The 114,362-nt window shown below is 75.2% G+C and carries 106 protein-coding genes, 1 tRNA gene and 2 pseudogenes (1 of these 109 running past the window's edge); 36 read left to right on the top strand and 73 right to left on the bottom strand.

The genetic code is table 11. From position 1 onward, the window contains the following. The 5 genes from trpS to sigE all read right to left on the bottom strand — a co-directional run. Positions 1-359, bottom strand: the 5' end (the start) of a protein-coding gene (trpS, locus tag QNH85_RS12350) for a tryptophan--tRNA ligase (RefSeq protein WP_282946855.1). Its footprint begins 664 nt before the window's first position; only the first 359 of its 1,023 coding nucleotides appear in the window; its start codon is at positions 357-359; its stop codon lies beyond the left edge, outside the window. Between the two features lie 68 nt (positions 360-427). Beyond that, positions 428-808 carry a twin-arginine translocase TatA/TatE family subunit gene (locus tag QNH85_RS12345; RefSeq protein ID WP_282946854.1) on the bottom strand — a complete coding sequence of 127 codons (381 nt, stop codon included), beginning with the start codon at positions 806-808 and terminating at the stop codon, positions 428-430. 53 nt (positions 809-861) lie between these two features. Further along, positions 862-2,313: a S1C family serine protease gene (locus tag QNH85_RS12340; RefSeq protein ID WP_282946853.1), complete on the bottom strand. Its 1,452-nt coding sequence runs from the start codon at positions 2,311-2,313 to the stop codon at positions 862-864. After that, the gene (locus QNH85_RS12335) at positions 2,310-3,374 is read right to left on the bottom strand and encodes a zf-HC2 domain-containing protein (RefSeq protein WP_282946852.1); all 1,065 of its coding nucleotides are present in this window, start codon (positions 3,372-3,374) and stop codon (positions 2,310-2,312) included. The genes QNH85_RS12340 and QNH85_RS12335 overlap by 4 nt, the downstream gene beginning before the upstream one ends. Then, positions 3,371-4,009 (bottom strand): RNA polymerase sigma factor SigE, encoded by a 639-nt coding sequence (gene sigE, locus QNH85_RS12330; RefSeq protein ID WP_282946851.1) that lies wholly within the window; start codon positions 4,007-4,009, stop codon positions 3,371-3,373. Before sigE ends, QNH85_RS12335 begins: the two co-directional genes overlap by 4 nt. Positions 4,010-4,261: 252 nt before the next feature. Here sigE and QNH85_RS12325 point away from each other — a divergent pair, with 252 nt between their 5' ends. Beyond that, positions 4,262-4,894 (top strand): O-methyltransferase, encoded by a 633-nt coding sequence (locus QNH85_RS12325; protein WP_282946900.1) that lies wholly within the window; start codon positions 4,262-4,264, stop codon positions 4,892-4,894. Positions 4,895-5,068: 174 nt separating this feature from the next. Here QNH85_RS12325 and QNH85_RS12320 read toward each other — a convergent pair whose 3' ends face one another. From QNH85_RS12320 to dapE, 6 genes are all read right to left on the bottom strand, one after another. Beyond that, a complete protein-coding gene (locus tag QNH85_RS12320; protein WP_282946850.1) occupies positions 5,069-6,670 on the bottom strand; it encodes a leucyl aminopeptidase family protein in 1,602 nt (533 codons plus the stop codon). Between the two features lie 20 nt (positions 6,671-6,690). Then, positions 6,691-6,858: a DUF3117 domain-containing protein gene (locus tag QNH85_RS12315; protein ID WP_082812748.1), complete on the bottom strand. Its 168-nt coding sequence runs from the start codon at positions 6,856-6,858 to the stop codon at positions 6,691-6,693. Between the two features lie 158 nt (positions 6,859-7,016). Further along, positions 7,017-8,264, bottom strand: coding sequence for a hypothetical protein (locus QNH85_RS12310; RefSeq protein ID WP_282946846.1), 1,248 nt, complete (start codon positions 8,262-8,264; stop codon positions 7,017-7,019). After that, the gene (gene folP, locus QNH85_RS12305; protein WP_428830400.1) at positions 8,261-9,244 is read right to left on the bottom strand and encodes a dihydropteroate synthase; all 984 of its coding nucleotides are present in this window, start codon (positions 9,242-9,244) and stop codon (positions 8,261-8,263) included. Before folP ends, QNH85_RS12310 begins: the two co-directional genes overlap by 4 nt. Further along, positions 9,241-10,089, bottom strand: coding sequence for an LOG family protein (locus QNH85_RS12300; RefSeq protein WP_213283093.1), 849 nt, complete (start codon positions 10,087-10,089; stop codon positions 9,241-9,243). The genes folP and QNH85_RS12300 overlap by 4 nt, the downstream gene beginning before the upstream one ends. 91 nt (positions 10,090-10,180) lie before the next feature. Further along, entirely contained in the window at positions 10,181-11,275 is a 1,095-nt protein-coding gene (gene dapE, locus QNH85_RS12295) for a succinyl-diaminopimelate desuccinylase (RefSeq protein WP_282946844.1), read from the bottom strand. A 59-nt stretch (positions 11,276-11,334) separates the two neighbouring features. Between dapE and dapD the strand changes: the two genes are divergently transcribed. Together dapD and QNH85_RS12285 are read left to right on the top strand one after the other, a co-directional pair. Then, on the top strand, positions 11,335-12,306 hold the full coding sequence (gene dapD, locus QNH85_RS12290; protein ID WP_282946842.1) for a 2,3,4,5-tetrahydropyridine-2,6-dicarboxylate N-succinyltransferase: 972 nt from the start codon (positions 11,335-11,337) through the stop codon (positions 12,304-12,306). A gap of 4 nt (positions 12,307-12,310) precedes the next feature. Further along, a complete protein-coding gene (locus tag QNH85_RS12285; RefSeq protein WP_282946841.1) occupies positions 12,311-13,234 on the top strand; it encodes a hypothetical protein in 924 nt (307 codons plus the stop codon). A gap of 24 nt (positions 13,235-13,258) precedes the next feature. Here the strand turns inward: QNH85_RS12285 and QNH85_RS12280 are convergent, their stop codons facing one another. The 5 genes from QNH85_RS12280 to fdxA form a co-directional block, all read right to left on the bottom strand. Next, positions 13,259-14,125: a methyl-accepting chemotaxis protein gene (locus QNH85_RS12280; RefSeq protein ID WP_282946839.1), complete on the bottom strand. Its 867-nt coding sequence runs from the start codon at positions 14,123-14,125 to the stop codon at positions 13,259-13,261. A gap of 29 nt (positions 14,126-14,154) precedes the next feature. Next, a complete protein-coding gene (locus tag QNH85_RS12275; protein WP_346016319.1) occupies positions 14,155-14,925 on the bottom strand; it encodes a PAS domain-containing protein in 771 nt (256 codons plus the stop codon). A 214-nt stretch (positions 14,926-15,139) separates the two neighbouring features. Then, on the bottom strand, positions 15,140-16,438 hold the full coding sequence (locus tag QNH85_RS12270; RefSeq protein WP_282946837.1) for a citrate synthase: 1,299 nt from the start codon (positions 16,436-16,438) through the stop codon (positions 15,140-15,142). A 200-nt stretch (positions 16,439-16,638) separates the two neighbouring features. Continuing rightward, a complete protein-coding gene (gene dapC / locus QNH85_RS12265; RefSeq protein WP_282946835.1) occupies positions 16,639-17,796 on the bottom strand; it encodes a succinyldiaminopimelate transaminase in 1,158 nt (385 codons plus the stop codon). A gap of 5 nt (positions 17,797-17,801) precedes the next feature. Further along, the gene (gene fdxA, locus QNH85_RS12260; protein WP_213283086.1) at positions 17,802-18,128 is read right to left on the bottom strand and encodes a ferredoxin; all 327 of its coding nucleotides are present in this window, start codon (positions 18,126-18,128) and stop codon (positions 17,802-17,804) included. Between the two features lie 135 nt (positions 18,129-18,263). On the opposite strand from fdxA, the gene QNH85_RS12255 reads away from it, so the two are divergent. Further along, entirely contained in the window at positions 18,264-18,518 is a 255-nt protein-coding gene (locus QNH85_RS12255; RefSeq protein WP_282946833.1) for a putative acetyltransferase, read from the top strand. A 25-nt stretch (positions 18,519-18,543) separates the two neighbouring features. Here QNH85_RS12255 and QNH85_RS12250 read toward each other — a convergent pair whose 3' ends face one another. The 6 genes from QNH85_RS12250 to QNH85_RS12225 all read right to left on the bottom strand — a co-directional run bounded on the left by QNH85_RS12250 (position 18,544) and on the right by QNH85_RS12225 (position 26,545). Then, positions 18,544-20,334: a VanW family protein gene (locus tag QNH85_RS12250; RefSeq protein ID WP_282946832.1), complete on the bottom strand. Its 1,791-nt coding sequence runs from the start codon at positions 20,332-20,334 to the stop codon at positions 18,544-18,546. A 154-nt stretch (positions 20,335-20,488) separates the two neighbouring features. Then, positions 20,489-21,019 (bottom strand): flavin reductase family protein, encoded by a 531-nt coding sequence (locus QNH85_RS12245; RefSeq protein WP_282946831.1) that lies wholly within the window; start codon positions 21,017-21,019, stop codon positions 20,489-20,491. Beyond that, positions 21,016-21,429, bottom strand: coding sequence for a hypothetical protein (locus tag QNH85_RS12240; RefSeq protein ID WP_282946830.1), 414 nt, complete (start codon positions 21,427-21,429; stop codon positions 21,016-21,018). Before QNH85_RS12240 ends, QNH85_RS12245 begins: the two co-directional genes overlap by 4 nt. A gap of 113 nt (positions 21,430-21,542) precedes the next feature. Continuing rightward, complete coding sequence (locus tag QNH85_RS12235) at positions 21,543-22,652, bottom strand: PIG-L family deacetylase (RefSeq protein WP_282946829.1); 1,110 nt, start codon at positions 22,650-22,652, stop codon at positions 21,543-21,545. A gap of 10 nt (positions 22,653-22,662) precedes the next feature. After that, positions 22,663-24,591 carry a translational GTPase TypA gene (gene typA, locus QNH85_RS12230; RefSeq protein ID WP_282946828.1) on the bottom strand — a complete coding sequence of 643 codons (1,929 nt, stop codon included), beginning with the start codon at positions 24,589-24,591 and terminating at the stop codon, positions 22,663-22,665. 130 nt (positions 24,592-24,721) lie between these two features. Then, the gene (locus QNH85_RS12225) at positions 24,722-26,545 is read right to left on the bottom strand and encodes an ABC transporter ATP-binding protein (protein ID WP_282946827.1); all 1,824 of its coding nucleotides are present in this window, start codon (positions 26,543-26,545) and stop codon (positions 24,722-24,724) included. Positions 26,546-26,629: 84 nt separating this feature from the next. Here QNH85_RS12225 and QNH85_RS12220 point away from each other — a divergent pair, with 84 nt between their 5' ends. Next, on the top strand, positions 26,630-27,235 hold the full coding sequence (locus QNH85_RS12220) for a PH domain-containing protein (RefSeq protein ID WP_282946826.1): 606 nt from the start codon (positions 26,630-26,632) through the stop codon (positions 27,233-27,235). A gap of 26 nt (positions 27,236-27,261) precedes the next feature. Here QNH85_RS12220 and QNH85_RS12215 read toward each other — a convergent pair whose 3' ends face one another. From QNH85_RS12215 to QNH85_RS12195, 5 genes are all read right to left on the bottom strand, one after another. After that, entirely contained in the window at positions 27,262-28,359 is a 1,098-nt protein-coding gene (locus QNH85_RS12215; RefSeq protein WP_282946825.1) for an ABC transporter permease, read from the bottom strand. Continuing rightward, positions 28,356-29,825 (bottom strand): ABC transporter permease, encoded by a 1,470-nt coding sequence (locus QNH85_RS12210; protein WP_346016318.1) that lies wholly within the window; start codon positions 29,823-29,825, stop codon positions 28,356-28,358. Before QNH85_RS12210 ends, QNH85_RS12215 begins: the two co-directional genes overlap by 4 nt. Positions 29,826-30,083: 258 nt before the next feature. Then, positions 30,084-31,931 (bottom strand): ABC transporter family substrate-binding protein, encoded by a 1,848-nt coding sequence (locus QNH85_RS12205; RefSeq protein WP_213283077.1) that lies wholly within the window; start codon positions 31,929-31,931, stop codon positions 30,084-30,086. Between the two features lie 304 nt (positions 31,932-32,235). Further along, positions 32,236-32,646 carry a VOC family protein gene (locus tag QNH85_RS12200; protein ID WP_213283076.1) on the bottom strand — a complete coding sequence of 137 codons (411 nt, stop codon included), beginning with the start codon at positions 32,644-32,646 and terminating at the stop codon, positions 32,236-32,238. Positions 32,647-32,723: 77 nt separating this feature from the next. Continuing rightward, positions 32,724-33,311 (bottom strand): CGNR zinc finger domain-containing protein, encoded by a 588-nt coding sequence (locus QNH85_RS12195; protein ID WP_282946823.1) that lies wholly within the window; start codon positions 33,309-33,311, stop codon positions 32,724-32,726. A gap of 71 nt (positions 33,312-33,382) precedes the next feature. Between QNH85_RS12195 and QNH85_RS12190 the strand changes: the two genes are divergently transcribed. After that, a complete protein-coding gene (locus tag QNH85_RS12190; protein ID WP_282946822.1) occupies positions 33,383-34,063 on the top strand; it encodes a hemerythrin domain-containing protein in 681 nt (226 codons plus the stop codon). Between the two features lie 42 nt (positions 34,064-34,105). Here QNH85_RS12190 and ychF read toward each other — a convergent pair whose 3' ends face one another. From ychF to QNH85_RS12175, 3 genes are read right to left on the bottom strand one after another with little or no spacing between them, the layout of a single operon-like run. Further along, positions 34,106-35,191, bottom strand: coding sequence for a redox-regulated ATPase YchF (gene ychF, locus QNH85_RS12185; RefSeq protein WP_213283072.1), 1,086 nt, complete (start codon positions 35,189-35,191; stop codon positions 34,106-34,108). A 26-nt stretch (positions 35,192-35,217) separates the two neighbouring features. Then, positions 35,218-36,780 carry a hypothetical protein gene (locus QNH85_RS12180; protein WP_282946821.1) on the bottom strand — a complete coding sequence of 521 codons (1,563 nt, stop codon included), beginning with the start codon at positions 36,778-36,780 and terminating at the stop codon, positions 35,218-35,220. Beyond that, on the bottom strand, positions 36,756-37,580 hold the full coding sequence (locus QNH85_RS12175; RefSeq protein ID WP_282946820.1) for an ABC transporter ATP-binding protein: 825 nt from the start codon (positions 37,578-37,580) through the stop codon (positions 36,756-36,758). The genes QNH85_RS12180 and QNH85_RS12175 overlap by 25 nt, the downstream gene beginning before the upstream one ends. A 39-nt stretch (positions 37,581-37,619) precedes the next feature. Here QNH85_RS12175 and QNH85_RS12170 point away from each other — a divergent pair, with 39 nt between their 5' ends. Beyond that, complete coding sequence (locus QNH85_RS12170; RefSeq protein WP_282946818.1) at positions 37,620-38,984, top strand: DNA recombination protein RmuC; 1,365 nt, start codon at positions 37,620-37,622, stop codon at positions 38,982-38,984. A gap of 31 nt (positions 38,985-39,015) precedes the next feature. On the opposite strand, the gene QNH85_RS12165 is transcribed toward QNH85_RS12170, so the two are convergent. After that, positions 39,016-40,062, bottom strand: a complete 1,047-nt coding sequence (locus tag QNH85_RS12165; protein ID WP_282946816.1) for a 4-hydroxy-3-methylbut-2-enyl diphosphate reductase — start codon at positions 40,060-40,062, stop codon at positions 39,016-39,018. A 53-nt stretch (positions 40,063-40,115) separates the two neighbouring features. Here QNH85_RS12165 and xseA point away from each other — a divergent pair, with 53 nt between their 5' ends. The 3 genes from xseA (at position 40,116) to QNH85_RS12150 (ending at position 43,231) form a co-directional block, all read left to right on the top strand. Next, a complete protein-coding gene (gene xseA / locus QNH85_RS12160; RefSeq protein WP_428830399.1) occupies positions 40,116-41,465 on the top strand; it encodes an exodeoxyribonuclease VII large subunit in 1,350 nt (449 codons plus the stop codon). 473 nt (positions 41,466-41,938) lie between these two features. Continuing rightward, positions 41,939-42,217 (top strand): exodeoxyribonuclease VII small subunit, encoded by a 279-nt coding sequence (locus tag QNH85_RS12155; protein WP_282946814.1) that lies wholly within the window; start codon positions 41,939-41,941, stop codon positions 42,215-42,217. Positions 42,218-42,286: 69 nt separating this feature from the next. After that, positions 42,287-43,231, top strand: a complete 945-nt coding sequence (locus QNH85_RS12150) for a carbohydrate kinase family protein (protein ID WP_282946812.1) — start codon at positions 42,287-42,289, stop codon at positions 43,229-43,231. A 22-nt stretch (positions 43,232-43,253) separates the two neighbouring features. Here the strand turns inward: QNH85_RS12150 and QNH85_RS12145 are convergent, their stop codons facing one another. From QNH85_RS12145 to QNH85_RS12130, 4 genes are read right to left on the bottom strand one after another with little or no spacing between them, the layout of a single operon-like run. Then, entirely contained in the window at positions 43,254-44,585 is a 1,332-nt protein-coding gene (locus QNH85_RS12145; RefSeq protein ID WP_282946811.1) for an ABC transporter ATP-binding protein, read from the bottom strand. A gap of 41 nt (positions 44,586-44,626) precedes the next feature. Then, positions 44,627-45,475 (bottom strand): carbohydrate ABC transporter permease, encoded by an 849-nt coding sequence (locus tag QNH85_RS12140; protein ID WP_213282469.1) that lies wholly within the window; start codon positions 45,473-45,475, stop codon positions 44,627-44,629. Continuing rightward, a complete protein-coding gene (locus QNH85_RS12135) occupies positions 45,475-46,509 on the bottom strand; it encodes a carbohydrate ABC transporter permease (RefSeq protein ID WP_282946810.1) in 1,035 nt (344 codons plus the stop codon). The genes QNH85_RS12140 and QNH85_RS12135 overlap by 1 nt, the downstream gene beginning before the upstream one ends. 52 nt (positions 46,510-46,561) lie before the next feature. Next, entirely contained in the window at positions 46,562-47,851 is a 1,290-nt protein-coding gene (locus tag QNH85_RS12130) for a sugar ABC transporter substrate-binding protein (RefSeq protein WP_282946894.1), read from the bottom strand. Positions 47,852-48,026: 175 nt separating this feature from the next. On the opposite strand from QNH85_RS12130, the gene QNH85_RS12125 reads away from it, so the two are divergent. Together QNH85_RS12125 and QNH85_RS12120 are read left to right on the top strand one after the other, a co-directional pair. After that, the gene (locus QNH85_RS12125; RefSeq protein WP_282946807.1) at positions 48,027-48,692 is read left to right on the top strand and encodes a carbonic anhydrase; all 666 of its coding nucleotides are present in this window, start codon (positions 48,027-48,029) and stop codon (positions 48,690-48,692) included. A gap of 16 nt (positions 48,693-48,708) precedes the next feature. Continuing rightward, positions 48,709-50,121, top strand: a complete 1,413-nt coding sequence (locus QNH85_RS12120) for a class II fumarate hydratase (protein ID WP_282946806.1) — start codon at positions 48,709-48,711, stop codon at positions 50,119-50,121. A 92-nt stretch (positions 50,122-50,213) separates the two neighbouring features. On the opposite strand, the gene QNH85_RS12115 is transcribed toward QNH85_RS12120, so the two are convergent. Together QNH85_RS12115 and QNH85_RS12110 are read right to left on the bottom strand one after the other, a co-directional pair. Further along, positions 50,214-52,250 (bottom strand): methyl-accepting chemotaxis protein, encoded by a 2,037-nt coding sequence (locus tag QNH85_RS12115; RefSeq protein WP_282946805.1) that lies wholly within the window; start codon positions 52,248-52,250, stop codon positions 50,214-50,216. 189 nt (positions 52,251-52,439) lie between these two features. After that, positions 52,440-52,943, bottom strand: coding sequence for a MarR family winged helix-turn-helix transcriptional regulator (locus QNH85_RS12110; RefSeq protein ID WP_282946804.1), 504 nt, complete (start codon positions 52,941-52,943; stop codon positions 52,440-52,442). A gap of 73 nt (positions 52,944-53,016) precedes the next feature. Between QNH85_RS12110 and QNH85_RS12105 the strand changes: the two genes are divergently transcribed. Genes QNH85_RS12105 through QNH85_RS12085 form a run of 5 tightly spaced genes read left to right on the top strand, consistent with a single transcriptional unit; the run spans position 53,017 to position 56,866 of the window. Beyond that, on the top strand, positions 53,017-54,201 hold the full coding sequence (locus tag QNH85_RS12105; RefSeq protein WP_282946803.1) for an FUSC family protein: 1,185 nt from the start codon (positions 53,017-53,019) through the stop codon (positions 54,199-54,201). A gap of 32 nt (positions 54,202-54,233) precedes the next feature. Beyond that, complete coding sequence (locus QNH85_RS12100) at positions 54,234-54,524, top strand: SAV_915 family protein (RefSeq protein ID WP_282946802.1); 291 nt, start codon at positions 54,234-54,236, stop codon at positions 54,522-54,524. Then, a complete protein-coding gene (locus QNH85_RS12095; protein ID WP_282946801.1) occupies positions 54,521-54,808 on the top strand; it encodes a hypothetical protein in 288 nt (95 codons plus the stop codon). The genes QNH85_RS12100 and QNH85_RS12095 overlap by 4 nt, the downstream gene beginning before the upstream one ends. 8 nt (positions 54,809-54,816) lie before the next feature. Then, complete coding sequence (locus QNH85_RS12090) at positions 54,817-56,052, top strand: hypothetical protein (RefSeq protein WP_282946800.1); 1,236 nt, start codon at positions 54,817-54,819, stop codon at positions 56,050-56,052. Further along, positions 56,039-56,866: a hypothetical protein gene (locus QNH85_RS12085; RefSeq protein ID WP_282946798.1), complete on the top strand. Its 828-nt coding sequence runs from the start codon at positions 56,039-56,041 to the stop codon at positions 56,864-56,866. The genes QNH85_RS12090 and QNH85_RS12085 overlap by 14 nt, the downstream gene beginning before the upstream one ends. Positions 56,867-56,930: 64 nt before the next feature. Here the strand turns inward: QNH85_RS12085 and phoH2 are convergent, their stop codons facing one another. Together phoH2 and QNH85_RS12075 are read right to left on the bottom strand one after the other, a co-directional pair. Further along, positions 56,931-58,277 carry an RNA 5'-3' helicase PhoH2 gene (gene phoH2 / locus QNH85_RS12080; RefSeq protein WP_428830398.1) on the bottom strand — a complete coding sequence of 449 codons (1,347 nt, stop codon included), beginning with the start codon at positions 58,275-58,277 and terminating at the stop codon, positions 56,931-56,933. A 299-nt stretch (positions 58,278-58,576) separates the two neighbouring features. Continuing rightward, a complete protein-coding gene (locus QNH85_RS12075; RefSeq protein WP_282946796.1) occupies positions 58,577-59,338 on the bottom strand; it encodes an isoprenyl transferase in 762 nt (253 codons plus the stop codon). A 198-nt stretch (positions 59,339-59,536) separates the two neighbouring features. On the opposite strand from QNH85_RS12075, the gene trhA reads away from it, so the two are divergent. Next, on the top strand, positions 59,537-60,208 hold the full coding sequence (gene trhA, locus QNH85_RS12070) for a PAQR family membrane homeostasis protein TrhA (RefSeq protein WP_282946794.1): 672 nt from the start codon (positions 59,537-59,539) through the stop codon (positions 60,206-60,208). A gap of 22 nt (positions 60,209-60,230) precedes the next feature. Here the strand turns inward: trhA and QNH85_RS12065 are convergent, their stop codons facing one another. Genes QNH85_RS12065 through mca form a run of 3 tightly spaced genes read right to left on the bottom strand, consistent with a single transcriptional unit; the run spans position 60,231 to position 62,274 of the window. Next, complete coding sequence (locus tag QNH85_RS12065) at positions 60,231-61,058, bottom strand: carbon-nitrogen hydrolase family protein (protein ID WP_282946792.1); 828 nt, start codon at positions 61,056-61,058, stop codon at positions 60,231-60,233. Continuing rightward, positions 61,055-61,420, bottom strand: a complete 366-nt coding sequence (locus QNH85_RS12060; protein ID WP_282946790.1) for a hypothetical protein — start codon at positions 61,418-61,420, stop codon at positions 61,055-61,057. The genes QNH85_RS12065 and QNH85_RS12060 overlap by 4 nt, the downstream gene beginning before the upstream one ends. Further along, a complete protein-coding gene (gene mca, locus QNH85_RS12055; RefSeq protein ID WP_282946891.1) occupies positions 61,417-62,274 on the bottom strand; it encodes a mycothiol conjugate amidase Mca in 858 nt (285 codons plus the stop codon). Before mca ends, QNH85_RS12060 begins: the two co-directional genes overlap by 4 nt. A gap of 176 nt (positions 62,275-62,450) precedes the next feature. Here mca and QNH85_RS12050 point away from each other — a divergent pair, with 176 nt between their 5' ends. Further along, positions 62,451-62,873 (top strand): DUF4307 domain-containing protein, encoded by a 423-nt coding sequence (locus tag QNH85_RS12050; RefSeq protein ID WP_282946788.1) that lies wholly within the window; start codon positions 62,451-62,453, stop codon positions 62,871-62,873. Between the two features lie 265 nt (positions 62,874-63,138). Continuing rightward, complete coding sequence (greA, locus tag QNH85_RS12045) at positions 63,139-63,627, top strand: transcription elongation factor GreA (protein WP_213282484.1); 489 nt, start codon at positions 63,139-63,141, stop codon at positions 63,625-63,627. A gap of 93 nt (positions 63,628-63,720) precedes the next feature. On the opposite strand, the gene QNH85_RS12040 is transcribed toward greA, so the two are convergent. The 4 genes from QNH85_RS12040 to QNH85_RS12025 form a co-directional block, all read right to left on the bottom strand. Continuing rightward, a complete protein-coding gene (locus QNH85_RS12040; protein ID WP_282946786.1) occupies positions 63,721-63,960 on the bottom strand; it encodes a hypothetical protein in 240 nt (79 codons plus the stop codon). Between the two features lie 99 nt (positions 63,961-64,059). After that, positions 64,060-65,262: a threonine ammonia-lyase gene (ilvA, locus tag QNH85_RS12035; protein WP_282946784.1), complete on the bottom strand. Its 1,203-nt coding sequence runs from the start codon at positions 65,260-65,262 to the stop codon at positions 64,060-64,062. An 11-nt stretch (positions 65,263-65,273) separates the two neighbouring features. Next, positions 65,274-66,545 (bottom strand): AI-2E family transporter, encoded by a 1,272-nt coding sequence (locus tag QNH85_RS12030; protein ID WP_346016317.1) that lies wholly within the window; start codon positions 66,543-66,545, stop codon positions 65,274-65,276. Continuing rightward, a complete protein-coding gene (locus tag QNH85_RS12025) occupies positions 66,542-67,696 on the bottom strand; it encodes a cystathionine gamma-synthase (RefSeq protein ID WP_428830402.1) in 1,155 nt (384 codons plus the stop codon). The genes QNH85_RS12030 and QNH85_RS12025 overlap by 4 nt, the downstream gene beginning before the upstream one ends. 190 nt (positions 67,697-67,886) lie before the next feature. Between QNH85_RS12025 and msrA the strand changes: the two genes are divergently transcribed. After that, positions 67,887-68,555, top strand: coding sequence for a peptide-methionine (S)-S-oxide reductase MsrA (msrA, locus tag QNH85_RS12020; protein WP_282946781.1), 669 nt, complete (start codon positions 67,887-67,889; stop codon positions 68,553-68,555). A gap of 105 nt (positions 68,556-68,660) precedes the next feature. Here msrA and QNH85_RS12015 read toward each other — a convergent pair whose 3' ends face one another. Next, on the bottom strand, positions 68,661-69,494 hold the full coding sequence (locus QNH85_RS12015; protein WP_282946779.1) for a MerR family transcriptional regulator: 834 nt from the start codon (positions 69,492-69,494) through the stop codon (positions 68,661-68,663). Between the two features lie 92 nt (positions 69,495-69,586). Here QNH85_RS12015 and QNH85_RS12010 point away from each other — a divergent pair, with 92 nt between their 5' ends. Next, a complete protein-coding gene (locus QNH85_RS12010) occupies positions 69,587-70,288 on the top strand; it encodes a HEAT repeat domain-containing protein (protein ID WP_282946777.1) in 702 nt (233 codons plus the stop codon). An 88-nt stretch (positions 70,289-70,376) separates the two neighbouring features. Here QNH85_RS12010 and deoD read toward each other — a convergent pair whose 3' ends face one another. Both deoD and QNH85_RS12000 read right to left on the bottom strand, forming a co-directional pair. After that, the gene (deoD, locus tag QNH85_RS12005; RefSeq protein WP_213282491.1) at positions 70,377-71,093 is read right to left on the bottom strand and encodes a purine-nucleoside phosphorylase; all 717 of its coding nucleotides are present in this window, start codon (positions 71,091-71,093) and stop codon (positions 70,377-70,379) included. A 140-nt stretch (positions 71,094-71,233) separates the two neighbouring features. Beyond that, a complete protein-coding gene (locus QNH85_RS12000; protein ID WP_213282492.1) occupies positions 71,234-71,638 on the bottom strand; it encodes an FKBP-type peptidyl-prolyl cis-trans isomerase in 405 nt (134 codons plus the stop codon). Between the two features lie 130 nt (positions 71,639-71,768). On the opposite strand from QNH85_RS12000, the gene QNH85_RS11995 reads away from it, so the two are divergent. Then, the gene (locus tag QNH85_RS11995; protein WP_282946773.1) at positions 71,769-73,034 is read left to right on the top strand and encodes an FAD-binding protein; all 1,266 of its coding nucleotides are present in this window, start codon (positions 71,769-71,771) and stop codon (positions 73,032-73,034) included. A gap of 16 nt (positions 73,035-73,050) precedes the next feature. Here the strand turns inward: QNH85_RS11995 and QNH85_RS11990 are convergent, their stop codons facing one another. Beyond that, positions 73,051-74,457 (bottom strand): cystathionine beta-synthase, encoded by a 1,407-nt coding sequence (locus QNH85_RS11990; protein ID WP_282946771.1) that lies wholly within the window; start codon positions 74,455-74,457, stop codon positions 73,051-73,053. Between the two features lie 102 nt (positions 74,458-74,559). Continuing rightward, complete coding sequence (locus QNH85_RS11985; protein ID WP_282946769.1) at positions 74,560-75,414, bottom strand: Bax inhibitor-1/YccA family protein; 855 nt, start codon at positions 75,412-75,414, stop codon at positions 74,560-74,562. 226 nt (positions 75,415-75,640) lie between these two features. Here QNH85_RS11985 and QNH85_RS11980 point away from each other — a divergent pair, with 226 nt between their 5' ends. From QNH85_RS11980 to QNH85_RS11965, 4 genes are all read left to right on the top strand, one after another. Then, positions 75,641-76,609 carry an ABC transporter ATP-binding protein gene (locus QNH85_RS11980; RefSeq protein WP_282946767.1) on the top strand — a complete coding sequence of 323 codons (969 nt, stop codon included), beginning with the start codon at positions 75,641-75,643 and terminating at the stop codon, positions 76,607-76,609. Continuing rightward, positions 76,606-77,430, top strand: a complete 825-nt coding sequence (locus tag QNH85_RS11975; RefSeq protein WP_282946765.1) for an ABC transporter permease — start codon at positions 76,606-76,608, stop codon at positions 77,428-77,430. Before QNH85_RS11980 ends, QNH85_RS11975 begins: the two co-directional genes overlap by 4 nt. Positions 77,431-77,585: 155 nt before the next feature. Next, positions 77,586-79,244, top strand: coding sequence for a sensor histidine kinase (locus QNH85_RS11970; protein WP_282946763.1), 1,659 nt, complete (start codon positions 77,586-77,588; stop codon positions 79,242-79,244). Beyond that, positions 79,130-79,753: a response regulator gene (locus QNH85_RS11965; RefSeq protein WP_282946761.1), complete on the top strand. Its 624-nt coding sequence runs from the start codon at positions 79,130-79,132 to the stop codon at positions 79,751-79,753. Before QNH85_RS11970 ends, QNH85_RS11965 begins: the two co-directional genes overlap by 115 nt. Positions 79,754-79,794: 41 nt before the next feature. Here the strand turns inward: QNH85_RS11965 and QNH85_RS11960 are convergent, their stop codons facing one another. Further along, entirely contained in the window at positions 79,795-81,027 is a 1,233-nt protein-coding gene (locus QNH85_RS11960; protein ID WP_282946759.1) for an MFS transporter, read from the bottom strand. Positions 81,028-81,129: 102 nt separating this feature from the next. Here QNH85_RS11960 and QNH85_RS11955 point away from each other — a divergent pair, with 102 nt between their 5' ends. Continuing rightward, positions 81,130-81,591: a MarR family winged helix-turn-helix transcriptional regulator gene (locus QNH85_RS11955; protein WP_282946757.1), complete on the top strand. Its 462-nt coding sequence runs from the start codon at positions 81,130-81,132 to the stop codon at positions 81,589-81,591. A 151-nt stretch (positions 81,592-81,742) separates the two neighbouring features. Then, complete coding sequence (locus QNH85_RS11950; RefSeq protein ID WP_282946755.1) at positions 81,743-82,642, top strand: siderophore-interacting protein; 900 nt, start codon at positions 81,743-81,745, stop codon at positions 82,640-82,642. A gap of 48 nt (positions 82,643-82,690) precedes the next feature. Here the strand turns inward: QNH85_RS11950 and QNH85_RS11945 are convergent, their stop codons facing one another. Then, positions 82,691-82,963, bottom strand: a complete 273-nt coding sequence (locus tag QNH85_RS11945; RefSeq protein WP_249669250.1) for a sulfurtransferase TusA family protein — start codon at positions 82,961-82,963, stop codon at positions 82,691-82,693. 17 nt (positions 82,964-82,980) lie between these two features. Then, on the bottom strand, positions 82,981-83,382 hold the full coding sequence (locus tag QNH85_RS11940; RefSeq protein WP_282946753.1) for a DUF6766 family protein: 402 nt from the start codon (positions 83,380-83,382) through the stop codon (positions 82,981-82,983). 132 nt (positions 83,383-83,514) lie between these two features. On the opposite strand from QNH85_RS11940, the gene QNH85_RS11935 reads away from it, so the two are divergent. Then, the gene (locus QNH85_RS11935) at positions 83,515-85,602 is read left to right on the top strand and encodes a HelD family protein (protein WP_282946752.1); all 2,088 of its coding nucleotides are present in this window, start codon (positions 83,515-83,517) and stop codon (positions 85,600-85,602) included. A 15-nt stretch (positions 85,603-85,617) separates the two neighbouring features. On the opposite strand, the gene QNH85_RS11930 is transcribed toward QNH85_RS11935, so the two are convergent. Beyond that, a complete protein-coding gene (locus QNH85_RS11930) occupies positions 85,618-86,400 on the bottom strand; it encodes an ANTAR domain-containing protein (protein ID WP_282946750.1) in 783 nt (260 codons plus the stop codon). Positions 86,401-86,598: 198 nt separating this feature from the next. On the opposite strand from QNH85_RS11930, the gene QNH85_RS11925 reads away from it, so the two are divergent. The 3 genes from QNH85_RS11925 (at position 86,599) to QNH85_RS11915 (ending at position 89,775) form a co-directional block, all read left to right on the top strand. After that, positions 86,599-88,647 carry a beta-galactosidase gene (locus QNH85_RS11925; protein ID WP_282946749.1) on the top strand — a complete coding sequence of 683 codons (2,049 nt, stop codon included), beginning with the start codon at positions 86,599-86,601 and terminating at the stop codon, positions 88,645-88,647. A gap of 22 nt (positions 88,648-88,669) precedes the next feature. Further along, on the top strand, positions 88,670-89,320 hold the full coding sequence (locus QNH85_RS11920) for a TetR/AcrR family transcriptional regulator (protein ID WP_282946748.1): 651 nt from the start codon (positions 88,670-88,672) through the stop codon (positions 89,318-89,320). Positions 89,321-89,442: 122 nt separating this feature from the next. Then, positions 89,443-89,775 (top strand): DUF3140 domain-containing protein, encoded by a 333-nt coding sequence (locus tag QNH85_RS11915; protein ID WP_282946746.1) that lies wholly within the window; start codon positions 89,443-89,445, stop codon positions 89,773-89,775. Positions 89,776-89,913: 138 nt separating this feature from the next. Here the strand turns inward: QNH85_RS11915 and QNH85_RS11910 are convergent, their stop codons facing one another. Together QNH85_RS11910 and QNH85_RS11905 are read right to left on the bottom strand one after the other, a co-directional pair. Further along, positions 89,914-91,449, bottom strand: a complete 1,536-nt coding sequence (locus QNH85_RS11910) for an MDR family MFS transporter (protein WP_282946744.1) — start codon at positions 91,447-91,449, stop codon at positions 89,914-89,916. 144 nt (positions 91,450-91,593) lie between these two features. Next, positions 91,594-92,280: a GAF and ANTAR domain-containing protein gene (locus QNH85_RS11905; RefSeq protein WP_282946743.1), complete on the bottom strand. Its 687-nt coding sequence runs from the start codon at positions 92,278-92,280 to the stop codon at positions 91,594-91,596. A 127-nt stretch (positions 92,281-92,407) separates the two neighbouring features. Here QNH85_RS11905 and QNH85_RS11900 point away from each other — a divergent pair, with 127 nt between their 5' ends. Continuing rightward, a complete protein-coding gene (locus tag QNH85_RS11900) occupies positions 92,408-93,133 on the top strand; it encodes a GAF and ANTAR domain-containing protein (RefSeq protein ID WP_282946742.1) in 726 nt (241 codons plus the stop codon). 62 nt (positions 93,134-93,195) lie between these two features. Continuing rightward, positions 93,196-93,936, top strand: coding sequence for an ANTAR domain-containing protein (locus QNH85_RS11895; RefSeq protein ID WP_282946741.1), 741 nt, complete (start codon positions 93,196-93,198; stop codon positions 93,934-93,936). 40 nt (positions 93,937-93,976) lie between these two features. Here the strand turns inward: QNH85_RS11895 and QNH85_RS11890 are convergent, their stop codons facing one another. The 14 genes and pseudogenes from QNH85_RS11890 to mfd all read right to left on the bottom strand — a co-directional run bounded on the left by QNH85_RS11890 (position 93,977) and on the right by mfd (position 110,506). Further along, entirely contained in the window at positions 93,977-94,639 is a 663-nt protein-coding gene (locus QNH85_RS11890) for a GAF domain-containing protein (protein ID WP_282946740.1), read from the bottom strand. Between the two features lie 127 nt (positions 94,640-94,766). Next, positions 94,767-94,840 (bottom strand) — tRNA-Leu (locus QNH85_RS11885). A gap of 110 nt (positions 94,841-94,950) precedes the next feature. Beyond that, positions 94,951-96,465 carry an NAD(P)/FAD-dependent oxidoreductase gene (locus QNH85_RS11880; RefSeq protein ID WP_282946739.1) on the bottom strand — a complete coding sequence of 505 codons (1,515 nt, stop codon included), beginning with the start codon at positions 96,463-96,465 and terminating at the stop codon, positions 94,951-94,953. 80 nt (positions 96,466-96,545) lie between these two features. Continuing rightward, positions 96,546-97,724 (bottom strand): HAAS signaling domain-containing protein, encoded by a 1,179-nt coding sequence (locus QNH85_RS11875; protein ID WP_282946738.1) that lies wholly within the window; start codon positions 97,722-97,724, stop codon positions 96,546-96,548. Next, positions 97,721-98,047 (bottom strand): PadR family transcriptional regulator, encoded by a 327-nt coding sequence (locus QNH85_RS11870; RefSeq protein WP_282946736.1) that lies wholly within the window; start codon positions 98,045-98,047, stop codon positions 97,721-97,723. Before QNH85_RS11870 ends, QNH85_RS11875 begins: the two co-directional genes overlap by 4 nt. A 287-nt stretch (positions 98,048-98,334) precedes the next feature. Next, entirely contained in the window at positions 98,335-99,306 is a 972-nt protein-coding gene (locus tag QNH85_RS11865) for a Ppx/GppA phosphatase family protein (RefSeq protein ID WP_282946735.1), read from the bottom strand. 52 nt (positions 99,307-99,358) lie between these two features. Beyond that, the gene (locus tag QNH85_RS11860) at positions 99,359-99,838 is read right to left on the bottom strand and encodes a DUF501 domain-containing protein (RefSeq protein ID WP_282946888.1); all 480 of its coding nucleotides are present in this window, start codon (positions 99,836-99,838) and stop codon (positions 99,359-99,361) included. A 270-nt stretch (positions 99,839-100,108) separates the two neighbouring features. Then, positions 100,109-100,327 (bottom strand): annotated as a pseudogene (locus QNH85_RS11855) (FtsB family cell division protein); the annotation flags it as partial. 684 nt (positions 100,328-101,011) lie between these two features. Continuing rightward, entirely contained in the window at positions 101,012-102,292 is a 1,281-nt protein-coding gene (eno, locus tag QNH85_RS11850; protein ID WP_282946733.1) for a phosphopyruvate hydratase, read from the bottom strand. A gap of 112 nt (positions 102,293-102,404) precedes the next feature. Beyond that, positions 102,405-103,790 carry a Re/Si-specific NAD(P)(+) transhydrogenase subunit beta gene (gene pntB / locus QNH85_RS11845; protein ID WP_282946731.1) on the bottom strand — a complete coding sequence of 462 codons (1,386 nt, stop codon included), beginning with the start codon at positions 103,788-103,790 and terminating at the stop codon, positions 102,405-102,407. 1 nt (position 103,791) lies between these two features. Next, complete coding sequence (locus tag QNH85_RS11840) at positions 103,792-105,354, bottom strand: Re/Si-specific NAD(P)(+) transhydrogenase subunit alpha (protein WP_282946729.1); 1,563 nt, start codon at positions 105,352-105,354, stop codon at positions 103,792-103,794. Between the two features lie 162 nt (positions 105,355-105,516). Beyond that, positions 105,517-106,182 carry a nucleoside triphosphate pyrophosphohydrolase gene (gene mazG, locus QNH85_RS11835; RefSeq protein WP_282946727.1) on the bottom strand — a complete coding sequence of 222 codons (666 nt, stop codon included), beginning with the start codon at positions 106,180-106,182 and terminating at the stop codon, positions 105,517-105,519. Between the two features lie 43 nt (positions 106,183-106,225). Beyond that, positions 106,226-106,783: a hypothetical protein gene (locus QNH85_RS11830; RefSeq protein ID WP_282946725.1), complete on the bottom strand. Its 558-nt coding sequence runs from the start codon at positions 106,781-106,783 to the stop codon at positions 106,226-106,228. Positions 106,784-106,846: 63 nt separating this feature from the next. Further along, on the bottom strand, positions 106,847-110,506 hold the full coding sequence (mfd, locus tag QNH85_RS11825) for a transcription-repair coupling factor (RefSeq protein ID WP_282946723.1): 3,660 nt from the start codon (positions 110,504-110,506) through the stop codon (positions 106,847-106,849). A 239-nt stretch (positions 110,507-110,745) separates the two neighbouring features. Between mfd and QNH85_RS11820 the strand changes: the two genes are divergently transcribed. After that, positions 110,746-112,368 carry an acyltransferase family protein gene (locus tag QNH85_RS11820; RefSeq protein ID WP_282946722.1) on the top strand — a complete coding sequence of 541 codons (1,623 nt, stop codon included), beginning with the start codon at positions 110,746-110,748 and terminating at the stop codon, positions 112,366-112,368. 190 nt (positions 112,369-112,558) lie between these two features. On the opposite strand, the gene QNH85_RS11815 is transcribed toward QNH85_RS11820, so the two are convergent. Together QNH85_RS11815 and QNH85_RS11810 are read right to left on the bottom strand one after the other, a co-directional pair. Then, complete coding sequence (locus QNH85_RS11815; RefSeq protein ID WP_282946720.1) at positions 112,559-113,758, bottom strand: glycosyltransferase family 2 protein; 1,200 nt, start codon at positions 113,756-113,758, stop codon at positions 112,559-112,561. 292 nt (positions 113,759-114,050) lie between these two features. Further along, positions 114,051-114,362, bottom strand: a pseudogene (locus QNH85_RS11810) (hypothetical protein); the annotation flags it as partial.

Below are 114,362 nucleotides of genomic sequence, written 5' to 3'. Positions count from 1 at the left end.
TGCTTCGACGACTTGTCCTTGAACTGCGTCATCCGGCCGGCCTCGCCGAAGCCCGTCTGGCAGGACAGCAGCCACGACAGCTCCGCGTGCTCCGCGACGTGCGACTGCACGAACAGGATCGAGCGCTCCGGGTCCACGCCGGCCGCCAGGTACTGCGCCGCGGTGCGCCGGGTGCGCTCCCGCAGGGCGGCCGGGTCCGGCGCGACGGTCAGGGCGTGCAGGTCCACCACGCAGTACAGGGCGTCGTACGCGTCCTGCAGGGCGACCCACTGGGTCAGGGCCCCGAGGTAGTTGCCGAGGTGGAGGGAGTCGGAGGTGGGCTGCATCCCGGAGAAGATGCGGGGGCGGGCGGAGACCATGGGTCCATTCTGACGGTCGGGGGCGGCGGGCCCGGACGGGTGGTGTGCGAGGGGGCGCGGGCGAGGGGTCAGGTGGCCTCGTCGTCGAACGGCGCGGGGGCGTCCGGCTCGGGAGGGGCCGGCGCCGCGGCGCCGCGGGCGGCTCCGGCGCTCCCGGCGGCGGTGCGGGCGCGGGCCCCGGCGCGGGCCGGGGTGTCGTCGTCGAGCAGGGCGTCACGGACGATGCGCCGGGGGTCGTACTTCCGGGGGTCGAGCGCCTCCCAGTCGATGTCCTTGACGTCGTCGCCCAGCTCGTCGTCGACGCGGCGCTTCGCGTCCTGCAGGTAGTGCCGGGCCTGCTTGGTCAGGCGCGCGAGCTGCTCGGCGTACCGGGGCAGCCGCGAGGGTCCGATCACGATCACGGCGACGAGCAGGATCACGAGGAACTCGCCGCCGTTGATGTCGAACACCCGCCCAGGCTACCGCCCGGTGCCCGCGCGGCCCACCGGCTCCCGCGGGGCGCTCAGCCCTGCGCCGACTCGTCCAGGACCACCCGCACGTCGCGCTCCGAGCCGTCGGCCGCGCGGACCCGCAGCAGCACCGCGTCGCCCGGCGTGCGGGCCCGGATCGCGACCACGAGCTCGTCCGACGCGGTGACCGGCCGGCCGTCGATCGACAGGATGACGTCGCCCGCGCGGATGCCCGCGCGGTCCGCCGGACCGTCCGGGGTGACGGGCTGCTGCGCGCCCTGCGCCTGCGTCGCGACCTGGACGCCCTCGCCGGTGTACTCGCCGTCGAGGAGCACGCCGATCACGGGGTACGTCGCCGTGCCGGTCTCGATGAGCTGCTCGGCGGTGCGGCGCGCCTGGTTGGACGGGATGGCGAAGCCGAGGCCGATGCTGCCGCCGCTCGTGGCCGCCGTGCCGGGCGGCTGCGCGATCGCGGAGTTGATGCCCACGACCTCCCCGGCCGCGTTGACGAGCGGGCCGCCCGAGTTGCCGGGGTTGATCGCGGCGTCGGTCTGCAGCGCGTTGATGAAGGCGGTCGACTCCGTGCCGTCCCCGGCCGCGACCGGGCGGTTGCGGGCGCTCACGATGCCGGTGGTGACGGTCCCGGCGAGGCCGAGCGGCGCACCCACCGCGACGACCGGGTCGCCGACCTGGACCTGGTCGGAGTCGCCGAGCACGAGCGGCACCAGGCCCTCGACCTCGATCTTCAGCACGGCGAGGTCGTAGTCCGGGGTGCTGCCGACGATCGTCGCCGGCTCCTGGGAGCCGTCCGCGAGCAGCACCACGACGGTCGCGCCCGCGTCGCCCCCGCCCGCCACGACGTGGTGGTTGGTGAGGATGTAGCCGTCCTGGCGCAGCACCATGCCGGAGCCGGTCGAGGAGCCCGCGGCCGACGTGACCTCGATGGACACGACCGACGGCAGCACCTGCTCGGCGATGCCCGCGACGCTGTCCGGGGCGCGGTCGCCCGCGCCGGTGCCCACGGCGGCCGGCAGGCCCGCGTCGGCGAGCCGGTCGTCCGCGTTCTCCACCCGCGCACCGACGAGGCCCCCGAGCACCCCGGCGCCGAACGCCGCCACGACCAGGCCCGCGACCACGCCGAGCGGCACCCGGCGCCGGCGCCGCGGACGCAGGGCCGGCCCCGCGAACCCCGGCGGCAACCCGTCGGGAGACGGGGAGCCGGGCAGGACCGGCAGGACGGCGGGCGCCGGAGCGGCACCGGGCTCGGTCGGCAGCGGGGCGGGCGGCGCGGCGAACGGGTCGCGGGCGTCGCCGCCGGCGGGGCGCGCGGGGGGCGACACCGGCGCGGGGGCCCGTCCGGGTGCGGACCACGCCGGCGGGGGTGCCCACCCGGCGGGCGGCGCGGCGGGCGGCGGCGCGAACAGGTCCGGGGCGGCCGGTCCCGGCGCGGCGAACGGGTTCCGGGGCCGGCCGGCGTCCGGCCGGCCCTCGTGCGGCGCCGTCACGGGAGGTGCATCGCGGCGGTGAACGTGTCCCACCCGCGGGTCAGCCGGGCGGGCAGCCCGGAGTCGAACTCCCCGTCGGGGAACTGCGACACGACCGTCGCGACGTCCGGCCCGGCGTCGGCCGAGACGATCTCGATCACCGTGTCCCCCGACTGCCAGGCGGCGTGCCACGGAGCGCTGGAGAGCAGGTAGACGGTGCGGCCGTCGACGTCCAGCCGGTCGGCGGCCGTGAGCGCGGCGGCGTCCAGGCGCCCGTGCTGCTCGGTGACCACGACGTCCCCCGACGGTCCGGACAGGTCGACCTCCAGGGTCGCGCCGCCGTCCCGCAGCCGCACGGATGTCACGGACCAGTCGTCCGGCACCTCGGCGGGGCAGGTCCAGCCCTCCGCGCGCATCCAGTCCAGGTACTCCTCGGTCGACGCGCCCGCGGCGGGCTCCGCGCCGACGGACACGGGGACCGCGGACGCACCGGCGTCCCCGAGCAGCGACAGCGCCTCCGAGGACTCCGTGGCGGGCGCGACCGGCGGCCGGTCCCCGAGCAGGAACAGGCCGACCGCGACCATCCCGAGCCCGGTCAGCGACCCCACGGCCGCGCGCAGCCCGCGGCGTCCGTGCGCGCCGAACGGCTCGCGCGTCCCGATGAACCCACGGCCGCCGAGCACGCCACCGCCGAGCACGCTCCCGCCGAGCAGGCCGCGCGAGCCGAGCACGCCGGGCTGCTGGCCGAGCAGCGCCCGGCCGTCGCCGAACGCGGCGGAGGCCCCCCGCGCGCCGGACGGCGGCACGAACGGGTCCATCGGCCGCGCCGCCCGCGCGGCGGGTGCCCCCGGTGCGCCGTCGGGGCCGGCCGCGCCGCCCAGGGCGAGCAGCCGCGCGGTGAGGTCGCCGGCCGGCCGGACGTCGTCCACGTCGGACAGCACCCGGCGGGCCGCCCGCGCGGCGGCGAGGTCCGAGGCGCACCGGGGGCAGCAGGCGACGTGCGCGAGCGCCCGCTCGGCGGCGGCGGGCGCGAGCTGACCGTCGACGAGGGCGCTGACCCGGTCGCCGAGGTGGCCCGTCATCGGGCACCCGCCGGGGCGGACTGCGCTCTCGGTGCGGGGAGGCGGTGCTCCGTGGGGCCGCCCGCCTGCGTGGGTGCGCCGGGGTCCGCGGCCGCACGGACCGCCGCCGGGGCGCGGTGCTCGAGCGCGACGCGCAGCCGGGCGCGGGCCCGGTGGATGCGCGAGCGGACGGTGCCGAGCTTGATGCCGAGCGTGACCGCGATCTCCTCGTAGGAGAGCCCCTCGATGTCGCAGAGCACCACGGCGGCGCGGTACTCCGGCGGCAGCTCGTCGAGCGCGCGCTGGATGTCGACGTCGAGGTTGTCGTGCTCGAACGCGCGCTCCGGCCCGGCGCCCGTGGCCGGGTACCGGTCGCCGTCCTCGCCCATCGCGTCCATCCGGATGCGCTGGCGCCGACGGGCCTGGTCGAGGAACAGGTTCGTGGTGATGCGGTGCAGCCAGCCCTCGAACGTGCCCGGCGTGTACGTCGACAGCGAGCGGAACACCCGGACGAAGACCTCCTGCGTGAGGTCCTCGGCGTCGTGCCGGTTGCCCGTCAGCCGGTAGGCCAGTCGGTAGACGCGCGCGGAGTGCTCACGGACGATCGCCTCCCACGTCGGGGGCTGCCAGTCCGGGTCGGGCAACGGGGTCGCCATCCACGTCCTTCGGGTTCGGGGGCCGCGGGTGCGGCACACCAGTCATCCTCCCAGGACGCGGACCGCGGTGCGAACCTGCTCCGCCCCTGTTCACCCAGAACGGACACAGGACCGCTCCGGTTCCCACCCCGCCGGGACGCCGCGGGGCGCGCCCGGGCGCGTCGCGTCCCGCCACCGGCGACCGGCGGCCCCGCGCGCACTAGGCTGGCCTGCGCCGACACTCCCGCCCGCACGACGTCCCAGGAGGACACCATCGCCACCGACAAGGCCGCCAGCTGGGTCTACGCGGAGGGCTTCGCCCCCGAGGACGACACCCTGCTGCGCGCGCGGGACCGCGCCGGCGAGCTCGGCTGCACGGCGGTCGCGCCCGGCACCGGTGCGGCGCTTTCGGTCCTGGCCGCCGCGGTGCGCGCCCGCGCCGTGGTCGAGGTCGGCACCGGCGCGGGTGTCAGCGGCCTGCACCTGCTGCGGGGCATGCCGTCCGACGGCGTGCTGACCACCATCGACGTCGAGGTGGAGCACCAGCGGGCGGCCAAGCAGGCGTTCGCCGAGGAGGGCGTGCGGCCCGCGCGGACCCGGACGATCTCCGGCCGCGCGCTCGACGTGCTGCCGCGGCTGACCGACGGCGCGTACGACCTGGTGTTCGTGGACGCGGACATCGAGGGCTACCCGAGCTACGTCGACCAGGCGGTCCGGCTGCTGCGCCCCGGCGGGGTGCTGGCGGTGGACGACGCGCTGTGGCACGACCGGGTCGCGGACCCGGCGCGGCGCGACGAGGCCACGACGATCGTCCGGGAGACCGGCCGCCAGGTCCGCGAGGACGACCGGCTGCTCCCGGCGCTCCTCCCGGTCGGCGACGGCCTGCTGGTGGCCGTCCGCCGCTGACCCGCGCGCCGGGGTCGACGGGACGCCGGGGTCGACGGGACGCCGAGGTCGTCACTCGCGCACGAGGTCGTCCCGCAGGACTGACGACCTCGTCCCGTGATGACGACCTCGCGGCACGTGGCGGCGCGCGGCGGCACGTGCCGGCGCGCGGGCGCGCCGGGCGCGCCTGCCGCGTCAGCGCAGGGCGGTCAGGTAGCGCAGGAGCAGGCGCGCGCCGTAGCCCGTGGCGCCCTCGGTGACCTCGTGCTTGTCCGCCGTCGAGCGCGCGGGCCCGGCGATGTCGAGGTGCGCCCAGGTGCGGGTGCCCACGAACTCGCGCAGGAACAGCGCGGCGGTGATCGAGCCGCCGCCGTACTTCAGGTCCTGGGGGACGTGCCGGAGGTCGGCGACCGTGGACCGCACCGCGTCGGAGTAGTCCTCGACGAGCGGCATCGTCCAGACGGGCTCCCCCGACTCGGCGGCGGCCGTCTCGAGCGCGGCGGCGAGCCGGTCGTCGGTGGCGTACAGCGCGGCGTGCTGCTTGCCGAGCCCGAGGCTCGCGGCGCCGGTGAGCGTCGCGACGTCGAGCAGGACGTCGGGGTCGAGCGTCGCGTCGGCCCACGCGAGGGCGTCCCCGAGCACGAGCCGGCCCTCGGCGTCGGTGTTCGCGATCTCGACGGTCCGGCCGCCCCACATCCGCAGGACGTCGCCGGGCCGGTAGGACGAGGCGCCGAAGTGGTTCTCGGCCAGGGGCAGCACGGCGGTCACCCGGTGCGGCAGCTGCGCGGCGGCCGCGCCCAGCACGGTGGCGAGCGCGACGGCGGCGCCCGCCATGTCGGTCTTCATCGGCACCATCGACTCGCGCGGCTTGATGGAGATGCCGCCCGTGTCGTAGGTGATGCCCTTGCCGACGACCACGACGTGCCGCCCGCGGCGCGCACCTGCGTCCGGCTCGTACGACACGGTCACGAGGCGCGGGGGCGACGCGGAGCCCGCGCCGACGGCGAGGATCCCGCCGAAGCCCTGGGCGGCCAGCTCGCGGGGGCCGAGCACGTCGACCCGCACGCCGGCGGCACGCGCGAGGTCTCCCGCGCGGTCCGCCACCCACTCGGGGGTCTTGATGCTGGACGGGGTGTTCGCGAGGTCGCGGACCAGCCACGTGGCGGTCGCGCCGCGGACGGCGTCGTCGAGCGCCGCCTGGACGCGCACGCCCTCGCGCCCGACGACGAGGAGCTGCTCGGCGGGCTGCTCGGCGGCGCCGGGCTGCTGGCCGATGCGCTGCACGCGGTAGGCCGCGAGCAGGTAGCCCTCGGCGAACGCGCGCACCGACCGGGGGCCGTCCGAGCCGGGCTCGGTGGCGACGGTGGTGAGCACGCGGCGCAGCCCGCGGGTGGCACGGGCCAGGGCGGCTCCGGCGCGCCGGAGCTCGTCGGGGGTGCCGCCGCCCACGCCGACCAGCACGAGCCGGCGCGGCAGCCCGGACCAGGGCAGCGGGGTGCCCGCGCTGCCGACCGGCCGGGGCAGCAGCAGCGTCCACGCCTCGCCCGGGGCGCCTGTGAGCCCGGCACGCTCCGCGAGCTCGGCGAGGTCGATGCCGTACCGCGCGGCGGCGTCGGCGGTCCCGCGGCGGGGCTGCAGGTCGTCGTCCGCCTCGGCCGGCGGGGCGACCGGGACGGCCACCGCGTCGACGTCGGGCTCGAGCAGGAGCGGCGACGACGCGAGCGTGCCGGCGGCCAGGGCGACCGCCGGCACCGGCCGGCCGATGCGTACCTCGGGGTGCGTCAGGGAACGAGCCACGTCAGAGCGCGCCGTGCGCGTCAGGAGACGACGGAGGTGAGGGCCTCGCCCAGCTCCTGCGCCTCGGTCGCGTTGAGCTCGACGACGAGTCGGCCACCGCCCTCGAGCGGGACCCGCATGACGATGCCGCGGCCCTCCTTGGTCACCTCGAGCGGACCGTCACCAGTCCTCGGCTTCATCGCGGCCATGCGGGGCTCTCCTTCGCGTCGTAGCTGGGCGTCCGGGTGCCCGAGCCGCTGGTCCCGCGGGGGGCGGGGCGTGCGCGGGCGGGCGTCCGGGGCCCGGATGTCCGACGCTCAGTCTAGTTCACCCAGGCGACAGGGCGGGCCGTGTCCGGTGGTGAGGCTCACGGCGGCCAGCCCGACGGGGGCACCAGGCGCCAGATCCGCCACACCCACACCACCTGCAGCGCGAGCATGAGCACGACCACCGCGCCGGTCCACGCCCACCGGGCCCACCGCGGCCGGGTCACCACGCCGGCGGTCGCCGCGCCCAGCGGGAACGCGAGCACGAGGAACCGCGCCAGGCTGCTTCCGGGCTCGACCGCCGCCGCGAGGTAGAGCAGGTACGCCGCGGACCACGCGTGCAGCTCGCGGCCCAGCCGCCACGTCGACGGGGCGAGCAGGCACGCCAGCACGACCGCGGCCGCGGCGAGCACCACCAGCGGCGCGGCGTCGCCGAACCAGAACGCCGGCACGTAGGCCCAGCCCGCGAACGGCGCCGTCGTCCGCGCGCCGCGCCAGGCCTCCTGCGTCTGCAGGTACGCGTCCGGGACGCCGGTCACCCAGCCGCAGATCGCGATCCACGCGACCCCGGAGACCACCGCGGTGACCGCGAGCGCCCCGATCCCGGCGAGCTCCCGGCCCGGCGGCCGCTCCCCCTGCCGCCGCCACTCCCGCAGCCGCACCAGCGCGTGCACGACCACGACGACCGCCATCGGCAGCGCGACCGCGCGCGTGAACCCGAGCGCGAGCACGGCGGCGCACGCCCAGCCGTACCGGCCCGTGACGATCGCCAGGAGCGAGGCCGCGACGAGCAGCAGCGCGAGCGCCTCGGTGTAGCCGACCTGCAGCACGACCGACGTCGGGAAGACGCTGACCAGGAGCACGGTCGCCAGCGGCAGCCCCGGGCGGGCGGCGACCGCGCGGGGCGCGCCGCGCACCACGGTCCGGTGCACCAGCAGCACCGCTCCGGCGCCGGCCAGCAGCGACACCGTCGGCGCGAGCAGCGCCCAGGAGCCCCCGGTGAGCGTCATCAGGCCGCGGACCAGGAGCGGGTACAGCGGGAAGAACGCCCACTCGTTCTGCTGGACGAGGCCGTCGGCCCCGACGGGGAGCGCGGCCGGGTAGCCGCCCTCGGCGATCCGCCGGTACCAGGTGGCGTCCCACATCAGGCCCGTGTACTCGGCGTACCCGGGGGACGCCCCCGTCCAGCCGTTCGCGGCCTGGTGCCGGGCGACGACGAGCAGCAGCACGGCGGAGAAGGCGCGCGCCACCGCGTACACCGCGAGCGCCTGTCCCCACCACGGCCACGACCGCGGGTCGAGGGGGCGCGGGCGCGCGTGGAGGCCCCGCCCCGGGGAGGGTGCCGTCACGCCAGCCCTCGGACCGCGCGGGCGGGAGGGAGGTCGCCGCGCAGGGCCGCCACCATGTCGACGGTCCGGCGGGTCGCCCGCACGTCGTGCGCGCGGAACACCCGGGCGCCGAGCCACGCGGCGACCGACGTCGCCGCCAGGGTGCCCTCCAGGCGGTCCTCGGGCGGCAGGTCCAGGGTCTCGCCGACGAAGTCCTTGCGGGACAGCGCGACCAGCACCGGGTGGCCGAGCGCGGTGAGCGCCGCGGTGCGCCGGACCAGGTGCAGCGAGTGCCAGGTGCTCTTGCCGAAGTCGTGCGTGGGGTCGACGAGCACGCTCGACGGGTGCACGCCCAGGCCGACCGCGCGCCCGGCGGCCGCCCGGAGGGTCGCGAGCACGTCGTCCAGCACGCCGTCGCGCGGGTCCGTGCCCGCGGGGGCGTCGTCCCGCAGGGGGTACGACACGCGCAGCGGGTCGGTGCGGGGCGGCAGCCCGCCGGTGTGCGAGCACACGACGCCGAGCCCGCGCTCCGCGGCGACCTCCACCAGCGCCGGGTCGTGCCCGGCCCACGTGTCGTTGAGCAGGTCGGCGCCCGCGTCGGCGGCGGCGCGGGCGACCCCCGCCCGCCACGTGTCGACGCTCACCAGCAGGTCCGGGTGCCGCCGCCGGACCCGCTCGACCAGGGGCACGACGCGCGCGATCTCCTCCGCGACGTCCACGGCCGGCCCGCGGCCGGCGCGCACCCCGCCGAGGTCGACCAGGTCGGCGCCCTCCTCCTCCGCGCGGGCGACCGCCGCGTCGGCGCCGGCGTCGTCGTACCGCGCGGCGGCGTAGAACGAGTCGGGCGTGCGGTTCACCACCGCCATGACGACGGGCCGGCCGGGGCCGAACCAGCGGCCGCGCAGCAGCAGCGGCGCCCCCGCGGCGGGCACCCCCGCCGACGGCACCCCCGCCGACGGCACCCCGGCGGGAGGCGGGCCCTGGGGATCGGCTCCGCTCACCCGCGCCCCTCGGCCGCGGCCTCCGCGTCCACCTCCGCCTCGGACTCCTCCTGGGCGCGCGCCGCCGCCTCGGCCGCGGCCTGCTCCGCGGCGCGGATCTCGGCGCCGCGGTCCTGCACGATCCGGACGGCCTCGTCGGGGTCGTCGACCAGCTGGAGCAGGTCCAGGTCGGCCTCGCGGATCATGCCGCGCTCCAGCACGGGCCCCCGCAGCCAGTCGACCATGCCCTGCCAGTAGTCCGAGCCCACCAGGACGATCGGGAACTCGGTGACCTTGTGCGTCTGCACCAGGGTGAGCGCCTCGAAGAGCTCGTCGAACGTGCCGAAGCCGCCGGGCAGCACGATGAATCCCTCGGCGTACTTCACGAACATCGTCTTGCGCGCGAAGAAGTACCGGAAGTTGACGCCCAGGTCGACCCACGGGTTCATGCCCTGCTCGAACGGCAGCTCGATCCCGAGCCCGACGGACAGGCCGCCCGCCTCGGTCGCGCCCTTGTTCGCCGCGGACATGATGCCGGGCCCGCCGCCGGTGATCACCGCGTACCCCGCCTCGGCCAGCCGCCGGCCGACGGCCTCGCCGAGCGCGAAGTCCGGGTGCTCGGGCAGGGTCCGCGCGGAGCCGAAGACGCTCACGGCCGGGCCGAGCTCGGCGAGCGCGCCGAAGCCCTCCACGAACTCGCTCTGGATCCGCATGACCCGCCACGGGTCGCCGTGGAGCCAGTCCGCGCCGTCGCCGCCGCGCAGCAGGCGCTGGTCGCTGGTGGTCGCGGGGATCTGCCCGCGCCGCAGCAGGACCGGGCCCTTGCGGTAGCCGGAGCCGGGGGCGGGAACGCCGTCGTCACTCATGGGAGCCGACTCTACGGAGTCCCGGCGCGCGCCGCGCCGGACCGGGAGGACACCGGGCGGACGGCGGGTGAACCGCCGGTGACCGCCGCCCTCAGGCCGTCAGCCACGCCCGGAGCGCGTCGTGGCAGAGCTGGAGCTGCGCGACCGGCAGGTGCTCGTCGTCCTTGTGCGCGAGCAGCGGGTCCCCGGGGCCGAAGTTGACCGCCGGGACGCCGAGCTCCGAGAAGCGCGCCACGTCGGTCCAGCCGTACTTCGGGGCGGGCGCGCCGCCGGTGACGCCGAGCACGGCGGCCGCGAACTCCGCCGCGGCGGGGTCGTCCAGGCCCGGCCGGGCGCCCGCCGCGGAGTCCGTGACGACGACGTCGTACCCGCCCAGCAGGTCGCGGACGTGCTCGGCGGCCTCCTCGACGCTCCGCGACGGCGCGAACCGGTAGTTGACGGTGACGACGCAGCGGTCCGGGATGACGTTCGTCGCGACGCCGCCCTCGATCAGCACGGCGTTCAGGCCCTCGCGGTAGACCAGGCCGTCGACCTCGACGGCGGCCGGCTCGTAGGCCGCCAGGCGCGCGAGCACCGGCGCGGCGGCGTGGATCGCGTTGACGCCCGTCCAGGCGCGGGCGGAGTGCGCCGCGACGCCCGGCACCCGGACCTGCGCGCGCAGCGTGCCGTTGCAGCCGCCCTCGAGCCCCGCGTCGGTCGGCTCGCACAGCACCGCGAAGTCGGCGGCCAGCCAGTCCGGGTGCTCCCGCGCGATCCGGCCGAGGCCGTTCAGCGCGGCGTCGACCTCCTCGTGGTCGTAGAACACCCAGGTGACGTCGCGGGTCGGCTCGGACAGCGCGGCCGCGAGCGCCAGCTGCACCGCCACGCCGCCCTTCATGTCGACCGTGCCACGGCCCCAGAGGACCGCGTCGTCCCCCGTGCCCTCCAGCCGGGTGGGCAGGTTGCCGGCGACCGGCACGGTGTCGATGTGCCCCGCGACGACCACCCGCGAGGCCCGGCCGAGCCGCGTCCGGGCGACCACGGCGTCCCCGTCGCGCAGCACCTCCAGGTGCGGGTACGCGCGCAGCGCCTGCTCGATCGCGTCGGCCAGCGCGCGCTCGTCCCCGCTCACCGACGCGAGGTCGCAGAGGCGCGCCGTGAGCGTCGTCAGGTCGGTGGTCAGGTCGAGCGGGGTGGTGGTCGTCACGCCCGCGACCCTATCGCCGGGCGGTCGCCGGCCCTCCCCGGGCCCCTAGGCTGGACGGCATGAGCGACCGCACCGCCTGGGGCTGGGGCCTGGCCACCGTGACCACCGCACGCGACTCCGGCACCCCCGGCACCCTGCTGGACGCCTGGTACCCGCAGCCCGCCCTCGGCGCCCCGCCCGCCGACGCGCCCTGCCCGGACGACCTCGCCGCCCTGGCGCGGGCCGACGAGGCGCGGGGCGTGCGCACCGAGGCGGTGCTGACCGTCGTGGACCTGGACGCCGCGCCCGACGGCACCGCGGACGCCTACCTGCGGCTGCACCTGCTGTCGCACCGGCTGGTGCGGCCCAACTCCCTCAACCTCGACGGCATCTTCGCCGCGCTGCCGAACGTCGTGTGGACCGACCTCGGGCCCTGCGCGGTCGAGGGCTTCGAGACCACCCGCGCCCGCCTGCGGGCGGCGACCGGCCGGCCCGTCACCGTGTACGGCGTCGACAAGTTCCCGCGGATGGTCGACTACGTGCTGCCCGAGGGCGTCCGGATCGCCGACGCGGACCGCGTGCGGCTCGGCGCGCACCTCGCGGCCGGCACCACGGTCATGCACGAGGGGTTCGTGAACTTCAACGCCGGCACCCTCGGCGTCTCGATGGTCGAGGGGCGCATCTCCCAGGGCGTCGTGGTCGGCGAGGGCAGCGACATCGGCGGCGGCGCGTCGATCATGGGCACCCTGTCGGGCGGCGGACGCGAGCGCGTGTCGATCGGGCAGCGGTCGCTGCTGGGCGCGAACGCCGGGCTCGGCATCCCGCTCGGCGACGACTGCGTGGTCGAGGCAGGCCTGTACCTGACCGCCGGCACCAAGGTGACGCTGGCCGGCGAGACCGGCCCCGACGGCGCCCCGCGCGTGGTCAAGGCCCGCGAGCTCGCCGGCGCCGACGGCATCCTGTTCCGGCGCAACTCCCTGACCGGCGGCGTGGAGGCGGTCGGCCGCTCCGGCACCGGCATCACGCTGAACGCGGCGCTGCACGCGAACTGACGCCGTGCCGCGCCCGCCGCGCCCGCCCCGCCGCAGCACCGCCTCCCGGCTGGGGTGCGCCGCGCTGACCGCGGTCGTCGTGCTCGCCGGGGCGGTCGGCGCGGTCGTCTGGTTCCTGGACGGGTCCTCGCCCGCGGCCGCGTCCCGCACCTGCACCGCGAGCGCGGACGGCACCGCGTGGGAGCTGTCCGCGGACCAGGCCGACAACGCCGCGCTGATCGCCGCGACCTCGATGCACCGGGGACTGCCCGCGCGGGCCGCGACGATCGGGCTGGCGACGGCCCTGCAGGAGTCGCGGCTGATCAACATCGACTACGGGGACCGGGACTCGATCGGGCTGTTCCAGCAGCGCCCGTCGCAGGGCTGGGGCACCGTCGAGCAGATCATGGACCCGCTGTACTCGACCACCCGGTTCTACGACGGCCTGGTCCGGGTGCCGGGGTACGCCGACCTGCCCGTCACCGAGGCCGCCCAGGCGGTGCAGCGGTCCGGCTTCCCCGACGCGTACGCGCAGCACGAGGGCCGGTCCCGCGCCTGGGCGTCCGCCCTCACCGGCTGGTCGGCCGCCGCGCTGGACTGCGACCTCGACCCCGCCACCGGCCCGGCCGACGCGGACGCCGTGTCCGCGCGCGTGCAGCGGGACTTCGCCGGCACCGTGACCGCCGCGGTGGACGCGTCGGCCGCGCAGGGCGACGGGCTGGTCGTGGCCCTGGACGCCGCCGCGCTCACCGGTGCGTCCGGCGGCGACCCCGTCCGGTCGGGCTGGGCGGTCGCGCAGTGGGCGGTCGCGGCCGCGGAGGCGCTCGACGTCGTGGCCGTGGACGTCGCGGGCAGCCGCTGGGAGCGCGGCACGCCCGGCTGGCAGGCGGCCGACGCCGCGGGCGCCACCGACGCCGCCGACACCGTCACCCTCACGCTCGCGCGCTGACCGGCCGCGGCGCGGGGAGCCGCCTCAGCGCAGCGCCGCGAACGCCGTGATCTCCTCCCGCAGCAGCTCGGCCATCTCCGCCAGGCCCGCGCCGTCTCCCCCGCCGGCCGCGGCCGCAACCGCGTCGACCTGGGTGGACATGCCCGCGACGATCTCGTCGATCCGCCCGAGCGCCCTGCCGGCCTCGTCCGCGGCGACCTGCGCCGCGACCACCTGCCGCGCGATGTCGTCCGAGCGCGCCGCGGAGTCGTCCGCCAGCGTCCGGACCTCCTCCGCGACGACCGCGAAGCCCCGGCCGGACTCGCCCGCGCGCGCCGCCTCGATGGCCGCGTTCAGGGCGAGCAGGCGCGTCCGGCTGGCGACGGCCTTCACCAGGCCGGTGGCCTCCTCGATCTGCGCGGACGTGTCGGTGAGACCGCGGACGGTCGCCCGGGACGCCTGCGCGGCCGCCGTGGCGGACTCCGCCGCCGCAGCCAGGGCCGCCGCAGCGGACGCCAGGCCCTGTGCGGAGTCCGCCACGCGCGCGGCGACCCGCACCATCCGCTCGGCCAGGTCCGCCCGCTCGCGCTGGTCCCGCGCCGTCCGGCGGGCGGCGTCCTCCAGGCCCGCGCGGGCCGCGTCGATCTGCACGGCGCCGTCCCGGAACGCACCCGGCATGCCGCGGCGCAGGAACCGGCGGTGGAACCGGCCCTCGCCGGCCGCCGTCAGGGACGCGCGCGACTCGCGGACGTAGGCGTCGACCAGGTCGGCGACCCGGTTGAGCGCGACGCGGGCGCGCTGGACGGACTCGCCGCCCGGGAGCGCGGGCAGCCGGTCCTCCAGGTCGCCCGCCGCCAGCCGGTCGCAGAAGGCGGCGATCCGGTCGAGCGCCTGCTCGGTGGCGTGGTCCACGGCGGGCGCGGCCGCTGCCGCGCGCCGGCTCACCGGGCGCCCCCGGCCGCCGGCAGGGTGGCCCGCGGGGTGGCGGCGGTCGGCAGGGTCGTCGTCGCCGGAGGCGTGGCCGTGGTCGGCAGGGCCCTCGCCGTGGGCGGCGTGGCCGCGGTCGGCAGGGTCGTCGTCGCCGGCAGGGTGGCCGAGCGGGCCGCGTCCACGGCGTCGTCGGCCCCCGCCAGGGACCACACCAGCTCGTCGTACGTCGCGCCCGCCCGCGCCAGCTCCGCCTCCAGCGCCGCGGCCCCCGCCGCCAGCGCGTCCGGCGTGCGGGTGTGCGCGTCCTCCGCGGCGCGGACCCGTGCGTACAGGTCGGCGACGGTCCGCCGCGTGCCCGGCGGCACCCAGCGGCGGTTGGAGTGGTAGCCGATGACCTGCCCGCCGGGCCCGAGCGACGCGGTGACGTGCGCCAGCACCCAGTAGTGCCCGCCGTCCGCCGCGAGGTTCAGCACGTACGCGAACAGCTCCCGGCCGGTGGGGATGACGTCCCACATCAGCCGGAACACCGCGCGGGGCATCGCCGGGTGCCGGATCAGGTTGTGCGGCTGCCCCAGGATCTGCTGCTCGGTGTAGCCGCTGACGCGCACGAACACGTCGTTGGCGTACGTGACCAGCCCCTTGGGGTCGGTCTTGGAGACGATGATCTCCTCGGGCCCGAAGGCTCGTTCGACGCCGGTCGGCCGCACCGCGCGTCGCCCACGCACGGGATCGGTCCGCCGGCCGGTGCCGCGCGCGTCCTGCGCGGCCTCAGTGGGCGACATGCCGACCCGATCGGTCCGGAGTGCGGCGATCTGACCGTTTCGTCGCGACGGACCGGCGGGAAGCGATTGCCCGTTCCCGCAGGTCAGGCGCGGTGCGCACGGAGTGCGCCCCGTGGACGGGACTGCGCCCGCAGCAGAGGGCGCAGTCCCGGCGATCGGGCGCAGTCTCGGCGCGCGGGCGCCGTGCCGGCCCGCGGCGCCGGAGCGCCCGGGGTCAGCGGGCGTCGGCCGCCACGTAGTCGCGCTCGCTCGCGCCGGAGTAGACCTGCCGCGGGCGGCCGATCTTCGTCTGCGGGTCGGTCATCATCTCGCGCCACTGCGCGATCCAGCCCGGCATGCGTCCCAGCGCGAACAGGGGCGTGAACATGCGCTCCTCGAAGCCCATCGCCTTGTAGATGAGCCCCGTGTAGAAGTCGACGTTCGGGTAGAGCTTGCGCGAGATGAAGTACTCGTCGGACAGCGCGATCTCCTCGAGGGTGCGCGCGATGTCCAGCAGCTCGTTGTTGCCGCCGAGGGCCGCCAGCACGGCGTCGGCGCTCTCCTTGACGATGGCGGCGCGGGGGTCGTAGTTCTTGTAGACCCGGTGCCCGAAGCCCATGAGCCGGACGCCCTGCTCCTTGTTCTTCACGCGGCGCATGAAGTCCGAGGCGTCGCCGCCGTTGGCCTGGATCTCCGCGAGCATCTTCAGGACGGCCTCGTTCGCGCCGCCGTGCAGGGGACCCGACAGGGCGTTGATGCCCGCCGCGACGGACGCGTAGAGGTTCGCGTGGCTGGAGCCGACGATCCGGACGGTCGACGTCGAGCAGTTCTGCTCGTGGTCGGCGTGCAGGATCAGCAGCTTGTCGAGCGCGCGCACCACCGTGGGGTCGACGTCGTACTGCTGGTACGGGACCGCGAAGGTCATCCGCAGGAAGTCCTCGATGTACCCGCGCGAGTAGTCGGGGTACAGCAGCGGCTCGCCGCGGGACGTGCGGTGCAGGTACGACGTGATGGTCCGCGTCTTGGCGAGGATCAGCACCGTGGCGAGCTCGACCGTCTCGGGGTCGAACGGGTCGAGCGACTCGGGGTAGAACGTCGCCAGCGCGTTGATCGCCGACGACATCACGGCCATGGGGTGCGCACCGGACGGGAACGTGCCCATGAACGTGCGGAAGTTCTCGTGCACGAACGTGTGCCGGTTGACCCGCTCGACGAAGGCGTCCAGCTGGTCCGGCGTCGGCAGCTCGCCGTTGATCAGCAGGTACGCGACCTCGAGGAACGACGACTTCTCCGCGAGCTGGTCGATCGGGTACCCGCGGTAGCGCAGGATGCCCGCGTCGCCGTCGATGTAGGTGATCTGCGACTCGCAGGACGCGGTGTTCATGAAGCCGGGGTCGACCGTGACCAGGCCGGTCTCCCGCAGCAGGGACGACACGACGACGCCGTCGTTGCCCTCGGTGGCGCGGACCACCGGCAGGTCGTGCGGGCTGCCGTTGACGACCAGCTGGACGGGCTCGGTGGCGACGTCGGACATGGCGCTCCTCCTCGGGCGGTGTGCGAACGGGACCTCGTCCCTGATCGCGAGGTCGTGCGATGGCCGGCGGCCGCTGCGGTGCGGGCGCGCCACGGGGGTGGCGTCGGCCTGCCCTGACGGTACTTCCCGTCCGGGGGCTCGACCATCCCGAGGCTCGCGCGCGGCCTGTGACCCCGGTCACAGGGCCGGGCCGGGTGCTGTCAGCCGGCGGCGACCGCCGCGAGACGCTCCACCGCGGCGGCGACCCGCTCGTCGGTGGCGGTGAGCGCCACGCGCACGTGCCGCGGCGCGCCGTAGAACGAGCCCGGCGCGACGAGGACGCCGCGGTCCGCGAGCCGGGCGACCGTGGCCCAGCAGTCGTCGTCGCCGGCCACCGGGCGCGCCCACAGGTACAGGCCCGCGGCGGACCGGTCGACGACGAGGCCCGCGCCGCCGAGCGCGCCCAGCAGGGCCGTCCGCCGGGTGCGGTACCGCTCGCGCTGCTCGGCCACGTGCGCGTCGTCGCCGAGCGCGACCGTCATGGCCGCCTGCACCGGCGCGGGCACGATCATCCCGGCGTGCTTGCGGGTCGCGAGCAGATCGGCGACGAGCGCCGGGTCGCCCGCGGCGAACGCCGCCCGGTAGCCCGCGAGGTTCGACTGCTTGGACAGCGAGTACAGCGCCAGCAGGCCGGTGACGTCGCCGCCGGTGACCCGGGGGTCGAGCACGCTGGGCACGCCGTCGGTCGCCCACGGCTCGTCCCAGGCGAGCTCGGCGTAGCACTCGTCGGACGCGACGACGACGGGCCGGCCGGTGCGGGCCTGCACCGCGCGCGCCGCCTCGACGACCGCGCGCAGGTCCTCGGCCGCCAGCACCCGTCCGTCCGGGTTGCCCGGCGAGTTCAGCCACACGAGCCGCACCCGGTCGCCGCGCGGCCCTGCCAGCAGCGCGACCGGGTCGTCCGTCGCGACCGGCTCGGCGCCGGCCAGCCGGGCGCCCACGTCGTAGGTCGGGTAGGCCGCGGCGGGGTGCGCCACCAGGTCGCCCGCCCCGAGGCCGAGGAGCGCGGGCAGCAGCGCCACGAGCTCCTTCGACCCCACGGTCGGCAGCACGCCGGCGGGGTCCAGGCCCGGCACGCCGCGGCGCCGGGCGAACCACGCGACGACGGCCTCCCGCAGCGCCGGGGTCCCCCACGTCTGCGGGTACCCGGGCGCGTCCGCGGCGTCGGCCAGCGCGCGCCGGACCAGCGCCGGCGTCGGGTCCACCGGGGTGCCGACGGAGAGGTCGACGATGCCGCCGGGGTGCGCCCGCGCGCGGTCGCCGTACGGGGTCAGCGTGTCCCAGGGGAAGTCCGGCAGGGCACCGGTCAGCAGGCCCACGCGCTCTACTCGCCGTGCACCTGGAGCGGCAGCGTCGCGATGATCGGGTGGTCCTTCTCGATCATGCCCATCTTGGCCGCGCCGCCCGGGGAGCCCAGGTCGTCGAAGAACTCGACGTTCGCCTTGTAGTACTCGGTCCACTGCTCGGGGACGTCGTCCTCGTAGTAGATGGCCTCGACCGGGCACACCGGCTCGCAGGCGCCGCAGTCCACGCACTCGTCGGGGTGGATGTACAGCGACCGCTTGCCCTCGTAGATGCAGTCGACCGGACACTCCTCGATGCACGCCTTGTCCTTGACGTCCACGCAGGGCTGGGCGATCACATAGGTCACGGTGCGTCCTCCACGCTCGGCTGCCAGGGCGGTCGGGCGGCGGTCCGGTTCGGTCGGCTGGCGGCTCCTAGTATCGCTCACCTGCGCACCGACGGCGCAGTCACGACCGCAGTCCCTGCCGAGAGGAGCGCCACAGTGACGGACGACCCGGGGACCCCCGACGCACCGTGGCGCGCGTGGCGCGTCGGGCAGCGCGTCGTGGTGCGGCGGCGCCTGCCCGCCGGGGAGCCGCAGCCCTACACGGACGTGCTCGGCGACCTGGTGGCCGTCGACGACGCCGGGGTGACCGTCCGCACCCGCCGGTCGGGCGACGTGCGGGTCCCGCGCGCGGAGATCGCGATCGGCAAGCTCGTCCCGCCCGCGCCGGAGCGCCGGCGCCCGCGCCCCTGACCGGTGCGCGGGCGCGGCGCGCGCGTCAGCCCGCCGGGGGCGCCGTCGCCGGGTCGGTGCCGCAGACCACGCGGTTCTGCGGCTTGTACGTCCAGGTGAAGGGCTCCGTGGCGACGACCGCGCCGTTCAGCTTGACCGTCCGGGTGACGGTGATCCGGAACCCGGGGTTGCCGGGCGACTGCGGCTCGCAGGTCGGCGACTGGGAGTACACGGTGGTCGGCTGCACGACGTTGGTCTTCGGGCCGGACTCCGACGTGACCTCCCAGTACGGCGTGCTCCACAACCGCACCCAGGTCTTGCCGTCCGCGACCCACGCCTGCACGAGCGCGCCGTAGGGGGTGTTGTTCTTCCACTTCATGTCGAGCGTGCCGGTGTAGATCGTCGCCTCCCGGCCCGCCGGGTACCGGGTGAACCACTCGGAGTGCGGCTTGTGCTCGACGTCCTCCATGCCGGCCAGGTACGCGGCGTTGAAGGTCGTGGTCGACAGCTGCGACAGCCCGCCGCCCCACGCGTCGGTGTGCTCGCCGCTGACGATCGCGCCGGCCGTGGTGAACCCGTGGGCCGCGTCGATCGGGCCCAGCGCGTCCGTGAGGCTGAACGTCTCCCCCGGGCGGACCAGCGTGCCGTTGATCGCGGCGGCACCGGCGGCGATGTTCTGCGTGCGGCGCGGCTCGCTGGTCAGCGGCGTGGAGAACTCCGAGACCACCTGCGCGACGCCGAGCGCCTCCAGCGCGGCCGTGGACTGCGCGGGGTCCGACTGCACGAGCTCGACCGTCGCGGTGCGCGCGTCGCCGCTCGCCGCCGTGGCGACCGCCTGGGCGAGGGTCGCGGGGTCGAGCGTCGTCCCGGGCGTGCCCGGGACGATCACCGGGCTGCCGCTGGACAGGTCGAACGTGGCGTCGGAGGAGGTCGTGAGCAGGTTCGTCGTGCGCGCGAGCACCGCCTCGACCAGCACGGCGCCGTCCATCTGCAGCACCAGGTCCGAGTCCTGCGGCACGAACGACGACACGGCGGTCAGCACGTCGGCCGGGAGCTCGACCGCCTGACCGCCCACGGTCAGCTGCACGGGTGCGGCGGCGACCCGGGCCGCGACCTCCTGCAGCGCGGTGTCGGTCTCCTCCTGCGTGATGTCGGGCTCGACCGCCTCGGTCGTCAGCTCGAGCGGACGCGCGGCGGTCAGCCAGTCGTCCGCGAGCGTCTCCCGCGCGGCGTCGGCGTCCAGCGCCCAGCCGTCGACGGCCTCAACCGCGTGCGGCTCCCCGTCGGCGAACACGATCGACCCGTCGACGGGGGCGAGCGCGAGCGTGCCGGTGAGGTTCTCCACGGCGGCGTCGAGGGCGTCCTCGTCGACGTGGGTCACGGGCGCCTCGCTGCCGCCGCCGACCAGGTGCTGCCAGAGCCGCTGGGGCCGCAGGTCCACCCCGGTGAGCCCGTCGACCGTCGCCGGCACGTCCAGCGTCAGGCCCGCGGCGGCCGGGTCGACGGACCCCGTCATCTCCTCCGCCGCGACCGGCACCGGCTCGGTGGCGAGGTCGCCCAGCCCGTCGGTGAGCGCCTGCTCGGCGCGGTCGCCGGTCATCCCGCCGACCTCGACGCCCGCGACGGTCGTCCCGCGCGGCACCCGGTCGGCGAGCGCGTACGCGGCGCCGACGTACGCGCCTCCGAGCACGACGACCACGCCCGCGACGACGAGCACGGTCCGCAGCCGGCGACGGCGCGGGCGGTCGGGCTCGAACTCGTCGAGCGGGGACCACGAGTCCCCCGGGCCGTCCCCGTCGACGACGGGCTCGGTGCCCTCCGCGCTGCCCTTGGCCATCCAGGTTCCCCCTCGCGAGACGCGGCGCGCAGGTCACCACGCCGCGAGCGATTCTACGGGGGCGGCTCGTCCCGCCGCCGCGCCACCGCCCCGTTTGCCCCGGTCCGGCAGGTCACGACTTCACAACGGCCGGGCCGCCGCCGCGTGGACCGGGTCAGCGCAGCCCGCGCACCCGGCGCCGCAGGTGCACGAGGCTCCCCGCCTCGGCGTCCCCCTCGCGGGACTCCAGCACCTGCCCGACGACGAGGTCGTGGTCCCCGGCCGCGACGATCTGCGCCGTCCGGCACTCGAACCACGCGGCCGCACCGGTCACCCAAGCGGCGCCCGAGCGCGGCGCCGGCTCGTGCGGGACGCGCCCGAGCTGCCCGATCGCCGGGCGCCCCGGCGACGCCAGCCAGTCGGCGACGGGCGCCTGGTCGTCCGCGAGCACGCTCACCGCCCAGGTGTCGACGTCGTCGAGCGCCTCCCGCAGCCGGGCGTCCTGGTGCACGCAGAACAGCAGCATCGGCGGCTCGAGGGACACGGACGTCACCGCGCTGGCGGTCATCGCGTGGTCGAGCCCGCGCCAGCGCACCGCGACGACGGCCACGCCCGCGGGGAGCCGGCTGATCGCGCTGCGGTAGGCGTCCGTCGCGGCCTGGCCGGTGACGGCGCCGTCCCCGAACAGCGGGTCGACCCGGGTCACGGCGCCGCCGGGGTCACCGGGGTCGCCGAGGGCCTAGTCGTGCGGCGCCGCAGCGGGACGTCCGCGAACCACGCCCGCGGCGCGAGGGCGACGCCCAGGCCGACCGCCAGCGCGCCGAGGGTCCACACCCAGCCGAGCGGGCCGTCGGCCGGCACCAGCACGTCCCCGCCGGGGCCGCGCCCGGACAGCACCTGCACGGACACGAACAGCCCGACGAGCAGGGCGAGCGACCCGCGCCAGTCCGACGCCGCGCGGACCGAGACCGCCGCGGCGAGGACGAGCAGCAGGCACACGACCACGCCCCACGGCCGCTCCGAGCGGTGCATCACGGTGCCGACGGCGCCGACGAGCGCGCCCAGCGGCAGGGCGCCCAGCAGGCGGAGGACGAGGCGGAGGGTCAGGCGCGGCACGGGCGTCAGGCTACGTCCGGCGCGGGGCGGGCGTCACGCGGGTGCGTGTCGCCGGCGGGCGTCGCGCGGTGCGTGTCGCCGGCGGGCGCCACGTGCGGGCGTCACGTGCGGCGTCACGCGCGGGCGTCACGCGCGGGCGTCACCCGGGCTCCGGGCGGCAGCGGCAGGTCCGCGCGCGGCGCGTGGCCCGGCGCCCACCGGTAGCACTCCTCGGGCAGGACGGGCGCGAGCACGAGGTTCGACAGGGCCAGGCACGCGACGGCCCCGGGGAGGTCGAGCGGACGGACGGCCTGCACCTGGGTCGCGTGCGCGCGCAGGGCCGCGAGCACGCGGTCGCGGACGGGGCGCACGTCGACCACCAGATCGACCGGGCCCGGCACCGCCACGGACGGCAGCGGGCCGGCCGGGTCGGGGAGCGCGAGCGGGGACTCCCGGGTCGCGCGACGGTCGTCGGCGTGGGCGGCGAGCACGGCGGCCACGCCCGGGTCCTGCGCCAGGGCGGCGTACCCCGCGCGCAGGGCGCCGGCCGGCGCGACGGCCCACGCGACGCCGGGCGCCCAGGTCGCGCCACGCCCCCACGCCGGGTCCGCCGCGAGCTCCACGGCGCGCGTCGTCACCTCGTGCGCCCGGACGTGGTCGGGGTGGCCGTAGCCGCCGCCGGGCTCGTACGTGACGACGAGGTCGGGCCGGCGGTCACGGATCAGCCCGGCCAGCCGCCCGGCGGCCTCGTCGAGCGGCACCGCGACGAACGCCCCGGGCGGCACGTCCCCCGCGACCCCGGCCCGCCCGACCCCCAGCCAGGCCATCCCGGAGTCCTCGTACCGCGCCGAGAGGAGCAGATGCGCCCTCGCGGGCCCCGGAGGAGCACCTGCTGCACTCGGCGGGCGAGGCGGCCGGGGCGGCGCGGCCGGGGCGCGGCCGGGGGCAGGCGGGGGCGGGAGGGTGTCGAGGAAGCGGTGGGCCCGGACGCCCAGCGCGGCGACCGCCGCCCTGACCTCGCCCTCCCGGTGCCGGGCCAGCGCCGGCCCGTCGCCCTCCAGGCGCGCCAGCGCCGCGCCGATCACCTCGCCGCGCTCCCCGCGGGTGCAGGTCACGACGGTCACCGGCAGCCCGGCGGCGGCCCACGTCGCGAGCAGCGCGCCGGACGTCAGCGTCTCGTCGTCCGGGTGCGCGTGCACCGCGAGCACGCCCCCCGCGGGGGACGTGCTCGCGGTCAGGTGCATCGGAGAGGGGTCAGGAGCGCTTGCTCCGCGCGGTGGCGCGGGCGCGCTCCGTCTGGTCGAGGATCACCTTGCGGATGCGCACGACCTCGGGTGTCACCTCGACGCACTCGTCCTCGCGGGCGAACTCCAGCGACTCCTCGAGGGTCAGGTGCCGCGGCGGCACCAGGTTCTCGAAGTTGTCGGCCGTGGAGGAGCGCATGTTGGTGAGCTTCTTCTCCTTGGTGATGTTGACGTCCATGTCCTCGGCGCGGGAGTTCTCGCCGACGATCATGCCCTCGTAGACCTCCTGCGTCGGGTCGACGAAGAACGACCCGCGCTCCTGCAGGTTGATCATCGCGAACGGCGTCACGGACCCGGCGCGGTCGGCGACGAGCGAGCCGGCGACGCGGGTCTCGATCGGGCCGGCCCACGGCTCGTAGCCCTCGGCGATGGAGGACGCGATGCCGGTGCCGCGGGTGTCGGTGAGGAACCGGGTGCGGAAGCCGATGAGGCCGCGCGACGGGACCAGGAACTCCATGCGGACCCAGCCGGTGCCGTGGTTCGACATCGTCTCCATGCGGCCCTTGCGCTGCGCGAGCAGCTGGGTGACGGCGCCCAGGTACTCCTCGGGCACGTCGATCGTCATGCGCTCGACGGGCTCGTGCACCTTGCCGTCGATGGTCTTGGTGACCACCTGCGGCTTGCCGACGGTGAGCTCGAAGCCCTCGCGGCGCATCTGCTCGACGAGGATCGCCAGCGCCAGCTCGCCGCGGCCCTGGACCTCCCAGGCGTCCGGGCGGTCGGTCGGGACGACGCGGAGCGACACGTTGCCGATGAGCTCGGCGTCGAGGCGGTCCTTGACCTGCCGGGCGGTGACCTTGTGGTTCTTGCCGCCCTTGCCGGCCAGCGGGGACGTGTTGATGCCGATGGTCATCGAGATCGCCGGGTCGTCGACCGTGATGAGCGGCAGCGGCCGGGGGTCGTCGGGGTCGGTCAGCGTCTCGCCGATGGTGATGTCGGCGATGCCCGCCACGGCCACGATGTCGCCGGGGCCGGCCTTGTCGGTCGGGACGCGGTCGAGCGCCTTGGTCTCGAGCAGCTCGGTGATCCGGACGTTCTGCATGGTGCCGTCGGCGCGCGCCCAGGCGACGGTCTGGCCCTTGACCAGCTCGCCGTTGAAGATGCGGAGCAGCGCGAGGCGCCCGAGGAACGGCGACGCGTCGAGGTTGGTGACGTGCGCCTGCAGCGGCGCGCCCTCGGTGTAGGTCGGCGCCGGGATCTTCTCCAGGATCGTCGCGAACAGCGGCTCGAGGTTCTCGGAGTCCGGCAGGCCGCCGTCGGCCGGCTGGGTGAGCGACGCGCGGCCGGCCTTCGCCGCGGCGTACACGACGGGGACGTCGAGGATCGCGTCGAGGTCCAGGTCCTCGACCTCGTCGTGCAGGTCCGACGCCAGGCCCAGCAGCAGGTCGGTGGCCTCGGCGACGACCTCGGAGATCCGGGAGTCGGGGCGGTCGACCTTGTTCACCACGAGGATCACGGGGAGCTTCGCGGCCAGGGCCTTGCGGAGCACGAAGCGCGTCTGGGGCAGCGGGCCCTCGGACGCGTCGACGAGCAGCACGACGCCGTCGACCATCGACAGGCCGCGCTCGACCTCGCCGCCGAAGTCGGCGTGACCCGGGGTGTCGATCACGTTGATGGTGATCCCGCCCGGCTGGCCCGCCGCGGCGGCCGCGGGGCCGGCGTAGTGCACCGCGGTGTTCTTCGCGAGGATCGTGATGCCCTTCTCGCGCTCGAGGTCGCCGGAGTCCATGGCGCGCTCGTCGACGTGCGCGTGGGCGCCGAAGGCACCGGACTGGTGGAGCATGGCGTCGACGAGGGTGGTCTTGCCGTGGTCGACGTGGGCGACGATCGCGACGTTGCGCAGATCGCCGCGCACACGGGTGTCGGCGGGCACAGACATGTCAGGACTCATTCCGCGAGGGGTGGAGGGGGCGCGACGACGTCGAGCGCCGATCGATTCTACGCGCACGCACCGCCCGTGCACGAGGAGGCCTCGTGCACGGGCGGTGCGCAGGTGGTACGGGTGGCGCTCAGACGCCCGTCGGCGGCAGGTGCCGCACCTCGACGTCCTCGGCGTGCGGGGCGACCGCGCCGACCACCGACGCGGCCTCCTCGCGCTCGAGCTCGGCGCGCTGGGCCTCGAGCATCGCGTCGCGGGTCTCGCGGCGGCGGCGCTGTTCCTCGGGGTCCGGGACCGGCACGGCCGCGAGCAGCCGCTGCGTGTACGGGTGCTGCGGGGCGGTGACGACCTGGGCGGTGTCCCCCGCCTCGACGAGCTTGCCCTTGTGCATGACGGCGATCCGGTCGGACAGGATCTCGACGACCGCGAGGTCGTGGCTGATGAACAGGCACGCGAAGCCGTGCTCGCGCTGCAGCTCCTGGAACAGCTCCAGCACCGTGGCCTGCACCGAGACGTCGAGGGCCGACGTCGGCTCGTCCGCGACCAGCAGCTTCGGCTCCAGGGACAGCGCGCGGGCGATGCCGACGCGCTGGCGCTGGCCGCCGGACAGCTCGTGCGGGTAGCGATTGCGCATGGCGCGCGGCAGCTGCACCTGGTCGAGCAGCCGCTCGACCTCGCGGCTGAGGTCGGCGCCCTTGATGCCCTTGTGCAGCATGAGCGGCTCGGCGATGGACTCGCCGATCGGGAGCCGCGGGTTCAGGGACGAGCCCGGGTCCTGGAACACGATGCCGACCTGGCTGCGCAGCGGGCGCAGCGTCTTGGTGGTGGCGCCGACCATGTCGGTGCCCGCGATCGACAGCGACCCGCCCGTGACGGGCAGCAGGCCGACGATGGCGCGGCCGATCGTGGTCTTGCCGGAGCCGGACTCGCCCACCAGGCCGAGCACCTCGCCCTGCCGGATCGTGAAGCTGACCTCGTCCACCGCGCGGAACGCCGGGACCCGCCCGCGGCCCGGGTACTCCACGACCATGTCGCGGGCCTCGAGCACGGTGCTGGCCTGGGCGGTCGCGGGGATCGCCTGCGACAGCACGGCCTCCCCCTCGACGGGCGCGGTCGTGGTGACGCTGCGGCCGAGGTGCGGGACGGACGCGAGCAGCCGCTGCGTGTACGTGTGCTTCGGCGCCGCGAAGATCTCGGCCGACGTGCCGTGCTCGACGACCTCGCCGTCCTTCATCACCACGATGCTGTCGGCCATGTCCGCCACCACGCCCATGTCGTGGGTGATGAGGATGATGCCGGAGTTGATGCGGTGCCGCAGGTCCCGCATCAGCTTGAGGATCTCGGCCTGGACCGTGACGTCGAGCGCGGTGGTCGGCTCGTCGGCGATCAGCAGCTTGGGGTCGCACGCCAGGGACTGCGCGATCATCGCGCGCTGACGCTGACCGCCCGACAGCTGGTGCGGGTAGGAGTCGAAGCGGCGCTCGGGCTCGGGGATCTCCACGAGGCGCAGCAGCTCGATCGCGCGCTCCTTGGCGGCGACCGGGCCCATCTCGAAGTGCGTGCGGAGCGTCTCGACGATCTGGAAGCCGATCGTGTAGACGGGGTTCAGGGCCGTCATCGGCTCCTGGAAGATCACCGCGATCTCCTTGCCGCGGATGCGGCGGAGCTTGCCGGACGACATGCCGATGAGCTCGCGGTCGCCGATCTTCGCGCTGCCCCGGGCGCGGCCGTTGGGCGGCAGCAGGCCGAGCAGCGCCATCGAGGACTGGGTCTTGCCCGACCCGGACTCGCCGACGATGGCCAGGACCTCGCCGGGCCGCACGTCGTAGCTGACGCCCTTGGCCGCGGGGAACCAGGCGCCGTCGACGTAGAAGTCGACGCCGAGGTCGCGGACGCTCAGCACCGGCTGGGTGCTGGGGGCCGCTGCGGAGGCGTGGGAGGTGTCGATGGCCACGGTTCAGTGTCCTTCCTGCACCGGCTGCGTGCCGGTGCACCATGACGTCGCGGTCGTCGACCGGGCGTCTGGGAGCATGGGGCCATGGGTCCCACGCACGTGTTCTGCTCGACGTACGGCCGCGTTCTCACGGGCGCGAGCGCCGTGGTGGCCGTGATCGTCCTGGTCAGCATGGTGGTGAGCGACGGTGTCCGCTACGCCCTCGCCCACGGCGCCTGGGCGCTGCTGGGCGTGGTGCTGGTCGCCGCGCTGTTCTGGCTGCCGCGCGTCGTGGTGAGCGACGGCGGCGTGGAGGTCCGCAACGTGTGGCGCACGGTGCAGGTGCCGTGGCCCGCGTTCCGCGGCGTCGAGGCCGGCTACTCCCTGGAGGTCCGCACCACCGAGGGCCGCGTGAGCGCCTGGGCGGCTCCCCGCGCCAGCGGCACCGTGGCGCGGCTGCGTCGCGGCTCCGAGGCCGAGGGGCCGCGGTCCGCGCCGGCCGACGCCGTGCTGCGCCACCCGGGCACCGCGGACGGCGCGGCCCGCGCGGTCGCCGACCGCTACCAGCGGCTCCAGGCCGCCGGCCACCTGAGCGACGCGGAGCGCGCCGTCGAGGCGGGCGTCACGCCGCGCAGCACCTGGCACGGCCGCACGATCGCGGTCGTGGCCGTGCTGCTGGTGGCCGGCGTGCTGGGCAGCCTGGTCGGCTGACGCGCGCCGCGGGGCGGGGGCGGTCACTAGTCGATGCCCGTGCCGACGTTGCGGCCCTGGATCTGCATCGGCATCGCGGTCTCGCGGGCGCGGCCCTCCGCCTTCTCCATCTTGCGCTGGGACGGGATGCGCTTCTGCCGCGGGTCGAACGCGTCGCGCAGGCCGTCGCCGATGAAGTTGATGCTCAGCGCGATCGCCACGATGAACAGACCCGGCCACCAGAACAGCCACGGGCGGGTGGCGAACGCGCTCTGGTAGTCGCTGATCAGGCGGCCCAGGGAGACCTCGGGCGGCGTGATGCCGAACCCGATGTACGACAGGGCCGTCTCCAGCAGGATCGCCTGGCTCATCAGCAGCGTGGTGCTGACGATGATCACGCCGATCGCGTTGGGCAGGATGTGCTTGAAGATGATCCGCGAGCTGCTGGCGCCGGCCACGCGGGCCGCGTCGACGAACTCCCGCTCGCGCAGCGACAGGAACTCGCCGCGCACGAGCCGCGCCAGGCTCGTCCACAGGATGAGGCCCAGGGCCACCGCGAACACGAGGCCCGAGACACCGCCGGCGAGCTTGCCGACGACGGCGCCGATCACGAGCGACGGCACGGTGATGACCAGGTCGGTGGTCCGCATGAGGACCGTCTCGAGCCGGCCGCGGAAGAACCCGGCCAGCGAGCCGATCAGCACGCCGACGATGCAGGACACGACGCCGATGATCGCCATGACCATGAGCGACGTCTGGGTGCCGCGCATGACCTGGGCGAACATGTCGCGCCCGATCTCGTCCTGGCCGAGCGGGTGCTCGCCGAGCGCGAAGCCGGTGCCGCCGAGCCACGTCGGCATGCTGAGCGTCGGCGCGCCGCCGGGGTTGGTGATGTTGGCCGGGTCCGGGGCGCCGGTGTACTTCCACCAGCCGGGGACGGGCCCGAAGCCCACCGAGGTGAAGGCCAGGAGGACGACGGCTGCGAGGACGACCAGGCCGGCGATGGCGCCGCGGTGGCGGAAGAACCGCCGCCGGACGATCTGCCCCTGCGACAGACCGGCGACGTCCTGCAGCTCGATCGCGTTCTCGAGGTGCTCGGCGGGCCGCTCGTCGGGGCTCTGGGGAGTGGGTGCCTGGGTGCTCATGCGTCCAACCGGATCCGGGGGTCGACGACCGCGTAGATGATGTCCGCGACGATGCTCGCGATGATGGCCAGCGCCGCGGTGATGAAGAGGTAGGCCATCACGGGCTCGATCTCGGCGCCCTGCAGGGACCGCACGAAGAGCTGACCCATGCCGGGCCGCGCGAACACGGCCTCGGTGATGATCGCGCCGCCGATGAGGGTGATGACGTCGATCGGGACCACGGTGGCCAGCGGGATCAGCGTGTTGCGGAACCCGTGGCGGACCACGACGACCCGCTCCGGCAGGCCCTTGGCGCGCGCGGTGCGGATGTAGTCCTGGTTCATCACCTCGAGCATGCTCGAGCGCGAGTACCGGGTGTACGCCGCGAACGCGATGAGGATCAGCGTCAGCGTCGGCAGGATCAGGTGGGTGAACGAGTCGAGCACCTGCACCCAGTAGTTGCCGCCGAGGTTCGGGGTCCGGTCGCCGAAGGTCGGGATCGGCCGTCCGCGCAGCGCGGTGTAGTAGTCCGGCCAGTACCGCATGACCTGGTCCGCGAAGATCATCGCGCCCATGACGAGGGCCGTGATCGCACCGGCGCGCGCGGAGATGCCGCGGTCGGGGCCGCCGAACAGGATGCCGACGAACCAGCCGACGAGCACCGTGACGACGGCGAGGCCGGCGATCAGCAGGTGCGACTCGTCGATGCTGTCGAACAGGCCCTGCAGCGGGAAGTACAGGACGACGCCGATGACCACGACGGTCAGCGTGGTGAACAGCGCGCGGCGGTTCTGCAGGCCCGCGGACACGGCCGCGACGGCCAGCGCGGTGCCGGCGCCCAGGATGATCAGCAGGACCGGGCCGATCTGCGGCTCGTCCCACCAGCCCGACAGCTGCAGGTACGCCAGCAGCGCCCCGGTGGCCACGGTCGCGGTGAGGAAGGTCTGCACGCGCCGGCGCACCGAGCCGCCCACGGCGAGCATCCACAGCACGCCCGAGAGCACGGCCAGGCCGATGATCACGACCCACGACAGCGTGGGGTCGGCGAGGAAGTCGTTGAAGCCGATGGCGCCCCACTGCTTGAGCAGGACGGCGACCCAGAAGGAGGGCAGCGAGTACAGCAGGAACGACACGAAGATGATCAGGTAGTCGAAGCTGCTGTACTGCCGCAGCGCGCTCACGACACCGACGAAGACGCCGAGGATCAGCGCGAGGAACGTCGCGGCGGTGACGAGCTCGAGCGTCGAGCCGATGGCGTGGGAGATCAGCGTCGTGACCTCCTGGCCCGTCCGCCAGGCGATGCCCCAGTCACCGGTGAGGAAGTTGCCGATCCACTGGAAGAACCGGACGACCACGTTGGTCTCGAGGTTCAGCTGGTCGATCCGCGCCTCGATGAGCTGCGCCTTGTTGGGCGCCGTGCTCTCGCGGAGGTCGGCGAGGGGGTCGATCGCCGCGTTGACCAGGATGTACATCAAGAAGAGAGCCACGAACAACGTGGCCAGCCCCGCTAGGAAGCGGCGCCACAGGAATCTCAGCACGGAGACGGAACCTCGCTCACGGAAGGGTGCCGCGGACGGGAGGGGATCCTATCCCTTTCGTCCGCTCGTACCCCGCACGAGTCGCGGGGCACGAGGAAGGGCGCCGGGGCGGGGAGCCTCGGCGCCCTTCCTGAAGGTGATGATGTGCCCTGCGGCGGCCGGGACGCCAATCGCGTCCCGGCCGCCGTGGGCGTGCGGAGCCTCGGGTCAGCTCGCCGAAGCGGCGGAGCCGGGGGTCCACTTCCAGAACTGGGCGAACACCGTCGGGTTGATCGAGACCTTCGAGATGTTGTCGATCGTCTCCGGGTTCCAGGCGGTGACGCCGGGGAACTGGAAGATCGTCACGCCGAAGGCGTCGTCCACGAGGTGCTTCTCGATCTGGCCGAGGAGCTCGGTCTGCTCGTCGGGGTCCGTCGCCACCTGGAGCTGGTCGAACAGCGCGTCGACCTCGGTGTTCGAGTAGCCGTAGTAGTTGTTCGTCGCGCCGGTGCGGTAGTTCGCGTCCGACTCGGTCACGGCGGTGGACTCGGACTGCCAGCCGAAGAGCGCCGCGTCGTAGAAGCTCGTCGCGTTGCTCAGGTCGGTGCCCCAGTCGGTCTGGACCTGGTACGGCGTGACCGTGAAGCCGGCCTCGGCCGCGGAGGCCGCGATCAGCTGGTACTCGTTCTGCCGGCGGGTGTTCTCCGGGTCGAAGAGCAGGCGGACGTTGACCGCCGGGACGCCGGCCTCGGCGAGGAGCGCCTTGGCGCCCTCGATGTCGACCTCGCCGTACTGCTCGTCCTGGCCGCTGGCCTCGGACACGGCGTCGTAGTTCGGCGAGCCCGGGACGACGGTGTAGGAGCTCCGCACCTCGGCGTCCTCCTGCAGCGGCTTGATCAGGCTGTCGACGATGTCCTGGCGCGGGATCGTCTTGAGGAACGCCTGGCGGACCTTCTTGGCCTTCTCGGCGTCGCCGCCGTAGGCCGCGGGGTCGAACGGGCCGCCGTTGCCCTGCTGCAGGTCGACGTGCTCGTAGGTGCCCTCGGGGCTGGTCTCGACCTCGAGGCCCTCGATGTCCTGGAGGGCCGCGAGGACGTCCGCGGTCGACTGCGGGTTGATGAGGTCGACCTCACCGTTCTGCAGCGCCTGGACCTGACCCATCGGGTCACCGTTCCAGCGGACCGTGACGGTGCCGATGGAGGCGGTGTTCTCACCCTCGTAGGCCTCGTTGGCCTTGAGGGTCATGTACTGCTCCTCGACGAAGTCCGTCATGATGTACGCGCCGTTGGACAGGTACAGGCCCTCGTCGTCCGGCATCGAGGTGTAGTTGAAGTCGGTGCTCCACACCTTCGCGATCTTGGACAGCGCCGCGGAGTCGTTGTTGAGGATCGCGTCGGCCACGGCCGTCGCCGACTCCTCGCCCGCGGCGGTGCCGAGCGCGCGCTCACCGACGACGTGCGCCGGGAGCGTCGGGGCCGTCATGCAGGTCTCCCAGTCCGCGAACGGCTTGGAGTACGTGAAGGTGATGGTCGAGCCGTCGATCTCCGGCGTCTCGATCAGGGCGGCGCACGGGGCGGCGGCGTCGAAGGCGATGCCGGCGTCCAGGGCCTCCTGGTTCGTGACGTTGCCCTCCTCGTCGTACTCCGCCTCGACGGTGTTGTACGTGCCGCTCTGGGCGGCCCACTCGAGGAGGAAGTCCTCCGGGCTGACCTGCACGCCGTCGGACCACTTCGCGGTGTCCGCGAAGGTGTACTCGATGGTCAGCGGGTCGTCCGAGGTCTTCTCGTACGTGCCGAACGACTCGTCCTGGACCAGGTTCAGGTCGGAGTCGTAGTAGTTGAACGCCGACTTCGTCAGGTAGGTGATGACCGAGTTGGCCGTCGCGTTACCGGTGATGCTCTCCTGGTTGTAGGAGAAGAACGGCTGGTTCCAGGCGATGTTCACCGAGGACTCGGTGTTGATCCCGGAGTCGTTGCCGCCCTCGTCGTCGCCGCCGGAGCTCGAGCACGCGGTGAGCGCCAGGGCGCCGGCTGCCGCGATCGAGACCGCCGCTGCGGCCTTTCGTGTGATCCTCAATGTTCCTCCTGAGAAGGTGGCGCTCGGCGTCCGTACCCCCGACGCCGGCTCGGCCGGCACGGGGTGGTGGACGCACGGTCCCGCCATGGATGGAGCCACGGTAGTGAGCGATCCGGGTCACAATCGCCACGGAACGGGCACCGCGGGTGATCGTTACCGGATCGATACTGGGCGGTAGTGTCCAGCAGGCGAGACGGAACCTGCCGGAAACACGGACGAAACATGGCGGAGCAGGGGCGAGGCGCTATGGCACGCCGCGGCGGGGCCCCCACGCCACCGCCGAGGACCCCGCCAGGACGTGGTGTCAGACCGCGGCGCCCACGCGCACGGCCTCGACGTTGAGCACGTTGCCGTCCGGGTCGGCGAACCAGGCCGACCGCATCGCGCCGTCGCGCAGCACGCCGTCCTCCCAGGTGCCCGACGGCATGTCGAACGTCTGGAACTGCACGCCGCGCGAGCGCAGCCCGGCGACCTCGTCGTCGAACGCGGCGTCGTCCACCACGAACGACACCGCGGTGGCACGGTTCGTGCCGGCGTACGAGGACGGGTACACGAGCATCCCGCCCTGCTTGGTCGCGTACACGACGCCCATGACGTCGTCCTCCATGCCGGGCAGCTCCATCTGGTGGAACCCCAGCGTCTCCTCGTAGAACCGGCGGGCCCGGGCCAGGTCGCTCACGGCGAGGCAGGGCATCGCGGGGTGGTCGGAGAGCATCGTCGCCTCCTGTGCGGGTCGGTCGACGGTCGACCGGCCGGCACCCGCGAGCGTACGACCGGCCGTCGCAGGGCCGCTCAGCCGGTGGGCTCCGCGCCGGCCCGCTCCGCGCCGGCCCGGCCCCGCCGCCGGTACGCGCGCGCCTTCATCACGTCGCCGCACTCCCCCATCGAGCACCAGCGGCCGGACCGGTTGCGGGAGGCGTCGTGGTAGATCCACCGGCAGTCCGGGTTGGCGCACGCCTTGAGCCGGCCCCAGTCCCCCGAGCCCACCGCCTCGTGCAGGCTCGCGAGCACCCCGGCGACCAGCGCCGCGTCCGCCCCCGACCCCGGGGCCGGGGTGAGCCGGAGCCCGCCCTCCCGGGGGTCGACGACCAGCGGGTGCTCCGCCGCGACCGCCCCGAGCGGGGCGCCGTCACCCGTCACGAGGTAGTGGCGCAGCGCGTCGCGGGCCTCCACGAGCGCGGACGGGCCGTGCCCCCGCAGCCGGTCGACGCCGTGGAACCGGTCGTCGGTGTTGAGCAGCGCGCGCAGGCGCTCCGTCACCCCGGGCGCGACCCCGGGCTCCGCGCCGCGCGTGACCCAGGCGTCGAGCGGGTCGGCGGCCGGGTCGGCGCGCGGGCCGGCGGGCAGGTCGGCACGCACCGCGGTCTTGACGTCGGACATGGTCATGAGGATAGTCGTCACCACTGTTCAGCGTTAGCCGGTGACGCAGCCGACCGAGAGCGAGATCGACGATGACCGCCAGCACCGCCCGCAGCGCCAGGGACGTCCCGGGGTGCGACACCTCGGGGCTCCTGCACATCCACCAGCTGTTCCGCCGGGCCTTCTCCGACGCGCCGGCGCTCGTCCGTGGCGTCCCCGCCGGCGACACCGCCCGGATGCGCGTGGTGTCCGCGCACGTCCGGGAGGTCGCCGAGGGCCTGCACCACCACCACGAGGGCGAGGACCTGCTGCTGTGGGACACGCTCGAGCAGCGGGCGCCGGCGTGCGCGCTGCACGTGGGCCTCATGCGCAGCCAGCACGCGGGCGTCGCGGCGCTGCTCCGCGACCTCGACGGGGCACTGACCGCGTGGGAGGCGGACGCCGCGGCGCCGGCCCGCGACGCGGTGGCCGCGCGGCTCGACGACCTGCACCGCCTGCTGGACCTGCACCTCGGTCAGGAGGAGGACGCGATCATGCCCACCGCGTCGAGCGTGATGAGCCAGCGCGAGTGGGACCAGCTGCACGCGCACGGCATGGCCGCCATCCCGCGGAACCGGCTGTTCCTCCAGCTCGGCTGGCTGGTCGACGCGATGCCCGCGTCCGAGCGCAGCGGCTGGCTGCGGACCAACCTGCCCGCGCCCGTGCGGCTGCTCTGGCACACGGTCGGGCGGCGGCAGTTCGCCGCGCACCGGGCGCGGGTCTACGGGGCGTGAGGACGATCGCCGGTGCGCGCAGGGGGCGCACCGGCGCGGTCGTCACACGTTGAAGCGGAACTCCACCACGTCGCCGTCGACCATCACGTAGTCCTTGCCCTCGATCCGGGCCTTGCCCGCGGCGCGCGCGGCGGCGACGGACCCGGCCTCGACGAGGTCGTCGAAGCTGATGACCTCCGCCTTGATGAAGCCCTTCTGGAAGTCCGTGTGGATGACCCCGGCGGCCTGCGGGGCGGTCCAGCCCTGGTGGATCGTCCAGGCGCGGGACTCCTTCGGGCCGGCCGTCAGGTACGTCTGCAGGCCGAGCGTGTGGAACCCGACGCGGGCGAGCTGGTCGAGGCCCGACTCGGCCTGGCCGTTCTCCGCGAGCATCTCCTTGGCCTCGTCGGGCTCGAGCTCGACCAGGTCGGACTCGAACTTCGCGTCGAGGAAGATCGCGTCGGCCGGGGCGACGAACGCGCGCAGCTCGTCCTGCATCGCGGTGTCGGCCAGGCCGGCGTCGTCGGTGTTGAACACGTAGATGAACGGCTTGGCCGTCATGAGCTGCAGCGACGCGAGGTCGGCGAGGTCGATCCCGGCGGCCTTCGCGCCCTGGAACAGCGTCTGACCGGACTCGAGCACGGCCTGGGCGGCCTGCGCGGCGGCGAGCTCGGCGGGGTCCGACTTCTTGATCCGGACCTCCTTCTCGAGCCGCGGGACGACCTTCTCGAGGGTCTGCAGGTCGGCCAGCACCAGCTCGGTGTTGATCGTCTCGATGTCGTCCTTCGGCGAGACGCGGCCGTCGACGTGCACGACGTCCGGGTCGGCGAACGCGCGCGTGACCTGGCAGATCGCCTCGGCCTCGCGGATGTTCGCGAGGAACTTGTTGCCGAGCCCCTCGCCCTCGCTCGCGCCCTTGACGATGCCCGCGATGTCCACGAACGACACCGTCGCCGGGAGGATCTTCTCGCTGCCGAAGATCTCGGCCAGCGTGTCGAGCCGGGGGTCGGGCAGCGGCACGACACCCACGTTGGGCTCGATCGTCGCGAACGGGTAGTTCGCCGCGAGGACCTGCGCGCGGGTGAGGGCGTTGAAGAGCGTGGACTTGCCGACGTTGGGCAGGCCGACGATGCCGATGGTGAGTGCCACGGGGCACCATCCTAGGGGGGCGCCGCTCAGGCGAACGAGCGGATCGTCTGCAGCAGCTCCGGTGCCCGGCGGTCGTACACGCGGGCGCCGAGCCGCACCCCGACCACGACGGCGGCCGCGCCGACGCCCAGCCCGACGGCGAGCGTGAGGACGTCCAGCACCGCGTGGCCCGTGACCAGCGCCGCGATCCCGAGGCCGACGGTCGGCAGGCACAGCGCCAGCAGCACGAGCATGCCGACGCTCTGCGTGACCATCACCGCGAACGACGTGCCCTGCGGCGTCGAGAACGGGTTCTCGCCCGGCTTCGGGACCGGGTAGACCACGCGGGCGGAGTACACCGACGACGCCCCGACGCCCGCCCCGAGCACGCCCAGCGACATGCCGAGCACCGGCAGCGTCGCGTCCCACCGGTCCGCGACGCCCAGCACGAGGACGTCCGTCGCCAGCACGACCACGCCGCCCACGACCAGTCCCGCGACGGCCCGGCCGGCCCGGTCCACCCGGCCGTCGACGGGCGCGGCCACGTGCGTCCAGAACGCCGTGTCGTCGTAGGCGACGTCGGCGGACAGCGACCAGCCCATGACGAACGCGACCAGGACGCCGGCGCCGAGCACGACGTCTCCCCCGCGGCCGAGGAACCACAGCAGCAGCACCAGGACCGGCACCACGGCGACCGCCGCGGCGTACCGGGAGTCGCGCAGCCAGTACGTGAGGCAGCGGGCGACGACCGCGCCCGTCGGCGTGGCGGGCACCCGGTCGAAGAACCCGAGACCGTGCCCGCGCGCGACCCGGCCCCCGCCCTCGGGCCGCACCAGCGCGGCGGAGAGCGCCCGGTCCCAGACCGCGACGAGCACGGCCAGGGCGGCGAGGCAGATCGCGACCTTCCCGGCGGCGGCGAGCCAGGCGCCGTCCGCCACGTCCGCCGCCAGCGCCCACGGCGCGCCCACCGGCGTCCAGCCCGCCACGACGGCCACCCGCGGCAGCACGTCGGCGACCGCGGACAGCCCGGCGGTCACGCCCAGCAGGATCGGCCCGGCGAGCATCAGCGGGACGATGGCGAGCACCGCCGCGACCTCCCGGAACCGGCGCCCGGACACGAGGGGCGCGAGCAGGGTGGTGACGGCACGCGAGCCCACGACGCACAGCGCGACCCCCAGGACGGCACCCACCAGGGCCGCCACGGCGGCGGCGAGGTCCCACGTCCACGCGAGGGCCGAGCCCGCGCCGAGCAACGTGGTCGCCAGCCCCGGGACGCCGACCAGCCCCGCGAGGGCCAGGCCGGTGAGCATCGAGCGGCGGCGCATCGGGAACAGCCGGAACCGCTCCGGGTCCAGGGTGCTGTCCACGCCGAACGCCACCAGCGGCAGCAGCCACCACCCCGCGACCAGCAGCGTCCCGGCGAGCACCACCACGGTGCGGGACAGCTCCGGGTCGCGCTGGGCCCCCAGCAGCGCCAGTCCCGCCGTCGCCAGCGCCAGCAGGAACAGCACGTACGCCAGGCCGAGCAGCAGCCCGATCAGCTTCCACACGCTCCGGCGCAGGCCGTTGCGCAGCAGCGTCAGCTTCAGTCGGACGAGGTGCGCAGCCACGCGAGCGCCCCCTCCGTGCGGCGGCCACCCACGAGCTCGACGAACCGGTCCTCCAGCGTCGCGGCGCCCCGCACCTCGTCCACGGTGCCCTGCGCGAGCACGTGCCCGCCGGCGATCACCGCGACGTGGTCGCACATGCGCTGCACCAGGTCCATGACGTGGGAGGACACGACCACCGTGCCGCCGCTCGCCACGTAGGACGCGAGGATGTCGCGGATGTTGGCGGCCGAGACGGGGTCGACGGCCTCGAAGGGCTCGTCGAGGACCAGCACCCGCGGGGCGTGCACCAGCGCGCAGGCCAGGGCGATCTTCTTGGTCATGCCCGCCGAGTAGTCGACGACCAGGGTGTCGGCGTCCGCCGTGAGGTCGAAGGTCCGCAGCAGGTCGGCCGTCCGGTCGCGCACGGTGTCCCGGTCCAGCCCGCGCAGCAGCCCGGCGTACGTGACGAGCTGCGCGCCCGTGAGCCGGTCGAACAGCCGCACCCCGTCCGGCAGGACGCCCAGCACCGCCTTGACGTGCAGCGGGTCGGCCCACAGGTCCTGCCCGCGCACGAGGACGCGGCCGAAGTCGGGGCGCAGCAGCCCGGTCGCCATCGACAGCGTCGTCGTCTTCCCCGCGCCGTTGGGGCCGACCAGCCCGTAGAACGAGCCGGAGGGCACCTCCAGGTCGACGCCGGCGACCGCGATCTTCGTGCCGAACCGCTTCCAGAGGCCCTGGATCGACAGGGCGGGGGGCGGGCTGGACGGCGGGGCGGCGCCCCGCGGGCTGAGGGCCGTCGGGGAGCACCATCCACCCAGCATAGGGAGGGGCTGTCGGTGGCGGCTGGCATTCTGCGGGGCATGACGGATCTGGCGCTGGTGATCGCCCTCGCGGGGGCCCTGCTGGTCGGGGTGGTGGTCGGGGCGCTGCTCGCCTCCGGCCGGTCGGCGGCGCGGCTGCGGGCGGCCGAGGTGGACGCGGCACGCTGGCGCACCGCGGCGGAGCTCGGCGGCGCCGCGGGCGAGGACCACCAGGCCGACCGGTTCCGGGCGCTCGCCGCCGACGCCCTCGCGGCCAGCGGCGAGCAGTTCCTCGCGCTCGCGCACCAGAGCCTCGCCGCGCGGCACCAGGAGCAGTCCGGCGACCTCGCCCAGCGCGAGCAGGCCGTGCGCGCGATGGTCGACCCGCTGGCCCGCACCCTCGACGCCGTGCGGGCCGAGCTGCGCACCGCCGAGCAGGCCCGGGTGCAGGGGGACGCCGCGCTCGGGGAGCAGGTGCGGCAGATGCGCGAGGAGGCCGGCCGGCTGCGGGAGCAGACCGCGCAGCTCGTCACGTCGCTGCGGTCGTCGCAGGTCCGCGGCCGGTGGGGCGAGGTCCAGCTGCGCCGGGTCGTCGAGGCCGCCGGGATGCTGCCGCACGTCGACTTCGTCGAGCAGGACCAGGTGCGGACCGCCGACGGGCTGCTGCGCCCCGACATGGTCGTGCAGCTCGCGGGCGGCAAGCGCGTGGTCGTGGACGCCAAGGTCGCGTTCCTGGGCTTCCTGGAGGCCGCCGAGGCCACCGACCCCGCCGAGCGGGACCGCCGGATGGCCGCGCACGCCCGGCACCTGCGCGCCCACGTCGACCAGCTCGCCGCCAAGCGGTACTGGGACCAGTTCAGCCCAGCCCCGGAGTTCGTGGTCATGTTCGTCCCGGCGGAGGCGTTCCTGCACGCGGCGCTCGACGTGGACCCCGGCATCGTGGAGCGGGCGTTCGAGCAGAACGTCGTCATCGCGACCCCGATGACCCTGCTCGCGCTGCTGCGCACCGTGGCGTACGCCTGGCGGCAGGACGCCCTCGCGACCAACGCGCAGGCCGTGCTCGACCTGGGCAAGGAGCTGCACGGCCGGATCGCGACCCTCGGCGGGCACCTGTCCAAGGTCGGCCGGGCGATCGACCAGGCCGCGACCGCCTACAACCAGTCCGTCGCGTCCCTCGAGTCCCGGGTCCTGGTCTCGGCGCGGAAGTTCGCCGACCTGCACGTGGTGGACGGCGAGCTGCCGACCCCGCCGTCCGTCGAGCGCCGGCTCTCGGTCGTGACCGCTCCGGAGCTGGTGGCGTGGGAGGAGCAGCGGGTGGTGGGGCTGGACGGCGACGCGCCCGGGACGCGGACGGAGTCGCGCCGCTCGGACGCGCTCGGCGCGCTGGACGACGCCGTGCTCGGGGACGTGCGCCCGGAGGTCTGACCTACCGCGTTGCGCGCGGGCGGGGGTGGGGTCAGACCGGCCGGATCGCCAGGTCCCGGCGCTGCTCGCGGCGCGGACGGGGGTCCTCCGTGCCGGCGGCCTTGAGGTCGGCGCGCAGCTCGCGGGGCAGGGAGAACATCAGGTCCTCGGTGGCCGTCCGCACCTCCTCGACGTCCGCGAACCCGTGCGCGGCCAGCAGGTCCAGCACGTCCCGAACCAGGATCTCCGGCACCGACGCCCCGGAGGTCACGCCCACGGTCCGCGCGCCCGTCAGCCAGGCCGGGTCGACCTGCGCCGCGGTGTCCACCCGGTACGAGGCGCGCGCCCCGGACTCCAGCGCGACCTCGACCAGCCGCACCGAGTTCGACGAGTTCGCCGAGCCGACGGTGATGACCACGTCGCACTCCGGGGCGAGCTTCTTCACCGCCACCTGCCGGTTCTGCGTGGCGTAGCAGATGTCGTCGCTCGGGGGGTCCTGCAGCAGCGGGAACCGCTCGCGCAGCCGCCGGACCGTCTCCATCGTCTCGTCCACCGAGAGCGTGGTCTGCGAGATCCACACGACGCGGCTCTCGTCCCGGACGGTCACGGCGTCGACCGCCTCGGGGGACGCGACCACCTGGACGTGCGCGGGCGCCTCGCCCTGGGTGCCTTCCACCTCCTCGTGCCCGGGGTGCCCGATGAGCAGGATGTCGAGGTCGTCCGCGGCGAACCGCACGGCCTCGCGGTGGACCTTCGTCACCAGGGGGCAGGTCGCGTCGATGGTGCGCAGCGACCGGGCCTCGGCCGCGGCCCGCACCGCCGGGGACACCCCGTGCGCCGAGAACACCAGCCGGGCACCCTCCGGGACCTCGTCGGTCTCCTCCACGAACACCGCGCCGCGGGCCGCGAGCGTGTCGACGACGTGCCGGTTGTGCACGATCTCCTTGCGGACGTACACCGGTGCCCCGTAGTGCTCGAGGGCCTGCTCGACGGCGACGACCGCGCGGTCCACGCCGGCGCAGTACCCGCGGGGGGCGGCCAGCAGCACGCGCCCGCGGGAGGGCGCTGCGTCCGGCCGGCTGCCGGGGGCGACGGTCACGCGGTCAGTCTAGGTCGCGAGCGGTGTCGGCCCGGCGTGGCAGGGTGGGGGCCGTGCAGCAGTCCTCCCCCGACGTCCGGCGGCCCGAGGCGGCGCGTCCGGGCGGGCTCCCCGCGGACCTGCCCGCCCGCGCGATCGAGACCACGCCCGAGCGGCCGTGGCCCGTGCGCCTGCTGTCCGCGAAGATCGCCGACTACGTCTCCAAGATGTCGGCGCTGTGGGTCGAGGGCCAGGTCGTGCAGCTCAACCGGCGGCCCGGCGCGGGCGTCGCGTTCCTGACGCTCCGGGACGCCGACACCGACATGTCGCTTCCCGTCTCGATGCCGGCGCAGGTGCTCGCCGCCGCGGAGACGCCGCTCGCCGAGGGGGCGCACGTCGTCGTCCACGCCCGGCCGACGTTCTGGACCAAGCGCGGCACCCTGCAGCTCAACGCGGACGCCGTGCGCGCGGTCGGCGTCGGGGAGCTGCTCGCCCGCATCGAGCACCTCAAGCGGGTGCTCGCCGCCGAGGGCGTGTTCGACGCGGAACGCAAGGTGCCGCTGCCGTTCCTGCCGCGCGTCGTCGGGCTGGTGTGCGGCCGGGAGTCGAAGGCGGAGCACGACGTCGTCGTCAACGCCCGGGCGCGGTGGCCGCAGGTGGAGTTCGTCATCCGGGAGGTCGCCGTGCAGGGCGTGGGTGCCGTGCCGCAGGTCAGCCGGGCGATCGCCGACCTGGACGCCGACCCCCGCGTCGACGTCATCGTCGTGGCCCGCGGCGGCGGCTCCGTCGAGGACCTGCTGCCGTTCAGCAACGAGTCGCTCGTGCGCGCTGCCGCGGCGTGCCGCACCCCGCTGGTGTCCGCGATCGGGCACGAGACGGACACCCCGCTGCTCGACCTCGTCGCCGACTACCGCGCCTCGACGCCCACCGACGCCGCCAAGCGGATCGTCCCCGACGTCGCAGAGGAGCGCGCGCGCGTCACCCAGGCCCGTGACCGCATCCGCTCCGCCGTGACGCACCGGGTGGCCCGGGAGGCCGCGGGCCTGGAGCAGCTGCGCAGCCGCCCGGTGCTCGCCCGCCCCGCGACGATGGTCGAGGTGCGCGAGGCCGAGGTGCACCGCCTCCGGGACCACGCCCGCCGCAGCCTCGACCACGCGCTGTCCGGAGCGGTGACGTCCACGCGGGCGCTCGCCGCGCAGGTCCGCGCGCTGTCGCCCGCCGCCACGCTCGAGCGGGGCTACGCCGTGGTGCAGACCTCCGACGGGGCGGTGGTCCGGGACGCGACGAGCGTCGCCGCCAAGGACACGCTCCGCGTCCGCGTCGCACGCGGGGAGCTGATGGCGACGGTGCTGGCGATCGCCCCCGGCCGGCCGCGCCCCGCCACCGCCCCGGCAGGGACCGACGGAGACGCGAGCGCCCCCTGAGTCGCGCGGTGCCCCCCATGGCGCCCGCCCCACCACAGCAGCCCCATGGGCCTGCCACGCCACTCTCTCGGGAACCGTGACCACCGTGACCACCGCGTCCCCGCACCGACCCGAGGCACCCTCCCGGGAACCGTGACCACCGTGACCACCGAGGCTGCGGTGACCTCTGCGCGTGGGGTGGTCACCGCAGACGCCGTGGACGCAGTTCCGGCGAGCGGACCCTCCTGTCCGCGAGACACGGTGAACACGGCGAGCACGGTGAACACCGCGAACACGGCGAACACCGCGAACACCGCGAACACCGCGAACACGGTTCGCGGGGACGTGCCGCCGCCCGGCGTGGGACACCGTGACCACCAATCCCGCCGACCGCCGCACCGAGTCCCGCCGAGCCGCGCCGAGCACGGTGACCGCGCCCGGCGCGGCGGGCCCCCGAGCGTCAGGTGGACAGCACGTCCGTGGTCGTTGGTTAGATGGGTGCCGTGAGCGCCACCTCCCCCGCACCGGACGCCGTCGGCGTCGACGAGCTGTCGTACGAGCAGGCCAGGGACGAGCTCGTCGCCGTCGTCTCCCGCCTGGAGGCCGGGGGTGCGTCCCTGGAGGAGTCCCTGACGCTGTGGGAGCGGGGCGAGGCCCTCGCCGCCCGGTGCCAGCAGTGGCTCGACGGCGCCCGCGCCCGGCTCGACGCCGCCCGTGAGGCGGACGGCGACGGCCCCGCACGCCCGGGCACCGGCGAGGACGCCTCCTCCTGACCCCGGCGGCGCAGTCCCGCGCCACCCGCAGCACCGAACCGGCATCGCCGCCGGACGCGAAGGAGACCCATGACCGAGCAGACCGCCCCTGCCCCGCGCGCCCTCGTCGTCGGGGAGGCCCTCGTCGACGTCGTGCTGCGGCGCGGTGAGGAGCCCGCCGAGCACCCCGGGGGCAGCCCGGCCAACGTGGCGATCGGGCTCGGCCGGCTGGGGCGGCGCGTCGACCTGCTGACGTGGCTCGCCGACGACGCGTACGGCGACCTGGTGCGCGAGCACCTCGCAGCGTCCGACGTGCACGTGCTCACCGGTGACCGCGCGCCGGAGCGCAGCTCGGTCGCGCGCGCGCACCTGGACGAGGGGGGCGCCGCGACCTACGAGTTCGACCTGACGTGGGACCTGCCCGGGACCTGGGACGAGGGCGACGACGCCCCCGCCGTGGTGCACACCGGGTCGATCGCCACGGTGCTCACTCCCGGCGGGGAGGCGGTCGCCCGTCTGCTGGCCGAGCGCCGGTCGACGTCGACGCTGACGTACGACCCGAACCTGCGGCCGGCCCTGATGGGGGACGCCGACGCGACGCTCCCGGTCGTCGAGCGGCTCGTCGAGCTCGCTGACGTCGTGAAGGTCTCCGACGAGGACCTCGCCTGGCTGCACCCGGGGGTCGCCCCGGTCGAGATCGCCCGGGACTGGCTGAGCCGCGGCCCGGCGCTCGTGGTCGTGACGCTCGGCGGCGAGGGCGCGCTGGCCGTGACAGCGGCCGGGGACGAGATCGCCCTGACGGCACCGCCCGTCACGGTCGCGGACACCGTGGGCGCCGGGGACTCGTTCATGGCGGGGCTGATCGACGGGCTGTGGTCGGCCGGCCTGCTCGGCGCCGACGCCCGCGAGCGCCTGCACGCGATCGACCGGGCGACGATCGAGCGCGTGCTCGTCCGGTGCGCCGCCATCGCCGCGATCACGGTGTCCCGCGCGGGCGCGAACCCGCCGACGTCCGCGGAGCTCGGCGAGGCCTGACTCCGCCCGGCCCCGGCCGGGGTCAGGAGGCCTCGCGGTGCCGGCCCGCCGGGGTCGACGCACCCGCGCCGTCGCCGCGTGCGACCTCCCCGCGGCGGTCGCCGTCCCGGTCGGCGTCCCGCTGCGCCCGCTCCAGCGCCGCCCGTCGGTCCTCCTCCGTCTCGGCGTCGATGCGCTGGGCGGCCTCGTCGTCGTAGGTGAGGTTCTCGCCGGACTCGGGGTCGAACACCAGCAGCCGCCGCGGGTCGAACCACAGCGTCGCCCGGCTGCCGTCGCGGACGCGGCTCTCCGACCCGAGGGACACGACGACCTGCGTGCGCATGCCCTCGCCGTCCAGGTCCCGGTCGAGCTCCTCGAGCTTCTTCGCCACGTCGGCGTGCGTCTCGAACGGGATGTAGGCGTACAGCTCGGACCCCAGCCACTCGATGACGTCGACGTCGGCCTCGAACGTGACGCCGCCGTCCCGCTTGATGTCGTCGAGCGTCCGCGCGTCCTCGACGTGCTCGGGCCGCAGGCCCACGATGACGAGCTCGCGCTCGGCGATCCGGTCGCGGACCCGCTGAGGGATCGGCACCTCGGCGAACGGCAGCTTCAGGGTGTCGCCGCGGACCTCGCCGGGCATGAAGTTCATCGGCGGGGACCCGATGAACCCGGCGACGAACAGGTTGACCGGCTGCTCGTACAGCGCGCGGGGGCTCGCGACCTGCTGCGTCTCCCCCTTGCGGAGCACCACGACACGGTCGCCGAGCGTCATGGCCTCGGTCTGGTCGTGCGTGACGTACACGGTGGTGGTCCCCAGGCGGCGCTGCATGCGCGCGATCTCGGTCCGCATCTGCCCGCGCAGCTTCGCGTCGAGGTTGGACAGCGGCTCGTCGAACAGGAACGCGCGGGCGTCGCGGACGATCGCCCGGCCCATCGCGACGCGCTGGCGCTGACCGCCGGACAGGTTCGCCGGCTTGCGGTCCAGGTGGTCGCGGAGCTCCAGGGTGTCCGCGGCGAACTCCACGTGCTCGCGGATCTGCTCCTCGGTGAACGCGCCCTTCTGCAGCCGCAGCGGGAACGCGATGTTCTCGAACACGGTGAGGTGCGGGTAGAGCGCGTAGTTCTGGAACACCATCGCCAGGTGCCGGTCGCGCGGGGCCTTGTCGTTGACCACCTCGTCGCCGATCCGCAGCTCGCCGGAGGTGATGTCCTCCAGCCCGACGATCATCCGGAGCAGGGTGGACTTCCCGCAGCCCGACGGTCCCACGAGGATGACGAACTCCCCGTCCTTGATGTCGAGGCTGACGCCGTTGACGGCCGGGTAGCCGTCGCCGTACTCCTTGACGATGTCCGTCAGGGTGATGGATGCCATGAGGTTCCTCCTGTCTCGGGCCGGGTGGGGAGCGCGACGGCTCAGCCCTTGACGGCGCCCTGGGTCAGCCCGGACACGATCTGGCGCTGGAACAGCAGCACCAGGACGACCACGGGGATGGTGACGACGACCGCGGCGGCCGAGATGGCGCCGGTCGGGTCCTCGAACTGCGAGGCGCCGGAGAAGAACGCCAGCGCCGCGGGCACGGGCCGCGCCGCCTCCGTGGAGGTCAGCGAGATGCCGTACACGAAGTCGTTCCACGCGATGAAGAACGCGATCAGCGCGGTGGTGAACACGCCCGGCGCCGCCAGCGGGACGATCGCCTTGCGGAACGCCTGCCACGTGGTCGCGCCGTCGACCTGCGCGGCCTGCTCGAGCTCCCACGGGATCTGCCGGAAGAACGCCGTGAGCGTCCAGATCGAGATGGGCAGCGTGAGCGAGAGGTACGGGATGATCAGGCCGGGCCAGGTGTCGTACAGACCGATCGTCCGCCACAGGTTGAACAGCGGCGTGACGATCGAGATGACCGGGAAGATCGAGACGCCGAGCGCCGTGGTGAGGATGAGCTTGCGGCCGGGGAACTCCAGCCGGGCGATCGCGTACGCCGCGAGCGTGGACAGCACCACGGAGATCGCGGTGGCGATCAGCGAGATGCCGACGGAGTTGCGCAGCGACGACAGGAACAGCTCCTGCGCGGAGCCGTCCGGGGCGAGGATCTGCTCGTAGTTCTGCCACGTCCACGTCGTCGGCAGGAACTTCCCGGTGTTCAGGTCGCTCGGCAGCTTGAACGAGGTGGCCATGATCGACACCACCGGGAACAGCGCGTACAGCAGCACCGCGACGGTGATGGCGGCCCAGGCGGCCTTCTGCTTGCCCGACAGCGCGCCCATCAGCGGCCTCCCCTCGCGCCGGCCAGGTCGACCTTGAAGATCTTGATCGCGATGAAGCAGATGAGCATCACGCAGAGGAACAGCAGGACGGAGATCGCCGACCCCAGCCCGATCTCGAGCCGCCCGATGGACGTCCGGTACGCGAGCAGCGAGAGCACCGTCGTGTTGTTCGCGCCGTTCGTCATGATGAAGACGTTGTCGAAGATGCGGAACGCGTCCAGGGCCCGGAACAGGACGGCGACCATGATCGCGGCCTTCATGTTCGGCATGACGACGCGCTTCATCCGCTGCCACCAGGTGGCGCCGTCGACCTGCGCGGCCTCCTCCAGGTCGCCCGGGACCTGCGCCAGGCCGGCGAGCAGCAGCAGCGAGATGAACGGCGTGGTCTTCCAGACCTCGGACGCGATGATCACGAACAGGCTGGTGCCCATGTTGGCGAACCAGTTGAGGTCGGGGCTGATGCCCGGCACCCAGTCGAACCACTGGTTGACGTACCCCGAGTCGATGCTGAACGCGTAGAACCACGCGAACGCCGAGACGACCGTGATGATGCCGTAGGGCACGAGGATCGCGGTGCGCAGCAGGCCCCGGAGCCGCAGGATCGCCCGGTGCATGATCATCGCCAGCGCGAAGCCGAGCACGAGCTCGACGGCCACGGTGATGATCATGATCCCGGTGGTGACGCCCAGCGACTGCCAGAACACCGAGTCCGACAGGATCACCGCGTAGTTGCCGAGGCCGATGAACGCCCGGTCGTCCGGCGCGGTGAGCCGGTTCCGGAACAGCGACTCGTAGACGGCCTGCAGGATCGGGAACGCCGTGACGGCGAGCATCACCACGAACGCGGGTCCGGCGAGCAGCCAGCCCAGCCGGGCCTCGGCCTTCGCGCGGTCGCTGCGGCCGCCCTTCGCGCGGGCGGTGCCGGTGGGGCCGCGTCCGCCGGGTCCGCCGGAGCGGTCGGCGTCGCGCGGGCCGGTGCCGCGGGTGCCCTGCGCAGCCGGGCCGGCGGTGGCGCCGGTGATCTCGGTACTCATCTCGGGGCCCCCGCGGGATCGTGAGCGTGGCGAGCGATGTCGTGGGGTGAGGTCATAGCAGCCGCTCCCCTCGCAGGACCTCGACGATGAAGTTCGTGGACGTCTCGGGCGTCGTGTCGGGGTCCACCGACGACGGCGCGTGCCAGGTCTCCTGGAGGCCCTGCGACACCTCGTTGTAGTACGGCGTCTGCGGGCGGGGCGCCGCCTGCTCCAGGGACTGCCGGATGACGTCCGCCATCGGGAACGTCTCCTGCACCTCGTGGTCGTCGTACGCGACGGTGCTCGCCGGCGGGTTGCCGTCGGAGACGAAGTACGCCGCCTGGTTCTCGGGCCGCACGATGCACGCCGCCGCCTCGTACGCCTCGTCGACGTGGTTGCTGAACGCCCCGACGCCGAGGTTGATCCCGCCGTAGGGAGGCGCCGCGTCCTCGCCCTCGACGACCTGCGGGTAGACGGCCCAGCCGACGTCGTCCAGGAACTCCTGCTCGAGCGTCCCGTCCTCGACCGCGCCCTGCATGGCCGGCCAGACGAACGGCCAGTTGACCATGAACGACCCGCTGTCCCCCTGGAACTGCGACAGCGACGCGTTCTCGTCCTGCGTCGGCAGCCCGGGCCCGCCGAGCCGGTCGGCCCCGATCTCGCCGATGATCCGCGCGGCCTCCTTGCCGGCGTCGGACTCCAGCCCCAGCTCGACGTCCTCCGCACCGGCCTCCGGCGTCTCGACGACGTGGCCCCCGGCGGACTCGACCAGCGCGTTGATCCACACCGTGTACGCCTCGGCCTTGATGCCCTGGACCCCGAGCGTCAGGTCCTGGTCGCGCGCGGCGTCGATCACCTGGTCCCAGGTCACGGGCTGCGTCATGTCCAGCCCCGCCGCCTCGGCGACCGACTTCTTGAACCACAGCAGCTGGGTGTTCGCCCAGAACGGCACGGTGACCAGCTCGTCGCCCCACGAGGCGCCCTGAAGCGCGCCCTCGGCGACGTCCTGGCTGACCTCCTCGGCGATGTCGTCCGGCACGGGCGCGAGGAACCCCGCGTTCGCGAGCTCCGGGATGAACGGCGGGTCCAGGCTCATCAGGTCGATGGAGGAGTCCGACGCGGCGAGGCGCCGGGCGAGCTGCTCGCGCTGTGAGCTCGCCTCGCGCGGCAGGACCGAGACCTCGATCCGGTACGCGCCGTCCGCCTCCTCGGTGCACTGCTGCGCGAGCGCCGCCTGCCCGCCGGCGTCGGGGTTCGTGTACCAGGTGAGGACGGGGGTGTCGTCGGCCGGCGCGCACGCCCCGAGACCCGCCCCCAGGGCGAGCACCGTCGCCCCGGCGATCATCGTCGACCGTCTGCGCACCGCCACCGCTCCCTCCGTCGCGACGAGGCCGCGACCAGCGCCCCGACCTCGTCCTTCACGTTTCCCACACCCTTGGCTACACCGCTCCGGCGGGCTCTGCCACCGGAGCGGACGCGCGCGGGTCCTGCGTGGACGCGGTGGCGGAGCACCCCGGCGGCGGTGCGACGATGTGGCCATGGCACATCCCACGACCCCCGCCGAGGCATGGACCGCGCTCCGCGAGGGGAACGAGAGGTTCGTCAGCGGCGCCATGGAGCACCCGTCGCAGGGCTTCGAGCGGCGCGCCGAGGTGCAGGCCGAGCAGCACCCGTTCGCGGTGGTCTTCGGCTGCTCGGACAGCCGCGTCGCGGCGGAGATCGTCTTCGACCAGGGCCTCGGCGACGTGTTCGTGGTCCGGACGGCCGGGCACGTCCTGGACACCACCGTGATCGGCTCCATCGAGTACGGCGTCGAGATCCTCGGCGCGTCGCTGGTGGTCGTGCTGGGTCATGACTCCTGCGGCGCGGTGGCGGCGGCGACGGCCGCGCTGACCAAGGGCGAGCTGCCGCGGGGCTTCGTCCGCGCGGTGGTGGACCGGGTCATCCCGTCGATCGTGTCGCTCGCGCACGCCCCGGGCGCCGACGGCCGCACGCGGGACCTGTCGACGGTGGACCCGGCCGAGCTCGGCCACGAGCACGTGCGGCACACCGTCGACATGCTGCGCTCGTACTCGGTGACGCTCGCCGAGGCGATCGAGGAGGGCCGGTGCGCGGTCGTCGGCGTGGAGTACACGCTGGCCGACGGGCAGGCCCGCCTGACGAGCGCGGTCGGCGACGTCGGGGAGACCCCGGTCCGCGCCTGATGGCAGGATGCCGCGCATGAACCAGCACGCCGACGACGACGTCCAGTACCGGATCGAGCACGACACGATGGGCGAGGTCCGGGTCCCGGCCGACGCCCTGTACCGCGCCCAGACGCAGCGCGCGGTCGAGAACTTCCCGATCAGCGGGACGACCCTGGAGCGAGGCCACGTCGCCGCGCTGGCCCGGATCAAGAAGGCCGCCGCGCGCGCCAACGCCGAGCTGGGGATCCTGGACGGCGCGGTCGCGGACGCGATCGCCGCCGCCGCGGACGAGGTCGCCGAGGGCCGGCACGACGCCCACTTCCCGGTGGACGTCTACCAGACCGGGTCGGGCACCAGCTCGAACATGAACATGAACGAGGTGCTCGCGACGCTCGCGACGCGGGCCCTCGGGTCGGACGTGCACCCGAACGACCACGTCAACGCGTCGCAGTCCTCGAACGACGTGTTCCCGACCTCCGTGCACGTCGCGGCGACCGACGGCGCCGTGAACGACCTGGTGCCGGCGCTGGAGCACCTCGCGGCGTCGCTGGAGCGGCTGGCCGAGAAGCACGCCGGCGACGTGAAGTCCGGCCGCACGCACCTGATGGACGCCACGCCGGTGACGTTCGGCCAGGAGTTCGGCGGGTACGCCGCGGCCGTCCGCCGGGGCGTGGAGCGCGTGCAGGCGGCGCTCCCCCGGGTCGCGGAGGTCCCGCTGGGCGGGACCGCGGTCGGCACGGGCATCAACACCCCGGCAGGCTTCCCGCAGCGGGTGATCGCCCTGCTCGCGGAGGACAGCGGCCTGCCGCTGACCGAGGCGCGCGACCACTTCGAGGCCCAGGGCGCCCGGGACGGGCTGGTCGAGCTCTCCGGTGCGCTGCGGACGATCGCCGTCAGCCTCACGAAGATCTGCAACGACCTGCGCTGGATGGGCTCGGGCCCGAACACCGGCCTGGGCGAGATCCGGATCCCCGACCTGCAGCCGGGCTCCTCGATCATGCCCGGCAAGGTGAACCCGGTGATCCCGGAGGCCGTCCTCATGGTGGCCGCGCGGGTGGTCGGCAACGACGCGACGGTCGCGTGGGCGGGTGCGAGCGGGTCCTTCGAGCTGAACGTGCAGATCCCGGTGATGGGCCAGGCCGTGCTGGAGTCCGAGCGGCTGCTCGCCGCCGCGTGCCGGGTGCTCGCCGACCGCACGGTCGACGGCATCGAGGTCGACGTCGAGCGCGGGCGGGCGTACGCCGGCTCCTCGCCGTCGATCGTCACGCCGCTCAACCGCGTGATCGGCTACGAGGCCGCCGCGAAGATCGCCAAGCACGCGGTGGCCCAGGGCATCACGGTGCGAGAGGCCGTCGTCGCGCTCGGCTACGTGGAGCGCGGGGAGGTCACCGAGGCGCAGCTGGACGAGGCGCTGGACCTGCTGAGCATGACCCGCCCGAAGGCCTGACCGACTTCGGCCCGCTCCACCCCGGGTGGAAGGTTCGGACGGACACGCCGACGGCGAGTCCGTCCGAACCTTCCACTCAGCGCCACCCGCGCTCAGCGCGCGAGCGTGAACTCCTCCGCGCCGCGGGCGAGCTCCGCCGCGACGTCGCCCAGGTCGACGACGGCCTGCCGGACCTCCGCGGCGCCGTCGAACGCCTGGCCGGCGGCCTGCGCCACGTCCGCCGCGCTGCCCGCGATGTCGGTGGTGCTCTCGGCCGCGACGACCAGGTTCCGCTCGATCTCCGACGTCGTCGCGCTCTGCTCCTCGACCACCGCGGACACGGCGCCCTGCAGCTCGTCGACGGTGGTGACGGCGGTCGAGATCCGGCCGACGGAGGCCTGCACGTCGGCGGCGTCGCGGGTGACGGCCTCCAGGACCGGCGCGATGGTGCCGATCGCGCTGGACGTCTGCTGCGCGAGGTCCTTCACCTCGCCGGCGACCACCGCGAACCCGGCACCGGCGGAACCGGCGCGGGCGGCCTCGATGCTGGCGTTCAGCGCGAGCAGGTGGGTCTGGCCGGCGATGGTCGTCACCGTGTCGAGCACCGCGGCGATCTGCGACGTCGAGGCGGCGAGCCGGTCGGCGGCGGACGCGGCCTCGGCCGTGATGCCGACGGCCTGCGCGGCCTCGCCGGACGCCGCGGTGACGTCCTGCGCGACCGACTCGATGGACGCGCGCATCTCGGTCATCGCCGCGGTGACGGTCTGCACCTCGGTGCTCACCACGGACGCGGAGCCCGCGGCGCCCTCCGCGCGGGACACGGTGCGGCCGGCGGCCTCCTCGAGCGTGCCGGAGGACCCGTCGAGCCGGCCGGCGGTGCTGCGGACCGCCTCCGCGCCCCGCTGCATGCGGGTCAGCGCGGCGCGCATCGCGTCGATCGCCTCGCCCAGCGCCGACCCCATGACGCCGATCTCGTCGCGCCCCTCGCCCCGGACCTCGACGGAGAGGTCCCGGTCGGCCACGCGGCGCAGGGCGGTCGTGAGGCGCCCGACGCGGCCGACGACCCGGCCGGAGATCCACACGACGAGGGCCACGGCCAGGACGGCCACCACGAGCCCGACGACGAGCAGCGTCACCACCAGCGTCCCGGCGCCGGCCTCCAGCTCGGTGGACACGGCGCGCAGGTCCGCGTCGAAGCCCCACGCGGCGACCGTCCAGCCCCACGGCGCGTACCGGGCGAGCTGGACCGTGGCGGCGCCGGCGTCCCCGAGGTCGACCCGCTCGGCGGTCGTGTCGCCCGCGGGAAGCTCCGCGGCGGCCTCGACCAGGCGCGCGGCGTAGGCGTCACCGTCGGCGTCGACCGACCCCGCGGCGTCACCCGCGGCCGCCCCCGGGGGCGGCACGACCCAGCCGCCGTCCGCGTCCGCGACCGTCAGGTAGCCCTCCTGACCGACGGTGACCTCGGCGAGCGCGGCCCGCAGCGGCGCGTCGACCTCGCTCTGCGGGACGCCCACGAACAGGGCGCCCACCACCTGGTCCGCCACGACGAGCGGCGCGTACGCGGTGACGAACGGCTGCCCGACGACCTGCGCGGTGCCGTAGTACGCCTCGCCCGCCAGCAGCGACGCGACGACGGCGTTCGGGGTGCCGTCCGGGGCGGTGGCGCCGATGGCGGTGCCGATGACGCGGTTGCCGTCGGCGTTCGTGACGCTCGTGGCGACGCGGAGCATGTCGCCCCCCTCGTCGACGCGCTGGAACACGGTGACGGAGGCGCCGAGCAGCGTGCTGATCTCGTCGACGACGGGCACCACCGTCGCGGGGTCGGTGGTGCGGCCGAGCCAGGTGCCGCCGACCTGCAGCTGCGGGAGGTCGACCTCGCGCGTCGCGCCGGTCGTCTGGTCGGTGACGGTCCAGTGCTCCGGGGCGCCGAACGTGACGGGCCCGGCCTGCGCGAGCGTCTGCTGGGCGACGCGCAGGTCGGAGGCCATCCGGTCGGTCACCGTGGCGACCTGCGTGGTCACGAGGGTGACGGCCTGCTGCGTGGTCTGCACCATCGACGCGGTGGTGAGCCGGTCCACGTCGTCCCCGGCGTCCTCCGCCAGGCCCGAGACCTGCCAGCCGCCGACCGCGGTGAGCAGGGCGGCGGTCACGGCGACGGCGCCGGCACCGGTGGCGACGAGCTGGGCGCGCAGGCTGGTGCGCAGGCGGGGCAGGGGCCAGGGGAGCCCCGGGGCCGGGCGGCGCGGCGCCGGGCCCCCTCCGGGGCCGACCCTGATGCGGTGGCCATTCGCCGCGCCCCCCGCCCCCTTGAGCGGCTCGAAGCACCACCCCGCCCGGATTCACCCGGCCGGCGGACCCCCCGGCGCGCCCTCGACCCGCACGAGCACCCGGGACAGCAGCACCGCGAGCCGCTCCGACTCGGCGGTGGTCAGCCCGTCGAGCGCCGCGGACTCCCGGGCGAGGTGCTCGGGCATGAGCCGGTCGACGGTGGCGCGGCCCTCCTCGGTGAGCTCGAGCAGCACGCCGCGCCGGTCGCGGTGCGGGATGCCGCGGGCGACGAGCCCGGCGCGGACCAGGATCTCGGCGCGCTTCGTGATCGCCGCCCCGGACGCCGCGGTGATGGTGGACACCTCGCTCGCGCGCAGCGGGCGGCCTGCCCGGCGCAGCGCGCACAGCAGGTCGAACTCCCCCCGGGTGAGCCCGGCCGTCGCGAGCGCGGACTCCGACTGCTGGGCCAGCAGCGCCGCGATGCGGGTGATCCGGCCGGCCACCGCGATCGGCCGGACGTCGAGCTCCGGCGCCTCGCGCTCCCACTCCGCCCGGAGGCGGTCCACGCTGTCCACGGGCGCCACCCTAGTGGCGTGAAGTCGTTCACATCTGTTTCACGCGTGAACGTCTTTCGGTAGGATGCGACCGGTGCACCGACTGACCCTCCTCGCCGCCCTGCTCCATCCCGAGCAGCTGCGCGCCGCCCTCCGCCCGCACCGGGGCGGACCGAGCACCCGCGACGCCCTCGGCGGGGCGCTGCGCTGCGGGGCCAGCGTCGCGCTGGCGCTGCTGGTCGTCGCGGCCGCGGGCCGGCAGGACCTCGCCGGCTACGCGGCGATCGGCGCGCTCGCGTCGCTGTACGGGCGCTCCGCGGGCTACGCCTGGCGCGTCCGGCTGATGGCGCTCGTCGGCGCGGCGCTGACCGGGACCGTCGCCCTCATGTCCGCCCTCGCGGACGCGCCCGTCGTCCTCGTGCTGGCGGCCCTGACCGTCGTCGCGAGCGCGGCGACCGCCGGCGCCGCCGCCCTGCGCACCGGGCCACCCGCGGCGACCATCGTCGTGTTCGCCGCGGGAGCGGGCACCGCCGCCACGTCCGGAGCGGGGGACGTGGCCGCGCGGGCGGCGGCCGTCGCGACCGGGCTGCTGGTCGCGCTGCTGGTGTGCAACGCCGGCGCCGCGGCCGACCTGCTGCGCGGGCGGCCGGTCCCCCCGGCCCCGCGGGTCCGGGACGTCGTGCGTGCGGGCACGGCGGGCGGCGCGGCGCTCGGCCCGGCGATCACGGTCGCCGCCGCGGCCGCCGTCGCGTCGACGGTCGCGACCTGGGCCGGCTGGGGGCACCCGGCCTGGGCCGTCATGGGCGCCGCCGCCGTGCTGCAGGGCGCGCACGTGCGGCACATGGGCGTCCGGGCGCTGCAGCGCGCGGCCGGCACGGCGTGCGGTGCGCTCGTCGCGCTGCCGCTGCTGGGCGCGCACCTGGACTTCGTCGCGGTCGCGGTGCTCGTCGTCGTGCTGCAGACCGTCACCGAGCTCGTGGTCGCCCGGCACTACGGCGTCGCGATGCTGACCATCACGCCGATGGCGCTGCTCATGACCTCGATCGGCGCGCCGCTCGACCCCACGGCGCTCGCGCTCGATCGCGCGCTGGACACCGCGGTCGGCGCCGTCGTCGGCCTCGTGGTCGCGGTCGCGGCGGCCCGGCCGGAGCCCGCGGGACCGGCTGCCGCCCGGTCGGCGACTGACAGGACTGACGGACCCGACGCCCGCCAGCACCCCGCGTCTGCTCCATCCCACGACCCGACGGTTCTCGCCGCACGGCAGAACGGTCCTTGTTAGGGTCCAGGTCACCTGCCCCCCTGGAGGAACGCGTGAGCCGTCCGATGCCCCCCGACTACCCGCCGATCCTGTACATCCCGTGCGTGCGGGAGGTCGTGGACCCCGCGGACCTGGACGTGCGGATCCGGACGACGAAGGACGGGCGCACCGCGCTGCTCGTGTACTCCGCGCTGGACCGGCTCAAGACGTGCTGCGGCGAGGACCAGCCGTGGTTCGTGCTGCCGACCGCCCGGCTGCAGGTGCTCCACGACGCGGCTCCGTTCGACCTGGTGCTGCTGGACCTGATGGTGCCGGAGAACGAGCGCGAGAGCGCACTGCAGTGAGCACGCACGTCGACACGGCGGCTCTCGCCGGTGTCGCGGAGGCGCTGCGCTCCGCAGGCACCCGCTTGGACGGGGCGTTCGCGACGCCGCCGTCGGCCACGGACGCGGGAGTGGCCGCGGGCCTGCTCGCGAGTGTGCTGAGCACCATGGGTGAGGCTGCCTCGTACCTCACGTACGAGGCGCACCACATCGGCGACGTCGCAGACGCGTGCGTCGCGGACTACGACGCGACCGACGCGATCACCTCGGCCAACCTCGACGTGCTCGCGGGCAGCCTCGGATGAGCGAAGCGATGGAGACGCGGATCGAGGGCTCGCCGGCCAGTATCCGCGAGGTCGCGGCGTGGCTGCTCGACACCGTGAGCGCCGCGGGCGCGGACCTGGACGACGACGTGTATCAGCAGTACCGGCGCGTCCCCGAGATCTGGGACGGTGAAGGCGCGGAGGGCATGCGCGGGCGACTGTCGACCCTGGCCGGCGGTGGCAGCACCGTGTCGTCGGCGGCGTCCGCGACCGGGCGCGAGCTGGAGTCGCTCGCGTCGGCGCTCGAGCTGAGCCAGGCCGACATGGAGACGGTGCGAGAACGGGCCGCCTCTGGCGGGCTCCGCGTCGTCGGTACGGTCGTGCACGGTCCGGGCGATCCACCGCCTGACGTCGCGGCGCTGCCCGTCGACGCGACCGCCGCGCAGGCGCAGGCGTACCAGCAGGGTGTCGCGGCGATCCAGGCCTACGACGCGCTGGTCGCGGTGTGGCAGGAGATCACCGAGCTCGCGGCGTCCGCGCAGGAGCGCTGGGAAGCGGCTGTCGAGTCCGCGGCGGCGACCTGGTCGCAGAACCGCGGCAACGTGACGAGCGTGTTCACCGACCTGATGAGCAACGGCGTCTCCGCGGCGGCGCGGGGGGCGGTGGCGTTCAACGCCGCGCAGCTGCGGGCGTTCCACCTGGATTCCGCGGCTGCGTACGACGCGCACGTCCGCGCGGTCACGGGTCCGGACGGCCGGATCACCACCACGCGCGGGCACTTCTACGACCTGCTGGACACGGGTACGCAGCACGCCGACGATGCCGCGCGACTCGGTGGCCAGGTCCGCTCTCCGGAGGTCGCGGCGCGGCTGTCCCGCGGGCTGCTCGCCCTCGGGGTCGTCGCCACCGGGTACTCGATCTACGACGACATCCAGAACGGCGAGTCGCCCGCGCAGGCCGCCGTGTCCAACGGTGTCGGATTCGCCGCCTCCATCGGGGCGGGCGCGGCCATCGGCGCCGGTATCGGCAGCATCGTGCCGGTGGGCGGCACGATCGTGGGCGGCGTCGTCGGTGCCGCCGCGGGCACCGTGGTCGGGCTGATCACCTCCGGGGCGATCGACTCGATGTGGGAGAACGGCGTGGACAGCATCGGCGACGTCGGCAACGCGATCGCTGATGGCTGGGACGAGATGACGTCGACCTTCACCGACGCCGGCAGCATGATCGGGGACGCCGCGGGCGCCGTCGGCGGCGGGATCAAGGACGCGTGGGATGCGATCTTCTGACGAGCGGGCCCCCGGCGCGGGGCGCGCGCTGCACTGGTCCGTCGTGGTGCTCAACCTGGTCTTCGCGACCGCGCTCCTGGTCGTGACGGCTCTGATCGCGGTGCAGCCCGCCGACGAGCGGCCGTGGAGCGCGGGCGTCGCCGCCGCCGCGGCCGTGGCCGGCGTGGTCTGGCTGGTCGTCGGCATCAGCTTCCACCGCAACTACCTGCACGTGCCTCCGCCGGACGAGCGCAAGGTGACGCTGACGACCGTGGACGGCGAGCCGGCGGTCGTCATGGCGTGGCGTCGGACGTTCCAGCGCCAGCCGTTGCTTGTCGGGTGCGTCGTGGTGGCAGCGGGGCTCGCGCTCACCGCTGTGCTCGCCGCCGACGGCAACCCCGGCTGGTGGATCGCGTTGGTCTTCGTGGTGCCGGTGGCTCCGTTCCTCCCCGACCGGATCATCGAGGCGACCCGGCCCGTTCGACTGGTGCTCGCCCCGCGAGGCATCGGCGCGGCCGGCCCTGATGGCGACGCCTGGCTCGACTGGGACGACGTGCGTGGCATCGCGCGGGAGCGGGACAACCAGTGGTGGGTGATCCGCGTCGTCGGCGTCGACGACGCCGCGTCGTGGCGGTTCCGTCGCCGGCCGCGGATCCTGTGGGCACGCACCCCGCCGCGCCCGTGGATCGACGTGCCCGGCCCGGCGTTCACGGTGGAGCCCGAGCACGTGATCGAGGCCATCGCGCACTACCGGCGCACACCCGCGGCCCGGGCGGAGCTGGCGACCGAGACCGGCCGTCGTCGTGTGGCGGGACCGCCGAGCGCCTTCCGCTGACCCGCAGGGCGCAGTCGTTCCCCTCCTGCGCGTGGTGCCGCCGGGAGGGGAACGACGGCCGGCGTCAGAGGTCGATACCCTCCAGCATCTCCGTGACGAGCGCCGCGACGGGCGACCGCTCCGAGCGGGTCAGCGTGACGTGCGCGAACAGCGGGTGGCCCTTGAGCGCCTCGATCACGGCGGCGATGCCGTCGTGCCGACCGACCCGCAGGTTGTCCCGCTGGGCGACGTCGTGGGTCAGCACCACGCGTGAGCTCTGGCCGATCCGGGACAGCACGGTCAGCAGGACGTTCCGCTCCAGGGACTGCGCCTCGTCCACGATGACGAACGCGTCGTGCAGCGACCGCCCGCGGATGTGCGTGAGCGGCAGGACCTCCAGCAGGTCGCGGTCGATGATCTCCTCGACCACCTCGCGGCTGACCACCGCGCCGAGGGTGTCGAAGACCGCCTGCGCCCAGGGGTTCATCTTCTCGGACTCGCTGCCGGGCAGGTAGCCGAGCTCCTGGCCGCCGACGGCGTACAGCGGCCGGAACACCATCACCTTGCGGTGCTGCCGGCGCTCCAGGACGGCCTCGAGCCCCGCGCACAGCGCGAGCGCCGACTTCCCGGTGCCCGCCCGGCCCCCGAGCGAGACGATGCCGACCTGCTCGTCCAGCAGCAGGTCGATCGCGATCCGCTGCTCGGCGCTGCGGCCGTGCAGGCCGAACACGTCCTGGTCGCCCCGGACCACCTGGACGTGCTTGTCCGACGTCACGCGGCCGAGCGCCGACCCGCGCGGGCTGTGCATGACCAGGCCCGTGTGGCACGGCAGCTCCGGCGCGTCCGGGAGGTCGGCGAGCGCGATCGCGTCGTGCTCCCACAGGTCCGCCATCTCCTGCTCGGTCAGGTCGAGCGCGTCCATCCCGGTCCAGCCGGAGTCGACGGCGAGCTCGTGCCGGTACTCCTCGGCGCGCAGGCCGATCGCCGACGCCTTGATCCGCATCGGCAGGTCCTTGGAGACCACGGTGACGTCGTGCCCCTCGGCCGCCAGGTTCGCGGCGCAGGCGAGGATCCGGGTGTCGTTGTCACCGAGCCGGAACCCGGCGGGCAGCACGGCCGGGTCGGTGTGGTTGAGCTCGACCCGCAGCGTCCCGCCCTGGTCGCCGATCGGCAGCGGCGCGTCGAGCCCGCCGTGCTGGATGCGCAGGTCGTCGAGCAGGCGCAGCGCGGAGCGGGCGAAGAACCCCAGCTCGGCGTGGTGCCGCTTGCCCTCCAGCTCGGTGATCACCACGACGGGCAGCACCACGTCGTGCTCGGCGAACCGCAGGATCGCCTTGGGGTCCGACAGGAGGACGGAGGTGTCGAGGACGTGCGTCCGGCGCCCCTCCGGCTGGTCGGTCGAGGCGGTGGCGGATCCCAGCTTGCTGACCACGGCAGGCTCCCTCCGGCGCTGCGTCAGCGCCGACTCGGGCCCGGGGTGCCGAGCCACGACGGGCTCCTGCGGCACTCGGGATGGGGACGAGGGCGGCCGGCCCGGACGAAGGGCCACGACCGGCCCTCCCCCCGGAGCGCGTGCTCCATAGGGCTGGCCTCCCGGGGACGACTGGTGCCGTCCGTTGCGAGGGACGCTACGCCGCACGTCCGACACTCCCGCGCACGACCCGGGTGTGTCGCACGTCACGCAACATGATGTTCACCCGCCGGACCCGCGCCCGTCGCCGGGGGCGGCCGTCACTGCCCGCGGCGGCGCTCCCGGGCGGCGTAGTCGCGCACCGCGCGCAGGAAGTCCACGCGGCGGAAGTCCGGCCAGTACGCCTCGCAGAAGTAGTACTCGGAGTGCACCGACTGCCAGAGCATGAAGCCGCCGAGGCGCTGCTCGCCGGAGGTCCGGATGACCAGGTCGGGGTCCGGCTGGCCCTTGGTGTAGAGGTGGTCGGCGATGTGCTCGACGTCGAACGTCGCCGCGATGTCCTCCAGCGAGGCCCCGTCGGCCGCGCGCTCCGTCAGGTACGAGCGCACCGCGTCGGCGATCTCCCGCCGGCCGCCGTACCCGATCGCGACGTTGACGTGCAGCCCCTCGACGTCGGACGTGGCGGACTCGGCGTCGCGCAGGGCCTGCGCGGTGCGCTCGGGCAGCAGGTCGAGCGACCCCACCGCCTGGACCCGCCAGCGCCGGGTGGCCGCGAGCTCGCGCACCGCGTCCTCGATGATGCCGAGCAGGGCCTCGAGCTCCGCGGCCTCGCGGCCGAGGTTGTCGGTCGACAGCATCCACAGCGTCACGACCTCGACGCCGACCTCCTCGCTCCACAGCAGCAGGTCGGAGATCCGGTCCGCGCCGCGCCGGTGCCCGGTCGCGGTCGTCTCGCCCAGCTGGCGCGCCCAGCGCCGGTTGCCGTCCAGGATGACCCCGATGTGCCGCGGGACCCGGTCCCGGGGCAGCGACGCGGCGAGCCGCCGCTCGTACAACCCGTACAACGGGTGGGGCAGACGCACGGGACTCCTTCAGCGGGTGGCGGACGGCGGTGCTCACGCTACCGGCACGCCCGCCCGCGCCACGGTGCGCCGGGAGGGTGGTGAGGGGGAGGATTCGTGCAGGACCACGGGCGACGCCCCGACCTACGGCTCCGTAACCTACGCACTCGTAGGTTAGGATCCCAGGCGTCCGCCGCCCCCCGAGAGGAAGGCCCCGCAGTGAAGGTCGCCGAGACCGCCGAGCAGGTCGCCGACGCCGTCAAGCCGCGGCTGCGCGGCTGGATCCACGCGGGCATGTTCCCCGTCGCCACCGTCGCGTCGGTCGTCCTCGTGGCGCTCGCGCCCACCGCGCCGCTGACGATCGCCAGCGCCGTGTTCGGCGCCGCCGCGATGCTGCTGTTCGGCGTCAGCGCGGTGTACCACCGCGGCACCTGGTCCCCGCGGGTCGCCGGCGTCCTGCGCCGCCTGGACCACACGAACATCTTCCTGGTGATCGCCGGGACCTACACGCCGCTCGCGGTGGCCCTGCTGCCGGCCGCCACCGCCCGGACGCTGCTGATCATCGTGTGGTCGGGCGCCGTGGTCGGGATGCTCGCGCGGATCTTCTGGCTCGGCGCCCCGCGCTGGGTCTACGTGCCGGTGTACATCGCCCTGGGCTGGGTGGCCGTGTGGTTCCTGCCGGCCTTCGGGCGCGCGGACAACGGCGGGGCGGCGGTCGTGTGGCTCGTCGCCGTCGGGGGGCTCGCGTACACGCTGGGCGCGCTGGTGTACGGCCTGAAGCGCCCGAACCCGAGCCCGCGGTGGTTCGGGTTCCACGAGGTGTTCCACCTGCTGACGGTCGTCGGGTGGGGCTGCCACTACGCCGCGGCCGCGATCGCCGTCCTCGGCTGACCCCCGTCCCGCGCGGAGCGGGTCAGACCGCCGGGACCACCCGGTACCGGCGGTGGCGCAGCGACGGGTTCCGCTCCCGGACGCCGGCGAGCGCCTCGGGGTCGAGGTCGACCGTGCGCAGCTCCGGCTCCTCGCCGAGCTCCAGGCCCACGACGCCGTCCGGGCCGACGACCAGCGACCGCCCCGTGACGCCCGGGCCGGCCTGGCCGACCGCGACGACGACCGCGGTGTTCTCGATCGCCCGCGCCACGGCGAGGGTGCGCCAGTGCAGGTCCTTCAGCGGCCCCGCCGCCCACGCCGCCGGGACGACCAGCACGTCCGCGCCGGCGTCGACCGCCCGGCGCGCCGACTCGGGGAACCGCAGGTCGTAGCAGGTGAGCACCCCGAGGCGCACGCCCGCGACGTCGAGCGTCAGCGGCGCCGCGTCGGCCGGGCCGGCCTCGAGCCGGTCGGACTCGCGGTGCCCGAACGCGTCGTACAGGTGCACCTTGCGGTAGACGCCGGCCAGCTCGCCGTCCGCGGCGACCGCCACCACGGCGTTGACGGCCCGCCCGGGGTCGGCGCCGGGCAGCGTGGTCCCGGCCACCGCGGCGACCCCGTGCCGCGCCGCGGACTCCCGCAGCAGCGAGACGAACGGGCCGTCGAGGGGCTCCGCGTGCTCCACGCCGGTGCCCCGCGGGTCGAAGCCCGACGCGTACTCGGGCAGCACCAGCACGTCCGCCCGCGCCCGCGCGGCGGTGTCGAACGCGCGCCGGACCACCTCGCGGTTGGCGGCGTGGTCCTCGCTGACGCGCAGCTGCCCGACGGTCACGCGCACGGCGGGCCGCACGGGCGGGGCGGTGCCGCTCACGGACGGTCCCGCGGCGGCGTGCCGGACTCCCCCGGCCCGTCCGTGGGGGGCGTCGCGTCACCCGTCGCCGCACCCGGGCGCGGTGCGGACCCGTCCGGATCGTCCTCGAGCCGCCGGGCGTTGCGGTCGACCACCCGCAGGTGCCGCACCAGCGAGAACGCGAGCAGGATCACGGCGACCGCGACGCCGAACGTCACGAGGAAGCCCAGCAGGCCGGGCGAGGTCTGGTCGGCCGACGGCACCTCCACGGTGCTCGGCGACGGCGACGGCTCCGCCGCACCCGCGAGCCCCCCGACCGCCTGCAGCAGCGCGCCGTGCGCGACCGCCGCCCCCTGGCCGACGGCCTCCAGCGTCCCGGTCACGCGAGCACCTCCCGCACCCCGGCGAACAGGTCGTCCTCGGGGATCGTCGTCGGCACGCGGGACTCCGCGAGCTCGTACTCCTCGGTCGGCCACACCTCGAACTCCAGGTCCCGCGGCATGGCGAAGAAGAACCCCTCGGGGTCGATCTGCGTCGCGTGCGCCCGCAGGGCGGCGTCGCGGGCGTCGAAGTACCCGTCGACCGGGATCAGCGTCGTGACCTCGCGCTCCGGGATCTCGCGCGCGGCGCGGGACTCGACCCACTCGCCGAACGGGGACTCCAGCCCGCGCTCCGTCATCGCCTCGTGCGCCGCCCGGATCCGGGCCATCGAGAACCCGTGGTTGTAGTAGAGCTTGAGCGGCGTCCAGGGGTCGCCCGCGCCGCGGTACCGCTCCGGGTCGCCCGCCGCGTGGAACGCCTCGAAGGCGACGCGGTGGCACATGATGTGGTCCGGGTGCGGGTAGCCGCCGGTCGGGTCGTACGTCGTGATCACGTGCGGCCGGAACTGGCGCACGAGCTCCACCAGGGGCCGCGACGCCTCCTCCAGCGGCTGCAGCGCGAAGCAGCCGTCCGGCAGCGGCGGCAGCGGGTCGCCCTCGGGCAGCCCGGAGTCGACGAAGCCCAGCCAGTGCTGCCGGACCCCCAGGGCCGCGGCGGCCTGCGCCATCTCGGTGCGGCGCACGGCGCGCATCGCCTCGATGCCGCCCTCGACCGGCGGGTGGTGGGGGTTGAGGACGTCGCCGCGCTCGCCTCCGGTGCACGTGACGACGAGGACGTCCACGCCCTCGGCCGCGTAGCGGGCGGTCGTCGCCGCGCCCTTGCTCGACTCGTCGTCCGGATGCGCGTGCACGGCCATCAGGCGCAGCTGCTCGGTCACGGTGTCCTCGTGGTCCTTCCCTCGTCGCCCTGGTCACGCTCGTGCGCTCCCGCACCCGTGCGCTCGTCGCCGGTGGGGAGCCGACGGGAGACAATGATCCCTCAGCCCACCGACACCGCGCGCCACCGGCGCCGGCCGAGCACCTGGAGCACCGCGTGACCGCACCCTCGACCTCCACGGGACCCGGCCACCCCGGGCCGCCCGCCGGGCGGTACGGGCCCGCGACCACCCCCGGCCGGCGGCGGGCCGCGCGCGTCGGCCTGGTCGTGCTGGCGGTGCTCGGCGTCGCGGTCGCCGTCTGGATCGGCATCGGCCAGGCCCGCACCCCGGTGCGCTGGGAGGAGGTCGGCTTCCGCGTCGACGGTTCGACGCAGACCGAGATGACCTTCGACGTCACCAAGGACCCGGACGCCACCGTGACGTGCCGCGTGCAGGCGCTGTCCGACCGGTACGCCGAGGTGGGCGTGCAGGACGTCACCGTCGGCCCCGCCGGGACCGGCACCCAGCGCGTGACCACCACGATCCCCACCGCGGAGGAGGCCGTCTCGGCCGTCGTGGAGCACTGCGAGGTCGCCTGATCGGGCGACGGCGACGCCGCCGCGGCGCCGCGACGACACCGCGACGGCCCGCCGCCGGGCCGGCAGCACCCCGGCGTTGCTATGCTTGCCGATTCATACGCCGCCCCGGACCGACGTCGCCCGACGTCGCCGCAGGTCGACGCGACCGCGAGGGATACGGCGCAACCCGTTCACGCACTCGCGCCTCGCTGCACGCCTGACCGGGTCCGGACGAGAGTGGACGCGCCGGCGACGGCGTACGACAACACGCAGGGAAGGAGTGGACGTGACCGACACGACGCAGGCCGCCACCTGGCTGACGCAGGAGGCCTACGACCGGCTCAAGGCGGAGCTCGAGCACCTCGAGGGCCCGGGACGCGCCGAGGTCACCGAGCGCATCGCCGCCGCGCGTGACGAGGGCGACCTCAAGGAGAACGGCGGCTACCACGCGGCGCGCGAGGAGCAGGCGAAGCAGGAGGCCCGCATCCGCGAGCTGAAGGAGAAGCTCCGCAACGTGCAGATCGGCACGCCGCCGGACGACGGCGTCGTCGAGCCCGGCATGGTCGTGACCGCCGTGGTCGCGGGCGACGAGATGGTGTTCCTGCTCGGGTCCCGCGAGATCGCCGGCAGCGCCGACATCGAGGTCTTCTCCCCGACGTCGCCGCTCGGCGCCTCGATCAACGGCCGCAAGGTCGGCGACACGGTCGCCTACACCGCGCCGAACGGCCGCGAGATCCCGGTGGAGATCAAGGGCGCGACGCCGTTCACCGGCTGAGCCCGGCGCACCGCGCACGCGAGAGGGCCCCGTCCGCCACGGACGGGGCCCTCTCGCGTGCCCGGCCTCGCGCGCCGGACGGGCGGGCGCCGCTCAGACGGCGCACTCGCAGACGAGGTTGTACTCGACGACCTGGTCGCCCTCCTCGGGCCGGGCCCACGCCTCGGCCTCCGCGCGGGAGGCGAAGCGCCGCCCGGCCAGCCGCCCGTTCGCGAGCAGCACCCCGACCTCGATCATCGTGCGCGGGTCGAGCACGTCGACCCCGCCCGCTGCCGGCTCGGTGGTCGGCTGCTCGGTGGCCGTCAGCCCGGTCGTCGTCTGCGCCGTGGTCATGGTCGTCCTCCCGGTCCTCGGGCGGGCACGGTGGCCCGCACGTCCAGCACAACACCCGCGGGCCGCGGATGATGCCGGCCCGGTGCTGGTCGAGACGGCTCAGTGCTCCGCGAGCCGGAAGCCCTCGTCCCGCAGGTGCTGCAGCAGCCGGGCGCAGTGGTCCGGCCCCTTCGTCTCGACCTGGACCTCGATCTCGACCTCGTCGATCTCCAGGTCCACGCCGGTGCGCACGTGCGACACGTGCATGACGTTCCCGCCCGCGCCCGCGAGCTCGCGCAGCAGCCCGGCCAGGGCTCCCGGGGTGTCGTGCACCCGCACCCTCAGCTGCAGGTACCGCCCGGAGACGGCGAGCCCGTGCCGGACGACGCGCAGCAGCACCAGCGGGTCGATGTTCCCGCCGGAGAGCACGACGACGACCGGCCCCTCGAGCTCGCCCGGAGCGGCCATCACGGCGGCGACCCCCGCGGCGCCCGAGGGCTCCACCAGCAGCTTGGCGCGCTCGGCGACGAGCAGCAGGGCGCGTGACAGGTCCTCCTCCGACACGGTGCGCACCTCGCACCCGTGCTGCTGCAGGACGCCGAACGGCACGACGCCGGGGGTGCCGACCGCGATGCCGTCCGCCATCGTGTGCAGCTCCGGGGCGCGGACCGGCTGGCCCGCGACGAGCGACGCCGGGTAGGCGGCCGCACGCGCCGCCTGCACGCCGATGACCCGCACGTGCGGGGCGAGCTCCGCGACGACGGCCTGGATGCCGGCCGCCAGCCCGCCGCCGCCCAGCGGGACGACGATCGTGCGCACGTCCGGGACCTGCTCGAGGACCTCCAGGGCCAGGGTGCCCTGCCCGGCCACGATGTCCTCGTGGTCGAAGGGGTGGATCAGCACCCGCCCGGTGCGCTCCGCCTCGGCGCGGGCCGCGACCAGCGCCTCGTCGACGCTGGTCCCGTGCTGCCGCACCTCGGCGCCGTACTCGCGCGTCGCGGCGATCTTGGGCAGGGCCGCGTCGACCGGCATGTAGACGACGGCGTCGATGCCGAGCAGCTGCGCGGCGAGCGCGACGCCCTGGGCGTGGTTGCCCGCGCTCGCGGCGACGACCCCCAGCGCCTTCTCCTGCGCGGAGAGCCGGGCCATCCGCACGTACGCGCCGCGGATCTTGAAGGAGCCGGCGCGCTGCAGGTTCTCGCACTTGAGCAGCACCGGGGTGCCGGCGATCTGGGACAGCGCGCGGGAGGTCTCGACGGGGGTGCGCGTGGCCACCCCGTCGAGCAGTCGTGCGGCGGCGCGGGCGTCGTCGAGGTAGGTCACCTGCGTATCCTTCACCGCCGGGCGTCCGACCCGCCCGCACCCCGCCGCGAGAAGAGCCCGGGCGGCCGCAGCTCCACGTGGTCCTGCGTGCCGAGCTGCGGGAACTTGTCGTGTCCGTGCAGGTAGAGCACCACGGTGTTGAGGGTCGCGGCGATCGGCACCGCGAACAGGGCGCCGACGATGCCCGCGGCCATGGACCCCGCGGTGACGACCAGCAGGACGGCGACCGGGTGCAGCGACACCGCGTGCCCCATGAGCAGCGGCTGCAGCAGGTGCCCCTCGATCTGCTGCACCAGCAGCACCACGCCCAGCATGATGAGCGCGACGACCGGCCCCTGGGCGACGAGCGCCACCAGCACGGCGACGATCCCGGTGGCGATGGCCCCGACGATCGGGATGAACGAGCCGACGAACACGAGCGTCGCCAGCGGCACGGCGAGCGGCACCTGCAGGATCGCGGCGCCGAGCCCGATGCCGGTCGCGTCCACGAGCGCCACGAGGATCTGCGTCCGGGTGTAGCCGGACAGCGTGACGATGCCGCGCCGGCCGGCCTGGTGCACCCGCTCGCGCACGGACAGCGGCAGCAGCCCGACCAGCCACGTCCAGATGGTCCGGCCGTCGAGCAGGAAGAAGAACGTGCAGAACAGCGTGATCAGGGTGCCCGCGGCGACGTGGCCGACGGTGGTCGTGAGGGACAGCGCGCCGGAGACCAGCGAGTCCGCGTTCTGGCTGACCTGATCGCGGCCCTGCTCCACGAGCTGGTCCAGCTGGTCGGTGCTCAGCTGCAGCGGGCCGTCCGACAGCCAGGCCAGCGCCTCGTCGAAGCCCGCGGACGCCTGCTCCGACAGGTCGCCGAACCCGGCCGCGATCGACCGGCCGGCGAGCACCACCAGGCCCGTGACCACGGCGAGGAGCAGCAGCACGGAGGAGATCGCCGCGGCTCCGCGCGGGAACCGGGCCACCCGGCGCAGCCAGCTCGCGAACGGCATCAGCAGCACGGTGAGCAGCAGCGCGACGGCGACCGCCACGACGATGACCTTGAAGTAGCCGACGATCCACAGCGCGACGGCGGCCGCCGCCACGATGAGCAGGAAGCGCCAGGACCAGGCCGCCGCGGCCCGCATCGAGGGGGTCACGGACTGCTCGGCCGTCCAGCCCCGGGGGGTCGCGCCCGTCGTGAGGTCCCCCTCGTGCAGCACCGGCGGCGGGGCGGTGTCGGTGGCGGCCGGCCCTCCCGCCCGCGCCCGCGTCAGCGCGCGCCAGCCGCGGCCCGGCGTCGTCACGCCAGCGCCCGCGTGAGGTCGGCGATCAGGTCCGCCTCGTCCTCGATGCCGACGGACAGGCGCACCAGGTCGTCCGGGACCTCCAGGTCGGTGCCCACGACCGACCCGTGCGTCATCCGGGCGGGCAGCTCGATCAGCGACTCGACACCGCCGAGCGACTCCGCGAGCGTGAACACGCGCGTCCGGGCGCACACCTGCGCGGCGCGCTCGGCGCTCCCGGCACGGAACGACACCATGCCGCCGAACCCGGACATCTGGCGCGCGGCGACCTCGTGGTCGGGGTGCTGCTCCAGGCCCGGGTAGATGACGTCGCCGACGTCCTCGCGCTCGACGAGGAACCGCGCGACGGCCGCGGCGTTCGCGCTGTGCCGGTCCATCCGCACCGCGAGGGTCTTGAGCCCGCGCAGCGTGAGCCAGGAGTCGAACGGCCCGGCGACGGCGCCGGACGCGTTCTGGTGGAAGGCGACGGCGTCCGCGAGCGCCGAGGTGCCCGTCGGCCCCTCCAGCCCGACGGGGAGCTGCGCGCCGTCGGCGACGACCAGCGCCCCGCCGACCACGTCCGAGTGCCCGCCGATGTACTTGGTGGTGGAGTGCACGACCACGTCCGCGCCGAGCGCGATCGGCTGCTGCAGGTACGGCGTCGCGAACGTGTTGTCGACGACGAGCACCGCCCCGGCCGCCCGGGCGTGCGCCGACAGCGCGGCGATGTCGGAGACGCCGAGCAGCGGGTTCGTGGGCGTCTCCACCCACACGAGCTTGGTCTGCCCCGGGCGGATCGCGGCGAGCACCGCGTCGGCGTCCGACAGGTTCACGGGCGTGTGCTCGACGCCCCAGGGCCCGAACACGCGCGCGATGAGGCGGTACGTGCCGCCGTACGCGTCGTTCGGGACGACCACGTGGTCGCCCGGGCGCAGCACGGCCCGCAGCAGGGTGTCCTCCGCCGCCAGGCCGGACGCGAAGGCGAACCCCGCGCCGCCGCCCTCGGCCGCGCGCAGCGCCTCCTCGAGCGCCGACCGCGTCGGGTTGCCCGAGCGGGAGTACTCGTAGCCGCTGCGCAGGCCGCCGACGCCGTCCTGCTTGTACGTCGACACCTGGTAGATCGGGGTGACGACGGCGCCGGTCTCCCGGTCGGGCTCCTGGCCGGCGTGGATGGCGCGGGTCGCGAACCCGGCGTCCGACCAGTCGTCGAGGTCGACGTGCTCGCCGAGGTCGCCGGAGGCGGGAAGGGTCGGGGTGCTGTCCTGGTCGTCGCTCACCTGCTCAGGCTAGGCGCTGGCGCCCACGGGAACACGCGGGCACGCAGGGCGGTTGAGTGCGTCGGACCCGAGGAAGGGAGTCACCATGAGCTGGCTGTTCGGTTCGGCCCTCGCATCGACGATGGTCACCCCGGAGCGCGCGCTGAAGGGCCGCGACGGCTACGGCTACACCGTCCCGACGACGCACACCGTGCTCGGGACGCCGCTGCAGGGCCCCTGGCCCGAGGGCACCGCGACGATCACGCTGGGTCTGGGCTGCTTCTGGGGCGCGGAGCGCGTCTTCTGGCAGCTGCCGGGCGTCGTCGCCACGTCCGTCGGCTACCAGGGCGGGTACACGCCGTACCCGACGTACGAGGAGGTGTGCACCGGTCTGACCGGGCACGCCGAGGTCGTCCAGGTGGCCTACGACCCCACCGTGGTCTCCGACGCCGACGTCCTGCGGACGTTCTTCGAGTCGCACGACCCGACGCAGGGGTTCCGCCAGGGCAACGACCGGGGCACGCAGTACCGGTCGACCGTCTACCCCACGACGCCGGAGCAGGAGCTCGCCGCGCGCGAGGTGCTGGCGGCGTACCAGGAGCGGCTGACCCGCGCCGGGTACGGGGAGATCACCACCGAGGTGCGCCCCGCCGCCGAGGCCGGGACGTACTACTACGCCGAGGACTACCACCAGCAGTACCTCGACAAGAACCCGAACGGGTACTGCGGCCTCGGCGGGACCGGCGTGTCCTGCCCGCGGCCCCTGGACGCCTGAGCGGGCGCTGCCCGCTGGACGCCTGAGCGTCCGACCTGCTGGAGCTCCACCCGAGGGGCGTCGCGCGACCACCGCGCGGCGCCCCTCGGCGCGTGGCGGGGCCGGTCAGGCGTCGCGGACCGGCTGGCACACGTCGGTCACCCACCGCTGCGGGTCGCGCTCCTGCGCGGGACCGACCCGGTAGACGTCGAACATCGGGCCGTCCATCGCGAGGCCGTGCCCGGCGATCCAGTCGCCGATGGCCGCCGTCACCGCCCCGACCTGCTCGTACCCGCCGGTGAACGTGGCGAGCGCGACGTCGCGCGCGGGGACCTCGACGCAGCACACGCCGTCGGTCCCGGTGAACGGGGCGGCGACCTGCAGCCAGATCTCCACGTCGGGGTCGCGCTCCTGGAACCCGTCGTCGTGGAACGTGGCCCCGGCCAGGGCCCCGGCGGCGGGCACGGCCCCGGCGGCCTGCATCGCGGCGGGCAGCCGCTGCCAGAGCAGGCCCTCGTCGGCGTAGGTGGGGACGACCTCGCGCAGCGCGGCGACGGTCATCGGGGGCAGGGTGGTACGGCGGACGTCGACGGACATGACGGACTCCTCCAGCGTGGTGATGAGGTGGTCGACCCGCTCGAGCCGCCGCCGGACGTCGTCCGCGTCGGCCAGCAGCCGGGACCGCTGCTCCTCCACCGCCCGCCGCACCGCCGCCGGGTCGTCGAGCAGCGGCAGCAGCCGCGCGATCTCGGCGACCGGGAAGCCGGCGTCGCGCAGGGCGACCACCCGCCCCGCGGCGAGCAGCTGGGCCGGGGAGTAGTAGCGGTACCCGGAGGCGGCGTCCACCGACGACGGCCGGAGCACCCCGCGCTCGTCGTAGTGACGGAGCATCCGCACGCTGATCCGCGCCAGCCGGGAGAACTCCCCGATGGTGAAGGTGCGTGCCTCGGACCGGGTCATGTCCATGACCTCACACCCTGACACGGTGGCAGGCTCAAGCCCGGGACTCCCGGCCCTGCCGCGGGCTCCTGCGCGCGCGTACGGTGCGGCGGGTGAGCCGATCCGACGAGCACCGCACCGCCCTGGCCGCGCTCCCGGACGGCGACGTCCCGGCCTACCTCACCGCCCGGTCCGGGCTGCCCGGCCCGCGGGCGAACCTGGAGCTGGTGCAGGCGTTCGCCGACGTGGCGCCCGCTCCCCTGGTGCTCCGGCTCGCCGCCGACGACGACGCGTACCTGCGGTGCTGCGGGACGGTCGGCGCCGGGCGGCTGCTGGCCTCCGCGCCGGACACCGGGCTGCTGACCCTGCTGCACGGGCTGGCGGCGGACGCGTCCTGGCGGGTGCGCGAGGCGGTGGCCATGGCCCTGCAGCGGGTCGGCGACGCGGAGCCGGCGGCGCTGCGCGCGATCGTCGACGGCTGGGCGCGCGACCCGCACCCGCTGGTGCGCCGGGCGGCGGTCGCCGCGATCTGCGAGCCGCGCCTGCTGCGGGACCCCGTCACCGCCGCGGCGGCCGTCGACGCGTGCCGGACCACCACCGCGTCGATCGAGGCGCTGCCCGCCGGCGACCGGCGGGACCCCGACGTCCGGACGCTGCGCCAGGCGCTCGGGTACTGCTGGAGCGTCGCGGTGGCGGGCGACCCGGCCGCCGGGCTGCCGGCGTTCGCGGAGCTCGCGGGGTCGGGCGACCCTGACACCGCCTGGATCGTCCGGGAGAACCGGAAGAAGACCCGCCTCGCCCGCCTGCTCGGCTGACGCCCGCGCGCCCACCGCGCAGGCGCGCACGCGGCGAGCGCGCAGCCGCCCGGATGCGCGCCCGCCGCGGCGCGTGCGCGCCGGACCCTCAGACGGCGGTGGCGAACGCCGCCAGGCCGAGCTGCACCGCGTGGTCGAAGAGCTGCTCGCGCTCGGCGGAGGAGAGCTCCGCGGCCTGGAACGTGAAGTCCGAGATCGACATGATCGCCAGGGCCTTGGCGCGCTCGCGGTCCGCCACCGCGTACAGGCCGGCGGCCTCCATCTCGACCGCGAGCGTGCCGTGGTCGACCAGCGCCTGCATGACCTGCGGCCGGTCGGCGTAGAACGCGTCCGAGGTGAGCACCGCGCCGGCGTGCACCCCCGCGCCCTCGGTCTCCCGCCCGGCGGCGACGGCCGCGGCGGCCAGCCCGAAGTCGGGGGCGTGCGAGTAGTGCACGCCGGGGACGCGCCGCTCGCTCAGGCCCGAGTCGGTGTGCGCGGCGGTCGCGATGACGACGTCCCCGAGCTGCAGGTGCCGCGCCATGCCGCCGGCCGTGCCGATCCGGATGATGCGCTGCACGCCGTAGAACCGGAACAGCTCGGTGGCGTAGATCGCGATCGAGGGCACGCCCATGCCCGACGCCATCACCGACACGGGACGGCCCTGCCAGGTGCCGGTGTAGCCGAGGACGCCGCGGACCTCGGTGACCAGCCGCGCGTCCTCGAGCACCGTCTCGGCGATGCGGGTCGCGCGGCGCGGGTCGCCGGGCATGAGGACGTCGGGCGCGAAGTCGCCGGGCTCGGCGGAGATGTGCGGGGTGGGCATGCGGGGCTCCGGTGGGGTTGGGCCGGGCGGCGGGGACGGGCGGCGGAGGGGCGCGGCCCGCACGACCACGCCGCCGCCCGGCCCTCGTCGGGCGCGGGCGGCGGTCGTGGTCGTGCGGGTCGTGCGCTGGCGGCTGGGCGTCAGTGGGTGCCGACGATGTCGACGACGAACACCAGGGTGTCGCCGCCGCGGATGCCGGCCTGCGGGACGCCGCGGTCGCCGTAGCCGAGGTGCGACGGGATCGAGAGCAGGACGCGGGAGCCGACGGGCTGGCCGACGAGGCCCTCGTCCCAGCCGCCGATGACGGCGCCGACGCCGATCGGGAAGCTGATCGACGAGCCGCGGTCGTACGAGTTGTCGAACACGGCGCCGTTCCAGCTCTGGCCGAGGTAGTGCACCTCGAGGTCGTCGCCGGCCTCGACGAGGGGGCCGTCGCCGGGCGACAGCACCAGCACCTCGAGCTCCGCGGGGGCGTCGCCCTCGGGGAACGTCAGGGTCGGCTTCTCACCGAACGATCCGGTGGCCTCGGGCAGCGTGGCGGGCATGACGTCTCCTTGGTACGGGGGTCGGACGGCTCCATCCTGCCCGCTGGCCCGCCCGCGCCGCGAATGGGCGTCCGGGCTGGGTTAGCGTCGTCCCGGCGGGCGAGGGGCGCCCGCCGGGACGGGAGCACCGATGTCGCTGACCACCTGGGCCGGGAACCTCGCCTACTCCGCCGCGCGCCTGCACGAGCCGCGCACCGTCGCGGAGGTCCAGGAGGTGGTCGCCTCCGCCGCGCACGTGCGCGCGCTGGGCACCCGGCACTGCTTCAACGACCTCGCCGACACCCCGCACGACCTCGTGCGCCTCGACGCCCTGGACCCCGGCGTCGCGCTCGACGAGGAGGCGCGCACGGTCACCGTGTCCGCCGGCACGCGGTACGGGACGCTCGCGCGGGCGATCCACCCGCGGGGCTGGGCGCTGCACAACCTGGCGTCGCTGCCGCACATCTCCGTGGCCGGGGCGGTCGCGACCGCGACGCACGGCTCGGGCGACCGGTCGCAGAACCTCGCTGCGGCCGTCGCCGCGCTCGACCTCGTGACCGCCGACGGGTCGCTGCGGCACCTGCGCCGCGGGGACGCCGACTTCCCCGGGGCGGTGGTGGGCCTGGGCGCGCTGGGCGTCGTCGTGCGGGTGACGCTCGACGTGGAGCCGGCGTACGACGTGGCGCAGGAGGTGCACACCGACCTGCCGTGGGACGCCGTGCTCGAGCACCTGGACGACGTCACGGGCTCCGCGGACTCCGTCAGCCTGTTCACGGACTGGGCCGGCCCCGCTGTCCGGCAGGTCTGGCGCAAGACCCGCCTCGCGCCCGGCGCGACGTACGAGCCGCGCGCGGAGCTGTTCGGCGCGCGGCGGGCGACCGGGCCGCTGCACCCCCTGCCGGGGATCGACCCCGTCAACTGCACCGAGCAGCTCGGCCGGCCCGGCCCGTGGCACGAGCGGCTGCCGCACTTCCGGCTCGAGTTCACGCCGAGCAACGGCGACGAGCTCCAGTCCGAGTACCTCCTGCCCCGGGAGCACGCCGTCGAGGCGATCCAGCAGCTGCGCGCGCTGGCGCCCGTCGTCGCCCCGCTGCTGCAGGTCTCCGAGATCCGCACCGTCGCCGCCGACGACCTCTGGCTCAGCAGCGCGTACGACGGCGACCGGGTCGGGCTGCACTTCACCTGGCATCCGCGGCAGGCCGAGGTCGAGGCCGTGCTCCCCCGGATCGAGGCGGCGCTGGCCCCGCTCGGCGCGCGACCGCACTGGGGCAAGCTCTTCGCCTCGGTCGCCGGGCCCGACGGCGACCCCCGGGCGCTGTACCCGCGGCTCGACGACTTCCGGGCGCTGGTGGGCCGGCTCGACCCGGAGGGGAAGTTCCGGAACCCGTTCGTGGAGCGGCACGTCCTGGGCGGCTGAGCCGCCCCGCGGGCGGCTACCGCGCGAGGAACGCCAGCAGGTCGTGCCGCGTCAGCACGCCGATCGGCTGGCCGTCGTCGACGACCATCAGCGCGTCGTGCTTCTGCAGCGACTCCCGCGCGGAGTCCACCGTCTCCCCCGAGCCGATCAGCGGCAGCGCGGCGGACATGTGCCGGTCGACGCGGTCCGACAGCGCGGCGGCGCCGGAGAACACCGCGTCGAGCAGCTCGCGCTCCGACACCGCGCCGGCGACCTCGCCGATCTTGACGGGCGGCTCCGCGCCGACGACGGGCATCTGCGAGACGCCGTACTCCTGGAGGATCTCGATCGCGTCCCGGACGGTCTCGTTCGGGTGCGTGTGCACGAGCGCGGGCAGGCTGCCGTCCTTGGTCCGCAGCACGTCGGACACCGTCGCGCCCTGACCGGCGTCGAGGAACCCGTAGGACCGCATCCACCGGTCGTTGAAGATCTTGGACAGGTAGCCGCGCCCGCCGTCCGGGAGCAGCACGACGATCACCGCGCGCGCCGCCGCCTCCGGGTCGTCGTCCTGGAGACGGCGCGCCAGGCGCAGCGCGCCCTCGACCGCCATGCCGCACGAGCCGCCGACCAGCAGGGCCTCCTCGCGGGCCAGCCGCCGGGTCATCGCGAACGAGTCGGCGTCCGACACGGCGATGATCTCGTCCGGCACGGCCGGGTCGTACGCCGGCGGCCAGAAGTCCTCGCCGACGCCCTCGACCAGGTACGGCCGCCCGTCGCCGCCCGAGTAGACCGACCCGAGCGGGTCGATGCCGACGACCCGCACCCGGCCGCCGTCGGCCTCGGCGCGCTCCGCGGACACGTCGCGCAGGTACCGGCCGGTACCGGTGATCGTGCCGCCGGTCCCGACGCCGGTGACGAAGTGCGTGACCCGCCCGTCCGTGTCCGCCCAGATCTCCGGGCCGGTCGACGCGTAGTGGCTCGCGGGGCCGTTCACGTTGGCGTACTGGTTCGGCTTCCAGGCGCCCTCGATCTCGGTGACCAGCCGGTCCGAGACGGAGTAGTAGGAGTCCGGGTGCTCCGGCGGGACGGCGGTCGGGGTGACGACCACCTCGGCGCCGTACGCCCGCAGCACGTCGCGCTTGTCCTCCGAGACCTTGTCCGGGCAGACGAACACGCAGCGGTACCCCTTGCGCTGGGCGACCAGGGCCAGGCCGACGCCGGTGTTGCCGCTGGTCGGCTCGACGATGGTCCCGCCCGGGCGCAGCTCGCCGGAGGCCTCTGCCGCCTCGATCATCTTCAGCGCGATGCGGTCCTTCGCGGACCCGCCGGGGTTGAGGTACTCGACCTTCGCGAGGACGGTCGCGGCGAGGCCCTCGGTGACGGCGTTGAGCCGCACCAGCGGGGTGCCGCCGACGAGCTCGGAGATGTGCTGCGCGTACTTCACGGGTCGGTCTCCCAGGGAGGGTCAGGGTGGTGCGGGCACGAGAAGGCCCCGCCTCCCAGCCTAGGGCCGGGGTGCGGGGCCGTCGTCGCGGTGCAGGTGGGGTCAGTCGCGGCCCTGCAGGATCGCGAGGATCCGCAGGATCTCCAGGTACAGCCAGACCAGCGTGACGATCAGGCCGAAGGCCGCCGACCAGGCGAACTTCGCCGGGACGCCCTGCTCGACGCCTCGCTTGATGGAGTCGAAGTCCATGATCAGGCTCGCGGCTGCCAGGCCGACCGCGACGAGGCCGACGACCACGCCGAGCCAGCCGCTGCGCAGCGGGCCGTACTCGCCGCCCGCGCCGAAGACCATCATGACGACGTTGACCAGCGAGTACGCCAGGTAGCCGACCATCGCGATGAGCAGCCAGCGCGTGAACTTCGGGGTCACCCGCACGCGCCCGGACCGGAACAGGAAGAGCGCCGCACCGAACGTGGCGAACGTCGCGACGACCGCCTGCAGGACGATCGGCTGCGTCTCCTTGCCGTCGAACGTCAGGTTCTGGAACGCCAGGCTGATCCCGCCGAGGAACACGCCCTGGGCGACGGTGTACAGCGTGATGAGCGCGGGGCTGGGGTTCCGCTTGAACGCGTTGACCAGCCCGAGCACGAGGCCCACGATCGCGCCGAGGGGCCACAGCCCGGGCGCGAAGTTCCACGTCGCCGCGGCGACGACGACGAGCAGCGCGAGCAGCCCGCCCGTCTTGACGATGACGTCGTCGTAGGTCAGGCGCCCGGTGTCCCGGGTGGTCGCGGTCGGGGCGCCGTACATCTGCTCCAGCGTCGACGCCTCGACCACGGGGCCGGTGGCGCCGCCGAGCGTGCCCGTCGCCCCGCCCTGCTGCTGGCGGGCGCCCCGGTTGCCGCGGGCGCGCGGGTCGCCGAAGACGGCGCTGTTGTTGAACACCGGGTTGCTCATGGGTCCTCCAGGTCGGTTCGAGGTGCGAGCCGGCAGTGGTTCATCCGGGTTCAACGCGCGCACCGTCCCGGTAGTTCCCGCCGGCCCCGAGGTCATCCGTGAGGTGGACGCCGTCCTCCCTGATGGCGAGGCCGGGGGTCATCAGGTTCGGCCTTGCGGTTGTTCCGCGCCGCGAGCGCCGTCCGTAGGTTCGTCCTGTACCTGAGGACCCACCTGTGAGGGAACCATGATCGAGGCACGAGGACTGACCAAGAGGTACGGCAAGAAGACGGCGGTGGCCGGCATCGACTTCGCCGTGCAGCCGGGGAAGGTGACCGGCTTCCTCGGCCCGAACGGTGCCGGCAAGTCCACGACGATGCGCATGATCGTCGGCCTGGACCGGCCGACGTCCGGGACCGTCACGGTGAACGGGCGCCCGTACGCGGAGCACCGGTCCCCGCTGACCGAGGTCGGCGCGCTGCTGGACGCCAAGGCGGTCCACTCGGGCCGCTCCGCGACGAACCACCTCCGGGCGGTCGCCGCCACGCACGGCATCGGCCGCAAGCGGGTCGACGAGGTCATCGAGATGACCGGCCTGCAGGCCGTGGCCGGCAAGCGCGTCGGCGGGTTCTCCCTCGGCATGGGCCAGCGGCTGGGCATCGCCGCCGCCCTGCTCGGCGACCCCCGCACGCTGATCCTCGACGAGCCGGTGAACGGCCTCGACCCCGAGGGCGTGCTCTGGGTGCGCAACCTCGTCAAGCACCTCGCGTCGGAGGGCCGGACGGTCTTCCTGTCCTCGCACCTGATGAGCGAGATGGCGGTGACCGCCGACCACATCCTGGTCATCGGGCGCGGCCGGATCATCGCCGACGCCCCGGTCTCCGACATCGTCGCCCGCGCGTCCGGCAGCACCGTCAAGGTCCGCAGCCCGCACGCCGCCCAGCTGGTCGAGCTGCTCCGCGGCCCGGAGGTCACGGTCACGTCGGTCGAGGCCGGCCTGCTCGAGGTCACCGGCAGCACCGCCGCGCAGATCGGCGAGCTCGCCGCCCGCAGCAGCCTCGTCCTGCACGAACTGACCCCGGTGTCCGCCTCGCTGGAGGCCGCCTACATGTCGCTGACCGCCGACGACGTCGAGTACCACTCCGCCCCCACCGGCGCGGACCCCGCCCTCGCCGCGGCCGTCGCCGCGCAGACCCCCCAGGAGGCCCGGCGATGAGCGCCACCGCCACCGTCCCCGCCACCCGCGCCGCCGCCCGGCCCTCGTCGGACGTCCGCGTCACCTTCGGCCGCCTCGTGAAGTCCGAGTGGATCAAGCTCTGGACCGTGCGCTCCACCTGGTGGGTGCTGCCCATCACCGTGGTCGCGCAGGCCGGGATCGCGTGGATGATCGCCTACTTCGGCGTCCAGGAGATGGACGACGCCGGGGTCGGCTACGTGGTCACCGCGGCCGACATCGTCGGCGGCATCCAGTTCGCCCAGCTCGCGATCTGCGTGCTCGCCGTCCTCACCATCACCGGCGAGTACTCGACCGGCATGATCCGCAGCACGCTCACCGCGGCACCCACCCGGCTGCCGGCGCTGCTCTCCAAGGGCCTGGTCGTCGTGCTCGTCGCCTTCGTGACCGGCATCGTCGGCACCCTGGTGAGCTGGGCGGTCAGCTACCCGGTCCTCGGGGAGGCGCACCGCGTCGACCTGGGCGACGCCGTGAACCAGCGGATCCTGCTCGGCGCGCCGCTGTACCTCGCGGCGATCGCCCTGCTGGCCTACGGCATCGGCGCGATGCTGCGCCACTCGGCGGGCGCGCTCGCCACCGTGCTCGGCCTGCTGCTCGTGGTCGAGGGCGTGTTCGCCTCGATCCCGTGGGTCGTCTTCGAGAAGATCAGCCCCTACCTGCCGATGTCCGCGGGCTCGCAGCTGGTGCAGACCTCCGGCCCGGACGCGGTGCTCACGCCGTGGCAGGGCTACGGCGTGCTCGTCCTGTGGGGCGTGGCCGCGCTGGCCGGCGCCGCGGTGCTGATCCGCCGCCGGGACGCCTGAGCCGTCGGCGTCCGCACCGGGTCTGGCACAGTGACCCCGTCCCCGCCCGGGGGCGGGGTCGCCGTGCACCCGGGGACTCGACGCCGCAGCCGACCGCACCGACCGCACCGACCGCACCGGAGGGCCCCCTGAGCACCGACCCGGGCCACCCGTCGATGGCCTTCACCGAGCTGGACGCGCGCCGCCTGGGCCGCGTCCGGCGGTACTTCGCCCGGCACCCGGGCGCCTCGGACGTCCTGGTCTGCGTCTTCTTCGCGCTCGGGTCGCTCGACCTGGTCAGCACCGCGCTGGGCGGGGTGCTCGGGATCGACCCCGACCCGTCCGCCCGGGGGGTGGCCGGGACCCTCGTGCTCGCGGCGCTCGGCACCGTGGCGCTGGCCTTCCGGCGGCGCTCGCCCGTCCAGGTGGCCGCGCTCCTGGCGCTCCTGGGCGCCGGCGCGGTCCTGCTGTCCGGCCACCTCGGGCCGTTCGCGCTGGGCTTCGCGTTCGCGCTCTACGTGGTCGCGGCGACGCTCCCCCAGCGCGTCGGCTGGCTCGTGCTCGGCGGCGCGTCGCTCGTGGTGATCGCGGCGCTGCTGGCCTGGGGCGAGGACGCGTCGGGCCGCGGCGGCATAGTCACGGTCACCACGCCCGACGGGGCGGTGGTGCAGCGCGCCGACGGCCAGGACGCCGCCGCCGCGTCGGACGTGCCGAGCTTCCTGCTGCTCGGCCTGGTCGGCATGGCGGTCGGCGCCAACGTGCGGGGGCGGCGCCTGCACACCCGCGGCCTCGTCGAGCGGCACCAGCAGCTGATGGACGCGAGCGAGCAGCAGGCGAAGCTCGCCGCGGCCGCCGAGCAGACCCGGATCGCGCGGGAGATGCACGACGTCGTGGCCCACGGGCTGACCGTGATGATCGCCCTGTCGGACGGCGCCCGGGCCGCGGTGCGCCGCTCCCCGGACGACGCCGAGACCGCCCTGGACCTGCTGTCCGAGACGGGGCGCTCCGCGCTCGCCGACATGCGCCGGATGCTCGGCGTGCTGCGCGGGGCGGACGTCCCGCTGGAGCCCCAGCCCGGCACCCAGGACCTGGAGTCGCTGGTGCAGCAGTTCCGCGCGGCCGGCCTGACCGTCCACCTCACCACCACGGGGCCGCCGCTGCCGTCCGACGCCGGGCTGTCCCTCACCGTCTACCGGGTGGTGCAGGAGTCGCTCACGAACGCGCTCCGGCACGCGGGTCCGGGCAGCCGGGTCGACGTCCTGGTCCGGCACGGCGACCACCGCGTCGGCATCGAGGTGGTCGACGACGGCGGCGGGGCGGCTCCCGTCGGTGACGGCGACGGGGGTCGGCTGTCCCGGCTGGGCGACCGGCTGAGCGACCGGCGCTCGGACCTGCTCGACGCCCGGACCGACGCCGAGCCCGCGTCGGCCCTGCCCGCCGCGCCGGTCCCCGCGCGCACGGGCCGCGGCCTGGTCGGCATGCGGGAACGCGCGGCGGTCTACCGTGGCACCGTGTCCGCGGGCCCGTACCGCGCCGGCTGGCGCGTGCACGTGGAGCTGCGGACCGACGACACCGGCGCCGGCGCTACGGCGGTCGTCCCCGGGACGCCGCCCGCCCGCCCCCCCACCCCCCAGGGGCACGCGGGACCCCGACCCCGCCGGCGGGCGAGCGGGCCCGACCCGTCCGGGTGCTGCTGGGGGACGACCAGCCGCTGCTGCGGATGGGCTTTCGCCTGGTGCTGGAGGACGAGGAGGACATCACCGTCGTCGGCGAGGCCGGCGACGGCGCGGACGCGATGCGCCAGGTCACCGCGCTGGCCCCGGACGTCGTCCTGATGGACGTGCGGATGCCCGGCGTGAACGGCATCGAGGCCACCGAGCGGATCGTCGCGTCCGGGTCCCCGTCGCGGGTGCTGATCCTCACGACGTTCGACCTCGACGAGTACGCCTTCGCGGCGCTGCGCGCGGGCGCCAGCGGGTTCCTGCTGAAGGACGCCCGGCCCGCGGAGCTGACCGCCGCGATCCGCGCGGTCGCGACGGGGGACGCGGTGGTGTCCCCGCGCGTGACCCGCCGGATGCTCGAGCTGTTCGCGGAGGAGCTGCCCTCCGCGGGCGCCGCGCCCGCGCCCCGGACCGACGCCCGGCTGGACGACCTCACGCACCGCGAGCGCGAGGTCCTGCTCGCCGTGGCCGAGGGCCTGTCGAACGCCGAGGTCGCCGAGCGGCTGTTCCTGTCCGAGGCGACGGTGAAGACCCACGTCGGGCGGATCCTCGCGAAGCTCGGGGTGCGGGACCGGGTGCAGGCCGTGGTCCTGGCGTACGAGTCCGGGATCGTCGGGCGCTGACGCCCGCGCGGCGGCCCGGCGCGCTGACGCCCGCGCGGCCGTCACACCTCGCCGACCGCCTCCTCCGGCGTCCCCTCGGCGGACCGGGCCGCGCGGTCCAGCTGCCGCCACGTGAGGCGCTCGCCGACGGCGGTCGCCATGCCCTGCCCCTTCCACGCGAAGGCGAGCACGCCGAGCAGCAGCACGCCGGCGCCGACCCAGTAGGGCGCGGTGGCGCTCACGGGGTGCAGCAGGCCGGCGATGACGGGGGCCGGGGCCGCGAAGCCCCAGCGGACCAGGTTGAACGCCGCGGTGGTGGTGCGGCGGTCGGCGCCGCCGATGCCGAGCGCGAGGTCGGTGAGGTTCGCGTTCGCGATGCCCATGCACACGCCGGCGAGGACGAGCACGACGACCGCCTCGGCCGTGCCGGCGCTGGTGGCGAGCAGCACGAGCGCGACCAGCAGCCCGGCGATCGCGACGCCCACGGTCGCGACGGCGCCGATGCGGTGCGCGAGCCGGTGGCCGACCAGGAGGATGCCGACGGCGAGCCCGATGCCCCAGGCCGTGAACACCAGCCCGAGCGGGATCACGTCGAGCCCCAGGAACACGGGCGTGTAGCCCAGGACGACGAAGAACACGAAGTTGTAGGCGGCGGTGACGACGCACAGCGTGCGGAACGCGGGCCGGCGGTACGGCGCCAGCACGTCACGGAGCCGCAGCGCGCTCGGCGGGTCCTCCGGGTCGCGGAGCCGGGTGATCGACATGCCGAGCGCGACCAGCATGAGGACGCCGCAGGCGGCGAACGGCACGCGCCACGAGATCTGCCCGAGCAGCCCGCCGATCAGCGGCCCGACCGCGAAGCCGAGCCCGACGCAGGTCTCGAAGAGCTCGACGACCCACTCCCGGTCGGTCGCCAGGGCGACGAGCAGCACCATGGCGGTCGCGAAGAACATGGCGTTGCCGAGGCCCCAGAGCCCGCGGAGCACGGCGAGCTGGGCGATGGTCCCGGACAGCGCGGCGAGCACCGCCGCGGCGGCGACCACCGTGACGCCGGTCGCGAGCACGGCGCGGTAGCCGAACCGGCCGGTGGCGATGACGGCGGGGATCATCCCGACCGCCATGACGATCAGGTACGCGGTGAACAGCAGCTCGATCTGCCAGGTGGAGGCGCCGATCTCCGCGCCGATCACCGGCAGGATCGGGTCGACCACGGCGATGCCGGCGATCGCGAAGAACGCGGTGAGCGCGGTGGCGTAGATGGCGGTCTTGTTCGGTTCGGGGTGCCGACTGGGCATGCGGGGTCCTCAGGAAGACGTCGTCGGGTTTACCTGCATCATACAGGTAGATTCCTCCGGAGCGTGGCAGACTGCGCGGACCGACCGATCGACGGAGAGACGATGGACCAGCCGGACGACGCCCTGCGCACCATCGAGGCGCAGGTAGCCATGCTGCTGCGCCTCTCGGAGCGGACCCGCCGCTCCGTGACGCGCCGCCCCGGGGACCTGGAGCGGTCCGCGTACCTGGTGCTCGGCGTGCTGGCCGCCGACGGCCCCGCGAGCGTGAACGCGATCGCCGACGCGCTGCGCCTGGACCCCTCGACCGTCACCCGGCAGGTGCTCGCGATGGAGCAGGCCGGGCACGTCGTGCGCACCGCCGACCCCTCCGACGGCCGCGTCACGCTGGTCGAGCCGACCCCGGGCGGCCTCGCCGCGCTGGCCGAGACCCGGGAGGTGCGCGCGCGGATGTACGGCGCCATCCTCGACGGGTGGCCGGCCGAGGACCGCGCGGAGCTCGCGCGGCTGCTCACGCGCCTCAACCTGGACGTCGACACCTGGGGCCGCGCGAACGCCCGCCGGTGAGACACCCCCGCGGGTCCGCGTGACGACCCGCGCCGGCAGCACCTACGCTCGTCCCGGCGCACCGGCCACCGCCCCCGGACCGCGCGCCCGGGCCGCCCGCCCGCGCGCCGCCCCGTCCGGCACCCCGCAACGACCGGAAGGTGCTCCCCGCGTGACCTCTCCCGACCCCGCCGTGCCCCGCCGCCCGCGGGCACCCGCCCTGCGCGCGACCGTCCAGCGCACGGAGCACCTGACGCCGGCCATGGTGCGGCTGACCCTCGGCGGCCCGGGCATCGCCGGCTTCGCGCCGTCCCCGCACGCCGACTCCTACGTGAAGCTGGTGCTGCTGCCCGGCGTCGGGCGCTCCGCCTCCGGCGCCGACGTGCTCGCGACGTGGACCACGCCCGAGGGGCAGGTGGACCTCGAGGCCGCGCGCGCCGCGCTGCCGCCGGAGCACCAGCCGCGGATGCGCACGTACACCGTGCGCGCCTACGACGACATGGACCTGACCCTGACCGTCGACGTCGTCGTGCACGGCGCCGCGGGCGTGGCGGGACCCTGGGCGGCGGCCGCGGCGCCCGGGGACGAGATCGTGGTCGTGGGCCCCGGCGGCGGCTACACCCCGGACCTCGCGGCCGACCACCACCTGCTCGCGGGCGACGCGTCGGCGCTGCCCGCCATCGCGGTGTCCCTGGAGCGGCTCGGCGACGCGGCGTCCGGCGTCGCGGTGATCGAGGTCGCCGACCGGTCCGAGGAGGTCGCGCTGCACGTGCCCGACGGCATCGCGCTGCGCTGGGTGCACGCCGACGGGGCACCTCCCGGCGCGCGGCTCGTCGAGGCCGTGCGCGCGCTGCCCTGGCCGGACGGGCGCGTGCACGCGTTCGTGCACGGCGAGGCCGGGTCCGTGCGGGAGCTGCGGCGGTACCTGCGCGTCGAGCGCGGGATGGCCAAGGAGGACCTGTCGATCTCCGGCTACTGGCGGCTCGGCGCGGACGACGAGGGCTGGCGCGCGGGCAAGCGGGACTGGCTGCGGGGCATCGAGGACGCGGAGGCGGCCGCCGGGCTGGACTGAGGCTCCGCGCCGCGGCCGGTCAGGTCGCCGTCCAGCGCACGAGCCCCGTCAGGGCGCCAGGTGCCACGGGCGGTCGGGGTCCGTCGGCCGGGTGTCCGCCGCGACCTCGACCGCGTAGGTCGCGGGCGGCGGGCCGTCCGGGACCGGGCCCAGGTACCGGTGGCCGGTCATCCGGCACCACGCGGGCAGGTCGATGGGGGCGACCGGGTCCGACGTCGTCAGGTGCACGACGGTCCCCGGGTCCAGCTCGCGGGCGCGGGCGCGGAGCAGGACGAGCAGCCGGGCGCAGCCCAGGTCTCCCCCGTCGACGTGCACGATCACCCGGGGACCGTACCGCGTCAGCGCTGGTGCTCCTGGTGCTCGGCGTCCTGCTCCTCCCGGTACTCGAACTCCGCCGGGTCGACCCCCCGCTCGATCAGCAGCCGGTCGATCTTCGCCTCGATCCGCTCGTCGCCCTCCTTGGACTGCGACGACCCCCAGAAGTAGAAGAGCGCCAGCCCGGCCGCCTGCCAGACCAGCTGCAGGAACTCCGACTGCCAGTTCTCGAACGTGGACGACAGGAACGCCGGGAAGAACTGGGACCACTCGAACGCCTGCCCGTGCTCCGCCGCGTCGTTGCGCTGCTCGATCAGCTGGAACAGGAACTGCCCCGCCCACGAGAACAGGAACAGGGCTCCGGTGACGATGCCGAACGAGTAGGCGGTGAAGAACTTCGGGCGGTTCGGCTTCTGACCAGCCACGGCGGCCTCCTTGCTCCGGCCGGGCCCACCCCGGGCCCGGTGACAGGGCGAGTGTCGCCCCGGTGGGCGGGCAGCGCCCGTCGAGCACCGCGTCCGGCACGATGGGGGCCCCGACTGGCGAAGGAGCACGACGTGCCGGCACCCCTGGACCCTGCCGCGGAGCAGGTGCGCGCCGAGCAGCGGCACCTCGACGCCGCGTACGCCCTGCTGGACCGGCAGCGCGACGAGGCGCGGGCGGACCTGACGGCCGTGCTGCGGCGGGGGGCGGACGGCGCGACGGACGTGCACGTGCGCGAGGCGACCGCGGCGGGGCTCACGCGCCGGCTCGCGCGGCTGGACGGCGCGGAGCACGCCCTGTGCTTCGGCCGCGTGGACCTGGCGGACGGGGAGGTGCGGCACGTGGGCCGGCTCGGCCTGCGGGCCGACGACCGCGACGAGCCGCTGCTGGTCGACTGGCGCGCGGACGCGGCCCGGCCCTTCTACGCCGCCACGCCCGTGCACCCCATGGGCGTGCGCCGCCGGCGCCACCTGGACGTGACCGGCCGCCGCGTCCGCCGCGTGAGCGACGAGGTGCTCGACGGCTCGGCGCACCGTCCGGGCGACGTGGTCGGCGACGACCCGCTGACGGAGGCGCTGGAGGCGACGCGCACCGGCCGGATGGGGCAGGCGGTCGCCACGCTGCAGGCGGAGCAGGACGCGGTGGTGCGCTCGGACGACCGCGGCGTCACGGTGGTGCAGGGCGGCCCCGGCACGGGCAAGACGGTGGTGGCGCTGCACCGCGCCGCGTACGTGCTGTACGCGTTCCCGCGCGCGGCCGAGGACGGCGTGCTGGTGCTCGGCCCCGACTCCGTGTTCCTGGACTACATCTCCCAGGTGCTGCCCTCGCTCGGGGAGAACGACGTCGTCCTCGCGACGGCCGACGACCTCACGGGCCGGAGCGCCACGGCCGCCGAGCCGCTCGCGACGGCGCGGCTCAAGGGCACCGCCGTCCTCGCGGACGCGGTCGCGGCGCTCGTCCGCCGGCACCAGGCACCGGGGACGCCCCGGTTCGCCGTGCGGGTCGGCGGCGAGGAGGTCGTCCTCGACGCCCGCACCGTCGCGGAGGGCCGTGCGCGGGCGGCCGGCAGCGGGCTGCCGCACAACGCGGCCCGCGAGGTCCTGCACGAGCACCTGGTGGACGCGCTCACCGACGCCCTGGAGCGCCGGGCGGTCGACGACCTCGCCCGCATCGACGCGGAGGTCTCGGCCGCGACCGGCATGGACCTGGACCGGGCCGCCGCCGCGGACCTGCGCTCCCTGGGCTACGACGACGGCCCGGCGCACGACCTGTCCGCGGAGTTCGACGCGGACGCGGTCCGCGAGGAGCTGGCCGGCGACCCGCTCGTCGACGGCGCCGTCACCGCCCTGTGGCCGCGGCTCCGCCCGGAGGACCTGGTCCGCCGGCTGCTGTCCGACGCGGCGCTGCTCGCGGCGTGCGCGCCGCGGCTCACGGCGGACGACCGGGCCCTGCTGCTGCGTCCGGCGGACGCCCCGTGGACCCGGGCGGACCTGCCGCTGCTGGACGAGGCGGAGGCGCTGCTCGACGGGCCGCCGGAGCGGGTGTTCGGGCACGTGGTGGTGGACGAGGCGCAGGAGCTGACCCACCTGCAGTGGCGGATGGTCGTGCGGCGGTGCCCGTCGCGGTCCATGACGGTGGTGGGCGACTTCGCGCAGGCCGGTCCCCTCACCACCGCGCGCACGTGGGCGGAGGCGCTCGGTGCCCACGTCTCCGCGCGGCTGGCGGTCACGACGCTCACCGTGTCGTACCGGACGACGCAGGAGATCCTCGCGAGCACCCGGGAGCTCCTGGCCCGGATCGCCCCCGACCAGACGCCGAGCCGGTCCGTCCGGCACGGCGAGCAGCCCCGGCGGCTCACGACGACCCGCGACGCCCTGCTCGCGACGGTCACCGGCGAGCTCCGGGCGCAGGCGGCGGCGCACCCGGACGAGCTGCGCGCCGTCATCAGCACCGAGGAGGTCCTGGCGGTGCTCGCCGACGCCGTGGCGCCGTGGGCGCGCCTGGTCCCCGCGTCCCGGGCGCGGGGGCTGGAGTTCGACACCGTGCTGGTCGTCGACCCCGACGGCATCGCGGCGGACCGCCCGGGCGGCGACCGGGACGTCTACGTCGCCGTCACGCGGCCGACCCGGCGGCTGTGCACGGTGGAGGTCACCCAGGGCTGACGGCCCGGCGGCCGGTCAGGCGGCGCCGGCCGAGGCCATGCCCGACGGCGCCCGGCCGCCCGTCGTCCCCGCGGGCCCGGGCGCGTCGCCGTCGCGCTGCGGGAGGACCCCGCCGGCGCTCCGTCCCCGCGACGGGGCGACCCCGGCGATCAGCCCGGCGGCGACCTCGCGGGCGTCGCGGTCGGTCGCGGCGGCGCGGAGGTAGGCGAGCGCCTCGGAGGCGTCGCAGTGCCGCTGCGCCATGACGACCCCCACGGCGCGGTCGATCAGCGGCTGGGTCCGGCTGCACGCGAGCAGGTCGTCCATGGTCTGCGCGAGGGCGATCACCTCGTCCCGCGCGGCCACGACGGAGGCGATGCCCTCGGCGATCCCGGCGGCGCGCGCCGCGAGCTCGGCCCACGCGCCGGGGCGGCGGCCGTACAGCGACAGGTAGACCGTGACGTCGCGGTGGGTGCCCGCGACGACGGCGGCGGACCGGAAGCCCTGGACGGCGCAGGCGTGGGTCCAGACGGGCCACCGGCGCTCGTCGGCGAGGTCGTCCAGCAGCACGGGCGCGCCGGTCTCCCGGGCGGCGTACCGCGGGCCCTGCCGGTGCCGGTCCTGCGCGCCGTCGCACCGGGCGGCCGCGACGGACGCGGCGGCCAGCCAGCGGTCCAGGCCCCGGACGGTCGCGGTGGCGCAGGCCTGCGCCTCGACGCCGAGGGTGCGGCCGGCGTGGGTGGTGAGGGTGTGGATGAGTGCGTCGAGCGAGGCGTCGGCGTCCAGCCGGATCGTCTCGTCGGGTCCCTGCACGCGCATCGGAGCTCCCGAGCGTCGTCCTGCGCGCTGCGCTGCGCTGCACAGGCCGTCATGATGACGCCTCCCGCGGATCCCCGCCACCCGAGCGGGTCCGCACCTACCTACCGAGCGGTAGGTAGACTGCCTCCGGGTCCGACGACGGGCCCGCCGGAACCGCGCCCGCGCGCCCCGGCGATCGCGCGACGAAGGGTGAGCCCCGTGGACGAGCTCCTGTTCGGTGCGGCGTACTACGACGAGTACATGCCGACCGACCGCATCGAGACGGACGTGCAGATGATGAAGGCGGCGCACATCACCGTCGTGCGCATCGCCGAGTCGACCTGGAGCACCCTGGAGCCGCAGCCCGGGGTCTTCGACTTCACGCACGTCGACCGGGCCCTCGACGCGTTCGAGGCGGCCGGCATCCACGTGATCGTCGGCACCCCCACCTACGCCGTCCCCGCCTGGCTCGTGGCGTCGTACCCCGACGTGCTGGCCACCACCCACGCCGGCGAGGGCCGCTACGGCGCGCGCCAGATCATGGACATCCTCCACCCCGCGTACCGGTTCCACGCGGAGCGCGTCATCCGCCGGCTGATGGAGCGCACCGCGCACCGCCCGGGCGTCATCGGGTTCCAGGTCGACAACGAGACCAAGTACTACGACGCCGCCTCCCGCGACGTGCAGCGCGCCTTCGTGAAGCACCTGCGCGCCGTGTTCGACGACGACCTGGCCGCGATGAACCGCGCGTTCGGCCTCGACTACTGGTCGAACCGGGTCGACGCCTGGGAGGACTTCCCCGATGTCCGGGGCACGGTCAACGGCTCGCTGGGCGCCGAGTTCGACAAGTTCCGGCGGGGCCTGGTCGAGGAGTTCCTCGCCTGGCAGGCCGGCATCGTGCGCGAGTACGCCCGCGCGGACCAGTTCGTCACGCAGAACTTCGACTTCGACTGGTCGCCGGGCTGGTCCTACGGCCTGCAGCCGTCGGTCGACCACTTCCGCGCGGCGCGGGCCGTGGACGTCGCGGGCGTCGACATCTACCACCCCACCCAGTCCCGCCTGACGGGCAAGGAGATCGCGTTCGGCGGCGACATGACCCGCTCGATCAAGGGCGGCGCGAACTACCTGGTGCTCGAGACGCAGGCGCAGGGACAGCTCGCGGGGCTGCCCTACCCCGGCCAGCTGCGGCTCCAGGCGTACAGCCACCTGGCCAGCGGCGCGGACGGCGTCATGTACTGGCACTGGCACTCGATCCACCACTCCTTCGAGACGTACTGGAAGGGCCTGCTCAGCCACGACCTGCAGAGCAACCCCACGTACGAGGAGGCCGGCGTCTTCGGCGCCGAGGCCGCGCGCGCCGGGCAGTCGCTGCTCCACCTGCGCAAGCAGAACCGCGTGGCGGTGATGGTCAGCAACGAGGCCCTGACGGCCCTGCGGTGGTTCACGGTCGAGACGGGCTTCGTCGACGGGGTGTTCGGCTCGTCGATCGGCTACAACGACGTGCTGCGCTGGGTCTACGACGCGCTCTTCGACCTGAACGTCGAGGTGGACTTCGTGTCGGCCGAGGACACCGACCTGGGGCGGTACGACCTGCTCGTCGTCCCGGCGCTGTACGCGGCTCCGCAGGCGACGCTCGACCGGCTGGACGAGTTCGTCCGCGCCGGCGGTCACCTGGTCACCACCTTCCGCACCGCGGTCGCCGACGAGTACGTGAAGGTCTGGCACGACACCGCCCCGCACGGCCTGACCGAGGTCACCGGGCTGACATACAACCAGTTCACGATCCCCGACGGCGTGGGCCTCACGCTGCTCGGCGACCTCGCGGACGCCCCCGGAGCCGCCGCGGGCGCGGAGGCCGGCGCCCTGACGTTCATGGAGCTCCTGACGCCGCAGGGCGCCGAGGTGCTCGCGTCCTACGCCCACCCCGCCTGGGGCGGGTACGCCGCGGTCACGCGGCACCGCGCGGGCGCCGGCTCGGCGGTGCACCTCGGCACGATGACGTCCCCCGCCCTGCTGCGCGCGGTGCTGGGGCTGGCGGTGCGGGACGCAGGGGTCGCCGACTGGGCCCAGGACCTCGCCGGCACGGTCACCGTGCGTCGGGGCACCAACGGCCGCGGCCGGGCGCTCACCTACCTGCTGAACTACTCCGCCGAGCCGGTCACCCTCGCGGCGCCGGTCGGCGGCCGCTCCGTCCTGGACGACCGGGACGTCGCCGCCGGCGCCGCGCTGACCATCGGCCCGTGGGACCTGGTCGTGCTGGAGGGCTGAGCCCGGAGGTTAGGGTCGGGGCGTGGTGACGACGCAGGACGGCGGGCCGGCGGTGCGTCGGCGGGTGCGGCTGACCCCCGACGAGCGGGTCGCCCAGATCCTCGAGGCGGCCACCCGCCTGGTCGCCGAGCACGGGTACTACGGGTTCTCGCTGCAGGACGTGGCGCGGGAGGTCGGCCTGACCCAGGCCGGCCTCCTGCACCACGTCGGCAGCAAGGAGGGCCTGCTCGAGCTGCTGGTCTCGCAGCGGTACGACCGCCGGGGCACCCCCGACGACTACGTCGCGAGCGGCGACGCGTCCGCGACGCACCCCGACGGCCCGTCGCTGCCCGGCTACTTCCGGTACCTGGTGGCGTTCAACGCGGAGCGGCCGCAGCTCATGAAGCTGTACGTGGTGCTCGGCACCGAGGCCGCCTCCCCCACGCACCCCGCGCACGACTACTTCGCGGACCGGCCGGAGCAGGTCTGGCAGCTCTACCGGCAGACGGCGTGGCGGCTCCCGGCGGAGGTCGGGCCGTTCGACGGCCTGCGCGACCTGGTCGAGATGTCCATCGAGGCGATGGACGGCGTGCAGGTGCGGTCGTTCCGCCGGCCGGCCGTGGACCTGCGCCAGGAGTGGGCCCGCTTCGAGCGCGTGCTGTTCCCGTCCCCGGTGTGGGACGGGTACCGCTGACCGGCGGGGCGGAGCCCGCTCGGACGGCGGCCCCGCGTGCCGGCCGCAGGGGCCCGTCGTAGCGTGGACCGCGCGGCGTCCAGCCCGCGGCGCCGCCCGTCAGCCCGACCGGAGGGGGCACCGTGGCGCACGCCGAGATCGACGACGAGCTGTGGCAGGAGTTCCACGACGTCGTCAACATGACGTCCCGCGAGCTGCGGGACTGGCTCATGACCCGCGACGCCGGCGAGGACACCGAGCCGCTGCCGGACCAGGCCGGGCCGGACCGGTCGCAGGCGGTGCTGGAGATCCTCGCCAAGCGCCGCACCGACCTGACGCCGGACGACGCCCGGACGATGCAGTCGGTCGTGGACACGGTCCGGGCGCTGCGCGGCGAGGAGCCGGAGCCCACGGCCGGTGACGCGCGCTGGCGGCACCGCCTGATGTCCGTGGGGCACGACCCGCTCAAGCCCTGAGCCAGGGCCGCCCCCGCTCGGCCAGCGGCAGGAGCCGGGCGGCGGCGACAGCACCGTCGCCACGACTCGTCTCGCGCTGACGACGACGGGGCCGCGCCGGACGGCGCGACCCCGTGGTCGAGAGCGGTCCGGGTCGGGTCAGTGCATCGCGACGCGCTCGCCGGGCACCGTCGCGGGCCGGCGGACCAGCAGGGACGCGGCGACGGCGACGAGCGACACGACGCCGCCCCACATGAACGCGCCCTGCACGCCGTCGGCCGTCGCGGCGACCGGGTCGGCGCCCTCGCCGAGGCGGGCGGCGATCGTGGTGGACAGCACCGTGATGAAGAGGGCGGTGCCGGCGGCGCCCGCGAGCTGCTGCACGGTGTTGATGATCGCGCTGCCGTGCCCGTACAGCTCCTTGCGCAGCGACCCGAGCGCCGAGGTGAACAGCGGCGTGATCATGAACGCCAGGCCCACGCTGAGCAGCGTGTGCACGGCGACCACCAGGCCCGCCGGCGTGCCCGGGCCGAACGTCGACAGCAGCCACAGCGCGGCGCTGAGCGCGACGGCGCCCGGCGTCACCAGCGGCCGCGGCCCGAAGCGGTCGAACAGCCGCCCGACCAGCGGGGACAGCGCGCCCATGACCACGCCGCCGGGCAGCAGGAGCAGCCCCGTCTGCAGGGTCCCGCGCCCCAGCACGTCCTGCAGGAAGATCGGCAGCACGATCAGCGCGCCGAACATCGCCATGAAGCTGATGACCAGCACCACGGTGGACACCGTGTACGACCGGTCCGCGAACACCCGCAGGTCCAGCAGAGCACCGGTGGTCCGCTGCAGCCGGAGCTGCCGCTGCGTGAACGCGGCGAGCGCGAGCAGCCCGACGACGATCGGGATCCACGGCGCGACCGGGGTGTGGCCGCCCGCCGACTCGCCGATGCTGGACAGCCCGTAGATCAGCGCGCCGAAGCCGACGGCGGACATCGCGAGCGACAGCACGTCGAGCCGGGCGTCGCGCGGCGTCGTGACGTCCCGGACCTTCCAGACGCCGAGGCCCAGGGCCACGAGGGCGAACGGGAGCATCACCAGGAAGATCCACCGCCAGCTGAGCTGCGACAGCACCAGGCCGGAGATCGTCGGACCGACCGCGGGCGCCACCGAGATGACGATCGAGATGGTGCCCATCGTGCGACCGCGGATGGCCGGCGGCACGAGCGTGAGCACGGTCGTCATGAGCAGCGGGATCATCACCGCGGTGCCGCTCGCCTGCACGACGCGGCCGACGAGCAGCACGCCGAAGCCCGGGGCGAGGGCCGCGATGGTCGTGCCCGCGGTGAACAGCGACATCGCGGCGACGAAGATCTGCCGGGTCCGGAACCGGTCCATCACCCAGCCGGTCGCCGGGATGACCACGGCCATCGTCAGCATGAAGCCCGTGGTCAGCCACTGCCCGGTCGCGGCGGAGACGCCGAGCTCGGCCATCAGCACCGGCAGGGCGACGCCCATCGCGGTCTCGTTGAGGATGACCACGAAGCCGGCGACCAGCAGCAGGCCGATGACCGTGCGGTCGCGCGGGTCGAGCCGGTCCACGGCCGGGGCGCTCACGGCGCTCTCAGCCGTCGGGGAGCTCGACGCGGGGTCGCGGCGGGGGTCGTGCTCGCGCTCGCGCAGCGCGGTGTCGTCGTGCGCAGTCATGCAGGGGTCTCCCTCACGGGGTCGGTCGGCCGGCGTGCGCGCTCGGGCGGTGCCCGTGGGGGAGGCGCGCTCCGGGCCAACCACGGCGGCGACCTGGTTCATTCCCGGACGCGGCGCCGCTCGGTGCCGGACGCCCGGCGGCCGTCAGCGGGGGTGCGCGTCCGCCAGCCGCTGCAGCACCGCGCGGGCGACCTCCGGCAGGTCCGACTCCCCCTGGCGCGTCGCGGTCTGCAGGATGCGCAGCGCCTCGGCGGCGTCGCAGCCCGACGTCGCCATGACCGCCCCGACCGCGCGGTCGATCGCGGCCTGCGCCTCCAGGGCCGTCTCGAGCGCGGCGCGGCGCCGGTCGAGCTCCTCCGTGCGCAGGCACAGGTCCACCACAGCGCCGATCATCTGCGCGTACACGTCGCAGCGGACCACCGTGTCGCGGTCCCAGGGGTCCAGCCGCTCGCTGTACACGTTCAGCGCGGCGCGCGCGGGCCACGCGAGGTGCGCGGGGAACGCGGCGGCCGACCGGAAGCCCGTCGCGAGCGCGGTGCTCCGCCACGACGGCCAGCGCGTCTCCGCCCGGAGGTCCGGCACGAGCACGGCTTGCAGGGACTCCATCGCGTCGACGCACGGACCCACGTGCTCCGCCGCCTCGACCTCGTCGCAGTGCGCGGCCCGCGGGTCGCTGCTCGCGGCCTGCCGCACCTCGCCGGCGTCGACCACCATGATGCTGCACGCCAGGTCGAACCCGAGGTGGTGTCCCGCCCGCTCCACGAACAGGCCCAGGTGCTCCGCGAGGGACTCGAGCCCCTCGTCCGCCTGCGTCCCGTCGAGGCCCGTCACGTCCGTCCTCCTGCCCCTGCGCGGCCGTGGAGCCTCAGGTTCGCACCGGCTCCGAGGTGCCGCAAGACCTCGCGCGTACCCGCGCCCCCGCGAGCCCGGGCGGATAAGGTCGGGGCAGGACCGGGACGTGAGCAGCGAGGTGGAGACGATGGTGGATCGCCCCACGCTGCTCGCCACCCTCACCTCGACGGCCGCCGGGATCCGGGGCGGCGGCTCGCTGGTGGCGCGCCTGTGCGAGGCCGCCCGCGTGGTCACCGACGCCGACGGCGCGTCCCTGGCGCTCACCGCGGAGGCGCGCAACTTCGCCACCCGCTCGGTGCTCTGCGCCACGGACGACGTGGCCGCCCGCATCGAGCAGATCCACGACGTGGTGGGCCGCGGGCCGTCCGCCGACGTCGCGCGCGACGACGCCGCGCTCACGACGTCCCTGACCGACCGCGGGAGCCCGTGGCCCGAGTTCGCCGAGATGGTCACCCGCCAGACCCCCGCCGTCTCGCTCACCGCCGTCCCGCTGCACGCCGGCCCCGGCGTGCTCGGCGTGCTCACCCTCTACCGGTCCCGCCCCGGCGCGCTGACCGGCACCCTGGACGACCTCGCGTTCGTCGCGGACGTCATCGCGGTCGCGGTGCTCGACGGCACCGCTCCCGGCACCCCGCCGCCCGGCGCCTCCTGGGACGAGCGGTCCGCGATCCACCAGGCGGTCGGCATGGTGATGGCGCAGCTCGCCGTCCCCGCCGACGACGCGCTCGCGCTGCTGCGCGCGCACGCCTTCGCCCTCGACCTCACCCTGCCCGTGGTGGCCAACCAGGTCCTCGACCGCGAGCTGCACTTCCAGCCCGAGGAGGAGCCATGACGGCCCACCGCACGACCCGCCGCACCACCCCCCCCCCCGACGCGCACCCACCGGAGGGCACCATGAGCCGTCCCACCGCCATGGCGGCGCTCACCGCCACCCTGGCCACGCTCGCCGCGGAGCAGGACGCGGTCAGCGTGCTCAACAACCTCGTCCGCGCGTGCGCCGACACGCTGCAGGCGGACGTCGGCGTGCTCGTCGCCGAGGACTTCGCGGAGCCGACCGTCGACCGGTTCGACCTCCTCGCGGCGTCGTCGCACACCGCCGGCTCGCTCGAGCTCTACCAGGCGCAGATCGACGAGGGCGCCTGCAAGGACTCCATGCTGGAGGACGACGACCTGTCCGTCGTGGGTGACGCGGCGCTCGTCGCCCGGTGGCCCCGGTTCGGCCCCTCCGTGCTGCGGTCGGACCGCCACGCCGTGCACGCCCTGCCGATGCGCTGGCGGGGCCGGCCGTTCGGTGCCCTGAACATCTTCCTCGACTCCGCGCACCCCCTGACCGCGGACGAACGTACCGCCGCCCGCGCGTTCGCCGACCTCGCCGCCATCACCACGGTGCACGCCGGCGACCGGATCGACATGGAGGCGGTCGCGCGAGCGGTCCGCACGACCGCGGAGCAGCGCGCCCTCGTGGAGCAGGCCAAGGGCGTCGTGCGCTACCTGCGCGGCGTCGACGCGGGCGACGCGTTCGTGATCCTGGAGCGCCGGGCGTACGCGACGTCCGGCGCGATCACCGCGGTCGCGCAGGAGGTCCTCGACGCGGCGGAGCGCGGCGACCGGCCCGCCTGGCTGACGGGTGACTGACCGGGACTGACCGGGGTCGGCCGCGACCGACCGACCGACGTCAGGCGCAGGCGGCCGGGCCGCGCCGGCCCCGGGCGCCGGTCGCGCCCGCGGTCACCCACGCGCCGACCTGTGCCACGTCGGCGCCGGTGCGGGCCGCCACCGCCCGCAGCAGCTCCTCCGCCGCGCCCGCGCCGAGCCCCCGAGCCTCCATCAGCACCCCGACGGCGTGCAGCTCCCGGGCGTGCGCGCCGAACCGCGGCGCCCAGGTCCGCGCGTCGAGGTCGGCCAGGGCCAGGTGTCCCCGCACGTCCGCGGCGATGGCCTCGGCGAGCACGCCGGCGGTCGCCAGGTCCTCACCCTGCCAGTCCCGCAGGCCCACCGCGTAGAACGCGACGGCGATCTCGGCGCGGTCCCCGAGCGACACCGGCACCACCACGAACGACGCGAAGTGCTCCGCGCGCAGCCGGCCCCGCCACGACGGCCAGCGCGCCTCCGCCAGCAGGTCGGGCAGCACGACCGTGCGCATCCCCCGCATCGCGAGCGCGCTCGGGCCGTCGAGCCCGGCGGCGTCCTCGTCGTCGCACCGGGCGACGCGGGCGCTGCTGCTCGCGGCCCGGACCGTCGCGCCGAGGTGGCGGAACGTGATGCTCGCGTGCGCGCCCGCCCCCATCCCGGCGGCGGCGCCGTCGGCATGACGCTGGAGGTACGTCGTGGTCGTCATGCGTGCCGCTCCCTCTGGGCGGCACGAGGCCGCCACCCCCACCGTCGCACGCGGGGTCGCGGGTGGCAACGGCCGTCGGTCCCGCCCGCGGCCGGGCCGGGCGGCGCCGGCGGGACCGCCGTGCGGGTGCCCCCGGCGGGGTTCGAACCCGCACTGGGCCGGGTTTAAGCCGGCTGCCTCTGCCGGTTGGGCTACGGGGGCCGCGCTCATCCTGCCACCCGCGCGGGGGCGCGCCGGTGCCGGGACGCGACGACGCCCGCCCACCTCCGCGAGGTGGACGGGCGTCGTGGTGCGGCCGGGTGCCTGCGGCGTCAGGCCTTGGTCTTCGCCGACGCGCTGTCGGCGGCGGAGGTGTCGTCGGCGGTGCCGGCACCGCTGGGCTTGACCTCGGAGCTCGGCACCGGAGAGTGGTCCTCCGCCGTGGCCGGGGCCGCGGCGGGCGCCTCGACGCGCGGCTTCGGCGGCACGGACGCGGCGCGGAACTCCGCGCGCGGGTCGTGGATCGAACCGAGCGCGACGGTCTCCCGGCGCCACAGCAGGCTGGAGGTCCAGCCCGCCATGATCGCGACCTTGCGGTTCAGGGTCGGCATCGCCATGACGTGGTACGACCGGTGCAGGACCCACGCGAAGACGCCGCGGACCTTGATCTTGCCGAGGAACTGCGCGACGCCCTTGTACATGCCGAGCGACGCGACGGCGCCGATGTTCTTGTGCTTGTACGGCGTCGGCTCGGCGCTGCGGAGCACCCGCGCCAGGTTGTCCGCCAGGTGCGCGCCCTCGCGGATCGCGTGCTGGGCGTTCGGCGGGCAGAACGAGCCCGGGTTGTACAGGTCCGGCACCGCGGCGCAGTCACCGGCGGCGTAGGCGTCAGGCACGACGTTGCCCTCGGCGTCCGCCACCTGGAGCGTCGGCAGCGTGATGACGCGGCCCATCTTGTCCAGCGGCAGGTCGGAGTTCTGCAGCACCGGGTTGGCCTTGACGCCTGCGGTCCAGACGATCGTCTCGGAGTCGAACTCGGTCTTGTCGGACAGCACGACGTGGCCGTCGACGCACGAGTTGAGGAACGTCGACAGGAAGACCTCGATCTTCCGCTTGCGCAGCTGCTCGAGCGTGTACCCGCCGAGCTCCTCGGAGACCTCCGGGAGGATGCGGCGCGAGCCCTCGACCAGCACGAACCGCAGGTCGTCCGCGCTCAGCGACGGGTACTGCTTGACCGCGTCGCGGGCCATGTCCTCGACCTCGGCGATCGCCTCGACACCGGCGAAGCCGCCGCCGACGAACGTGAAGGTCAGCATCCGGCGGCGCAGCTCCGGGTCCCAGGTGGACGACGCGCGGTCGATCCGGCCCAGGACGTGGTTGCGGACGGCGATGGCCTCCTCGACGTTCTTGAAGCCGATGGCCTGCTCCGCGAGACCCGGGATGGGCAGCGTGCGGGCGACCGAGCCGAGACCGACGATCAGGTGGTCGTACGTGATCCAGTACGGCTCGCCCTCCTCGGGCGTGATCTGGACCCTGCGGTCCGCGTGCCGGATCTCGGAGACCTTGCCCTGCAGCGAGTCGACGCCCTTGAGCGCGCGGTGGTGCGGCGCGACGACGTAGCGGGCGTCGATCGAGCCGGCGGCCGCCTCGGGGAGGAACGGCGCGTAGGTCATGTAGGGGCGCGGGTCCACCACGACGATGGCGGCCTCGCGGTTGCCCAGGCGACGGCGCAGCCGGCGGGCGGCGTACAGCCCCACGGACCCGCCGCCGAGGATGACGATGCGCGGCACCTTGCGGGACTTGGTCCCGGACTGCGGCGCGGGGGTCGTGACGGTCGTCTCAGACATGGGTCCAACGGTACGTCCCATGACTTGTTGAAAGCGACCTGAGCGCACGTGATTCTGGGCACAAGGTCCCAGATCCGCGGTCAGGGAGCGGCGGTCGGCCCGGTCCCCGGCGTCTCGCCCCCTCCCGATCCGGGACCTTCGTCGGGGCTCGCACCCGTTCCGTCCGCCGCCGAGAGAACCAGCGCGGGCGCCTTCGCGAACGGGCGCGGCGGCGTCCGCGGCGCCTCGTCCAGCCGCGGGGCCGAGCCATCGCCCGCGAACGAGAACGACGACGTCGGCGCACCCTGCAGCGGGTACACGTTCCACCGCCTGCGGCCGTCCTCGTCCTGCGACGGCACGAACGTCCACGGCTCGTCGACGCCCGGCAACGACCAGGACCCGTAGCCCTCGTCGGCGGTCGCGCGCACCGGTCGACCGCGGTCGTCGTAGACCTGGACCTCCGACAGCGGGTTCCCGTCGGCGTCGTAGACGAACAGGTTGCTCACCTGCATGCCGTCGACCCACACCCCGTCGTCAGGCTGGATCGTCGCGCCGGGGATCTCCACGTACCGCACGTCGCTCGCGGCCGGGGCGTAGAAGCGGGACTCGTACGTGAAGACCGCCACCGGGACCAGCAGCACCAGGGCACCGGCCGTCGCTGCGCGCGACAGCCACGGGAGCTGCGCCGCACCCCACCGGCCGCGGCCCCACTGCACCGACACGGCGACGAGGAGGAGCAGCAGCGTCCAGTGCAGCGCGCGGCCGGGGACGCCGTCCCGTTCCGGACGCACGCGCATGAGGAGAACGCTCGACTCCGAGGCGACCCACATGAGCGCCTGGTAGGCGATCCACCCGCGCGCCGCCCACCAGAACGGGCGCAGGTCGCGGGCCGCACCGGCGACCGGGGCCGCCCACGGCTGCCGGCGCACGACCGCCGCGGTCCGTCGCCACCCGGCGGCGACGCTGCCGCCCGCGCGGCTCCACCGGTCCGGCCACGGCCGGGCGCCCGTCGTGCCCTCGTCCGGCAGCCCGGCCGCCGCGCGGAGCTCCTGCGCGTAGCCGTGCGGGTCGCCGAACCGCGACGTCAGGTCGACGGCCGACCCCTCGACGGCCCCGGCCGGCCCGTCCGACAGCGCGTCGGTGAGGTCCGCCTCCAGGCCGTCCGTCAGGTCGTCGACCTGGTCCGGGGGGAGGTCGGCGAGGTGCCGGCGGACGTCGGCGGCGTACCGGCCGACGGCCACGCGCACCGCCTCGTCCTGCGTCGGTGCGGTCCCGTTCACGCTGCCTCCCCCTCGAGCAGGCGCGCCATCGTCCCCGCGAACGCGCGCCAGTCCGTGCGCTGGGCGGCGAGCATGGCCCGGCCCTGCGCGTTGATCCCGTAGTACTTGCGGTGCGGGCCCTCGTCGCTGGGCACCACGTAGGACGTCAGCGCGCCCTGGGAGTACAGGCGGCGGAGCGTCCCGTAGACGGAGGCGTCCCCGACCTCGGTGAGGCCGGCGGCACGGAGGCGGCGGACCACGTCGTAGCCGTAGCCGTCCTCCTCGGCGACGACGGCGAGCACGGCGACGTCGAGCACCCCCTTGAGCAGCTGGGTCGTGTCCATCGGGCCTCCGCGTCGCCGACGGCCGCACCGCGGCCGCTCCTGGTCCGGTGGCGCGACGGGCCCCCTGCTTCCGTCGCGCCACCGGCTGCCTGGCGCGGGAGCCGACCCTCCTCGGCTCCCGCAGCACACACGGTAGTACAGAATGCGCGGTACCGGGCGAAACTCGATACCGCGTGTTCACGGAAGTGGCGCGGGCGCGCCGCGCCGCCGCGACGGGCAAGCGCAGGACGTCGCGGTCAGGGCCCGGCGGGTCGGTGCGCGGCCCGGCGCGTGGGTCAGGCCGTGGGTCAGGCGGTGTGAGCCGCGACGCGCTCGGCGACGCTCCAGGCGATGCCGTCGAGGATGTCGTGCTCCGAGGTCACCACGTCGGTCAGCGCGCCGCCCGCGGCCTCGACCTCGGCGCGGACGCGCTGCACGACGGCCCGCCACACCAGGGCGCCGGCGCCGATGACGTCGACCCGGCCGGGGTGCATGAACCCGAGCGCCGCGCGGGACGCCCGGTCCCGCGCGAGCAGGTCGTCGCACGCCGCCACGACCTCCTCGACGGTCAGCACCGAGCCGTCGATCGCCGCGGAGTCGTAAGCGGGCAGCCGCAGGGCGTGCGCGGTCACGGTGGTCACCGAGCCCGCGAGGCCGACCAGGGTGGCGGTGCGCCCGAACGGGACGTGCTGCGCCGCGACGTCGAGCGCTGCCCGGACGTCGGCCTCGGCTGCCGCGATCTCCGCGGCGGTCGGCGGGTCGGACTGCAGGTGCCGCTCGGTGATCCGCACGCACCCGACGTCCATCGAGTACGCGGCCTCCGGCGTCTGCTCGCCCAGGACGACCTCGGTCGAGCCGCCGCCCAGGTCGACCACGAGGAACGGCCCCGGGTGCCGGCCGCCCAGCACGCCCGTGGCGCCGCGGAAGGACAGCGCGGCCTCCTCGACCCCGCCGACGACCTCGGGCTCGACGCCCAGCGCCTCGCGGACCCCGGCCACGAACTCGTCGCGGTTCTCGGCGTCCCGCGACGCGCTGGTGGCGACGAACCGCACGGCCTCGACGCCGCGCTCCTCGCAGACCTGCGCGTAGCGGCGGGCGGCGTCCAGGGTCCGGGCCATCGCCTCGGGGGCGATCCGGCCGGTGCGGTCGACGCCCTGCCCGAGCCGGACGACCTCCATCCGGCGGTCGAGGTCCGTCAGGGTCCCGGCGGTCACGTCGACGTCGGCCACCAGGAGCCGGATCGAGTTGGTCCCGCAGTCGATGGCAGCCACACGCGTCACGCGGACCATCCTCCCATCCCGGCCACGCGCCGCGCGCCGAGCCGGGCCCGCGTCAGCAGGTGCAGCGGTCCGGGCGCCACACCTCGCGCAGCCGGAGCAGCACCTCGTCGCCGACCGGGTTCACGCCCGGCCCGGCGGCCAGCGCGTGCCCGACCACGACGTGCAGGCACTTCACACGGGTCGGCATCCCGCCGGCCGAGATGCCGGCGATCTCCGGCACGTCGCCGAGCTCGGCGCGGTCCGCGAGGTAGGCCTCGTGCGCCCGCTGGTAGGCCGTCGCGAGCTCCGGCTCGGCCTGCACGCGCGCGGTGAGCTCCTTCATCAGGCCGCCCGCCTCCAGCGTGCTCACCGCACCGACGGCCGGCGGGCACGTGAGGTAGTACGTCGTCGGGAACGGCGTCCCGTCGTCCAGCCGCGGCGCCGTGCGGACCACGAGCGGCCGGCCGCACACGCACCGCGCCGCGACCCCCACCACGCCCCGCGCCGGCCGCCCGAGCTGCTCGCGCAGGACCTCCCGGTCGGCGTCGGTCACCTCGGGGGCGTCGCGCCGCGCGCGCGGGACGTCGGCGGTGCCGGAGCCGTCGGTGCCGTCGGCCGGCACCGGCCCATTGTCCCCCGACGTCGCCGGGTCCTCGGACCCCGCCGCCACCCCGGTGCCGGCGACGCCCGCGACCTGCACGGAGTCCCACACCTGGGCGTACCAGGGTCGCGTCGGGTCCTCGGTGTCGACGGCGGCCGGCCCCGGGAGCGTCTCCTCGGCGACCGGGGCCTCCGGGACGACCTCCGGGTCGGCGACGCGGAGCGCCCGCTCCCCCGGCATCACGAACGCCAGCCGCTCGCGGGCCTGCGCCTCCACGTACGCGGGGTCGGACCAGCGGTCGAGCTCGGCCTGCAAATCCTCGTTGTCCTGCTCCGCCCGGGCGACCTCAGCGCGCAGCTGCTCGAGCTCGACCTGCTGGTCGAGGTACTGGCGCAGCGTCGGGAACACCAGGACGAAGGCGATGGACAGCACCAGCAGCATCACGAGCGCGCGGACGGTGAACAGCCGCGGGACGCGCTGCTGCACGGTCTCCGCGCGGCCGGTGCGGCGGTCGGGGCCGCGCCCGCCGGGACCGCCACCCGGACCGCCGCCGGGCCGGGAGCTGCTGGGGCGGGAGGCCGGGCGGGGCGCGGACGACGGCGTGGAGCGGGCGCGCGAGGCGGCCGGGCGCGGGGACGCGGGCCGGGGGACGGTCTGCTGCGGGCCGGGGTGCTGCGGGCCGCCGGGGTGCGCGTCGCCGGGGTGGCGGGGCGCTGCGCGGGGCCGGGGTGGCGGGGCGCTGCGCGGGGCCGGGGTCCGCGGTGCGGGCGCGCGCACCCCCGCGGGGCCCCGCACGCCGGGCGGCGCGGGTGTGCGCGGGCTCGCGGGTGCGCGTCGGCCGTCGTCCTCGGGCGCGGCGCCGGAGCGGGGCGCGGCGGGGCGGCGGGCAGCGGGCATGGCTCGATTGTGCCCCGCGGGAGGCGTCCCGCCCGGCAGGACGCCCGGCCGTGTCCGGCGCGGACACACGATCCGCACATGCCCGTTCCGGTCCCGAGCGCCGGTCAGGAGCGCCCGGTGAGGAGCGCCCGGTGAGGGGCCCGAGCCGGCGGGCCGCACCGCCCCGACCCCGGACGCGCCGGAGGCCGGCGACCCCGCGGGGTCACCGGCCTCCGGTCGAGCCTGGGCTCAGGCCTTCCAGCGCGGGAAGGCGCTCGCGCCGGCGTAACGGCCGGCGTCGTCCAGCTCCTCCTCGATGCGGAGCAGCTGGTTGTACTTGTTGATCCGCTCGCCACGGGCCGGCGCACCGGTCTTGATCTGGCCGGCGTTGGTCGCGACGGACAGGTCGGCGATCGTGACGTCCTCGGTCTCGCCGGAGCGGTGCGAGGTCATCGTGGTGAAGCCGTTGCGCTGCGCGAGCGTCACGGCGTCCAGCGTCTCGGTCAGCGTGCCGATCTGGTTCAGCTTGACCAGCAGGGAGTTCGCGGCCTTGAGCTCGATGCCCTTGGCCAGGCGCTCCGGGTTGGTGACGAACAGGTCGTCGCCGACGATCTGCACCTTGTCGCCGACCGTGGAGACGAGCTCGGACCAGGAGCCCCACTCGTCCTCGGACAGCGGGTCCTCGATGGAGACCAGCGGGTAGTCCGCGACGAGCTGCTGGTAGAACGCCAGCATCTCGGCCGGGGTCTTCGCGGCGCCCTCGAACTGGTAGGCGCCGTCCTTGAAGAACTCGGTCGCGGCGACGTCGAGCGCGAGACCGACGTCCTTGCCGGGCACGAAGCCGGCCTTCTCGATCGCGACGAGGATCAGGTCCAGCGCGGCGCGGTTCGACTCGAGGTTCGGCGCGAAGCCGCCCTCGTCGCCGAGGCCGGTCGACAGGCCCTTGCTCTTCAGCACGGACTTCAGGGAGTGGTAGACCTCGGCGCCGGTGCGCAGGGCCTCGCGGAAGGTCGGGGCGCCGATGGGGGCGACCATGAACTCCTGGATGTCCACGTTCGAGTCCGCGTGCGAGCCACCGTTGAGGATGTTCATCATCGGGACCGGCAGGACGTGGGCGTTCGGGCCGCCGACGTAGCGGAACAGCGGCAGGTCGGCCGAGTCGGCCGCGGCCTTCGCCACGGCGAGCGAGACGCCGAGGATGGCGTTCGCGCCGAGCTTGCCCTTGTTCGGGGTGCCGTCGAGCTCGATCAGGGCCTGGTCGACCAGGCGCTGCTCGGTGGCCTCGAAGCCGATGAGCTCGGGGGCGATCTCGTCGATGACGGCGTTGACCGCGTCCTCCACGCCCTTGCCCAGGTAGCGGCTCTTGTCGCCGTCACGGCGCTCGACGGCCTCGAAGGCGCCGGTCGAGGCACCCGAGGGCACGCCGGCCCGGGCGATCGTGCCGTCGTCGAGAGCGACCTCGACCTCGACAGTGGGGTTGCCGCGCGAATCAAGGATCTCGCGGGCGCCGACGGCCTCGATGCTGGCCATGCGTGCTCCTTCGACAGTACGGGTGGGGTATGCGACCTCAGCCTAGTGCCGTCCGTCGCCGACGTCGGTGGGACCTTTGGCGAGCGGACGGTGAACCGCGCGTGGACGCGGGTCAGAGGGCCTGCACGATGCGCTCGACCTGGTCCTTCGCGTCGCCGAACAGCATCGCCGTGTTCTCGCGGAAGAACAGGGGGTTCTGCACGCCGGCGTAGCCGGTGGCCATCGAGCGCTTGAACACGACCACCTGCTTGGCGTGCCACACCTCGAGGACCGGCATGCCCGCGATCGGCGAGCCCGGGTCCTCCAGCGCGGCGGGGTTCACGGTGTCGTTCGCGCCGATCACCAGCACGACGTCGGTGCCGGCCAGGTCGTCGTTGATCTCGTCCATCTCCAGGACGATGTCGTACGGCACCTTCGCCTCGGCGAGCAGCACGTTCATGTGCCCGGGCAGCCGGCCCGCGACGGGGTGCACGCCGAACTTCACGTCCACGCCGGCGGCGCGCAGCCGCTGCACGAGGTCCGCGACCGGGTACTGCGCCTTGGCGACCGCCATGCCGTACCCGGGGGTGATGACCACGCTGCCGGCGTTCTTCAGCATCTCCGCGACCTCCGCGGCCTGCACCTCGCGGTGCTCGCCGAGGTCGGCGGCCGCCGTGCTCACGGTGCCGCCCTCCGCGCCGAACCCGCCGAGGATCACGCTGACGAACGACCGGTTCATGGCCCGGCACATGATGTAGGACAGGATCGCACCGGAGGAGCCGACGAGGGCGCCGGTGACGATCAGCAGGTTGTTGCTCAGCATGAAGCCCGCAGCCGCCGCGGCCCACCCGGAGTACGAGTTGAGCATCGACACGACGACGGGCATGTCGCCGCCGCCGATCGCCGCGACCAGGTGCCAGCCCAGCGCGAGCGCGACGACGGTCATGAGGACCAGGGGCACGAGCGACGGGCTCGCGAGGAACCAGGCGAGCAGGCCGCCCGACACCGCGAGGGCGCCGAGGTTCAGCCAGTTGCGCCCCGGCAGCGTCAGCGGCGCCGACCGCATCCGCGCGGACAGCTTGAGGTAGGCCACGATCGAGCCCGTGAACGTCACGGCGCCGATGAGCACGCCCAGGTAGACCTCGACCAGGTGCACCGCGTCCGCGTGCGTCTCGGTCAGGTAGGAGTTGAAGCCGACCAGGACGGCCGCGATGCCGACGAACGAGTGCAGCATCGCGATCATCTCGGGCATCTGCGTCATCTCGACGCTGCGCGCCCGCCACGTGCCGACACCGACGCCGATGACCAGCACGAGCGCGATGAGGAGCAGGGTGACGAGCGGGTCCCGCTCGGACCGGTCGAGGCTGAGCACCACCGTCGCGGCCAGGGCCAGGCCCATGCCGACCATGCCGAGGGCGTTCCCGCGGCGCGCGGTCTCCTGCTTGGACAGCCCCGCGAGGCTCAGGACGAACAGGACGGCGGCGACGAGGTAGACGCCCTGCACTGCGGAGGTGAGCATCTCAGGCCTCCTCCTTCCGGAACATCCCGATCATGCGGTAGGCCACGAGGAAGCCACCGAAGATGTTGATGGAGGCGACCGCGGCCGCCGCGAACGCCAGGGCGGAGACCACCCAGTCGTCGCTGCCGATCTGGAGCAGCGCGCCGACCAGGATGATCCCCGAGATCGCGTTGGTCTGGGCCATCAGCGGCGTGTGCAGCGAGTGGCTGACGTTCGAGATCACGTAGTAGCCGACGAACACCGCGAGCACGAAGACCGTGAAGTGCCCGAGGAACGCGGCCGGGGAGAACGTGATGGCCAGGGCCAGCAGCACGGCGCCGAGCGCGAGCCCGACCAGCTGCCGACGCCCCCGGCGCCGGGCGTCCTCGCGGGCGCGCCGCGCCTGCTCGGCGGGATCGACCGGCGCGACGGCCGGCGTGGCGTCCGCGGCGGGTGCGGCCGAGACCTGCACGGGCGGCGGCGGCCACAGCACCTCGCCGGCGCGCGTGACGGTCATGCCGCGCTGCACGACGTCGTCGAGGTCGAGGACGAGCGCGCCGTCCTTGCCCGGCGTCAATAGCTTGAGCAGGTTCACCACGTTGGTGCCGAACAGCTGCGACGTGTGCCGCGCCATGCGGCTGGTCAGGTCGGTGTAGCCGAGGATCGTCACGCCGTTCGGGGTGACCACCTTCTCGCCCGGCACGGTCAGCTCGCAGTTCCCGCCGCCCGACGCGGCCAGGTCGACGATCACGCTGCCCGGGCGCATCGCCGCGACCATCTCGGCGCTGATGGTGCGGGGCGCGGTGCCGCGGACCAGCGCGGTGGTGATGACGATGTCGGCCTTGGCGGTCTCCGCGGCGTACATCTGGGCGGTGAGCCGCTCCTGCTCGGCGGTGAGCGCGCTGGCGTAGCCGTCGGCGCTGACCTCCTGCTGGGCGGCCTGCGCCTGCACGAACGACGCGCCCATCGACTCGATCTGCTCGCCGACCTCCGGGCGGACGTCGTACGCGCGGACCTGGGCGCCGAGGCTCCCGGCCGCGCCGATCGCCGCGAGACCCGCGACGCCCGCGCCGATGACGAACACCGTGGCGGGCGGGGTCTTGCCGGCGGCCGTGACCTGACCGGTGAACATGCCGCCGAACTCCTCGGCGGCCTCGATGACCGCGCGGTAGCCGGCGACGTTGGACATCGTGCTCAGCACGTCGAGGGCCTGCGCGCGCGAGATGCGCGGGACGGCGTCGAGCGCGAGCGCGGACACCTCCCGGGCGGCCAGCGCCTCGACGAGCTCGGGGTGCGCGGCGGGCGCGAGCATCGAGATCACGGTGGCGCCGGGCGTCAGCGCGGCGACCTCGCCGCCGGACGGCGCGTTCACCGCCGTGACGACGTCGCTCGCCCAGACCTCGGCGGCGTCCGCGAGGGCCGCGCCGGCGTCGGTGTAGGCCGCGTCCGGGAAGCTCGCCGCCGCTCCGGCGCCGCGCTCCACGACGACCTCGTAGCCCAGCTTCGCGAGCTGCGCGACCGTCGCCGGTGTCGCCGCGACCAGGCGCTCGCCCGGCCGGCTCTCCTTCGGGACGCCGATCCTCATCGACCCTCCTCCTCTCGGTGCGCGCGCCTGGCCCGCAGGTACGCGCACGACGGGCCGTGCGGGGGCGCGACCGCGACCATCCTGCCCGGGTCCGGCGGTCCGCGTGCGGGACCTCCGGCCCGGGACGGCTGCGCGAGCACGCCCCGGGGTCGGCGGTGCAGGTCAGGAGCCCGCGGCGCGCTCCCCCGCCCGCAGCCGGTCCTCCCACGCCGCGGTGGCGCGACGCAGCTCGCCCTCGGCGTCCAGGCCTGCGCGCTGGGCGTCGAGCACCAGCGCCAGCAGCCGGTCGCCCACACCGCCGGTCGGCTCCGGCGCCCGGGGCTCCAGCCCCGCGCGCGCCGCCCGGGATGCGACCTTCTGCGCCCGGGCGAGCGCCCCCATCGCCAGCGGCACGCCGTCGAGCACCGACTCGCGCTGCTTCTCCTCGCGCTTGATCCGGTCCCACTGCCGGTTCACGCCGTCCGCGTCCGCCACCTCCGCGTCCCCGAAGACGTGGGGGTGCCGGCGGACCAGCTTCTCCACGAGCCCGTCCGCGACGTCGTCGATGCCGAACGGCGACTCCGGGTCCTCCTGGGCGATCCGCGCGTGGAACACCACCTGCAGCAGCAGGTCGCCGAGCTCCTCGCGCAGGTGATCGCGGTCGCCGCGCTCGACGGCGTCCGCGACCTCGTACGCCTCCTCCAGCACGTACGGGACGAGGGACGCGTGCGTCTGCTCCGCGTCCCACGGGCAGCCGCCGGGCGAGCGGAGGCGGTCCATGACGGCGACGAGGCGGCGCAGCGCGTCGGGGTCGGGCCCGCCCTCGCCGGCCGTCCGGGCGTCCGTCACGCGGCGGGCCGGGTCACCGGGGGCCGCGGCACGGCGCTCCGGGTCACGGGGCGGGGACGGCGGCGTCGTCGTCGGTCGCGGGGACGAGCCACGCGTACGTCGTCGTGCCGATCGTCCCGTTCTCCCCCGCGGTGCCGTACCGGGGGCTGACCGTGAAGTCGAGCGCGCCGAGGTCCGCCTGGAGGTCGGTCAGCGCCTGCTCGGCGTCGTCGGAGTCCTGGAGGCCCTGGATCTCCATCACGTACCGCATCACGGTGACCGACGCGTCCGAGAACTCGCGGCCGGCCTGCCCGCCGGCGGCGACCACCTGGGCGTCGAGGGCGTCCTCGGCCTGCTCGGTCGACACCCCGACGCCGGCGTCCTCGGCGTGCCGCGCGATGACCGGCTCCTGGACCAGCACGCCGACGATCGCGGACTGGGTGACGCCCTGCAGGACGTCCGCGAGCTCGCGGGTCGCGGTGTCCACGTCCGAGGCACGGACCACCCGGTCCCCCACGACCGCGGCGGCGCCGGGCTGCCCGCCGCCGCACGCCGCCAGCGTCCCCGCCAGCGCCACGGCGCCGATCGTCGTCAGCACCCGTCGGTCCGTCTTCCGCGTCACCGCACGCTCACCTGGCCTTCTCCTGGTCCGCACCCTCGCCCGACCTCGACATCGTAGGGGTGCTCACCGTGCGGCCGTGCCCACCCCGGCCGCCGCCGACACGTCGCCGAGCACCACCGCGTCGATGAGCTCGCGCGCCCACGCGAGGACCGCCTCGCCGTGCAGCGGCTTGCCGCCGATCCGCGCGGTCGTGGGGAACGGCACGAGCACGGTGCGCAGCGCCGGCTTGAGCACGCTGCCCGGGTAGAGCCGCTTGAGCCGCAGCTGCGCGGACTCGGGCAGCTCGACCGGCGCGAACCGCACGAACTTGCCCTGCGCCGTGATGTCGGTGAGCCCGGCCGCGCGGGCGTGCAGCCGGAACCGGGCGACCGCGAACAGGTTCGTCACCGCCTCGGGGATCGCGCCGTACCGGTCGACCAGCTCCGCCGAGATCTCCGCCAGCGTCGCCTCGTCGGCCGCCGCCGCGAGCTTGCGGTACGCCTCCAGGCGCAGCCGCTCGTGCGCGATGTAGTCGTGCGGGATGTGCGCGTCGACCGGGAGCTCGACGGTGACGTCCGGCAGCTCCTCGGGCTGGTCGCCGCGGTAGGACGCGACGGCCTCGCCGACCATGCGGATGTACAGGTCGAACCCGACGCCCTCGATGTGCCCCGACTGCTCGCCGCCGAGCATGTTGCCCGCGCCGCGGATCTCCAGGTCCTTCATCGCGACGGCCATGCCCGCCCCGAGGTCGGTGTTGGCGGCGATCGTCGCGAGCCGGTCGTGCGCCGTCTCGGTCAGCGGCTTCTCCGGCGGGTACAGGAAGTACGCGTACGCCCGCTCCCGGCCGCGGCCCACGCGCCCGCGCAGCTGGTGCAGCTGCGAGAGGCCGAGCCGGTCCGCGCGCTCCAGGATCAGCGTGTTCGCGTTGGAGATGTCGAGGCCGGTCTCGACGATCGTGGTGCAGACCAGGACGTCGAACCTCTTCTCCCAGAAGTCGACGATCACCTGCTCCAGCTGGTGCTCGTTCATCTTGCCGTGGGCCACCGCGATCCGGGCCTCGGGCACGAGCTCGTTCAGCCGGGCCGCGGTGCGCTCGATCGACTCGACCTTGTTGTGCACGTAGAACACCTGGCCCTCGCGCAGCAGCTCGCGGCGGATGGCGGCGGAGATCTGCTTCTCCTCCCACGCGCCGACGAACGTCAGCACCGGGTGCCGCTCCTCCGGCGGGGTCGCCAGCGTCGACATCTCGCGGATGCCGGTGACCGCCATCTCGAGCGTGCGCGGGATCGGGGTCGCGGACATCGCCAGCACGTCGACGTTGGTCCGCAGGGCCTTCAGGGTCTCCTTGTGCTCGACGCCGAACCGCTGCTCCTCGTCGATGATCACCAGGCCGAGGTCCTTGAACCGGATCTCGCCCGTGATGAGGCGGTGCGTGCCGATGACGACGTCGACGCTGCCGTCCTTCAGCCCGTCGACCACCGCCTCCGACTCCGCCTTCGTGTTGAACCGGGACAGGGCCTTCACCACGACCGGGAAGCCCGCGTACCGCTCGGAGAACGTGTCGAGGTGCTGCTGCACGAGCAGCGTCGTCGGCACCAGGACCGCGACCTGCTTGCCGTCCTGCACGGCCTTGAACGCCGCGCGCACGGCGATCTCCGTCTTGCCGTAGCCGACGTCGCCGCAGACCAGCCGGTCCATCGGGATCGGCTTCTCCATGTCGCGCTTGACCTCGTCGATGGTCGCGAGCTGGTCGGGCGTCTCGACGTACGCGAACGCGTCCTCCAGCTCCCGCTGCCACGGGGTGTCCGGGCCGAACGCGTGGCCGGACGTCGCCATCCGGGCGCTGTAGAGACGGATGAGCTCGCCGGCGATCTCCTTGACCGCCTTGCGGGCGCGGCCCTTGGTCTTGGCCCAGTCGGAGCCGCCCATCTTGTTCAGGCTGGGGGCCTCGCCGCCGACGTACTTGGTGACCTGGTCGAGCTGGTCGGTCGGCACGAACAGCCGGTCGCCCGGCTGGCCCCGCTTGGACGACGCGTACTCGATCACCATGTACTCGCGGGTCGCGGCGGCGGCGCCCGTGCCGATGGTGCGGGACACCAGCTCGACGAACCGGCCGACGCCGTGCTGCTCGTGCACCACGAAGTCGCCGGGACGCAGCTGCAGCGGGTCGACGACGTTGCGCCGCCGGCTCGGCATCTTGCGCATGTCGCGGGTCGACGAGCCGGGCCGGCCGGTCAGGTCGGACTCCGAGAACACGGCGAGCTTGAGGCTCTCCGCGACGAAGCCCGGCCCGACCTGGGCCGGGGTCACCAGCACGACGCCGCCCTCGACGTCGTCCTCGATGGCGGCGACCAGGCGGGCGGGCACCTCGGCGGCGCGCAGCTGCTCCGTCATCCGCTGGGCGGGGCCGTGGCCCTCGGTGGCCAGGACCAGCCGCCACCCGTCCTGCTGCAGGCGCCGGACGTCGGACACGGCGCGCTCGACCTCGCCGCGGTACCGCTCGACGTCCCGGGCGGCGACCACGAGGGTCTCCACGCCCTCGCCGGCGCGCACGTCGTCGGCGTCCGGCGTCGCCTCGGAGGACGCGTCGGCGTCGAGGGTGAACGGGCTGAGCGTCCACCACCCGAGGCCGCGCACGGCCGCGAGCGCCCGGACCTCCGCGAACGAGGCGAACGACGCGGCGGACAAGTCGAGCGGGGTCGCGGCGCCCGCGGCGGCGGACGTCCACGCGGCCTGCAGGAACTCCTCCGTCGTCGCGATGAGGTCGTGCGCCCGGCGGCGCACGCGCTCCGGGTCGGCGAGCACGAGCAGCGCGTCGTCCGGCACCAGGTCCAGCACGGGGACCATGCGGTCGACGAGCACGGGTGCGAGGGACTCCATGCCCTCGACGGCGATGCCCTCCGCGAGCTTGTCCAGCATCTCCACCGCGCCGGGCAGCCGCTCGACCAGCGACGCGGCGCGCTCCCGGACGGCGTCGGTCAGCAGGATCTCCCGGCAGGGCGGCGCCCACAGGCCGTGGGTCGCGACCTCGAGGCTGCGCTGGTCGGCGACGGAGAACCAGCGGATCTCCTCGACGTCCTCGCCCCAGAACTCGATGCGCAGCGGGTGGTCCTCGGTGGGCGGGAAGACGTCGAGGATGCCGCCGCGGACGGCGAACTCCCCGCGGCGCTCCACCATGTCGACCCTGCTGTAGGCGGCGGCGACCAGGCGGTGCGCGACGTCCTCGAGGTCGGCGGAGTCGCGCACGTTCAGCGACACCGGCTCGAGCTCGCCGAGCCCCTCGACCACCGGCTGCAGCAGCGCGCGCACCGGCATGACCAGCACCCGGATCGGGCCGGCGTGACCGTGCTCGGCGGTGGGGTGCGCGAGGCGGCGGAACACGGCGAGGCGCCGGGCCACGGTGTCGCTGCGGGGCGAGAGCCGCTCGTGCGGGAGCGTCTCCCAGGCGGGCAGGACCGCGACGTCGTCGTCGGGCAGGTAGCAGCGCAGGGCGGCGGCGAGCTCGTCCGCGTCGCGGCCGGTGGCGGTCACGACGACCAGCGGGCGGCCGGGGCGCTTCCCGCCGGGGGCGCCGTCGGCGGCGGACGGGGCTGCTCCCGGGGCGCCGGCGAGGGCGGCGAGCAGGGGCGGCCGGATCCCGGCGGGACCGACCACGTCGACCTCCCCGCGGGAGCGGACGAGGGACGCGGCGCGGGCGACGGCGGGGTCGGCGAGGAGGACGGGCAGCAGACCGGCGACGTTCATGGGTTCCTTCCGCCACGGGGGCGCACAGCACGGCAACCCCGGATCCGTCGGATCCGGGGTGGGAGCACCACTGTACGAGCGACCACCGACACACTCACCCGCACGGCCGCGCCCTTCTTGACAGGTTCTGCACCGTTTGTCCTAATTTGCGCAGATGGTTCGCCCCGGGGACTCCCCCGCGGCGCGGCCGTGACCAGGAGCGGCCGCCCGGCCGCTGCCGATCACCCCCGGGGGGCGACGTGACCGACACCGCGCACCGCGCCGCGTCGTCGCCCGCGTCCGCGCCCTCGGCGCCCCTGCTCCCGCCGGTGCCCTCGGGCCCGCAGCTGCCGGTCCTGTGGAGCCTCAACGGCCTGCGGGCCGCGGGCGCCGTGCTCGTGATGCTGTACCACGTGAACTCCTGGAACCTCCAGGTCATCCGGGGGTCCAGCGCCGGCTACACCGGGGTCGGGCTGTTCTTCGTGCTGTCAGGCTTCGTGCTCACCTGGACGGCGCGGCCGGGCACGACGATCGGCACGTTCTACGCGCGCCGGCTCGCGCGCATCTACCCGAACCACCTCGTCGCGTTCGTGCTCGGCGTCGCCGTGACGGTGCTCGTCGCCGGGACCGCCCTCGACGTGCCGACCGTCCTCGCCGGGCTCTTCCTCGTCCAGGCGTGGTCGCCGGACGGCGAGGTCGTGTTCGCGGTGAACGGCGTCGCCTGGTCGCTGTCGTGCGAGATCGCGTTCTACCTGGTGTTCCCGCTGCTGCTCTGGGGCCTGCGCCGGATGCGCGCGGGCACCCGCGCCGTCGCGGCCGGCGTCGCGCTGGCCGTCCCGCCGGTCATCGGCCTGCTCTGGCCCGGCACCATCGCACTCCTGTTCCACCTGCCGCCGAGCCGGCTGCCGGAGTTCGTGCTCGGCATGGTGACCGCGATGGCGGTGCAGGAGGGGTGGCGGCCCCGGCTGCCCGCCCCCGTGCTGCTCGGCGCGCTCGCGGTCGGCATCCTCGGCGCCGCCCGGTTCGAGGTGCACCCGACGCTGCTGACCGCCGTGCTCGCCGCCGTGTTCGCGCCGCTGGCCGCCCGGTGCGCGTGGGGCGACATCTCCGGCGGGAACCGGTGGGCGCGGCACCCGGTCGTGATGCTCGGCGGGGCGCTGTCGTTCTCCTTCTACCTGCTGCACGAGCTCGTCATCAAGGTGCTCGTGGCGACCCCCGTGCGGGGACCCGTGACGATCCCGGTGGTGCTGGTCGTGGGCGCCGGGCTGGCGTTCCTGCTCTGGCGGGGCGTCGAGATCCCCGTGCGGGCCGGCATCCTCGCCGCGCTCCCCGAGACCGCGCCGCCGGTGGCGACGATCCGGCACCGGCCCGCCACCGGCAGGCCCCGGCACGGCCGGCCGCGGGCGGTCGCGTGGTCGTTCCCGGTGCCGACCCTGCGGGTGCCGACGCCGCCGGTGCCGACGCCGCCCGAGCCGCCCCGGACGGCCGCGGCGCCCGCCGCCGTCGCCCGCCCCGACGTCGCCGCCCCTGCTGCTGCTGTTCCTGCCGCTCCGGCTGTCGACGATGGGACGTCCGAGCGGACACGCCGTCGGCGTGTCGGCCCAGACGTTCCACCCGGGGCGGTTGCCGCGCCCGGGGGCACGGTGGCGCTGCCGCCCGGACGCCAGCTCACCGGTGCCGTTCCCGCCGGGGCACCGATGGCCGCGTCTGCCGCGATGGGGATGGTCACCGCGGTCGCGGTGCTCGGCTCCGGGGCGCACGTCGGCACGTCGCCGGCCCACCCGTCCTCCTGGCAACCCGTCCCCGCGCCGGCGCCCCGGCCGCGCACCGCCGCGAGCCGCCGACGTCCGGCGCCCGCCGCCCCGCCGGCCGGCCGCGCCTGACCGCAGACGGCACCGGACCACGGCCGCGGCGCCGAGTGGGCAGACGATGCCGCCTCGACGGCCCTGGAGGGGACGTCTACCGCCCTCTCGGCGACGGAGCGGGCGGGCAGGCGGAGCCGGACCGGAGCGGGGCGGGGCAGGCGGAGCCGGACCGGAGCGGGGCGGGCGGGCGCGGGGCAGGCGGGGCGGGTCAGGAGGCGGTGCCGTGGAGGGCGTCGGCGGTGGGGGTCGCGGCGCGGGCCTCGCCGCCGCGCGAGCGGCCCGCGGACCAGAACTGGTAGACCGACCCGCGGTGGTCCTCGTCGGCGCGGACCGGCGCCCCGTCCGGCACGGCCGCGAGGTCCTCGGGCAGCGCGGTGGGCGGCACGGAGTCGCGGGGAACGAGCGCGACCGGCACGGCGGCGCGCGGCGCACCCGCACCGCCCGCGACGTCTCCGGCCGCCGACTGCGGGCGCTGGCGGTAGGGGGTGCCGACCAGGCGCAGCATCTCCCGGTGGTAGGCGACGGCCGCGTGCGCCCGCAGCCGCTCCCCGGCCCGTCCGCGGCCGTGCCCCAGCGCCGCGAGCCGCAGCCACCGCCCGGCGAGCCGGACCAGGACCGACGGCCGGGCGGGTCGGACGTCACGCAGGTGCCGGTCCACGTAGGCGGCGGCACGGCCGTGCGCCCTCGCGCGGGCGATCAGCTCCCGGCGGGAGAGCGCGCGGGGGCCGAGGTGGCGCTCGACCGGGACGCCCGCGACCGGCTGCTCACGGAACCCCGCCCCGACGACGTCCCGGCGGAACACGACGTCACCGCCGTACGGGCGCGCGCCGGTGCCCAGGTCCTCGTCGAAGCCGACGGACTCGAGCACGGCCCGGCTGGCGCCCATGCTGACCCCGCTGAACGGCCCGCCGGCCACGGGCGGGTCGGGCACCACGTCGAGGTAGGCGGCCGCCAGGTCCGGTGACAGCCAGGAGCGGTCGAGCCGGTCCGCGAGCCGCACGGCACCGCCGACCAGGTCCGCGTGCCCCGCGCGCAGCGGCGCGGTCATCGCGACGACCCAGTCCGTGGGGACCCGCACCTCGGCGTCCGTGAACAGCAGGTACCGGCCGCGGACCGCGGCCACCCCGACGTTCCGGGCGCGACCCTCGCCGACGCCGGGCGCCGCCACGACGCGCACGCGCGGGTCCGCCGGGAGCGACGCGGCCGACAGCCGCGCGACGTCCCGGGCCACCAGCAGCACCTCGCCGTGCAGGCGCTCGCCCCGGAGCCGGACGGTGCCGCGACGGCCGCGGCCGGCGGCGTGGTCGAGCGCCGCCAGCAGGCTGCGGACCGAGGCCGCGAGCTCGTGCTCGGCACCGGACGCGACGACGACCACCGAGACGTCCGCGCGTGCGGCGGGGTCGGCCACGCTCACCTCCGGCTCGGTGGACCCCGGCGCCGGGCGAGACCGGGCGGGGAAGGTGGGCATACCCTCGCAAATCGGTCATGCCGGGGTCGAGCCGGGTCACCCGGGTGCCGCACGCAGCCGGGTGACCCGCCGCGCCACGAGGGGCGGCTCACCCGTGAGGGTGGCGGGGCCGGCGTACGACGGGCCGGTCAGCCGCAGCCCGCACCGACCTCCGACGGCCGGTCTGCCGCATGCGGCACCGGCCGCCGACGGGCCCGCCGGCCGCAGGCGCACCGACGCGCGACGGGCGCGGTCAGCCGCGGCCCGCACCGACCTCCGCCGGGTGCAGGGGCGCGGGGTCGGGCAGCCCACCGCGCGCGTAGCCGATCCCGAAGCCGGTGGCCCACGCCAGCCGGGCGACGTCGCCGGCGGCCGGGCCCCGCCCCCCGTCGCCCCCGCCCGGGAGGGCGCGCGGGGCGGTCGGCGCGGGCCAGGTGCGGCGGGTGGCGGGGGCGGCATCCGGCCGGACGGACCCGGCCGTCCCGAGCGACCCCGCCGGCCCGACCGCGTCCGCCGACGCCGCCGAGCGGTCGGACCCGGCCGCCCCGTCGGACCCCACGGGCCC

The sequence above is a fragment of the Cellulomonas endometrii genome, assembly GCF_949769265.1.
Lineage (GTDB): Bacteria > Actinomycetota > Actinomycetes > Actinomycetales > Cellulomonadaceae > Cellulomonas > Cellulomonas endometrii.
The sequence above is the reverse complement of the archived record's forward strand: the minus strand, read 5'-3'. Positions and strand labels throughout refer to the sequence as shown.

Excerpts from the sequence above, each read along its gene's own strand:
- QNH85_RS12315 (WP_082812748.1), bottom strand. The coding sequence starts at position 6,858 with ATGGCCGCGATGAAGCCGAGGACTGGTGACGGTCCGCTCGAGGTGACC.
- QNH85_RS11880 (WP_282946739.1), bottom strand. The coding sequence starts at position 96,465 with ATGTCTGAGACGACCGTCACGACCCCCGCGCCGCAGTCCGGGACCAAG.
- pntB (WP_282946731.1), bottom strand. The coding sequence starts at position 103,790 with ATGCTCACCTCCGCAGTGCAGGGCGTCTACCTCGTCGCCGCCGTCCTG.
- QNH85_RS11890 (WP_282946740.1), bottom strand. The coding sequence starts at position 94,639 with ATGACGACCACGACGTACCTCCAGCGTCATGCCGACGGCGCCGCCGCC.
- QNH85_RS12125 (WP_282946807.1), top strand. The coding sequence starts at position 48,027 with ATGGCACATCCCACGACCCCCGCCGAGGCATGGACCGCGCTCCGCGAG.
- QNH85_RS12120 (WP_282946806.1), top strand. The coding sequence starts at position 48,709 with ATGAACCAGCACGCCGACGACGACGTCCAGTACCGGATCGAGCACGAC.
- QNH85_RS11930 (WP_282946750.1), bottom strand. The coding sequence starts at position 86,400 with ATGCGCGTGCAGGGACCCGACGAGACGATCCGGCTGGACGCCGACGCC.
- QNH85_RS12200 (WP_213283076.1), bottom strand. The coding sequence starts at position 32,646 with ATGCTCTCCGACCACCCCGCGATGCCCTGCCTCGCCGTGAGCGACCTG.
- QNH85_RS12170 (WP_282946818.1), top strand. The coding sequence starts at position 37,620 with ATGACGGATCTGGCGCTGGTGATCGCCCTCGCGGGGGCCCTGCTGGTC.
- QNH85_RS12195 (WP_282946823.1), bottom strand. The coding sequence starts at position 33,311 with ATGTCCGACGTCAAGACCGCGGTGCGTGCCGACCTGCCCGCCGGCCCG.
- QNH85_RS12155 (WP_282946814.1), top strand. The coding sequence starts at position 41,939 with ATGGGTGCCGTGAGCGCCACCTCCCCCGCACCGGACGCCGTCGGCGTC.
- QNH85_RS11910 (WP_282946744.1), bottom strand. The coding sequence starts at position 91,449 with ATGACTGCGCACGACGACACCGCGCTGCGCGAGCGCGAGCACGACCCC.
- QNH85_RS12090 (WP_282946800.1), top strand. The coding sequence starts at position 54,817 with ATGGAGACGCGGATCGAGGGCTCGCCGGCCAGTATCCGCGAGGTCGCG.
- sigE (WP_282946851.1), bottom strand. The coding sequence starts at position 4,009 with ATGGCGACCCCGTTGCCCGACCCGGACTGGCAGCCCCCGACGTGGGAG.
- QNH85_RS11975 (WP_282946765.1), top strand. The coding sequence starts at position 76,606 with ATGAGCGCCACCGCCACCGTCCCCGCCACCCGCGCCGCCGCCCGGCCC.
- deoD (WP_213282491.1), bottom strand. The coding sequence starts at position 71,093 with ATGCCCACCCCGCACATCTCCGCCGAGCCCGGCGACTTCGCGCCCGAC.
- QNH85_RS12250 (WP_282946832.1), bottom strand. The coding sequence starts at position 20,334 with ATGGCCAAGGGCAGCGCGGAGGGCACCGAGCCCGTCGTCGACGGGGAC.
- eno (WP_282946733.1), bottom strand. The coding sequence starts at position 102,292 with ATGGCCAGCATCGAGGCCGTCGGCGCCCGCGAGATCCTTGATTCGCGC.
- QNH85_RS11895 (WP_282946741.1), top strand. The coding sequence starts at position 93,196 with ATGAGCCGTCCCACCGCCATGGCGGCGCTCACCGCCACCCTGGCCACG.
- QNH85_RS11980 (WP_282946767.1), top strand. The coding sequence starts at position 75,641 with ATGATCGAGGCACGAGGACTGACCAAGAGGTACGGCAAGAAGACGGCG.
- QNH85_RS12215 (WP_282946825.1), bottom strand. The coding sequence starts at position 28,359 with ATGAGCACCCAGGCACCCACTCCCCAGAGCCCCGACGAGCGGCCCGCC.
- QNH85_RS12275 (WP_346016319.1), bottom strand. The coding sequence starts at position 14,925 with ATGTCGCCCACTGAGGCCGCGCAGGACGCGCGCGGCACCGGCCGGCGG.
- QNH85_RS12140 (WP_213282469.1), bottom strand. The coding sequence starts at position 45,475 with ATGGGCGCGCTGTCGGGCAAGCAGAAGGCCGCCTGGGCCGCCATCACC.
- QNH85_RS11960 (WP_282946759.1), bottom strand. The coding sequence starts at position 81,027 with ATGCCCAGTCGGCACCCCGAACCGAACAAGACCGCCATCTACGCCACC.
- QNH85_RS11870 (WP_282946736.1), bottom strand. The coding sequence starts at position 98,047 with ATGGACACGACCCAGCTGCTCAAGGGGGTGCTCGACGTCGCCGTGCTC.
- QNH85_RS12015 (WP_282946779.1), bottom strand. The coding sequence starts at position 69,494 with ATGACCCGGTCCGAGGCACGCACCTTCACCATCGGGGAGTTCTCCCGG.
- mca (WP_282946891.1), bottom strand. The coding sequence starts at position 62,274 with ATGGCCGTGCACGCGCATCCGGACGACGAGTCGAGCAAGGGCGCGGCG.
- QNH85_RS11985 (WP_282946769.1), bottom strand. The coding sequence starts at position 75,414 with ATGAGCAACCCGGTGTTCAACAACAGCGCCGTCTTCGGCGACCCGCGC.
- QNH85_RS11840 (WP_282946729.1), bottom strand. The coding sequence starts at position 105,354 with ATGAGGATCGGCGTCCCGAAGGAGAGCCGGCCGGGCGAGCGCCTGGTC.
- QNH85_RS12135 (WP_282946810.1), bottom strand. The coding sequence starts at position 46,509 with ATGAGTACCGAGATCACCGGCGCCACCGCCGGCCCGGCTGCGCAGGGC.
- QNH85_RS12220 (WP_282946826.1), top strand. The coding sequence starts at position 26,630 with ATGGGTCCCACGCACGTGTTCTGCTCGACGTACGGCCGCGTTCTCACG.
- QNH85_RS12085 (WP_282946798.1), top strand. The coding sequence starts at position 56,039 with ATGCGATCTTCTGACGAGCGGGCCCCCGGCGCGGGGCGCGCGCTGCAC.
- QNH85_RS12150 (WP_282946812.1), top strand. The coding sequence starts at position 42,287 with ATGACCGAGCAGACCGCCCCTGCCCCGCGCGCCCTCGTCGTCGGGGAG.
- QNH85_RS12000 (WP_213282492.1), bottom strand. The coding sequence starts at position 71,638 with ATGCCCGCCACGCTGCCCGAGGCCACCGGATCGTTCGGTGAGAAGCCG.
- QNH85_RS12335 (WP_282946852.1), bottom strand. The coding sequence starts at position 3,374 with ATGACGGGCCACCTCGGCGACCGGGTCAGCGCCCTCGTCGACGGTCAG.
- QNH85_RS12190 (WP_282946822.1), top strand. The coding sequence starts at position 33,383 with ATGACCGCCAGCACCGCCCGCAGCGCCAGGGACGTCCCGGGGTGCGAC.
- QNH85_RS12300 (WP_213283093.1), bottom strand. The coding sequence starts at position 10,089 with ATGAGTGACGACGGCGTTCCCGCCCCCGGCTCCGGCTACCGCAAGGGC.
- QNH85_RS11955 (WP_282946757.1), top strand. The coding sequence starts at position 81,130 with ATGGACCAGCCGGACGACGCCCTGCGCACCATCGAGGCGCAGGTAGCC.
- QNH85_RS11970 (WP_282946763.1), top strand. The coding sequence starts at position 77,586 with ATGGCCTTCACCGAGCTGGACGCGCGCCGCCTGGGCCGCGTCCGGCGG.
- QNH85_RS12235 (WP_282946829.1), bottom strand. The coding sequence starts at position 22,652 with ATGCACCTGACCGCGAGCACGTCCCCCGCGGGGGGCGTGCTCGCGGTG.
- QNH85_RS12270 (WP_282946837.1), bottom strand. The coding sequence starts at position 16,438 with ATGTCCGACGTCGCCACCGAGCCCGTCCAGCTGGTCGTCAACGGCAGC.
- msrA (WP_282946781.1), top strand. The coding sequence starts at position 67,887 with ATGAGCTGGCTGTTCGGTTCGGCCCTCGCATCGACGATGGTCACCCCG.
- QNH85_RS11995 (WP_282946773.1), top strand. The coding sequence starts at position 71,769 with ATGTCGCTGACCACCTGGGCCGGGAACCTCGCCTACTCCGCCGCGCGC.
- QNH85_RS11965 (WP_282946761.1), top strand. The coding sequence starts at position 79,130 with ATGGGCTTTCGCCTGGTGCTGGAGGACGAGGAGGACATCACCGTCGTC.
- QNH85_RS12175 (WP_282946820.1), bottom strand. The coding sequence starts at position 37,580 with ATGCTGGGTGGATGGTGCTCCCCGACGGCCCTCAGCCCGCGGGGCGCC.
- mfd (WP_282946723.1), bottom strand. The coding sequence starts at position 110,506 with ATGAACGTCGCCGGTCTGCTGCCCGTCCTCCTCGCCGACCCCGCCGTC.
- typA (WP_282946828.1), bottom strand. The coding sequence starts at position 24,591 with ATGTCTGTGCCCGCCGACACCCGTGTGCGCGGCGATCTGCGCAACGTC.
- QNH85_RS12145 (WP_282946811.1), bottom strand. The coding sequence starts at position 44,585 with ATGGCATCCATCACCCTGACGGACATCGTCAAGGAGTACGGCGACGGC.
- dapD (WP_282946842.1), top strand. The coding sequence starts at position 11,335 with ATGAGCGACCGCACCGCCTGGGGCTGGGGCCTGGCCACCGTGACCACC.
- QNH85_RS12040 (WP_282946786.1), bottom strand. The coding sequence starts at position 63,960 with ATGACCACGGCGCAGACGACGACCGGGCTGACGGCCACCGAGCAGCCG.